A 115,343-nucleotide genomic window follows, 5' to 3' on the forward strand; every position below is an offset into this window, starting at 1 on the left:
TACGCCGCCGGGGAGGGTGTCTCGCTGAGTCGTGTCCTGCCCGTACTGCACAGCCTCGGCGTGGAGGTTGTGGACGAACGGCCCTACCAGCTCGAATCCACCGGCGAACGATCCGAGTGGATCTACGATTTCCGGCTGCGGGTCGTCTCGGCCGTACTACGTACCGAGCTGGATCCCGAACTGGAAGCCGATCTGGACAGTTCCGGTGACACCGCCAGTGAGGGCATCGCCCGGCGATTCACTGCGGCATTCGAAGCCATGTGGTTCGGGTCCGCGGATGTCGACGCGCTCAACGAACTGATCCTGCGTGCCGGTCTGCACTGGCGCCAGGTCGTCGTACTGCGGGCCTACGCGAAATACCTGAAACAGGCCGGTTTCTCCTACGGCGCCGCGGGGATCACCCGGGTCTTGCTCGCCAACCCGGAAATGTCGCGCGGATTCGTTGAACTCTTCGAAGCCTATTTCGACCCCGACGGTAGCGGCGAATCCGCATCCGGAATCGCGATGCGGCTGGAGGCCGAGATCGACGCCGTCGTCAGCCTGGACACCGACCGGGTGCTGCGAGCGGTCCTCGGGGTGGTCACGGCGACCCTGCGCACGAACTACTTCCGGCGTAACGCCGACGGTGAGCAGCCCGCGCATCTCTCGCTCAAATTCGATCCGCAATCGATCGCAGTGCTGCCGCAGCCGCGGCCGAAGTACGAGATCTTCGTGTATTCGCCGCGGGTGGAGGGTGTGCATCTGCGGTTCGGTGCGGTGGCGCGTGGTGGTTTGCGCTGGTCGGATCGGCTGGAGGATTTCCGGACCGAGATTTTGGGTTTGGTGAAGGCGCAGGCGGTGAAGAATGCGGTGATCGTGCCGGTGGGTGCGAAGGGTGGTTTCGTGGTGAAACAGCCGCCGGCCGCCACCGGAGATGCCGCGGCCGACCGGCAGGCGCTGTCCACGGAGGGCGTGGCCTGCTACCGCACTTTCATCGCCGGACTCCTCGACCTGACCGACAATGTCGAACACGGCACCGGCACGGTATTGCCGCCGGATCGGGTGGTGCGCCGCGACGGTGACGATACGTATCTGGTGGTTGCGGCGGATAAGGGTACGGCGGCGTTCTCCGATATCGCGAATGATGTGGCGGGGCGCTACGGGTTCTGGTTGGGGGATGCGTTTGCGTCGGGTGGTTCGGCCGGCTACGACCACAAGGCGATGGGGATCACCGCGCGGGGTGCGTGGGAGAGCGTGAAGCGGCATTTCGCGGAGTTGGGGGTGGATACGCAGTCGCAGGATTTCACCGTGGTGGGTGTGGGGGATATGAGTGGGGATGTGTTCGGTAACGGGATGTTGTTGTCGGAGCATATTCGGCTGGTCGCGGCGTTCGACCATCGCCATATTTTCTTGGATCCGGATCCGGATGCGGGGTCGTCGTTTGCCGAGCGGCGGCGGTTGTTCGGGTTGGCGCGGTCGAGTTGGGCTGATTACGATCGGTCGTTGATCAGCGCGGGCGGCGGAATCTACGACCGCACCGCCAAGGCGATTCCGGTAACAGCGCAGGTTCGTGCTGCCCTGGGGCTCCCGCAATCCACCACCCGGCTGTCCCCGCCGGAAATGATCCGGGCGATTCTCGAGGCGCCGGTGGATCTGCTGTGGAACGGCGGTATCGGCACCTATATCAAAGCGAGCACCGAAACCAATGCCGATGTCGGCGACAAGTCCAACGACGCGGTCCGCGTGAATGCCGACAGGCTGCGGGTCAAGGTGATCGGTGAGGGTGGCAACCTGGGGGCCACGGCGCTGGGGCGGATCGAATTCTGTCGCAACGGTGGGAAGATGAACACCGATGCGCTGGACAATTCCGCCGGGGTCGATTGCTCCGACCACGAGGTGAACATCAAGATCCTGCTCGATGCCGTGGTCTCGGCCGGTGAGCTGGATATCGCCGACCGCAATCCATTGCTCGCGGAGATGACCGACGAGGTCGCCGAACTCGTCCTGCGAGACAATATCTCGCAGAACTTCCGGATCGGGCTTTCCCGGTCGGTCGCCGACCGGCGCGGTGCCGTCCACCGCCGGTTGCTCACCGAACTGGAAACCCGGCGTGGTGTGGACCGCCTGCTGGAGGCGCTGCCGTCGGACGCGGAGATGGAACGGCGTATCGCAGCCGGGACCGGTCTCACTTCACCGGAACTGGCCACCGCTATCGCCCATGTCAAGCTTGCGCTGAAAGCCGATCTGCTGGCCGGGGATCTGCCCGACAGCCCGACCTTCACCGCTGTCCTGCCGCAGTACTTCCCGACCCCGCTGCGCGACCGCTTCGCCGGTGCCATCGCCACACACCCACTGCGCCGCGAGATCGTGGCGACCGTCGTGGTCAACGAGATGGTCGATTTCGGCAGCGCGACTTTCGCATTCCGGCTGGCCGAGGAGATCGGTGCCACGACTGATGATGCCGTGCGGGCATTCACCGCCGCAGTGGATATCTTCCGGCTGCGGGATTTGTGGCATCGGATCCGGACAACCCCCATGCCGACAGCGGTGCGGGACCGCCTCGAACAGGAAACCAACCGCGTCCTCGAACGAGGCGCGCGCTGGTTGTTGCTGAATCGGCCGCAGCCGATTGCCATCAGTGCCGATATCGCGCGCTACCGCGACGGTATCCAGGCGTTGGCGAGCCAGGTCCCGGCCTGGCTGCCCACGCCCCTGGCCGAACGAGTCGCGGCGCAGGCCGCCACCGCGGCGGACGACGGCGCGCCCATCGGCCTGGCCACCGAGGTCTATCACCTCATCCAGCTGTTTCCGCTGCTGGATGTGCTGGATATCGCCGATATCGCCGAACGGGACGCGCATGAGGTGGCCGAACTGTATTTCGCGCTCAACGCCCATCTGGAGATCACCCGACTGATCGGTGCGGTGGGCGAGCTCGACTACGACCGGCGCTGGGCGGGGCTGGCCCGGCTGGCGCTACGTGACGATCTCTACGAATCGCTGCGCCTGCTGACTCTTGATATCGCCTCAGCCACCGCCCCGGAGGACCTGGTCGCGGAGAAGCTGGACTATTGGGAGCAGACGAACCGGTCGCGCCTGACCCGGGCTCGCGCCACGCTCACCGAGATCTTCGGGGTCGCCCGTCACGATCTGGCGACGCTATCGGTGGCGGCCCGTCAGGTCCGTAGCCTGGCGGGGACCTCGGAGTCGGCAACCGTCGTCTGAGCACACAACCCCTCTTCCCACCCCGGAGCGTTGCGGTCTGACTGCGCGTTCGGGGGCGGGAAGCGGGGGGTGTGCGGTTCGCACGCCAACGAGGTGGGCGAACGCGGATCAGCTGGGCAGGGTGGGGCTTCCACAGGATCCGCAGAATTTCGCGGTCGCGACGAGCTGTGCCCCGCATTCCCGGCAATCCGGTATCCGGGCGGGCGCGAACCGCATTCCACAGTTCACGCAGAAGTTGGCGCCCTCCGGGTTGACGGCATTGCAGCCGGTACACGACGGTGCGGCGGTACCCGTCGGCGGTGATCCGCCGGGTGTGGTTCCGGGCGGAAGTTCCGCGGATCCGGCACCGGCCGGTAAGCCGGGCTGCGGGATTCGCTCCGGAGAGGTTCGGTGCTGCCACGGTGACGTCGGAACAGCCGTACCGCCCCCGGTGACCGGCGGATTCGACTGCTGCAGGGCGTTGATCCCCAGGGTCGCGCCGAGGAAACCCCCGTCGTGGCCGTGTCCGGTGGCCAAGCCGTGGCCGGCGCCCAAGGCCATCTCACCGGCAGCGTACTGCCGGAAATCGCCGGCCAGGCGGATATAGGTGACATCCTTCGCCAGTCGTTTGAGTCGATCGGCATCTTCGGGGGCCAGCGTGATGTCGAAGTTTCCGAGGCGGGGGACTCGCAGACCGTACTCGTAGAGGGTGGTGTTGGTCTGCTCCAGAACGGCGCGCTCGATCGCGGGCAGTTCGCCCGACAGGCCGAGTACGGGCCATTCGCCGCGGGAGACTTCTCGGGTCACCGCCACTTTCATGGATTTGAGCAGCAGATCGGCGCTCCACGACTCGATTCCGGCCGGATCGTGCAGATCGGTGCTACCGGCCAATGAGGTGATCAGCTGCTGAGCGTCGCGGACCGTCAGCGCGAATTCTCCGAACACTCGTAGCGTGACGATCTGCTCGCTGACCGGGTCTGCAATATCGGCCAGCCGGCCGCCGAACTTGATACCGGCGAACTCGCGGGTCGAGACGAAATAGAGTTCGGCCCGGTAGTAGTTGCCGCCGGACAGGGTGTCCACCAGCGCGCCGAGAACGGGAAGCTCATCGGCGTCTATGCGGTGCCGGCCCGGGCCCAGCACGCCCAGAACATGACCGGACTTCATGAACAGCGCTGTCTGGTCGGCGTTGACGATGGCGCGGGAGTAGCGCCGGATGTTCATATCCGGCCACTTGTAGACGAGTTGTTTCTTGCCGGTCTCCGGGACGGCGATGAACTCGCGTTCGAACCAGGCCATCGGACACTCCTCTGCAGCTGACTTACTCAGCGTAACGCCAGTCAGCGGCTCGATCAATCAGGCTGCCCACCTGCGCTTGAACCCGTTTCTCGATGAAAGGCGAGGATTCCTACCGGATTACGGTCGGCGGCCACCTATTGATCGTGCCGCTATCTAGCGGTACATTGCTCGCAGACATGATCTGCGCCACTCGAAAGGCAAGACAATGACCACTGTTCAAGAGCCTCGGGGACAGGCGGCGCCGGCGGAGGGCCTGCACGCCGAAGACGCGGGCTACCACAAGTCGCTGCGCCCCCGGCAGCTCCAGATGATCGCCATCGGTGGCGCCATCGGCACCGGGCTGTTCCTCGGTGCCGCCGGCCGCCTTCGTGAGGCCGGACCCGGGCTGTTCCTGGTATTCGCCGTCTGCGGAATCTTCGTATTCTTCATTCTGCGCGCCCTGGGCGAATTGGTCCTGCACCGCCCGTCCTCGGGCTCGTTCGTCTCGTACGCTCGCGAATTCCACGGGGAGAAGCTGGCCTTTTCGGTCGGCTGGATGTACTTCTTCCACTGGTGCATGACCGGCATCGTGGATATCACCGCGATCGCCACCTACGTCCACTTCTGGGGCGCGTTCGAGGTGATACCACAATGGACCATCGCGCTGATCGCCCTCGCTATCGTCGTCGCGATCAATATGATCTCGGTGAAATGGTTCGGTGAGCTGGAGTTCTGGGCGGCGCTGATCAAGGTCGTGGCCCTGGTGGGCTTCCTGATCCTCGGCACCATCTTCCTGGCGGGCCGCTTCGAGATCGACGGCCAGGCCACCGGATTCAGCATCATCAGTGACAACGGCGGCTGGTTCCCCACCGGATTCCTGCCCCTGATCGTCGTCACCACCGGTGTGGTCTTCGCCTACGCCGCAGTGGAACTCGTGGGCACCGCGGCCGGTGAAACGGAAAACCCCGAGAAGATCATGCCGCGCGCCATCAACTCGGTGATCGCCCGGATCGCACTGTTCTACGTCGGCTCGCTGATTCTGCTCGCCCTGCTGCTGCCCTACACCGTCTTCACCGCCGGTGAGAGCCCGTTCGTCACCTTCTTCTCCAAGATCGGGATCGACGGCGCCGGTTCGATGATGAACCTGGTGGTGCTGACCGCGGCCTTCTCCAGCCTGAACGCAGGTCTGTACTCGACCGGCCGCATCCTGCGGTCGATGTCGATGAACGGCAGTGCGCCGAAGATCGCCGGCCGGATGTCCAAGAACGGCGTGCCCTACGTCGGGATCCTCGCGACCGGTGCCATCGCACTGATCGGTGTCGGTCTGAACGCGCTGGTGCCCGAGCAGGCGTTCGAGATCGTGCTGAACGTCTCCGCGTTGGGCACCATCTTCTCGTGGGCAGCGATCCTGCTCTGCCAGCAGAAGCTGTACCGCTGGTCCCAGGAAGGCAAGGTGACCCGGCCGAAGTTCCGGTTGCCCGGTGCCCCGTACACCAACTACGCGACCCTTGGCTTCCTGGCCGTAGTCGTCCTGCTGATGCTGTTCAGCGATGAAATCGAACAGCGGGCAGCGGTGATCGCGATGGTGGTCATCGGTGTCCCGGCCCTGGTGGGCGGCTGGTTCCTCGCCCGCAAGGGAGTGAACGAACTCGTCGAGCAGCGTGCCGAACCGGCTCCTTCGCTCGCCAAGTCCACGGAATCGGCCTCCACGGTGCGCGTCCTGGACGAGCCCGAAGACCAGCAGTAAGGTCGCCCGCGCGACCGCGTACTTCCCCGGAGGCAGCGCCTCCGGGGAAGTACGCATTCCCAGCAAAGGGAACGCCGGTTCATCGGCCTCCAGGGTGCAGGATCACAATGGACTCTCGGTTCACCCTGTGGGTTTGAGAGGTCGTGCATGCCAGAGCATTCCAGCTCGTCCGAGCACCCGCTGTCGCCGCCGTGGTCGCCGCGGCGGGTCCGCGGCGCGGCGATGCCACGGCGGGCGGCGCACACCTGGTCGACCCGGCGCACCACCAGCAGCGGAAGTGTGCACCGGGGATCGGCCGCGGAATCGGACCTCACGCGCGCCGCGGAGGAACTGCTCGCCGAATCCGGCGCGAGCGGCCCGCGCAGCCCCACCGATGCCGCGGCGCCGCCGAGCGGGTCCGGGGTCTTCGTTCCGGTGACCGTGGGTTCGGCTCCGGTGATCGGGGCACCTCCGCCGGCCGTCGCCGGACCGGATACCGGTGTTGGTACGGGGTCGGACTCCAGCGATGCCGTCGCGCCGGACCACGGGATCGGAACAGCGAACGGCGATGCCGCGGTGCAGCGATCGGACGATTCCGGTGAGCCGTCGGGCCTCTCCGATTTCGACCGCGCCATTGCCGCGCTCACCGGCGACGATATCGCGCGGCTCAACAGTCTCGGCGACCCGGACGACGACGATCTCGAAGCTCTGCTGCTGGCAGATGACGAGGACCCCGACGCGGAGTTCGATCCCTTCGCCGGATTCGACGACGAAACCCCCTCCGGCCGCAATGCCCGCTCCCGGCCGAGTGTGCGCCGGCTGGGCGCCGGGCTGGTGGCCCTGCCCCGGGTGGATCCGGTGGATCCCGCCACCGCGGTGCTGGCGGACCCGGTGGTCCCCGAGAGCAAACGTTTCTGCTGGAAATGCCAGGCGCCCACCGGGCGGACCGGGCCGGACGGTCCCGGCGCGGTCTCGGGGGAGTGCGCGCAATGCGGTTCTGCCTACAATTTCCTGCCCGCGCTGTCCGCCGGTGAGGTGGTTGCCGAGCAGTACGTGGTCAAGGGATGCCTGGCCCACGGTGGTCTCGGCTGGATCTACCTGGCGGTCGATACGAACGTCAGTGATCGCTGGGTCGTGCTCAAGGGTCTGCAGAATCCTCAGGACTTCGAGGCGCACGTGGTGGCGCTGGCCGAACGTCAGTTCCTTTCCGAGATCACCCATCCCGGCGTGGTCAAGATCTACAACTTCGTCAAGCACCGCTCTCATCGGGAGCAGGCCGACGGCTATATCGTCATGGAATACGTCGGCGGGCGGTCGTTGAAGAAGATGCTGGATCTGGCAGGTCCGGAGCGTATTCCGGTGGCCGAGACCCTGGCGTACACGATGGAGGTGCTGCCCGCACTCGACTACCTGCACTCGTTCGGGCTGGCCTACAACGATCTGAAGCCGGACAACATCATGGTCACCGACGACGAGGTCAAACTCATCGATCTCGGTGCGGTCGCGGCCATGGAGTCCTACGGCAGCATCTACGGCACCCCCGGCTATCAGGCGCCGGAGATCATCGAAACCGGGCCGACGGTTGCCTCCGATATCTACGCCGCCGGTCGTACGCTGGCAGCGCTCATCCTCGACCTCCGTAAGGACGCCCAGGGAAATTACTGTGCGGATATCCCCACGCCGGAGGGCTACCCGTTACTGCGGAAGTATCCGTGCCTGCATCGGCTGCTGGTCCGGGCGACCCATCCCGATCCGAGCCGCCGTTTTCCGTCCACCTACGCCATGTACTGCCAGCTGGCCGGAGTGCTGCGGATGGTGCTGGCCGCCGACACCGGCCGCGAGCATCCGCAGGCGTCCGCAGAATTCGGGTCGCTGCGCGGTGACTTCGGGATCGATGCGTTGATCGGTCAGACCGATGGGATGGTCGACGGTGCGCACCGCAGCTCGGTTCTCGATACCGAATCGGTCGTTGCGGCCTTGCCGATCCCGCTGATCGACGCCGACGACCCCAGTGTGGAACTGCTCGCACCGCTGTTGCACGGGGACGCGCGGCGCACGCTGGATTCATTGCGCCAAACTGCCGAGCGGATTGCGGCCGGCACCATCGACGCCCCGGAAACCTTCGAGGTCGAGGGGGCGCTGGCCGCGATCCGCGCCCATATCGACTTGGGAGATCTGCCCTCGGCGACGGCGCTGCTGGAGGTGCTGCGACCGCGGGCGGTCACCGATTGGCGGGTGGAATGGTTCAGCGGGGTCGCGGCGCTGCTGGAGGGGCAGTATCAGCGTGCCTACCTGCATTTCGACGAGGTGCACACCATGCTCCCCGGTGAGATCGCGCCCGCCCTGGCGCTGGCCGCCACCGCGGAGCTGGTGCTGCAGTCCGAAACACCCGCTACGGCCGGCGACCTCGCCGACATGGATCGCTGGCACCGGGCCGCCACCGAGTTCTACCGCCTGGTCTGGCAGACCAACCACGGTGTGGTCAGCGCGGCATTCGGCCTGGCTCGGCGGCTGGCGGCCGACGGTGAACCGCTGCAGGCGGTGCAGGTACTCGACGAGGTTCCCGACACCTCACGTCACTACCGCACCGCTCGGATGACCGGAAGTCTGTTGCTGGTCTCGCGGCCGCATCGCGAGATCACCGAGGTCGATCTGCTCGAAGCCGCTTCGCGGCTGGAGATCGCCGACGAACCGCGGGCCTTGCAGTTGCAGGTCGTGGTGGTGGGGGCGGCCCTGGAATGGCTGCGTTCGCGGATGCGGCCCGCTACCACCGACATCGTCCTGCTCGGGTATCCACTCACCGTGGCCGGTTTGCGCAGTGGCCTGGAGTCGCGGCTGCGGGCACTGGCCCGTAGCGCCCCCGAGCGGCTGCACCGGTACCGCCTGGTGGACCTCGCCAACAGTGTCCGGCCGCGTACCTGGTGGTGAGCAGCTCAAAGGGGCCCCGGTGCCCGTCGGCGGCGTAGCGCGGCGGGCAGCAGGGGTGCCGAGACCAGGACAACGACCAGCAGTAGCAGCCACAACCACCCGCCGAAGGCGAGGGCGAGTATCAAGGCGAAAGCGGCTGCACAGCCGGCCATGATCGCGAAACCCATGGCGGGATCGGTGGGCTGCGGAGCTATCGACGGTGCCGGCGCGGCGGGGAGATCGGTGAACAGCCTCGCCAGCTCTGCTGTGGTGGTCGCGGCTGTCACCGCGCCGGCCCGGTCCTCGTAGTCGCCGAGCGTCAGCCGGCCCGCGCCCAGATGTTCGGCGAGCTCCCGTAAGGCGCGTTCACGCTCCCCGACGGATATCCGTGCCCCCGGTAGCTCACTCATATCCGCAGAATAAGTCCGTTCCGGTGAGTCCGGCGGAAATCGGATTCGCCACTGGAGGGAAGTCGGGCGACGGCCGAGGAAAGTCGATTCCCATATGTGGGGAGTAATTAGGCTGGCCTACAGAATTGCGGGTAAGGAGTTGTCTATGGCCACCGTGATCCCGTCTCGGCGCCCTGCCGCCGACGTATGGGACTGGCAGCTGCTCGGGTCCTGCCGCGGTCTGGAATCGACGGTGTTCTTCCATCCGGAGGGCGAACGCGGCCGGGCGCGCGCCGCCCGGGTGCGCCGTGCGAAGCAGATCTGCGATTCCTGTCCGGTACTGGACAACTGTCGCAGTTACGCGCTGACAGTGGGTGAACCGTACGGCGTCTGGGGCGGAATGTCGGAAGATGAACGACGCACCCATGCCCAACGTGCCGCTGCTCGAAGGGCGACGAATTGACGAATCCTTGACCAACGCGGATTGAAGCGGACGTTTCGGTCGTGTCCAGCGGGGCTCGTTACCGTTTCGATGTGGTTTCCTTGTTGTATGGCTGCTGGTGTGGAGTACACGATCGACGAGCTGGCGCGCGCCGCCGGCACGACCGTGCGCAGCCTGCGGGTTTATCACGAACGAGGGGTTCTTCCCCCACCGCAGGTCAAGGGGCGGACAGGCTATTACAGCCCCGATCACCTCAATCGGGTGCGCACGATCAGCAGGTTGCTGGACAGGGGAATCAAGCTCAACGGCATCAAGGAATTGCTCAAGGCGTGGGATCGCGGTGACGATCTCGGCGATATCCTCGGTGTCGGCGCGCTGCTCGGCGGTTCGGAAACCGGCGAGACGCCGGCCGGGGAACCGGCCCCGGCCGCCGATACCATTGCCGCGACCGAACTGCAGGAACGGTACGCCTCGGTACCCAACGGGCTGGCACGGATCGTGGCAATCGGTTTGTACGAGCCCGTGGATGCCGCTACTTATCGGCCCGCCGACCGGCAGCTCATCCGGATGGCCGAGCAACTGGCGGCGGCGGGGGTGCCCGACGCCGAGGTCCTGGGCGAACTGGAACGGATGCGGGCAGATTGTGACCGGATGGCCCGCCGCTTCGTGGACCTCTTCCATCGCACCGCCTGGCAGAAGTACCGGGAATCGGAGCGTAACGACGCAGATCTGGCCGAGCTGACCGGGCAGCTCCAAGTGGCCCGGACGCTACCGGGGAGGGCGGCCGCGGAACTGGTCAACCGGTTCGTCGCGCACTACATCGAAAGCGACAGCGAGTTGTCCGAGCTGCCCACCGAGAGCTGAACCGGCGCCCCGTCATTCGTCTTCTCCACGCTGGGAACGTGCGACCCGCAATGTTTCGTTGTATGACGATACATTCGGTGGTGGCCCTTCGGCTGCCCCGCCATATACCTAAGTATGTTTTCCTCCGATACCGATGCGCGGTTCCCGCGGTACGGGCACAATCTGCTGCCTGGTACCGACGCGGTAGATGAGGCATGGGCATGGGAAGTGTGACGCTGTGGATGCAGATATCTCTGGACGGGTTCGCCGAGGGGCCCGACGAGACGGTCCACTGGCCGGTTGTCGACGAGGAACTCTGTACCGAGTACCTGAGTGAGCTCAGGCAGGCCGACGTCCTGCTGTACGGGCGCAAGACCCACGACATCATGTCGGCATTCTGGCCGACCGCCGACCTCACCCCGGTCTCGCCGTTCTATGTGGAGTTCGCACGGTTCTGGCGGGCGGTTCCCAAACTCGTGGTCAGCCGGACGCTTCGGGATCCGGCCTGGAACACCGAGGTTCTCGGTGCCGGCTTCGTCGCGGAGGTGCGGCGCCGGAAAGCCGCGGGACAGAACATTGCCCTGCTCGGCGGTGCCGAAACCGCCGCCACGTTCATCGAACACGATCTGGTGGACGAGTATCGCCTGTTCGTCCACCCGATGTTGCTCGGTGACGGGGTGCCGCTGTTCCGCTCGCCGGTCGATACCACCGGACTGTGCCTGGTGAATGTGCTGACCTTCGACAGTGCGGTAGTGCAGATGCACTACCGGCATCCGGAACGAATGCTGTGCTGAGCGTTACGCCTGTGCGCAACCCCAGGTAACCGTAAATGAACGGGTTCGCTACACAGCCGACCTCCGCGTGCACTAATTTACGTCTCTATGGTGGTGATCTACCCGGATGGTGCGGTACCCGCCGCATCCGCGACCGAGTTCTTCGGTCGGGAACGGGAACTCGCACGCCTACACGACCTACTGGCGGTGCCGGCCGCACGGCTGATCACGCTTGTCGGCCCCGGCGGAATCGGTAAGACGCGGCTTGCTGCCGAGGCACTGCGGCGGATCGATCCAGGCCGCCCGGTCTACTGGGCCCGGCTGGCCGAACTGGACCGCGACTGCGGTAATTCCGCCGAGAACGTGCTGCGCTCGGTGGTGCGCACCGATATCAGCGACCCGTGCTCGTTCGATCTCGGGGTGGGCGGCCGCGCCGGGGCGGGGTCCGAGGGCGCCATCCTGGTCCTGGACAACTGTGAACACGTCCTGGCGTCGGTGGGCCGCGTCGTGATCGACCTGCTCTCCGGGACATCGGACTTGACGATCCTGGCCACCAGCCGTGAACCCATCGGCTGGGCCGACGAATACCTCGTCGCGGTGGGCCCGCTGCCCCCGGCTCAGTCCCTGGAATTGTTCCGGCAGCGTGCCGAACTCACCGGCCGGCCGGTCGCCGACGACCCCGGCCAGCTGGCGATCGTGCGCCGTATCTGCCGCCGGGTCGAACATTCGCCGCTGCTCATCCGGCTGGCCGCGGCACGACTTCGGCACCAGCCGCCTGCCATGGTGCTGGCCGAACTCACCGGGGGCGCCGACGATCAGCGGATGCGCTGGTCGCAGAGCATCCGATCGGGAAGCGAGCGCCGCCACCGCGGTGTCTTCGACGTGATCGCCTGGTCGTTCGACCTGTGCTGCGCCGACGAGCAACTCCTGCTGTGCCGAATGTCGGTATTCGCGGCGGGATACGAAACCGACGGCGTGGAACCGCAGCGTAACGGTGTCGAATCCGATGCGGTCTCCGCGGTCTGTGCCGACGACCGGTTACCGCCCGAGCGGGTGGCTCCACTGCTGGAGCGGCTGGCCGAGCGTTCGCTCGTCTCCACCTTCCGCACCGAGAACAGTGTGCGCTGGTACCTGGTGGAAAGCGTGCGACTGTTCGCCGGTGACCGGCTGCGGCGCGACTCGGCCGAATCCGCCCGGCTGGCCGGCCGGCATCGGCGCTACTACCGGGACCGGGTGGCCGAGGCCCGTTCGCATTGGTACGGGCCCGCGGAAGAAACGTGGCTGACCTGGGCGCGTACCTCGTGGGACGATATTCTCATCGGAATCGAAACCGGGCTGGCCGATCCCGGCGAGGCATTGATCGGACTGGAGACGGCCTCGGTGCTGTTATCGGTCTGGGTGCCGTTCGTGAACGGCGGTAGTTGTGCGCTGTCCCGGCTGACCGCCGCGGCGCTCGATGTCACGCGGGACCGGACCGACAGCCCGCACCGGATCCGTGCCACTGCTCTGCTGGGCTGGTTCAGCCTGTGGGAGGGCGACAGCGCGCGTGCACGGCGGTTGCTGAACGACTGTGTGGCCGGGTGGCTGCCCGGGAAGGACGATGACGATTCGTGGCGGCGGAATCCCGCAACCGATATCGGGTTGCCGCCATCGGTGGAGTGGATCCGCGGCCTGGAGCTCATGCTGTTCCACATGGATCCCCGCGCCGTGACGGTGCTGGACCGAGCGAGCCGTAAGTTCACCGAGCAGGGGGATCGGATAGGAATCGAACGCGCCGGGGTGTTCACCGCTCTGGCCGCGGCAATGCTGGGTGAGCCGGCGCAGGCCGACGCGAAAACCCGCGCGCACCTCGACCGTTCGGTGGCCGCGGAATCGGCGCTCTCGGTGCACTGGGCCCGGGTGGCGCGCGCGCTGGCGCTGGCCCGGTCGGCCGAGCCGGCGGCGGCGCTACGGCCGGCCCACGCGGCGGTGTCCGGGCGGTTCGCTGTCGGAGATACCTGGAAGGCCTCGTGGTCGGTCGCGGTGTGCATGGTGGTCCTCACCCACGTGCTGTCCGGCGATCCCGCAGCCGTGGGTGGACCGGTCGCCGTACATGCGCGCGCCGGCGAACTGGCCTGGCTGTCCGGGGTTTTTCGCGCCTGCCACCGGTCGATGGGTATCAACGTGGAACGAGTCCCGATGTTGGCGCAGGGGGTGCGCAGGGCGACGGCGGTTGCCACGGCGATCCTCGGATACGAGGAGGTCGCGGCGGCCGAACGGCGCGGTCGGCAGTACCGGCCGGGTAGCACTATGGTCCAGCAATATCTCCAGCGCAGCTGGCCGATCGTCGCGGACCCGGCCGTAGTATCCGCCGCGCCGGGTGCCGAGCGCTGGGATGTGTTGTCACCGGCCGAACGTGCGGTCGCGGTGCTGGCCGCCGCGGGCTGGACGAACAGCGCGATCGCCGAGCGGCGGGGGAGCTCGGTGCGCACTGTGGATGCGCAGGTCGCGAGTATCCGGCAGAAGCTGCTGATCGGCTCGCGCCGCGCAATCGCCGGTCATGTCCCGGATGAGCTGGCCCCTACCGTCGATACCGAACGGGCTGCCGCGGGTCGCCGGGGCCGGCGGTAACCGGGATCACGGTAGGGCAGCCGCGCCCGGGATCAGCCGCAGGCGTAGAAGTAGGGCTTGTACGCGCAGATGTCGTGGAAGGCGCCGTCGCCGTCGTAGGTTTCGCTGCGGTATGCCGGGATCGCGTGCACGGGCTCGCTGCGGTTGCTGGTGTCGGCAGGAACCGCATGGGTGTCGTTGTATGTGCCGTTACCCGGGTGTGAATCACCGCGGGTGCTGTGGCCGACATCGGCTTGGGCTGTCTGTGCTGTCAGGCCGGCGGGCGCCAGGACGAGGGCTCCGGTCAAGGCGGCTGCCGCGGCTATTTTCTTCACCAGTTTGTGGGTGCGAGCGATGATCATGGTCGTCTTCCGTTCCTTTGGGCGGTGTAGAACTTGTACGGCGAATCATCATTGGTAGGTCCGTCGTTCTATGTGCCGCTGTCTAACGGTACGGTACACGAGTGTTTGGATATATGCGCGTTTCTTTCCCGTGGATGGGAAGGGTGAGACGTGCCGAAACTCGCCATATCGCTGCGTGCCAGGCAACAGGGGACAGTGAGGCTGCGGCCGCGGCGGACATCATCCGCGGCCGCAACACTTAGAGTCGCGGATCGACCGGTTCGGATTCGAGTGCCAACACCGCGAACACCGCCTCGTGGACCCGCCACAGCGGATCCCCCGCGGCGAGACGGTCCAGCGCCTCCAGGCCCAACGCATACTCACGCAGCGCCAGCGCCCGTTTCCGGCCCAGCCCCCGGGACCGCAGGCGACGCAGGTTCTCCGGGCGCAAATACTCGGGGCCGTAGATGATCCGGAGATACTCCGGCCCGCGGCATTTGACACCCGGCTGGACGAGCCGGCCTCCCGGTACCCGGTTGTCACGGTTTCCCGTCACAACCACACCTTCCTCGAGAAGTTCACTGCCGCCCGGCTGCTCGCGGGCGCTGCCTGCTCGCCCGTCGCGAGCCGGAAGCTCGCCCGCGTTGCCCGCGGAGCTCGTGTGGCCCGCGTCGATCGTGGCCCCCACAATGGCCGAGCCGGCCGCGCCCGTCGTTGTGTGTGCCTCCGGTCCGCGCGACTTCGGCGCGGCGTGCACCAGGGCGTCCACCGGCTTCACCACCATGCCCTCACCGCCGTCGCCGGTCAGCGACAGCCACCACGCGGTGGCGGCCGCCTCGCTGCCGGGGTCGGTGAGGTCGACGGTCACCCGCCTGGTGGTGGTCAGCAGATCCGGGTCGGCGGCGACCAGCCGGTCGAGTAGGTCCAGCTGCCAGTGGTGGTCGCGTACGGCGTAATTCGCACCCTCACCGGCGAGCAGTCCGAACGGCGCCACTCGCAACCCGGCGAGCCCGTCGACGGGCCAGCAGTAGCGACCGTAGGCGCGGGTGAAGGCATCGATATCGGCGGACCGGCCGCTCATCCGGGCCTGCAGCTCGCCGACATCCTGCCCCCGGGCGGCCACCGCTGCCAGCACCTCGCTGGCCGTTTCGACCGAGGCCCGCGCCGCGGCGCCGACCGCCGCGTACTGATTGCGCAGTAGCTGTTGTGCCTTCGCCGACCAGGGCATGATCTCGGTGTCGAGCAGCAGCCAGCCGGTGCGCAACTCGTCGAACAGTCCAGCGGTTTCGGCCGCCGTACGGATGCGGGCCAGCAGGGCTTCGGTCCGGTCGGGCTCGTCGAAGAACGGCCGCCCCGTGCGGGTGTAGATCATGCCGGTGCCCTGCACCACGCCGAATCGTTCGGCGGCCGCTTCCGCGGAACGAGCCAGCAGCACCACCGCCCGCGACCCCATATGTTTCTCCTCGCACACCACCCGCGTCACGCCCTCACCGCGGAAGTACTCGAACGCCTGGGCCGGATGCTCGAGGTAGCCCGGTAATTCGGAGGTGGCGCACGGAGCCATGGTCGGCGGCAGATAGACCAGCCAGCGCGGGTCCACGGCGAACCGGCTCATCACCTCGAGTGCTGCGCTCGCGTTCTCCTCCTGGACCCCGACCCGCCCGTGGTGGCGGGTTTCGACCACGCGGCGGCCGAATACATCGTCGAGATCGAGGATGCCGGGATCGCGGTGCGTGGGGCCATCGGTGGCCGGACCACCGCCTACCGGCGCCAGCGGGCGCACCGGTTCGTACCAGATCTGCTCGGCCGGTACCGAGACCGTCTCCCGCTCCGGGTACCGCAGCGCCGACAGCTGCCCACCGAAGACCACGCCGGTGTCCAGGCACAGCGTGTTGTTCACCCAGCGCAGGTCGGCGACCGGTGTGTGGCCGTACAGGACGGTCGCCCGGCCGCGGTACTCCTCGGCCCACGGGTAGCGCACCGGCAGGCCGAATTCGTCGGTTTCGCCGGTGGTCTCGCCGTACATGGCGAAAGACCGGACGCGTCCGGAGGACCGCCCGTGATACTCCTGCTTCAGCCCGGCGTGGGCCACGACCAGCCGGCCGCCGTCGAGTACATAGTGGCTGATGAGGCCCCGGCAGAAATCGAGTGCGGCCGCCCGGAATTCGTCGTCGGTCTCCGCGAGCTGAGCCAGCGATTCGGCCAGCCCATGGGTCGGTTTCACCTTCCGGCCGGACAGGGCGCGGACGAGTTTGTGCTCGTGGTTACCGGTGACGCACAGTGCGTCTCCGGTGGCGGCCATTCCCATCACCAATCGCAGCACGCCCGGCGTATCGGGACCACGATCGACCAGATCGCCGACGAAAACCGCGGTCCGGCCCGCGGGGTGGCGGGCGCCCACGGCCCGGCCCGCCGTATCGCGATCGATCCGGTAGCCGAGCGTGGCGAGCAGGGTTTCCAGCTCCGACCGGCAGCCGTGGATATCGCCGATCACATCGAACGGTCCGGTGAGGTCGCGGCGGTCGTTCCACAGGCGTTCGTCCACGATCCGCACCGCGGTGATCTCCTCGGCGCCGCGCAGAGTATGTACCCGCCGGAATCCCTCGCGTTCCAGCCCGCGCAGTCCGCGCCGCAGCTCCCGCTGCTGGCGGTGTACGACGTGGGCACCCAGCGCGGCGCGATCCGGTCGCCGCGCGTTCCGTTCCAGGCATACCGAATCCGGTACATCCAGCACGATCGCCACCGGCAGCACATCGTGGTCCCGGGCGAGCGCGACGAGCTCCTTGCGGGCGCCCGGCTGCACATTGGTGGCATCGACCACGGTCCGCAGCCCGCGTCGCAACCGCACCCCGACGATATGGTGCAGCAGCGCGAACGCCTCCGGTGTCGCCGACTGGTCGTTCTCGTCGTCGCTCACCAGCCCGCGGCAGATATCCGAGGAGATCACCGACGTCGGCGGAAAATGTGTGCGGGCGAAGGTCGATTTCCCCGACCCGGTGCAACCGATGAGCACCACCAGGCACAGATCCGGTACGGCGAGATCGGTCACTGCGGGGCTCCTTCGGTTGCGGTGTGGGCGCGGGTGAACACCGCGAGCTGGGTCGGCGGGCCGACCTCGGGATCGGGGAAGCCGATCGGTGCGAACCGGACCTCGTAGCCGTAGTGTCCGGCGATCCGTTGCGCCCAGGACCGGAACTCTGCCCGGTTCCATTCGAAACGATGGTCGCTGTGGCGGAACGCGCCCGCCGGCAGACCGTCGTACCGCACGTTGTATTCGGCATTGGGCGTGGTCACCAGCACCGACTGCGGCGCTGCGGCCCCGAATACGACGTACTCGACCGTGGGCAGCCGCGGCGGATCGATATGTTCGATGACCTCCATCAGCACGGCCGCGTCGAACCCGCGCAGCGCGCTGTCGGTATAGGTGAGCGATCCCTGCCGCAAGGTCAGCCTGCGCGCGACCCTCTCCGGCAGCCGATCGAGCCGCAACCGGCGGCGCGCGATCGACAGTGCGCGGGTGGAGACATCCACGCCCATGATCTCCCGGAAAGAACTGTCGCCGAGCAGATCCCGCAGCAAGGCGCCTTCACCGCAACCGAGGTCGAGGATCCGGGCCGCCCCGGCCTCTCGCAGCGCGGCAACCACCGCCGCCCGCCGCTGCACCGCCAGCGACGCCGTGGGGGTGCCGTCATTCGCCCGCGCGGCCGTGGCCGAAACCGGGTCCTCGTGCGCGGAGCGGCCCGTGTCGGAGCCTGCCGTCGTGCCCGCGGGCGCATAGTCGCCCGGTGTTGTGGTCGAAGTCAGGCCCATGCCGGGCGAACGGCCCGCAGCGTCGATCGCTGCCGTGAGGACGCCGCGCATGTCCTGAGCGGAGGAATCCGCGGCGATGCCGGGCGCGACCGAACCGGGGACGCGCGCCGAGGTGCCGTGCGGCTCGGCCGCGGTCTGGTCCGCCTGGATCGCTTCATCGACCGCGCCGAGTTCCGCGGGGTCGGAGTTGTCCAGTTCGGCCAGCCGGGCCAGGGCTGTGCGGACCAGCGACTGGCGGCGGGCGAGGTAGCGGCGGGTGATCCAGCCGCGCTCCGGATGGGCGGCCAGCCAGCCCCCGCCGGCGCGGAGCAATTTGTCCACCTCGTCGTTGTCGAGCCAGTAGTGCTTGGCCCCGTCGAGGACAGGCAGCAGGACGTAGAGGTGGTTGAGTGCATCGGCCAGTCGCACCGTTGCGCTCAGTACCAGACGCAGATGCGCCGAATCACCCCACGCGGGGAACGCCGGATCGAGCGGCAAGGGTGTGGCGTCCACCGACCAGCCGAGCGGGGCGAAGATCCGTTCGGCGAGTTCGGGGCCGCCCCGGCAGCCCAGTGCCGGGAGTTCCAGCCGCAGCGGCAAGGGGGTGCGGGCCAGTTCCGGGCGCTGTGCGCACTCACCGCGCAGTGCGCTGCGGAATACGGCGCCGATCGCCACCGACAGCAGCGAAGACGCGGCGTAGGGCCGGTCGTTCACGTACTGGCCGAGAGCGAACGCCTGCGGTCCCTTGGACCGGCCGCGGACCAGGCGTACCGGGTCTACTTCCAGCAACAGTGCCGCGGTGCACCGGTCGGCGGTGGCCTGCGGGTAGAGCACATGCGCGGTGCCGTAGGACAATCCGAATTCCTGCACCCGGTCCGGGTTCTTGTGCAGCAGGAACCCGAGATCGGTTGCGGGCGTAGCACTGCCCGCAACCGGTGTGCAGGTGATCGTCAACAGCATGCTGTGATCGTGGCCGAGTCACACCGGTGCGGCAAGGCGGTTTCGGTCGGGCCGGCGCCGGTTCTCCCCGGGCCGGGTGCCGGTTCACGCGGGCCAGCGCCAGTTCGCTACCTCGGGGATGTCCTCGCCGTGTTGCCGGGTCCAGGTCCGGGCGCGCAGCCGGGCGTCCACCATGTCCTGCCGCAACCCCGCCGCCTGCTGCCGTAGCGCCGGTACCCGGTCGATCACATCCATCACCAGGTGGTAGCGGTCGAGATCGTTGAGCATGACCATATCGAACGGTGTGGTGGTGGTGCCCTCTTCCTTGTAACCCCGTACGTGCAGGCCGGAATGGTTGGTGCGGCGGTAGGTGAGCCGGTGGATCAGCCACGGGTAACCGTGGAAGGCGAAGATCACCGGGGAGTCCCGGGTGAACAGGGTGTCGAATTCGCTGTCGGGTAGGCCGTGCGGGTGCTCCTCGGTCGGCAGCAGGCGCATCAGATCGACCACGTTCACCACCCGCACTCGTAGCCAAGGCAGTTTTTCGCGCAGAATCGAGGCCGCGGCAAGGGTTTCCAAGGTGGGGACATCGCCGGCGCAGGCAAGCACCACATCCGGGGTGGTGGCCGGTTCGTCGCGGTTACCGGCCCATTCCCAGATCCCGATACCGCGGGCGCAGTGCAGCGCGGCGTCGGTGGCCGACAGCCAATCCGGCTGCGGCTGTTTGCCTGCCACCACGACGTTCACGTAGTGCCGCGAGCGCAGGCAGTGGTCGTACACCGAGAGCAGCGTATTGGCGTCCGGCGGCAGATACACCCGCACGATCTCGGGTTTCTTGTTCAGCACCACGTCGAGGAAGCCGGGATCCTGATGAGTGAAACCGTTGTGGTCCTGCCGCCAGACATGCGAGGACAGCAGATAGTTCAGGCTCGCCAGCGGCCGCCGCCACGGTACTTCGGCGCTGGCGTCGAGCCATTTGGCGTGCTGGTTGAACATCGCGTCGACGATATGGACGAAGGCCTCGTAGCAGGTGAAGACACCGTGCCGGCCGGTCAGCAGATATCCCTCCAGCAGGCCCTGGCACATATGTTCCGACAGCACTTCGATGACCCGGCCCGCGCGGTCGAGTTTCACGTCGTCGGGGCCGATCTCGGCCTGCCAGTTACGGCCGGTGACCGTGAGAATGTCCTGTAACCGGTTGCTGGCCAGTTCGTCGGGAGCGAAGGTGAGGAAGTTGTCCGGGTTGAGTTCGGTGACGGTGCGGAGCCAGCCGCCCAGCACGCGGGTCGCCTCATGGTCGGTACGTCCGGGTTCGGAGACATCCACCGCGTATTCGCGCCAGTCGGGTAGCCGCAGATCACGGACCAATTCGCCGCCGTTGGCCACGGGGCTCGCACTCATCCGTTTCGCCCCCACCGGCACCAGCCGTCGCAATTCCGAGACCGGGGTGCCGGCCTCGTCGAACAGCTCCTCCGGCCGGTAGGACCGCAACCACTGTTCGAGCACCGCCCGGTGCCCGGCGTTCTGGCGGGCAGCGGGTAACGGCACCTGATGCGCGCGGAAGGTGCCCTCCACCGGTTCCCCGTCGACCTGCGGCGGCCCGGTCCAGCCCTTGGGGGTTCGCAGCACGATCATCGGCCAGTGCGGCCGGGTGGTATCGGTTCCGTCGCGGGCGGCGCGCTGGATCTGCGCGATCCGTTCCAGGCAGGCGTCCATGGCGGCGGCCAGATCCTGATGGACCTGCGCGGGGTCGCGGCCGGCGACGATCAGGGGGTCGTAACCGTTGCCCCGCAGCAGTGAACAGAGTTCGTCCTCGGGGATCCGGGCCAGCAGGGTCGGGTTGGCGATCTTGTATTCGTTCAGCGCGAGAATCGGCAGTACCGCGCCGTCCCGGGCCGGGTTCAGGAACTTGTTCGCATGCCAGCTGCCCGCCAGCGGCCCGGTTTCGGCCTCACCGTCACCTACCACGCAGAACACCGTCAGATGCGGGTTGTCCAGGGCGGCGCCGAAAGCGTGCAGCAGCGAATAGCCCAGCTCCCCGCCCTCGTGGAACGAACCGGGTGTCTCCGGCGCGCAATGGCTCGGCACCCCGCCGGGAAACGAGAACTGCGCGAACAACGCCCGCATCCCTTCCGCATCGCGCGGTACATGGCTGTAGAGCTCCGAATAGGTTCCTTCCAGCCACGCGCACGCATTCGGGCCGGGCCCGCCGTGCCCGGGCCCGGCCACGAACACCGCGTCCAGGTTGCGCGCCAGAATCGCCCGGTTCGCGTGCACCCACACCAGATTCAGGCCGGGAACGGTACCGAAATGACCGAGCAGCCGCGGTTTGACATGCTCGGGTGCCAGCGGTTCGCGCACCAGCGGATTCGCCATCAGATAGATCTGCCCGACCGAGAGATAGTTGGCGGCCCGCCACCACGCGTCCAGGGTCTCCAGCTCGTCGGCGTCGAGCGGCCCCCGCGCCGTCGCGGACAGCACATAAGGACGGGGCGCGATCGATTCACCCCCGTCACCGCCCACATTGTCGGCAGCGGTATCCCCACCTGCACTTGCCAACTGCGTCATACGCCGAACCTCCTGGAGGTCGTGGTCGCGCCGGGCACTCCGCACGCCGGTACGGACGCCCCAACGATAGCTGGAGGTGTGCCGCCCTCGGGCCGGTTCTCGCGTGTGGGTGCACGCTGCGCTGATTTCTCTGCGTTTCGCCCGCGGCATACCCGCGAAGCGGGCCGGTAACCGGGGTGCTCGTCGAAATACCGCCGTGGCGTCGTAGCGCTTCGGCGTCGATGTTCTCGGCGCCGGTGCGCGGGGTTCGGCCGAGGGGGCTCCGACCCGTACGACGGCGCACCATAAGCTCGGCGGATGCAGATATTCGGCAGGATCATCGCCGTCGCCGCCGTGGGGGCGGCCGCGTTCGGGCTCACCGGATGCGGTTCGGACGACGCTTCCGAGACCACCGCGACCTCCACGACCGCGGCGTCCGCGCCGCGCAGCGCGGCCGCGCAAGGGGCGCCCACCGCATCGAAGGGCCGCGAATGCACGGCCGACGATATCGGCGTCACCGGTGGTTTCGGTGAGGTACCCGAGATCACCATCCCGGACGATTGCGATCCGCCGAAACAGCTCGTCGTGAAGGATCTGGTTCCCGGCACGGGGCCCGGTGCGGCCGCCGGCGATCAGCTGACCATGAATTACGCCCTGGTCACCTGGTCGGATAAGCAGAAGCTGGATTCCTCCTTCGATCGCGGTGAACCCTTCGAGCTGGACCTCGGCTCCGGCATGGTCATCCCCGGCTGGGAACAGGGCCTCGAGGGAGTCCAGCAGGGTGCCCGCCGGCTGCTGATCATCCCGCCGGATCTGGGTTACGGCGCCGGCGGCAACGGGGTCGCACCGAACGAGACACTGGTCTTCGTCACCGATGCCGTGGCGGTACCTCAGGACTGAGCCGTGCTGGTGGGCGCCGTGTGACCCACCTCGCCCGCCGCCGGGAGGCCGCCAACCGCCTCCCGGCGTGCAGCCCGCCCGACCCGGTCAACTACCCTGGTCGGGATGCGTATCCCGGGCGCGTGAAACCGCAGGTGCTCGCCGTTCCGGACGGTACGCCGGCGGCGCGTACCCGCGTGCTGTCGCCAGACCGCGCGCCATCACCGCGTACCGGTACGGAACACGTGCCGGGCCGAGGTCAAGACGAACCGACGAGAACAAGGAGCATGTCCGTGAAGAGCACCGTCGAGCAGCTGAGCCCGACCCGGGTCCGGATCAATGTCGAGGTGCCCTTCGAGGAGCTGAAGCCGGACTTCGATCGCGCCTACAAGGCCCTGGCCAAGCAGGTGCGCATTCCCGGCTTCCGTCCGGGCAAGGCACCGGCCAAGCTGCTCGAGGCGCGCCTGGGTCGCGGTGCAGTGCTGGAGCAGGTCGTCAACGATGCGCTGCCCGGCCGCTACAGCGAGGCCGTGACCACCTCCGAGGTGAAGGTCATCGGGCAGCCCGAGATCGAGATCACCAAGATCGAAGACGGCGAGGAGCTGGCGTTCACCGCCGAGGTCGATATCCGTCCGGAGATCGCCCTGCCCGAGGATTACAGCAGCATCGCCGTCACCGTCGATGCCATCGAGATCACCGATGAGGATATCGACGAGCAGCTGCAGTCGCTGCGCGAGCGGTTCGGGACCCTCGTGGGTGTCGAACGCGCGGTACAGGACGGCGATTTCGTCTCCATCGATCTGTCGGCCACCGTGGACGGCGAGGAGGTCCCGGAGGCGGCGACCACCGGGCTGTCGCACGAGGTCGGTTCCGGTCAGCTGATCGAGGGTCTGGACGACACCCTGCTCGGTATGTCGGAAGGTGAGTCCAAGGAGTTCACCTCCACCCTGGTCGCCGGTGACCACGCGGGCAAGGAAGCCGCCATCACCGTGACCCTCGGTTCGGTCAAGGAACGCGAACTGCCCGAGGCCGATGACGAATTCGCCCAGCTGGCCAGCGAATTCGACACCATCGACGAGCTGAAGGCCGATCTGCGCACCCGCGTCGAGCGGAACAAGAAGGTGCAGCAGGCCGGAGATATCCGCGACCAGGTCCTGGAGAAGCTGCTCGACACCGTCGAGGTGCCGCTGCCGGAGGCCGTGGTCAAGGCCGAGATCGACGCCGTCGAGCACGACGCGGTGCACGGTTTCGACCACGACGAGGAGAAGTTCGCGGCGGCACTGGAAGCCCAGGGCTCCAGCCGCGAGGAATTCGACGCCGATACCAAGGAAGCCGCCGAGAAGTCGGTGAAGACCCAGCTGCTGCTGGATGCCGTCGCCGAGGCCGAGGGCACCCAGGTCGGGCAGGAGGAGCTCACCGAGCGCATCCTGTTCCAGGCCCAGCGCTACGGGATGGCGCCGGAGCAGTTCATCCAGCAGGTACAGCAGGCCGGCCAGCTGGGCGCGGTCTTCGCCGATGTCCGCCGCGGCAAGGCGCTGGCGGAGGTCGTCGGCAAGGTGACCGTCACCGATTCGGACGGCAACACCGTCGATACCGAGGAAATGTTCGGCAGCCCGAAGCCCGCCGACGACGAGGCCGCCGAGGAAGCCGGCGCGGAGACCGTGGAGACCGCGGACAAGGAGTAGTACCGACCAGCAGTACGGATCGGAAGCCCTGGGACCAGAGGCGGTGTCGGCAATCCAGAGACAGCACAGAACCATTCCCCTGTCCCCGGTATGCCCCCGCCCGCAGACCCAGGGCTTCCGTCGTCCGCAAGATATTGCGCTATGAGCGAAGTGGGTGGGGATCGGGAGTTCGGTCACGCCCCGTTTCGTTAATGTTTGTGACAGCAACGAGCCGGCGAGAGAAGGCAGGTATCCGTGACAATCAACCAAGCCGAGGTCATGACAGCTCCGACCGCTGGGCTCAATCTCAGCGATTCCGTGTACGAGCGCCTGCTGCGTGAGCGCATCATCTTCCTCGGCACCCAGGTCGACGACGACATCGCGAACAAGATCTGTGCACAGATCCTGCTGCTGTCGGCGGAGGACCCCGCCCGGGATATTTCGCTCTACATCAACTCGCCGGGTGGTTCGGTGAACGCCGGCATGGCCATCTACGACACCATGCAGTTCGCGGAATGCGATATCGCGACCTACGGGATGGGCCTGGCCGCCTCCATGGGGCAGTTCCTGCTCACCGCCGGCGCGAAGGGTAAGCGTTTCGCGCTGCCGCACACCCGGATCATGATGCATCAGCCGTCGGCCGGTATCGGTGGTTCGGCCGCGGATATCGCGATCATGGCCGAGCAGTTCGCCTACACCAAGCGTGAGCTGAACGAGTTGCAGGCGATGCACACCGGGAATCCGGTCGAGCAGATCAACGCCGATGCCGACCGCGACCGCTGGTTCACCCCCCAGCAGGCGCTGGAGTACGGCTTCATCGACCAGGTGATCACCAGTGCGCGCCAGGCGGGCGGCACGGGCAACTAGAACGTCGTTCGCGCCGGCCGCTGCGCGGCGGTGGCCGCGATCGGTGTTCAGCGGACAGCTCACTCATAGACTTGGAGACGAATATGGCCAATCCGAACGTTGCACGCGCCGGTCTGGGCGGCCTCGCCCCGGCGGGCCCGCAGTCGCGCTACATTCTGCCGTCGTTCATCGAGCATTCGAGTTTCGGCGTCAAGGAATCCAACCCGTACAACAAGCTGTTCGAGGAGCGCATCATCTTCCTCGGCGTGCAGGTCGACGACGCCTCGGCGAACGACATCATGGCGCAGCTGCTGGTGCTGGAATCGCTGGATCCCGATCGCGATATCACCATGTACATCAACTCCCCGGGTGGTTCGTTCACCTCGTTGATGGCGATCTACGACACCATGCAGTACGTGCGCGCCGATGTTGCGACCGTCTGCCTGGGGCAGGCGGCGTCGGCGGCGGCGGTGCTGCTGGCCGCGGGTACCCCCGGGAAGCGGGCCTGCCTGCCGAACGCGCGGGTGCTGATCCACCAGCCGTCGGTCGAGGGCGGTATCCAGGGGCAGGTGTCGGATCTGGAGATCCAGGCCGCCGAGATCGAGCGGATGCGCCGACTGATGGAGACCACGCTGGCGCGCCACACCGGCAAGGACGCGGACACCATCCGCAAGGACACCGATCGCGACAAGATCCTGACGGCCGAAGAGGCCAAGGAATACGGGATCATCGATACGGTGTTCGACTACCGGAAGCTGAGCGCTCAGAAGTGAGCGTGGCCGGGTCCGGCGCACCGTGATTGTCCGCGGTACGCCGGGCCGGCCGGGCCGCGGGACCCGGCCGCGCCGCTGCGGCGGCGAACGTGCGACACGCCCCGTGCGGCCCGCGCGGTGGAAACCGCGCGACGACGCCGTATCCGCGTGAAACCCCGCACAACCGCGATGAGAAACCTGCCCGAGTTGTCGACCCCGATCGCACACACCGGGTACGGTCAAACCCAGGGACCTTTGTTCCCGGTTGACAGCACCGCCCCTCGATCCGGGTGACAGCGCCGGATTTCGCTCCACTGCGGGCGCGGCCGGCTGACAGCTGGACGGATGGTTGCACGCGAACAAGGAAGTAGGGACCCACACGATGGCGCGCATCGGCGACGGCGGCGATCTGCTCAAATGCTCGTTCTGCGGGAAGAGCCAGAAGCAGGTCAAGAAGCTCATTGCGGGACCAGGGGTGTACATCTGCGACGAGTGCATCGATCTGTGCAACGAGATCATCGAGGAAGAGCTGGCCGAATCGAGCGAGGTCAAGCTCGACGAGCTGCCGAAACCGGCGGAGATCCGGGATTTCCTGGAGAACTACGTGATCGGCCAGGACACGGCCAAACGGACGCTCGCGGTCGCGGTGTACAACCATTACAAACGTATTCAGGCCGGGGACAAGGGCCGCGACGCGCGCGGGGAAAGCGTGGAATTGGCGAAGTCCAATATTCTGATGCTCGGTCCTACCGGTTGCGGTAAGACCTATCTGGCGCAGACGCTGGCGAAAATGCTGAATGTGCCGTTCGCGATCGCCGATGCCACCGCGCTCACCGAGGCCGGTTATGTCGGTGAGGATGTCGAGAATATTCTCCTCAAACTCATTCAGGCCGCCGATTACGACGTGAAACGCGCGGAGACGGGCATCATCTATATCGACGAGGTCGACAAGATTGCGCGTAAGAGCGAGAATCCGTCGATCACGCGGGATGTTTCCGGTGAGGGTGTGCAGCAGGCCCTGCTGAAGATTCTGGAGGGTACGCAGGCGAGCGTGCCACCGCAGGGTGGCCGTAAGCATCCGCATCAGGAATTCATCCAGATCGACACCACCAATGTGCTGTTCATCGTGGCGGGCGCGTTCGCCGGTCTGGAGAAGATCATCTCCGATCGCACGGGCCATCGCGGTATCGGTTTCGGTGCGGAGGTGCGGTCGAAGGCCGAAGTCGATACCACCGATCAATTCTCCGAGGTGATGCCGGAGGATCTGATCAAATTCGGTCTTATCCCCGAATTCATCGGCCGGTTGCCGGTGGTCGCGTCGGTGACGAATCTGGACAAGGATTCGCTGGTCAAGATCCTGTCCGAGCCGAAGAACGCGCTGGTGAAGCAGTACATCCGGTTGTTCGAGATGGACGGTGTGGATCTCGAATTCACCCGCGACGCGCTCGAGGCCGTGGCGGATCAGGCCATTCTGCGGGGCACCGGGGCACGCGGTCTGCGCGCCATCATGGAAGAGGTGCTGCAGCAGGTGATGTTCGATATCCCGAGCCGCGACGATGTGGCGAAGGTTGTCGTGGACGCGGATACCGTCAACGACAATGTGCTGCCCACGATCGTTCCGCGCAAGCGCGAGCGTCCGGAGCGCCGCGACAAGTCGGCCTGACGCCCGAACGCAACCGTTCCGAGGCCGGTTCCGGTCTTATCGGCGGCGTACCCGCTGTATGGTCGTCACCACTCGACATTCGTGCGATGTAGGAGCGGTTATGGCGACACAGCTGCTTACCGGTTTTTTACGGCGCGAGCGATGTGATGACATCCCGGCGCCCGCACGGTTCGGCCGGGCGGGCGCCGTTTTCTGTGTGCTGGCGGCGGCACTGGCCGTAGCCGTACTGGGTGCCACGCCGGCCGCCGCCACCGTGACCCAGGTCAGCGTGACCCCGGATCTGAATGTCGGGATCCGCACGAACTACGGCACCGGTTGCAGCTACACGCTGCGGGCCCGGCTCAGTGAGGCGGTGACCCCGGTGACGTTCTACGACAACGGTATTCCGATCGCGACGGTGCCGCCCGCGGGCGGCGGGCTGGCGCTGATCAACTGGGTGCCCGCCTACGAGGGCGATCACACCCTGCAGGCGGCCCAGCCGGGTGGCGGCCCCGCCCCGTCGGTACAGGTGTTCGTCGGCCGCGGCGCCCATATCGGTTATGCGTGCTGGGTGATCTGAGCGGTCAGGCCCAGGGCACCCGGCACGAATCGGTGCTGAATCCCTGCGAGGTGATACCGAGTGCGTGGTTGTTGCGCGCCCGGGAGTTCTCCAGGCCGATCTGGTAGGTCAGTTCGATCACGCCCGCTGTGCCGAACCGGCGTTCCAGGTCGGCCACCTGCTCGTCGGTGACGGTCATCGGGGTCGCGGTCATCGCATCGGCGTAGGCGATGGCGGCCCGCTCGTCATCGGTGTAATGCGGCGAGGTCTCGTATTCGTCGATGTGCTGGAGCCGGTCGATATCCAGGCCGTCCAGGCGTTGCAGCATGGTGCCGAAATCCACACACCAGGAGCAGCCGACGGTCCAGGCCGTCCGGTAGACGGCGATTTCGCGGATATTGGCGGGCAGTTTGGTGGAGGCCCGCTCCGCCACGAGTTCGTGTATTCCACCGGCGAGCAGGATTCCGGTGTGGTGGCCGCTGACCGCGAACGGTTCCGGTACTTCGCCGACCTTGCGCCGGGCGAACCAGTACATGGCCTTGGTCAGCAGCCCGGCGTCCTTCGGGGCGAGCGCGGGGATACGGGTTGTGCTCATCGGGTGTCTCCTCGGTCCGGGTGGATGCTTCTACTACCTGGACGAGATAGGGCCCCGCGGCGTGACGCCCGGGGTGCCCACGGTGCCGGCCCGGCGCGCGGAATCTCGAGGAGTTCCCGCGCATGATGGGGGCCGGGGCCGGACGTGGGCAGCCCCGAGGTCGGCGATACGACGGCTCAGCGCAGTCGAGCCGCCGGATCGCGGCTCATTCCGGTTCGACGGCCATATCGTCGGCGCTCCAGTACGCGCGCATCCGGGTGATCCGGCCCTCGGTGTCGAATTCCATGACATCGATCGGGCTCAGGGTCATCCGCTGACCGTCGAACTTGGTGATCAGTGTGAAGACGAAGGCGGCATGGTTACCGGCGATCCGCACGGTTTCCGGCGCGAGTGAGGATTCCCGTTCAAGGCTCGTGATGACGTTGTAGAACTCCCGGATGGCGTCGTGGCCCTGCTTCGGCTCGGTGCCGATGGGGTCTTCGATGACGGCGTCCGGTGCATAAAGCGCGACGATTTCTTCGGTCGGTCCCGAGCCGACCAGTTTCACGTACTGCTCGACTACGTCGCGGATCTCCCGTGCCATCACCACTCCTACGAATTGGAACGTGTTCTAGATTCGGGAGCGTAGCAGCCGGGCGCCGATAGGGCACCGGGAACCGTACGACAGGCAGTGTGCTCGCCGTCGGCCGATATGTGGATGGTAATGAGAAATACCTGATCAGAATGCATATCTTGCACAGCGGGCGGGTATCTTCGCTGATCCCTCGGTTCGCCGTTGAAACGCCGCCGCGCAGGAGATGCGTCTGCTCATAACTTCGCTGCAGCGCCCGCGGATGTTACGTGTTCCAGCCTGCGGACGGCCTGTTTCGGGATGCGTGGAAAGCGGAATTCCGGGTCCATCGCGCGAACTCACTCAGAAATCATTGCTATGACTGCTGGTCTGGCCGGTGTGTCGGCGGTTCGGTGTCGGTATTGTGATGTTGAATCGACCCCGATCAACCAGATGTTCGAGCGACGAGTGAAAGCGGAGGAGATATGGCACTGCCAACGATGACCGCGGAACAACGCACGGAGGCTCTGGCCAAAGCGGCGGCGGTGCGCAAGGCGCGCTCCGAACTGATCGGTCAGGTGAAAGACGGCAAAGTTTCGGTCGCCGACCTGCTGCGCAAGGCCGATAGCGATGAACTGGTCAAGAAGACCAAGGTGGTCGCTGTGATCAAGGCGCTGCCGGGCGTAGGGCCGGTGAAGGCCGCCAAGCTGATGGACCAGGCGGAAATCCCGGAGGATCGCCGGATCGGCGGTCTGGGTGCCCGCCAGCGGGCGGCGCTGCTGGAGGCGCTGGCCAACTGAGGAGGGGAGCGTCCGACCGTGGGCGCTCCGAACTCCGGCCGCGGCCGAGCCGGTCGTCGTTGGTGAAACGACCGGCATGGCCCGGCGGGCCAGGTGCTGACATGTCCACACGTGATGACATCGAATCGTTCCTCGACGAGTATCAGTCCACGCTGAGCGCCTTCGACGCCGAGCGTACGGCCGCACTGTGGGGGACACCGGGCACCATTGTCAGTGATGAATTCGTCGGATCGCTGCATTCCCGGGAAGAAATGGCGCGGGGCCTGGCGCAGGCGCATCCCATGTACCAGATGCTCGGCCTCTCCCGGGTCGACCACACCTTGCTGGAATTCGCGGAGCTGACCGCCGTGCTGGCGCGGGTCCGGGTGCGCTGGCATTTCTACGACAGCGACGAGGCGCTGCTCGCCGACAGCGATTACGAATATCTGCTGCGTCGTGACGATGACGGCTGGCATACGTATGTCGCCGTCGCCATCGACGAGGCAGAGAAATTGTCCCGCGTGGCAGCGGACCGCGGGATCCGGCTGCCCGGAATGTGACAGGCCGTCGTGTGCAACGGGGGAGTGTCGCGGAAAAGTTCAGCGGGTGGCGCGCTGTGTCAGCAGTGCTGCCACGCCGTCGAGAATGCGTTCTATTCCGAATTCGAGGGCGGCATCGCGCCGGTGCGGCCGGTCGCCCGGCTCCGATGCTTCGGCGGGATCGGATATCGCAGCGATCAGCCGGGGGAAACGATCACCCGCCGATTCCAGCGCCGCGGACATCGTCGTGGTCAATTCCTTCTCGCCGGTTGCGGGGCCCATCAATTGCTGCGCCAGGCTGCGTACGTGCCCATTCAGTACGACGAGCGTATCCAGCAGCTCCGGACCGGTCAGCTCGATATCCGCCATCACCTCGAGCGCGGACTCGGTCCAGCCGAGCTCGTTGGGGCCCATCGGCCGGGTGCCCGCCAGTAGTTCCATCACCCACGGATGCCGCCGGTACCGTTCGAAACTCAGCAGCGCCCAGGAACGCAACCCGGCCCGCCATGCCGGCGTGCCGGAGGTGTCCAGTTCCGGAAGGCCGGCCAGGGCCGCTTCTGTCATCAGTGCGGTGAGTTCGGCTTTGCCCGGCACGTGGCGGTACAGCGACATTTTGGTGTAGCCGAGCCGGTCGGCGAGCTTCTGCATGGATACCGCGGCCAATCCTTCGGCATCGGCCAGCTCGACCGCGGCGGACACGATCGCGGCGCGGGTCAGGGTGGGTTTGGGTCCCCGAGTCGGCCGTCGATCAGTACCCCAGAGCATTTCCAGGACGGTCGGGGTCGCCATCGGGTGCCTCTCCGAAATCGGTTGACGTGCAATCGTGTCTACCATACGCTTCACTGCGTCTTCCGGAAACAGTATCCGGTGGACGCATATTGTGGGATGGAGCTCAACATGAAGAACCGCAGTGTTCTCGTCTCCGGCGCGAGTATCGCCGGCCCCGCGCTCGCCTATTGGCTCGCTCGCTACGGATTCGACGTCACGGTGGTCGAGCGCGCCCCCGCACTGCGACCCGGCGGCCAGGCCGTCGACTTCAAAGGAGTCGTGCACCGCACGGTGCTGGAGCGGATGGGCGTATACGACGAGATATGCCGCCGAAGTACCGGTGCCACCGATATGGTCCTGGTCGATGCCCGCGGGCGCGAGCGAGCACGGATATCCGGCGATTTCACCGGCGGCGACGTCGAGATCCTGCGTGGGGACCTGGCCGGAATCCTGTACGAGGCCGGTGCGCAGGACTGCACCTACCGGTTCGGCGATTCGATCAGTGCACTTCGCGAAACCGCAGGCGGTGTCGACGTCGAGTTCGAGAACGGTCCCGCCGGGCGCTTCGATCTGGTCTTCGGTGCGGACGGTATCCACTCCCGGGTGCGTCGGCTGGCCTTCGGACCGGAAGAGCAGTTCGTCCGGCACCGCGGCTACTACTACGCCATAGCCGGGGAATCAGCCCGTCGTGCCCAGTCGGATGGGCCGCGCCGGCGCGAATCGTATGCCCACAACGACGCGGGCCGGCTTGCAGTGGGAGGCGGCCCGAAGGCGCAGCAGATGTATCTGTTCGCGGCATCCGAGATTCACTTCGCGGACGAAGCCGACAAACGTCGCGTGCTGACCGAGAAGTTCACCGGGATGGGGTGGCAGGTGCCCGAAATGCTCGCCGAACTACCCGAACTCGGCGATTTCTATCTCGACGCCCTGGCCCGGGTCCGGATACCGAGTTATGTGGCGGGACGGGTGGCTCTGGTCGGAGACAGCGCCTACGGGAACACCCTCGCCGGGTTCGGCACCGGTCTGGCAGTGGTGGGCGCCTATGTGCTGGCGGGGGAACTGGCCGCCGCAGAAGGCGACCATACGGTGGCTTTCGCTCGATACGACCGGATCATGCGCAGGTATGCAAAGGTCGGTCTGGGGAGCAGCCCCGGCCCGTTCCTGGCACCGAAAACCGCATATGGCCTGCGGCTGCGCGATTGGTTTCTCGGGTCGCGCTGGTTCCGTCTCATGGACAAGTTCGCAGTGGACGCCAAGGACGACCTGGATCTCACCCGATATCCGAATTGGGAACCGCGCTGAACCGCACGGACATACCTGTGCGTCCCGCCGCCGCGCACAAGTGCGGGCCGAAGCGGCGCTCACGTCAGGCGTCGGGGATCGACCCCGAGACCCGTTCCGCTGCGGTGTAGATGTTCATCGTGCCGCCACGGACGAAACCTGCCAGGGTGAGCCCGGATTCGGCGGCGAGGTCCACGGCCAGCGAACTCGGGGCCGACACCGCCGCGAGGATCGGGATACCGGCAAGGACGGCTTTCTGTGCGAGTTCGAACGAAGCCCGACCACTCACGACCAGCACGAGATCCGATGCCGGGATCCGGTTCTCCCGCAGCGCCCAGCCGATGACCTTGTCGACCGCGTTGTGCCGGCCGATATCCTCCCGCACGGCCACGGCGTCACCGTCGGTGGTGAACAGGCCCGCGGCGTGCAGGCCACCGGTCGCGTCGAAAACCGTCTGCCGACGGCGCAGCGCCTGCGGCAGGTGGGCGAGGACCGCGGCCTCGATCAATGGTTGCGGCGGGGAGAGTGGGTGGCGGCTGCGCTGCCGGATCTCGTCGAGGGCGGTTTTCCCGCACAGACCACAGGCTCCGGTGGTCAGGAACGGGCGGTTCGGCAGGGCAATGGGAGCGGCCGGATCGATATCGAGAACGTTGTAGGTGTTGCGGCCCTCGTCGTCCGTGCCTGCGCAGTAGCGGGCGGTGCGGATATCGGCGGCCTCGGTGATCAGCGATTCGGCGAAGAGGAAACCGTGCACCAAGTCGATATCGTTGCCCGGGGTGCGCATGGTGACGGTGAGCGACTCCCCGCGGACCCGGATTTCCAGGGGTTCTTCGACGGCCAGGGTATCGGGACGGGTGATCTCGCCGGCCGGGGTGATCCGTCGCATCCGGCGTCGCGCGGTAACTCTGCTCATTCGGCGCTGCGCTGGTGGATATGGGGTTCGAGCCGGATGACGACCGCCTTCGATACGGGTGTATTCGACCGCTCCGCCACATGGTCGAGCGGGACCAGGGGATTGGTTTCGGGGTAGTAGGCGGCGGCGTTCCCGCGGGGCGTGGAGTACTCGACCACCCGGAAACCCGTCACCCGGCGTTCGACACCGTCGGTCCACTCCGCGATCAGATCGACGAGATCACCGTCGCGCAAACCCATCTCGGCGATATCGCCGGCATTCACCAGCACCACCCGGCGGCCGTGGTGGACACCGCGGTAGCGGTCGTCGAGGCCGTAGATCGTGGTGTTGTACTGGTCGTGGCTGCGCAGCGTCTGCAGGACGAGCCGGCCGGGCGGTACCGGCACCCAGCTCAGGTCGTTCACCGCGAAATTGGCTTTCCCGGTAGTGGTGCGGAATTCGCGGGTATCGCGCGGCGGATGGGGGAGAACGAAACCGTTGCGCTGCCGGACCCGGCTGTTGTAATCGGCGCAGCCCGGCACCACATGGGCGATGGCGTCGCGGATCCGGTCGTAGTCGCCGCGGAAATCTTCCCAGGGCACGGGATGTCCGGGACCCAGCAGTTCCCGGGCGAGTTCGCAGACGATCGCGACCTCGCTGCGCAGTTCGTCGCTCACCGGATCGAGCCGGCCGGTGGACAGATGCACCATCGACATCGAATCCTCCACCGATACCTGCTGGCGCCGGCCGTTCTGCATATCCAGATCGGTGCGGCCCAGGGTCGGCAGGATCAGTGCGGTGGCGCCGTGGACGATATGGCTGCGGTTGAGTTTGGTCGATACCTGCACCGTGAGTGCGCAGTTGCGCAGGGCGGCCTCGGTGACGGTGGTATCCGGGGTGGCGGCGACGAAATTACCGCCCATCCCGAAGAACACGCGGGCCTGCCCGTCGCGCAGTGCGCGGATGGCGGCGACGGTGTCGTAGCCGTGGGTGCGCGGGCTGGTGATCTCGAACTCGTTGTCCAGGGCGGCGAGGAACGGTTCGGGCATCTTCTCCCAGATGCCCATGGTGCGGTCGCCCTGCACATTGGAATGACCGCGCACCGGGCAGACACCCGCGCCCGGTTTGCCGATCATTCCCCGCGCCAGCAGCAGATTGGTGGCTTCCTCGATGGTGGCGACCGCGTTCTTGTGCTGGGTGAGCCCCATCGCCCAGCAGACGATGGTGTTGCGGGAGCGGGCCAGCCGGTCGGCTGTGCGGGCCAGTTCATCGGGTGTGAGACCGCTCGCCTCGTACACCGTATCCAGGTCGACGGCGCGGATATGGCGCTCATAGGCGGCGAAACCGGCCGTATGCGATTCGATGAAGGCGCGGTCCAGGACGGTGCCCGGGGCCCGGTCCTCGGCCTCGAACAGCAGTTTCGCCAGTCCCTGGAACAGGGCCATATCGCCGCCGAGGCGGATCTGCAGGAAATCGTCGGCGATATCGACGCCGGTGGTGAGCCCGCGAACGGTCTGCGGATCGCGGAAACCGATCAGTCCGGTTTCGGGCAGCGGATTGATCGCGACGATCTCGGCGCCGGATTTCTTCGCGTCGGCGAGCGCGCTGAGCATACGCGGATGGTTGGTGCCCGGGTTCTGGCCCGCGATCAGGATGAGATCGGCGGCGGCGAAATCGTCGACCGTCACCGAACCCTTGCCGATACCGATGGAACCGGTGAGTGCGGTGCCCGACGATTCGTGGCACATATTGCTGCAGTCGGGCAGGTTGTTGGTACCGAAACTGCGGACCATCAGCTGGTAGAGGAACGCGGTTTCGTTCGCGGTGCGGCCGGAGGTGTAGAACACGGCCTCATCCGGGGAATCCAGTGCCCGCAACTGCTCGGCGATCAACCGGTAGGCGTCGTCCCACCCGATCGGGCTGTAGTGGGTATCACCCGGCCGCAGCACCATGGGATGGGTCAGCCGACCCTGACGGCCCAGCCAGTACCCGGACTTCTCGGCGAGATCGGCGATCGAATATTCGGCGAAGAACTCCGGGCCGACGGTGTTCAGCGTCGCCTCTTCGGCGACTGCCTTCGCCCCGTTCTCGCAGAACTCGGCGGGACGGCGGGACCCGCTGGGTTCCGGCCAGGCACACCCCGGACAGTCGAACCCGTTCACCTGGTTCACCCGCGCCAGCGTGCGCGCGGTGCGGACCACACCCATATCGGCGACCGCCCGCCCCAGCGCGACCCCGACCGCCCGCAGGCCCGCTGCCTGCGCCTTCGGCGGTGTGACGGTGAGCGCGGATTCGTCGATGTCCTCGGTCGGGCCGTTGCGGTGCATACCGCCATTGTGCGCTGTGCGGCGCGGCCGCGTGGCCCGGGCACACCGCTCAGCCGGCGTGCCCGGATTCCGACGGGTAGGTGAGCACCTGTTCGCTGATGCGGATCCGGCCGCCGGGCGGTAGTTCGGTCGGGGATTGACCGATACGGGTCCAGCGCGGTTCGTCGGGGGTCGAGACGAAGGTGCCCGCCGCGGTGCCGGCGTCGCGCAGGTACACCTTGCCGGCGTCCACCGAGAGGTAGGCGTGGACGCGCGAGATATGGCGGTCGCGCTGCAGTACCAGCGGGGCGGCGGTTTTGCGGCGCACCGATTCGTCGACCGAGGGCCCACGGCCGATCACGTACGCGCGGTCCAGCGGGTAACTCGTACCGTCCTCGGCGACCAGTACGACGGGACTTTTCTCCGCGGTGTCCGCGCCGTTGTGGGTGGCGTGCGCGTGCGGTTTCGCCGTGTTCTTCCCGAGCCGGATGGGATCCGCCGCCGGGCGCGCCGGTGCCGCGGACCAGGCTCGGGTGCCGGGGAGCGGCCCCGCCGGGCGGGCAGCCGCGAGGCCGGTAGGTGGCCCGGAATCGGCCGCCGGTTCCGGATCGGCGGCGGCGACCATACCGGCCGGTGCGGTGGCAGGCGGCTCCCCGGCGCCCCGTTTCGCCGCAACCGCCGCGGCGGGCCGGCCCGGTTTCTTGCTCCGGCGCACCGCCGCGTGGATCACGAAACCACCGCCGGGCACCACCCCGGCGCGCAGATCGGTCCTGGGATACGGCGTCACCTGGGCGTCCGCGCCCGGGCCCACCGACAGCGTGCGGACCGGATCACGCACGATTTCGTCCACCCAGGTGAAAGCACGCGCCCCGACCAGCCGCCGGGAACCTTCGGCACCGGAGATCAACGCCGATACCGGGCCCCGCAGCAGCACCAGGGTGCCGTCGGCGGTGGGCGCGACCAAACCGAACGGGGGCGGTTCCGAACCGGTCCCGAACACCACTGCCGCGAGCCGCTGTGCGATCGCCGCACCGGGATGCTCCACATCCGCCACTGCCTCGACGGCGCCGAGTATCCGCTCGGTGGACGCATTGGCGCCCACCAGGTAGATCACGACATCACCGAAGCGCGCGACCAGGCCCTCGCCCGGTGCGATACCGATGGTGGACGTATCGACACGCACTCCCGGCTCCTTCCTCAGACCACCGCACCAGCATAGATGCGAGCCGTGTTTTCTTGCGGCGCCTGCGGCCTCAACCCTTCGAGGGCCTCGCTGAACTCGGCTCTGAGGCCGATGCTCGTTCCGGAGAATGGGTCGGCCGGCCGATATGTCGGTGCCCGGCCTCCGCGGCCGCGCCGAAGGTGCCGCAAAATAGACACAGTCGTCACCGAACAGGAGTGCTCATGATCCGCGAGGCGACCGCTACGGATATACCTCGGTTGCAGGAGATCGAGGTGCGGGCGGGGGAGCTGTTCGCCGCGATCGGGATGGATGCGGTGGCGGGGGACGAACCGCTGTCCGCGGAGGTGCTCGGCGAGTTCGTGCTCGACGGCCGGGCGTGGATGTGGGTGAGCGTAGAGGGCCCGGTGGGGTATCTGATCGTGAGTGTTGTCGATGGGAACGCACATATCGACCAGGTGTCGGTACTGCCCGAATGCCGGGGGCAGCGGATCGGGCGGCGGCTCATCGACCGGGCGGTCCGCTGGGCAGCAGAGGGCGGGCTACCGGCGATCACGTTGACCACGTTCACCGAGGTCGCCTGGAACGGGCCCTATTACGCGCGGCTGGGTTTCCGTTACCTGGACGCCGCTGAAGAAACGCCCGGTCTGCGCGCGGTGCGGGCCGAAGAGATCGCGCACGGACTGGACCGCTGGCCGCGCGCCTGTATGACCGCTTCCGTGCCGGAATGGCAGTACGCCGCGGCTTACTCGGAATAGGCGGCGACCATCGCCTCGGCGGTGGCCCGGGCCGCGGCGCGGTCGTCCGCGACCAGGCCGATCCGGGTGCGGCGGTCCAGGAGATCGCCGGCGTCCAAGGCTCCTTCCTGGGTGAGAGACCAGGCGAATTCCGCCGCCAGCACATCCGCTCCCGGCGCCACGGGGGTGGCGAGTTCGGGGTCGGTCGCGGCCAGGGTCGCTACGGCGGGTGCTTCGGCACCGTAGCGTTCGATCAGCAGTTGCGGCGCGAGCAGATGATCGCGGGCTGCACCGGCGACGGCCCCGGCCAGCGGTAGATCGGTTGTCCGGCACGGTCCGGCGCTCAGGCGGGCGTGCGCTACCGCGGTGTCGAGGGCGTCCTGTGCCATTTTGCGGTAGGTGGTGAGTTTGCCGCCGACCACGGTGATCACGCCGGATGGGGAAGTGAGGACCGCGTGTTCGCGCGAGATATCGGCGGTGCTGTCGCCGCCGGTGCGTAGCAGTGGGCGCAGTCCGGCATAGGAGCCGCGGATATCGCTGTGGGTGAGCGGGATCCGTACCACGGTGTTCACGGTGTCGAGCAGGAAATCGATTTCGGCGGGGGTCGGGCGGGGTTCGTCGGGGACCGGTCCGGGTGCGTCCTCGTCGGTGAGGCCGAGATAGACCCGGCCGTGCGGTGCCGGCAGGGCGAAGACGAAGCGGCCCACGGAACCGGGGACCGGGATGGTGAGCGCGGCGGTGAGGCCGCCGAAGGCCGCGGCGTCGAATACCAGATGGGTGCCCCGGCTGGGTCGCAGTTCGATACTGGGATCGACCTCGTCGGCCCAGACTCCGGTGGCGTTGACCACGGCCCGGGCGCGGACGGTGAGGGTTTCCCCGGTCCGGGTGTCGTGGAGGGTGGCACCATCGCCGGTGACGGCTTCGGCCGCGACGCGGGTGAGTACGGTCGCGCCGCGGGCGGCCGCGGTCCGGGCCAGCGCGACCACCAGGCGGGCGTCGTCGACCAGCTGCCCGTCCCAGGCCTGCAGTCCGCCGCGTAGTCCGTCGCGGCGCACGGTAGGGGCGAGACGCAGTGCTTCGGCTCGGGTTACCCGGCGCGAGCGCGGTAGCAGCGAACCCGAAGTGCGCGCGCCGGTGCGCAACAGATCGCCGGCCAGGAAACCGGTGCGGATCAGTGCGCGGGAGGACAGGCCGATATCGGGGAGCAGAGGTACCAGTTGGGGGAGCGGACGCACCAGGTGGGGGGCGTTACGGCGCAGCAGGATCCCGCGTTCCACGGCGCTCTCGTAGGCGATCCCGACCCGCCCGCTCGCGAGGTAGCGCAGACCCCCGTGGACCAGTTTGGAACTCCAGCGGCTGGTGCCGTGTGCCAGATCGTGTTTCTCCACCAGCAGTGTGCGCAGGCCGCGGGCGGCTGCGTCGAGGGCTACGCCGGCACCTGTTACTCCGCCGCCGACGACCAGTAGGTCGACGGTGGGGGCGTCGCCGAGGGCGGTGAGTTCGCGGCTGCGCCGGCGGGCGTTGAGCGCGGCGCCGGTGGTGTCGGAAGGGGTGCTGACCATGGTTTTCGTGGCACGGCTGCCCGCTGGGGGCGGGGCGGTGGTCCGCGGGCCGTGCGCTACTCCTTCCTGGACGAGGGGGCCTCGGGCGCGAGGTACGCGTCGAGGGCGTGCCGGAGTTCGGTATCCATTGCCGGTCCGTCGAGCAGTTCGGCGACCGTGGCCGCCGATTGGACCGCCGACTGCGCGATCAGCAGGACCATCGCGGCCAGCTGCGCCGGGTCGCCGCGGCGTACCGATCCGTCGGTCTGACCTGCGCGGATGCCGGTGCCGAACAGGTCGAGCAGTTCGTGTTGATTGCGGCCCAAGCGGCCGAAGACATAGGTGAGCATGAGGTCGGTATCGGTGCGGAAGATCTTGCCGAACAGGGGGTTCGACCGCACGTGCGCCGCGCCGTCGATGATGCCGGTGACCAGGCGGTTCCGTGCGTTGCCCGATTCGGGCGCGGCTGCGGTGATGATCGCGCGGAGTTCGCGCACCAGCAGTTCGCCGATGAGTGCGCTGCTGTCGGGCCAGCGCCGATAGACCGTGGGCCGGCTCACCCGCGCGCGGCGGGCGACTTCGGCGAGTGTGGTTCGCCGGACCCCGAATTCCGCGACACAGTCACGTGCGGCATCCAGGATGAGCCGATCCACGGAACCGGCGTCTTCGGGGACTGCACCAGCGGACACGGGCTGCGACCTCATCTCACTTCGTTACTGCTTGACAGAACATGTCAAACTGTAACGCATGACCACTGGGCAGGGCGACACCACCGAAGAACCGGCCGCGACCACCGCACGACCCGATATGGTGTGGGACGCCTGGGGAGTTCCCGCCGGGCACACACCGCTGCCGGAGCAGATCCGCGGCCTGCTCGGCCAGGTGTTCGGCGTCTCCGGGGAACCGGCGATACGTCGTGATGAGGGCGATGTGCCGCTGCGGCCGCCGGTCCTGTCCGCGGACCGGCGTGCCGGACTCGCGCGGGTGGTGGGGGAGCAGCACCTATCCACAGCACACATCGCCAGGTTGCGGCATGCCGGCGGAAAAAGCACTCTCGACCTGCTGCGGCGGCGCGCCATCGGTCCCCAGGACGCCCCCGACGCCGTGGTCTACCCGGCCGATCACGCGCAGGTGGCCGATGTGCTCGCCTACTGCTCCGAACAGGGCATCGCCGTCGTACCGTTCGGCGGCGGAACCAGCGTGGTCGGCGGGCTGGACCCGGTACGCGGCCGTTTCGAGACGGTGATCGCCCTGGACCTGCGCCGCCTCGACGCCTTGCTGGACTGCGACCCGGTCTCCGGTACCGCGACCTTCGGCGCCGGGGTCACCGGGCCGCGCGCCGAAGAGTTACTCGCCGCGCACGGGCTTTCGCTCGGGCATTTCCCGCAGAGTTTCGAATTCGCCAGTATCGGCGGTTTCGCCGCGACCCGTTCGTCGGGGCAGGCCTCCGCGGGATACGGCCGTTTCGACGATATGGTCCAGCGGCTGCGGGTTGCCACTCCCGCGGGGACAGTGGAACTCGGCCGGGCGCCGGCCTCGGCGGCCGGACCGGATCTGCGTGAACTGTTCGTCGGTTCCGAGGGGTCGCTCGGAGTGATCACCGAGGTGACTGTGCGGGTGCATCCGGTCCCCGAGACCACCGACCATATGGCCTGGTCGTTCCCGGATTTCGCCGCCGGTGCCGCCGCGTTGCGGGCGGTCGTGCAGGCCGGCGCGGCTCCCACCGTGCTGCGGTTGTCGGACGAGGCGGAAACCGGGTTGAATCTGGCCCGCTCGAAGGATGTCGGCGGCGCCCCGGTTTCCGGATGCCTGGCGGTGACGACCTTCGAGGGCAGCGCGGCCCATGTCGCTGCACGCAGCGCCGAGGCGGCCGACCTGCTGCGCGCGGCCGGCGGTACCGAACTGGGGCCCGATCCCGCCCGGGCCTGGGAGCACGGCCGTTTCGCGGCGCCCTATCTGCGTGATGCCCTGCTCGACGCCGGGGTGCTGTGCGAAACCCTGGAAACCGCTACCACGTGGAACCGCCTCGCCGAACTGAAAACGCAGGTCACCACCGCGCTCACCGAGTCGCTGACCGCCCAGGGCACGCCCGCGCTGGTCATGGGCCATATCTCGCATACCTACCCGACCGGCGCCTCGCTGTACTTCACCGTTGTGGCGAAACTCCTCGATGATCCGATCACGCAGTGGCTGACCGCGAAACAGGCTGCCGGGGATGCCATCGCCGCCGCCGGCGCGACCATCACCCACCATCACGCCGTCGGCGCCGACCATCGCCGCTGGCTACCGGACGAGATCGGCGAGCTCGGGGTGCGGGTGCTGCGCGCGGTGAAACACGAAATCGACCCGGCCGGGATCCTCAACCCTGGCACACTGCTGCCATGACCGAGACCGGCGGCCGCGGAGCCGATCTCCGCGAGGTGCAGGCGGTCGCCGTGGTGACCAACCCGTCCGCGGGTCAAGGCCGGGCCCGCGACGCGGCACGCACGATCATGGAACAGCTGTCCCGCGACGGGGTCGAGATCCTCGAGATCCATGCCCCCTCTGCCGCCGCCACGCGGGAACAGTTGCGGGCCGTCCTGGTTGCCGGACCGCCCGATGCGGTCGTCTGCGTCGGTGGCGACGGGCTGGTCTCCACAATTCTCGATCCGCTCGCACATACGGCGGTCCCGCTCGCCCTGCTCCCGGCGGGCACCGGGAACGATCTCGCACGTGAACTGGGAATCGGCGACGATCCCCGCGCCGCCGCCGACCTGGTCCGCCGGGGGAGCGTGCGCACGATCGATCTGGGCCGGCTGGAACCCAGCGGGCACGAACCGATGTGGTTCGCGACGGTGGCCTGCACCGGTTACGATGCCCGGGTCACCCTGCGCGCCAACCGGATGCGTAGGCCGCGCGGGCGGTTGCGCTACACGTTCGCCGCGGTCGCCGAGATCGCCCACGGCACCAGCGTGCCGTATCGCATCGAACTGGGCGGGGACCGTTCGGATTCGGTGATCGAGACCGAGGCACTGCTGGTCGCGGTGGGTAACACCACCACCTACGGCGGCGGGATGCGGATCTGTCCCGATGCCGTCTGCGATGACGGGCTGCTCGATGTGACGGTCGTGGGCAAGGTGTCGCATCTGGAGATGCTGCGCATCCTGCCCGCCCTGTCGGCGGGTAAGCGGATCGAGCATCCTGCCGTGCGCCAGTATCGGGTCGAATCGGTGCGATTGTCGGCACCGGATGCCCCCGCCACTGCCGACGGCGAACCCGCGGGGCGCCTCCCGGTGACGCTGCGGATCGCACCGCGCGCGCTGACGGTGTTGTGTTGACCTCTGGCGGTACGGGCCGGGGAGACGCGGCGGAGCCACCCCGCGCGGGCGGGCCGACATCCGCTCCGCTCGCTACCGGGTCAGGCGGCGAACCTGATCTCGTGCAGGTGATCGATACCGGAGCGGTCCAGGATGACCACCGACTCCGGTTGCGGCCGCGGCCCCGTCCCGCTCTCGACCCGGTCCAGCAGGCGTCTCCAACGCCGGACATGCCAGTTGAAAGAGGCCCGGCCCACCCGTCTCCCGCGGGCGTACTGCCCGTCCCGGGCGACCGCGGCGGGGACATCCAGCAGCACCATATGCAGTTCGCGACCGCGTAGCGCGGCCCAGCGGGTCAGCATATGCCGGGTGAAGGTGACGGTGCCGCAATCGTGGACCACCACCGGACCCGTATGGTCGCGCAGAGCGATCCAGATCCGCCGGAAATGCACCAGATGCACCACCGGGCGCCACAGCGGGTAGGGCAACCAGGCCAGCCGGTGCCGCCACGAGTTCCGGGCCTGGATCGAATCGAGTACCAGCGAACCGCCGGGGCCCACCGGCGCGGTTTCGGCGTCGGATTCGGAACCGAACAGTTTGCGCAGCGCGGTGCTCTTACCCGCACCCGGGATACCCGCGAAAATCACTGTGGCCGTGGGCGGATACCGCAACTCCCCGGTACGGCGGCCCCGTAGGTCCACGACTCCCCTCGGGCTCACGACGAACGAATCCGATTCGGGGAAGACGGATTCGGGGGGATACAACGGGACCGAGTCGAGCGGGGGGTTCACGTGGTCCAGGGTCCCCAGTGCGAACGAATTCGGCAACTGTACGTGGTGCGCCGCCCGCAGAGTGCCGGACGGTAACGAGTCCGGCGGGTCCGGCGATATCGCCGGTGAACAATTCCGCGACCCGGAACGGGTGGGTCGTGGATGCCGAAATGTCTGCAGGATTGGGAATCTTCATGAAACGTTGCCTGGTGACCGTGTTTGCATGCGCCGCGGTGGTTCTCGGCGTAAGCGGGTGTGGCGACGACTCCGCATCGCACGATGACCACCCGACAACCTCCAGTACCGCTGTGACCAGCACGGAAGCGCCGGCGAGCGTCGCCTCGACCACTCCGGCGCCGCAGAGCCCGCCACCGGCTCCCGCTGCCGTCGAACCTCCGCCGGCCGCGGAACCACCGGCCGGGGAACCGGCCCCGCAACCTCCCGCGCAGCAGCAGGCGCCCGTCCAACCCGAACCTGCTCAACCCGAGCCCGCCGAACCCGAGCCGACACTCACGCTCCCCGATTTCGATCCGCAGGCCGGCTACTGATCGACGGATAAATCGTGTTGCGCAAATTTTTCCGGTGGCGAGGTGGAATGGCCGGCGCCGTGGTGGCGGCCGCTCTCACCGTGACCACCCTGTACGCACCGGCCGCGGCGGCGCCGGTCGAAAACAACCGCCCCGCGGGAAGATCCCTGGTGGTGCTCGGTGATTCGTTCACCGCGAACTACCCGAAGCTGTTCTCGGGCACCAAGGAGTGCCTGCACGCGGCCACATCGTGGCCGACCCGGCTGGGCGAGCGGATGGGGGTCGCGGGTACGCCGGAGTTCGTGGATGCCTCCTGCAGTGGTTCCACGATCTCGTCGGGGGAGGGCTGGTGGCTGGTGCACGAGGTGGCCGAGGCGGCAAAGCAGCAGGCATTCGGGCCGGAGACCGAGGTCATCGCGATCCAGACCGGAATGAACGATGTCTGGTCCAAGACCAATTCGGCATCGTTGATCACCTCGTTGCAGTCCTGCGTGTTCAATTTCGTGGACGGATGTGGGCTGGAGGCGGCCGAACAGGGACGGTTCACCGAGTACCGGAACGTCACCGGCCGACTCTACGCCAAGCGTATCCGCGAGGTGATCACCTATATGCGCTACTACGCGCCGAACGCCCGGATCATGCTGGTCGGATACCCGGAATTGTTCCCTGCCGGGCAGGAGCATGTGTGTGTGAACGTACTCGGCGCCGGGCAGGTCGTGCAGCCTCGAGGCCGGGCGGTAACCGAATACCTGGACCGCCTCGACAACGCGCAACGGGAAGCCGCGGAGCTGCTGGAACTCGAGTTCGTCGATATCCGCTCGGTGACGGCGGGCCACGGGCTCTGCTCGGCCGAGCCGTGGCTGAACGGTTTCTTCGATCCCGCGGCCGATGTGGCCGGGATGCCGTTCCATCCCTCGGCGCACGGTGATGTGGTGACCGCAGCGGCAGTGTACGAAGCGATCCACCGGTGAAGACGGTTCCGGCCCGCGTCGAGAGCGGATCGGAGTTCCTCGATACGGCGGCGGTCCGGCCGTCGCTGCCGTCGCTGACGGGGGCACGCTGGTGGGCGGCGTTCGCCGTATTCGTATTGCACGCCCTGGTGTTCCTGCCGGTGTATCCGTTTCAGAAGTCGGAGCTGTTCCGCCAGATCCATCAGCTCATGCCCATGCAGCTGGGCGCCGCGGGCGTCACCTTCTTCTTCGTCCTGTCCGGGTTCATCATCTACTGGTCGTTCCGGCCGGGGAGCTCGGTGCCGCGGTTCTATTGGCGCCGGGTGCTGAAGATCTATCCGACGCATCTGGTCGCGGCCGTTGCGTTCATCCTGGTGGTGAGCGTCCCGTTGACGCGACCGGTGGTCTGGGCGCCGAACCTCGCGCTTATCCACACCTGGGTGCCGAAGTGGACGACGGTCGGCGGACTCAATGTGCCGTCCTGGTCACTTGCCGCGGAGATCCTGTTCTACCTGAGCTTTCCGCTCTTCCTTCCGCTGGTGCGCCGGATCAAGGGTCATCGGGTGCCGTGGGCGCTGGCGGGGACACTGGTGGCGATCCTGCTGCTGCATACCGCGTACTACCTGTGGGTGCCCGGCCCCAAGGGGATCGCGAATACGTTCGCGCCCCGGCTGATCCCGGGTGAGGATTCGCCGTACTTCGAACTCCATGCCGCGCCCATCTGGTTCGAACAGTCGGATATCCCGGTGGCCTTGTCCTATTGGCTCAGCTACAACTTCCCGCTCTCGCGGCTGCCGGAGTTCTTCCTCGGGGTACTCGCGGCACGGCTGGTGCTGGAGGGCCGCTGGCGCAACACCCGGCTCGCATGGCCGGTGATCGCGCTGCTGATCGCCTACGCGGCGACCTGGGTGGTGCCGCCGAACTACAAGATGTCGGCGCTGCTGCTCGCCCCGATGACGGCCCTGGTGGCCACGCTGGCCGCTCGTGACCTGGCGGGGATCCGGGGGTTCAGCGCCTCGCCGCGGATGGTCTGGCTGGGCAATATCTCCTTCGCCTTCTATCTGATCCAGTTCCCGGTGATGGCGTTGATCACCCGCTTCCTCATCGGCGGAAAACAGTTCGGCCTGCTGGGCTGGCTGGGGTTCGCCGCACTGAGTCTGGTCGTGTCCACGGTGGCGGGGGCGGCCATCTATCACTGGATCGACGACCCCCTGATGCGCCGATTCTCGGGTCGCCGCACCAGGGCCCGGGAGAAACCGGCGGTGAGCGCAGGTTTGTGACCGACCTGAGAATTCCGGTGCTCAAGCTGAGAATTGGTTGTGTATTCGCGGGGCCGCCGTGGAACGGCGGTAGGCTGATCGATGTAGGCGGAGTCTTCGGTGTCCCTCATCCACCGAAGGCTCCGCCTCGGTCTGTCTCGGCCCTCGGAGTCGCACCATCCGCTCCCGCCTTCCTCGGATTCCGTCGGCATCCAATGGTCGGGGCCCGCCCCTGGTCTGGAGCGACGGAGCGGGGGAGCGAAGCGGAGGAGCGGAGGAGTGAAGACCAGGGGTTAATAGGGCCCCGACCCGCGCCGCCGCAGGCGGCGCAATAGATGCAGCCCCGCGATGCCGGAGGCGCCGCCGATGACACTAGAATCGGCGCGTGACCAGCGCAGCCCCTGACAACACGCGTAATCGTGCCGATGCCCTCCCCAAGAGCTGGAATCCCGGCGAGGTGGAGGCCGACCTGTACGAACGCTGGGTAGCCGCCGGTTACTTCACCGCCGACCCGCAGAGTTCCGCGCCCGGATATTCGATCGTGCTGCCGCCACCGAACGTCACCGGCACCCTGCATATGGGCCACGCCCTGGACCACACCCTCATGGATACCCTCGCCCGCCGGAAGCGGATGCAGGGGTACGAGGTGCTGTGGTTGCCGGGTATGGATCATGCCGGTATCGCGACCCAGTCGGTGGTCGAGAAGCAGCTCGCGGCCGACGGTAAGACCAAAGAGGATTTCGGGCGCGACCTGTTCGTGCAGAAGGTCTGGGATTGGAAGCGTGAATCCGGTGGCGCGATCCAGGGGCAGATGCGAGCCCTGGGCGACGGTGTCGACTGGTCGCGTGACCGGTTCACCATGGATGAAGGCCTGTCGCGGGCCGTGCAGACCATTTTCAAACGGCTCTACGACGCCGGCCTGATCTACCGGGCCGAACGACTGGTGAACTGGTCGCCGGAACTGCGTACCGCCATTTCCGATATCGAGGTCAAATACGACGAGGTGGCCGGGGAGCTGGTGTCGCTGCGCTACGGGTCGCTCGACGATGCCGAACCGCATGTCATCGTCGCCACCACCCGGGTCGAGACGATGCTCGGTGATACCGCGGTCGCGGTGCACCCCGACGATCCGCGGTACCAGGACCTGATCGGCACCACACTCGAACACCCCATCACCGGACGGCAGATCCCGATCGTCGCCGACTCCTATGTCGATCCGGAGTTCGGTTCCGGTGCGGTGAAGATCACCCCCGCGCACGACCCGAACGACTTCGAGATGGGCCTGCGGCACAACCTGCCCATGCCCACGATCATGGACGAACGCGGCCGGATCGCCGATACCGGCACCGAATTCGACGGTATGGACCGTTTCGAGGCCCGGGTGAAGGTGCGTGAACGGCTGGCCTCCGAGGGCCGGGTCGTTGCCGAGAAGCGACCCTACCTGCACAGTGTCGGTCATTCCGAGCGCAGCGGCGAACCGATCGAACCGCGCCTGTCGATGCAGTGGTGGGTGAAGGTCGAGGCGCTGGCCGAGGCCGCCGGTGCCGCCGTGCGCAACGGGGATACCGTGATCCACCCGGCGAGCCAGGAACCGCGCTGGTTCGACTGGGTCGACGATATGCACGATTGGTGCATCTCCCGCCAGCTGTGGTGGGGGCACCGAATCCCCATCTGGTACGGCCCCGAGGGTGAGGTCGTCTGTGTCGGCCCCGACGAAGACGCCCCCGACGGCTGGGTGCAGGATCCCGATGTCCTCGACACCTGGTTCTCCTCCGGACTGTGGCCCTTCTCCACCATGGGCTGGCCGGACGCCACCCCGGAACTGGCGAAGTTCTATCCGACCAGTGTGCTCGTCACCGGTTACGACATCCTGTTCTTCTGGGTGGCCCGGATGATGATGTTCGGCACCTTCGTGTCCGACGATGCCGCGATCACCGCCGGCAAGGGCCCGGAATATCAAGTGCCGTTCAAGGATGTGTTCCTGCACGGCCTGATCCGCGACCAGTACGGCAAGAAGATGTCGAAATCGCGCGGTAACGGTATCGACCCGCTGGACTGGATCCGCGACTACGGTGCCGATGCCCTGCGGTTCACCCTGGCCCGCGGCGCCCAGCCGGGCGGCGACCTGTCGGTCGGCGAACCGCATGCGCTGGCCTCCCGCAGTTTTGTCACCAAACTCTTCAACGCCACCAAGTTCGCGTTGATGAACGGCGCTCGCACGGGCGACCTTCCGGCCCGCGATACGCTCACCGACGCCGACCGCTGGATCCTCGACCGGTTCGACGCGGTGCTGGTCGAGGTCGACACCGCGTTCGACGCCTACGAATTCGGTAAGGCCTGCGAGGCGCTCTACCACTTCGCCTGGGACGAACTCTGCGACTGGTATCTGGAACTGTCCAAGGTCCAGTTCACCGAGAGCGAGGCCCGCGCCGAATCCACCCGCGTGGTGCTGGGCACCGTCCTGGATTCGGTGCTGCGGCTGCTGCACCCGGTGATCCCGTTCGTCACCGAAACGCTGTGGCAGGCGCTGACCGGCGGCGAATCGGTGGTGATCGCGCAGTGGCCGCGGCCGACGGGCATCCCCGCCGATACCGGGTCCGCGCAGCGGATCGCCGATCTGCAGCGGCTGGTCACCGAGATCCGCCGGTTCCGCAGCGATCAGGGGCTGAACGACAAGCAGAAGGTCGCCGCGCGGGTGCTGGGTCTGGACACCGCCGGGCTGGACCGCCTGCATCTCGAGGTCGCGAACCTGGGCCGGCTCACCGAACCGGGCGCGGATTTCGCCGCCACGGCGTCGGTGGAGGTGCGGCTGAGTACCACCACGGTCACCGTCGAGGTGGACACCTCCGGCAGTGTGGACCTGGTGGCCGAGCGGCGCCGGCTGGAGAAGGACCTGGCCGCCGCGCAGAAGGAGCTCGCCGGCACCGAGGCCAAACTCGGCAACGACGCCTTCCTGGCCAAGGCGCCGGAGCAGGTGGTGGACAAGATCCGGTCGCGCCGTGATATCGCCGCGGCCGAGGTGGACCGTATCGGGGCCCGGCTGTCCGAGCTGAGCGGCCAGTGAACGACCACGAACCGAACCCGGAACCCGAGCCGCAGCACGGCGGCGCCCAGCTCGGTACCGGACCGTCGCCGGTAGAACTCGCGGAGATGGCGCTGGTCGAGGCCGAACTCGACCGGCGCTGGCCGGAAACCGAGATCGAACCGTCGCTCACCCGGATCTCGGCGCTGATGGATGTGCTGGGATCACCGCAGCGTGGGTACCCGTCGATCCATATCGCCGGCACCAACGGCAAGACATCGGTGACCCGGATGATCGATTCGCTGCTCACCGCACTGCACCGGCGTACCGGCCGGCTCACCAGTCCGCATCTGCAGCTGGCCACCGAGCGGATCGGCATCGACAACCGGCCGATATCCCCGGCGCACTACGTGGAGCTGTATCGCGAGCTGCAGCCCTATATCGAGATGATCGACGACCAGTCTGCCGCCGCGGGCGGCCCGCCGATGAGCAAATTCGAAGTGCTCACCGCCATGGCGTACGCGGCGTTCGCCGAAGCACCGGTCGATGTGGCCGTGGTGGAAACCGGGATGGGCGGCAGCTGGGACGCCACCAATGTGATTGCCGGCCAGGTCTCGGTGATCACCCCCATCGGCCTCGACCACACCGACTACCTGGGTCCCGATCTGACCGCCATTGCCAAGGAGAAGGCCGGGATCATCAAACCCGCCCCCGAATCCCTGGTACCCGTCGACAATGTCGCGATCATTGCCGAGCAGGATCCGGAAGCCATGGATGTCCTGCTACGCCGCGCCGTCGAGGTGGACGCGGCGGTCGCGCGGGCCGGCGCCGAATTCCAGGTATTGAGCCGCCGGATCGCCATCGGCGGTCAGCAACTCGAACTCCAGGGTCTCGGCGGCGTATACGACGAGATCTTCCTGCCGCTGCACGGCGAACACCAAGCCCATAACGCCGCCCTCGCGCTGGCCGCGGTGGAGGCGTTCTTCGGGGCGGGTTCGCAGCGCCAGCTCGATATCGAGGCGATCCGGGCGGGCTTCGCCGCGGCCACGAGCCCCGGCCGGCTGGAGCGGATGCGTAACGCACCCACCCTGTTCATCGACGCCGCGCACAACCCGGCCGGTGCGGCCGCGCTGGCGGCCACACTCACCGCGGAATTCGATTTCCGCAAACTGGTCGGGGTCGTGGCGGTGCTGGGTGATAAGGACGCGGACGGGATCCTCGCCGCGCTCGAACCCGTTTTCGAGGAGATAGTCGTTACCACCAACGGGTCGCCCCGCGCCCTGCCGGTCGATCGGCTGGCCGATCTGGCGGTGCAGCGTTTCGGAGACGAACGGGTGGTCACCGCGCAGAGCCTGCCCGATGCGCTGGAAACCGCTGTCGCCCTCGCCGAGGAAGTCGGGGAGGGCGGGGAGATGGTGTCCGGCGCGGGCGTAGTGGTCACGGGTTCGGTCGTCACCGCCGGCGCGGCCCGCGCGCTGTTCGGCAAGGAACCGGCGTGAGGGAAGGCCGCGCTGCCGGAGGTGGTGCCGATCAGCATCCTCGACGCCGCGCCAACGATAAGGACGCATGATGAGTGAGAGCGAATCGCAGGGGTCCGAGCCGGTTGCTGCCCCGCCGGATCCCTGGAAGGGGCTGCGCGGGGTGATGGCGGGGGCGCTGGTGCTCGAGGCGATCACGGTGCTGCTGGCCCTGCCGGTGGTCGCCGATATCGCCGGGGGGATCACCTGGGTCTCGGGGACCTATCTGGTGGCACTCGCCCTGATCATGGTTGCCGGGGCCGGGCTGCAGCGGCGGTCCTGGGCTATACCGTTCAACCTGGGCCTGCAGGCGCTGGTGCTGATCGGCGGCATCTTCCATATCTCCATCGCGATCATCGGCATTGTTTTCCTCGTCGTGTGGGGGTTCATCCTGGTGCTGCGGTCCGATGTCAAACGCCGGATGGAGGCGGGGACGCTGCCCAGCCAGCGGATGGGTGGAAGCTCCTAGCCCGGACCCTCCGGTGCCACAGCAGGGGCCGTGTGCGGACTGCGGTTGAGACCGGCTCGACCACGCCCATTAGGCTGGCCGCGTGACAGAGCAGACATTGATTCTGATCAAACCGGACGGCGTTGCGCGCGGTTGTGTCGGCGAGGTGCTGAACCGGGTCGAGCGCAAGGGCCTGAAGATCGCCGCCCTCGAGCTCAAGCAGGTGAGCGAGGAACTGGCCGGTGAGCATTACGCCGAGCACGCCGATAAACCGTTCTTCGGTTCGCTGATCCAATTCATCACCTCGGGCCCGGTGGTTGCGGCCGTTCTGGAGGGTCCGCGTGCGATCGCGGCCTTCCGGCAGCTGGCCGGCGGCACCGATCCGGTGGAGAAAGCCGCACCCGGCAGTATCCGCGGTGATCTGGGTCTCGAGACCCAGTCGAACCTGGTGCACGGATCGGACTCGCCCGAGTCCGCCAAACGCGAGATCGCCCTCTGGTTCCCCGAATTCCCGCTCTGAACACTGCCCGGTCACGGGCTTTCCGGATCCGTGCGAGTGCCTCGCGCAGCGCCATGGCGAACACCTGGCGCACGGTGTGGGATACTGGTACTTGGTTGCGCCTGACACAGGGTGCGACCGGATGACACACTGCGGAACGATGCCGCCATCGCTGCCGCGGACGTAGAAGCCGGAGATCTCGGCTGCGTCTGCCCGGCGCGCTGGACGAGTGCTCGGACCGCGGCGTTCAGCCAGATGCCAGGCGCCGCGTGGCCAGTTAGCCCGACCGACGTTCGATAGTGGAGATAACCGGGCACGCGGGGCGAGACCATTGACCTTGCGCCAACCGCGCGAGGCGGACGGAAAGCGTCCCCGCGACGGCCGCGTCACTCGTAGAGGAACGCGCCCGGGGGCCCGAGGAGACTTCGTGGCCGATCAAGAGCCGCTGGACACAACATCACAGGACGACGATCACTTGCCGGAGCGAATCCGAGTGCACGCCCTTGCCAAGCGCTTGGGCGTGACCAGCAAACGTATCCTGGCCAAGCTCAGCGAACTGGGGACCGAGGTCCGCAGCCCGCAGTCGAGCGTGGACCGGGCCGTCGCGGAATCGGTCCGCGAATCGTTGACCACCCCCAATCTGACCCCTGCCGAACCGGGCCTGTTCGAGCCGGCCGCTGCCGTCCCGGAAACCGGCGCGGCGGGGCAGTCGGAGCCTGCGAACGAGACGCTCGGTGCCGCCGAGGCCGACCCTGCCACTGTCGGCGGTACCGGGGCCGATGAGGCCCCGGCGCCGGGTGACGGGACCGGGCAAATTCCTGGCATCGAGACGGAAACCGTGGCCGCGGGTGCGGCGGTATGGGAACCGGAAGAGCCGGCCGCGCCCGATGTGGTGGCTGCCGGTACCGGTCTTGCTCCTGACCCCGCGACCGATACCGGCGCGGTGACATCCGCTGCCACCGGTGAACAGAGCACGACCGATTCCGGTACCGGAACACAGGCTGCCGGGTCCGTTCCCGCCGCCGAGGGTTCCGCAGAATCGTCCGGGTCCGCAGCGGTCTCCGTTTCCGCCACGGTCTCCACGAGTGCACCGCTCTCCCCGTCCGCACCGCCGCCCGCGTTCACCGCCGCGGCGAACCTGTTCGCGAGCCCGGTACGTGAGGAGCCCGCCGCCGCCGAACCGGTCGTTTTCGAAAGCGCGGTCGTCGCGGCCCCGCTGTTCCTCTCCCCGGATGCGGCCGCCGCCGAGGATCTGCGCCGTCGCCGCAAGGCCGAACAGCAAGCAGAGCAGCAGGCGGAGCGGCAAGCGGAGTCGAAGGCCGAGCCGAAGACAGAACGGCAGACCGAGCCGGAACCGGCCGCGGACAGCGACTCGGATACCGAAACCGAGGACGACCAGTCCGATCAGGGCGCCGATTCCGACGATCAGCCGCGCCGCCGGCGCCGGGGCCGCCGAGGCCGCGGCCGGGGCCGCGGGGAACAGCAGTCCGACGGTGACGGCGACGGCGATGCCGAGGAGGGCGAATCCGCAGATTCGGCCGAAACGTCCGCCGAAACCGAGGAGCGGTCCGCCGCCGGAGAGGAGGCCGACGACCAGGAAGCCGGCGATACCGGCGAGGAATCCGAGGGCGGTTCGAGCCGTCGCCGGCGGCGGCGTCGCCGCCGGAAGGTGTCCGGGGAATCCGGTGAGGCGACCGAATCCGCCGAGGACGATCCACCCAATACGGTCGTCCACGAACGCGAGCCGCGGAACAAGACCCGGGCCCGCGCCACCGTGGACGAGGTCCAGGGCATCAGCGGCTCCACCCGGCTCGAGGCCAAACGGCAGCGCCGGCGGGACGGCCGTGAGGCCGGCCGCCGCCGCCCGCCGATCCTCACCGAATCGGAATTCCTGGCGCGGCGCGAATCGGTCGACCGGGTGATGGTGGTCCGGGAGAAGGAGTTCCCCGGCCATCCGTCGGCGACCCAGGTCGCGGTGCTCGAGGACAACATCCTGGTCGAACATTTCGTCACCAGCACCGGATCGGCGTCCATGGTGGGCAATGTCTACCTGGGCAAGGTGCAGAACGTGCTGCCGAGTATGGAGGCCGCGTTCGTCGATATCGGCCGGGGTCGCAACGGCGTGCTCTACGCCGGTGAAGTGAACTGGGAGGCCGCCGGGCTCGGCGGCCGGGAACGCAAGATCGAGCAGGCGCTCAAACCCGGTGATCAGGTCCTCGTACAGGTCAGCAAGGATCCGGTCGGGCACAAGGGCGCCCGGCTGACCACCCAGATCAGCCTCGCCGGTCGCTTCCTGGTGTATGTGCCGGGCGGTACCTCCACCGGGATCAGCCGCAAACTGCCCGATACCGAGCGCAAACGTCTCAAGGAGATCCTGCGCGAGATCGTGCCCACCGATGCCGGGGTGATCATCCGCACCGCCTCCGAAGGGGTCAGCGAGGCGGAACTGACGCGCGATGTGGAGCGATTGCAAGCCACCTGGCGCAAGGTCTCCGCGGCCGCCGAGGGCGAATCCAACGCCCCGAAAACTCTCTACGAAGAGCCGGACCTGCTGGTGAAGGTGGTCCGCGACCTGTTCAACGAGGATTTCTCGAAACTGGTGATCGAGGGCGAACGCTCCTGGAACACGGTCGAGAAATATATCGGCACCGTCGCCCCGGATCTGCTCACGCGGGTTTCCCGGCACGAGAACAACGGAGTCGATGTTTTCGAGGCCCACCGGATCGACGAACAGCTGGCCAAGGCACTGGACCGCAAGGTCTGGCTGCCGTCCGGCGGCACCCTGGTGATCGACCGGACCGAGGCCATGACCGTGGTCGATGTGAACACCGGTAAGTTCACCGGCTCCGGCGGCGGCAACCTCGAGGAAACCGTCACCCGCAACAACCTCGAAGCCGCCGAGGAGATCGTGCGGCAGATGCGGTTGCGCGATATCGGCGGCATGATCGTGGTCGATTTCATCGATATGGTCCTCGAATCCAACCGCGACCTGGTGCTGCGCCGGCTCACCGAGGCGCTGGGCCGCGACCGCACCCGCCACCAGGTCTCCGAGGTCACCTCGCTCGGCCTGGTGCAGATGACCCGTAAGAAACTCGGCACGGGCCTGGTGGAGGCCTTCTCCACCACCTGCGAGCACTGCCACGGGCGCGGCATCCTCGTGCACAGCTACCCGGTGGAAACCGGCGGCGGTGACGAGAGCTCGGGCCGGGGTCGCGAATCCGGTTCGCGGCGGCGTCGCAACCGCGACAAGGCCGCGCCTGCCGCGGCCGCGCCGGCGCCGGTGCCCGAAATCTCGGAAGAGGAAGCGGCAGCCAAACGGGCGCATCCGGTGGCGCTGGCCATGGCCGCGCATCAATCGGAGGATTCGGCGGACGAGGCGGCCACAGCCGCGGACCAGGTCGCGACCGGAGAGGCCGCTGACCGGGCCGGGGACGAGACCGGTACGGAGACAGCAGCCCAGGCCGGCGGCGAATCGGGCCGGGCCGCCGCGGAACCGCGGCGGCGGCGTACCCGGGTCCGGCGCTCCGCCGGTGCCGCATCCTCCGGGGAGCGTTCTGCGGCAGAGTCGAACGGCAGCGCAGCGCACGGGGTCTCCGAAGCCAATGCCGCGGGTCCCGCCGAAGCCGCGGTCGATACGGCCGGAGTTGCTGCCGACACTGCGGGAGCTGCTGCCGGCACGGCCGGAACTGCCGCGGAGTCGGCTGGAGTCGCCGCGGAAACGATGGCGGACGCCGGCGGAGCGGATGCCGATACCGCAGCGTCGGTGACGGCTCCGGACACGACCGCCGCAAGCGCGGCGACCGCGGCTTCGGAGCGCATCGCGTCGACTGCCGACGCGGACGCCGATGTCGCAGCCGGTAGCGAATCGGACACACCGGGCGTTTCTCCCGGTGCCACCACCGTGCCGGACACTTCTGCCGCTGTGTCCACCGGCGCAGAACACGAGACCGGCACCCCGGTGACCGGGCCCGTCTCGAACGGTGCCCCGGAAACCGCTACCGCGCCGAACGGCACCACCGCCGCGGCACACGGCACCACTGCGCCGGCGCCGACAGGTGCCACCGCGGAGACCTCGGAAGAGCCTCCGGTTGCCGCAGCACCGGCCGAGGACGGTACTGCCGAGTCCCGGACCCGGCGGCGTCGCGTCGCCAGGTCCACGTCCGCACCGGCAGTAGACGCCGCAGCCGCGGTCTTCGTGCTGCCCGCCGAGGAGCCGCCGGCAGCACCGGCCGCCGACCTCGCCGCCGAGCCCGTGGCGGCCGAGATACCGGTCCGCCGGACACGGCGCCGCGCGGCCGGGCGCCCGGCGGGACCACCGGTCGACGAAGACAACTGAGTCGAGGTGAATGTGCCCGGTCCGGCTTTCGGATCGGGCACTTCGCTGTGCGCGGGACGTCTCGTACGCGGTGCGTGAACCGGGTGCAGTGGCCGGCGAACGGGTGCCGCGAGGGGACCGGTTTGGTCGCGGGAACCGGCATCGGGTAACCTTGGCACTCGCTGCCCGGTGACAGCATGTGCTGTTCCGTGGCCGGTTCCCGATACCGAGAGCCACCAGATACCGAGGCGGCGACGATTACCAGACCAGTCGTGCGGTGGATCCCGGTGCACTCCGAGAGACAACCGTGCGAACGAGTGCCGAGCACTATAGGAAGAAGGGCAGCCGACCGATGGCAACGTACGCGATCGTCAAGACCGGCGGAAAGCAGTACAAGGTCGCGGTCGGTGACCTGGTGAAGGTCGAGAAGATCGAGGGTGCACCGGGCACCTCCGTGGCACTGTCGCCGGTGCTCCTCGTCGATGGCGCCGAACTGACCACCGCAGCCGATAAGCTCGCGAAGGTTTCGGTGTCGGCCGAGGTGGTCGAGCAGACCAAGGGCCCGAAGATCCGCATCCACAAGTTCAAGAACAAGACCGGCTACCACAAGCGCCAGGGTCACCGTCAGCCGCTGACGGTCCTGAAGGTCACCGGCATCAAGTAACCACTCGCAGGGCTTTCGTCCCGCGCTGAAGGAGTATCAGCAATGGCACATAAGAAGGGTGCATCCAGCTCCCGGAACGGCCGCGATTCCAATTCCAAGCGGCTCGGCGTGAAGCGCTTCGGCGGGCAGACCGTCAAGGCCGGCGAGATCTTGGTGCGGCAGCGTGGCACCCACTTCCATCCCGGCGTCAACGTCGGCCGCGGCGGGGACGACACCCTGTTCGCGCTGGAAGCCGGTGCCGTGACGTTCGGCAGCAAGCGTGGTCGCAAGACCGTCAACATCGTGGTCCCGGAGCCGGTCGAAGCCTGACCGGCTGACGACTCCACCACAGCGAGCGGGTCAGGGTGATTCACCCTCGACCCGCTTTTCGCGTTTCTACGGTTCGCCGTAGAACCCCCGCGGTCCCGCTATCGGACGCCGCGCCTTCCCGACCTTCCAGTTCCCGAGGAGGATGATCCGGCCATGGCCAAGTTCATCGACCGCGTCGTTCTTCATGTCAGCGCCGGTAAAGGCGGCCATGGTTGTGCGTCGGTGCACCGGGAGAAGTTCAAGCCGCTCGGCGGGCCCGACGGCGGTAACGGCGGTAACGGCGGGGATGTGGTGCTCGAGGTCGACGCCAATGTGCACACCCTGCTGGATTTCCACTTCCACCCGCATGCGAAGGCCGGTAACGGTAAACCCGGCGAGGGTGGGAACCGGGACGGGAAGAAGGGTTCCGAGCTGCTGCTGAAGGTTCCGGACGGGACCGTCGTCCTGGATTCCGACGGTGAGGTCCTGATGGATCTGGTCGGTGCCGGCAACCGGTTCGTGATCGCGAAGGGCGGTCGCGGCGGGCTGGGAAACGCGGCATTGGTGTCGCGGGCGCGCAAGGCTCCCGGTTTCGCCCTCCTCGGTGAGGAGGGCGAGGTCCGCGATGTGGTGCTGGAACTCAAATCCGTCGCCGATGTGGGGCTGGTCGGTTTTCCGTCGGCCGGTAAGTCGTCGCTGGTCTCGGTGCTCTCGGCAGCGAAACCGAAGATCGCCGACTATCCGTTCACCACGCTGGTCCCGAACCTGGGCGTGGTGAACGCCGGTGACACCACTTTCACCATCGCCGACGTTCCCGGGTTGATCCCCGGTGCGAGTGACGGGCGCGGGCTGGGCCTGGACTTCCTGCGCCACCTGGAACGCTGCGCGGTACTCGCCCATGTCGTGGATCTGGCGACCCTGGAACCGGGCCGCGACCCCATCTCCGATATCGATGCACTCGAGGCCGAGCTCGCCGCCTACAAACCGGCGCTGCGCGGCGACGCGAGCCTCGGTGACCTGGCCGACCGGCCGCGCGTGGTGATCCTGAACAAGGCCGATGTGCCCGATGCCGACGACCTCGCCGATCTGGTGACGCCGGAGTTGCGCGAGCGCGGCTGGCCGGTTTACCGGATCTCCGCGGTCAGCCACGCCGGTTTGCGGCCGCTGACCTTCGCCCTCGCCGAAATGGTGCAGCAGTACCGTGAAGCGCATCCCAAGGCCGAACCGAAACGGCCCGTAATCCGCCCGATCGCGGTGGACGATTCGGGCTTCTCGGTGATACCCGACTCGGAGGAACCGGGTGGTTTCGTGGTCCGTGGCACCCGGCCCGAACGCTGGGTCCGCCAGACCCAGTTCGACAACGACGAAGCCGTCGGCTACCTGGCCGACCGGCTGGCCCGGCTCGGTGTGGAGGACGAACTGGTGCGGCTCGGCGCCGAACCGGGTGCGCCCGTGACGATCGGTGAGGTGACCTTCGACTGGGAACCGCAGATCGCCGCCGGCGCCGATATCGTTCCTACCGGCCGCGGCACCGATGTCCGGCTCGAACAGACCGACCGGGTCGGTGCGGCCGAACGTAAGCACGCCTCACGGGTGCGGCGTGGACTCGTCGACGAAGAAGACAGGGAGTAGGCAGGTGAACCTGGGGAACCGCGGAGCAGGGGCACGGCCGTGACCCAGTTGCCGCTAGAGCTCAGTGATGCCCGGCAGGCGATAGCCGGGGCACGGCGGGTCGTGGTGAAGATCGGTTCGTCCGCGCTCACCAGCCTGCACGGGGGTTTGGACAACGATCGGCTGGATCGGCTCGCGGATGCCATCGAGGCGCGGATGCGGGCCGGTTCCGATGTGGTGGTGGTGTCGTCGGGCGCAATCGGCGCCGGGCTGGCACCGCTGGGGCTCACCCGGCGGCCGCGCGATCTCGCGACCAAACAGGCCGCGGCCAGTGTCGGCCAGCTCGCGCTCGCGCATGCGTGGGGGACCTCGTTCGCCCGGTACGACCGCACCGTGGGCCAGGTGCTGCTCAGCGCCGACGATTTCGCCCGGCGCGAGCACCACCGCAATGCCCAGCGCACCCTGGACCGGTTGCGGTCGCTCGGGGCAGTCGGGGTGGTGAACGAGAACGATACGGTCGCCACGGAGGAGATCCGGTTCGGCGACAACGACCGCCTCGCCGCGCTGGTCGCCCACCTCGTGGGCGCCGACGCGTTGTTCCTGCTCTCCGATGTGGCGGGCCTCTATGACGGAGATCCGCGCAAGGGCGACGCGAATTTCATCGCCGAGGTGCGCAGCAGTGCCGATCTCGACGGTGTGATCGCCGGGAGCGGCGGTGTGCTCGGAACCGGTGGCATGGCCTCGAAACTGTCGGCCGCCCGGCTGGCCGCCGATGCGGGTGTGCCGGTGCTGCTGGCGGCCGCGGCCGATGCGTCGAGTGCACTCGGAACGGGCACCGTCGGTACGGCTTTCGCGGCCCGTCCGGTGCGTCTGTCGGCCCGCAGGTTCTGGGTCCGGCATGCCGCCGACAGTCGCGGTGCGATTCTCATCGACGCCGGAGCCGTCACCGCGGTGGCGCAGGCTCGGCGGTCGCTGCTCGCGGCGGGGATCGTCGGGGTACGTGGGCGTTTCCACGGCGGCGATGTGGTGGATCTGGTCGGCCCGGACCGCGCGATCGTGGCCCGGGGCGTGGTGGAATACGACGCGGCCGAACTCTCCACCATGCTGGGGCGGTCCACCCGGGAACTGCCGGACAGTATGCAGCGCCCGGTGATCCACGCCGACGACCTCGTGAAGGTCTGACGGTCCCGGCCGATGTAGCCGCTCGGTGCTCCTGCTCAGGAAATGCGGCCCAGATGGTCGGCGGTGCGGGTGGTTTCCGGTAGCCGGTAGCGGGGTGCCAGGCGTAACACCAGGTCGCAGGCCGAGTCGAGGGTGAAGCGGTGGCCCACCGAGACGTAGACCGGTTTGATCTCGCGTTGCGTGCGCAGGACGCGGCCGACGATTTCGCCGTCGGCGATGATCGGGCTCCAGTCGCCGCGATCGGGTCCGGGTGTGCCGGCCTCGCCGTAGGAGTTCTTCGCGACACCGATACTCGGCAGGCCGGTGAGGACACCGAGGTGCGCGGCCAGGCCGAAGCGGCGGGGATGGGCCAGTCCGTGGCCGTCGCAGACGAGCGCATCGGGTTCGACGGTCAGCTTCTCCAGGGCCCGGGTCAGTGCGGGGACTTCACGGAATGCGAAAAGACCGGATATATAGGGGAAGTCGATCCGTTCCCGGACCACGGCCTGGTCGAGCACCGTCAGCGATTCGGCATCGAGCACGGTCACGACTCCCACCGCGATATCCGGGTCCCGGTAGGCCACATCCAGCCCGGCCACCCGACGTACCGGCCCGTGGTCGTCGCCCACCACAACCTGCGACCGGAGTCGCTGCTGTATGGCGACGGCCTCGTCCTCGGACACCACCCATTCGTGCATCTGCCGCACCCGAACCATTCCCGGAGCCTGATCTGCGCCTCGGGAGGGATGTCTTCGCGGACGGTCACCCGCGGGCGGCAGGTGCGGCGCACTGCCGATTGTGTGGCCGTATCCGGCCCGGCAGCACATCCGAGGGGGGCTTCGCGGCTCACCCGGAGAAAGGATCCACGACCCCGTAGTTACGTAACCGCTCGACGGCGCGGTCGTCCGATAGTTCGGCACGCGCCTCGGGATGTTCGTGGTAGTAGCGGATCAGCCAGTACGTTCCCGCGGCCCCGATCGAGAGCTTTTCCGCGTGTATCCGTTTGATGCTCGTGCGACCGGGCCGGCGACCGGGGGATTCGATGCGGATGGTGCCCTTGGAATTGTTGCGCGACTGCACGGCGACCCGTTCCACAGCGGTCCAGCTCACCCGGTTCCCGATGGAGGTTTTGGTGGGTACCACGATATGCATCGGGGTGAGTACCAGGCGGCGGATCTCCGGGCGGCGCGCGTAGACCGCGAGGTATCCGAGCAGTACGGCCGCGACCGTGATCGCGAGCCATGGGGGGATCGGCAAACGCAGGGTGAGGTTGCCGGTCAGTACTCCGATTCCGTAGATCGCGCAGAGCGCCGCCGGGCTCAGGAAGCAGAGCACCAGCGCGATCTCGTAACCGAGCGAGCGGCGCACCACCAGCGCGCCGCGATCGCTGGCGAACCGGGCACCGTCGACCCTGATTCGCGACCGGCCCCGCGACGTCGCGGAGATCATCGGCAGGAACGAGGCCACCCAGACGGCGGCCGCGATATGCAGCGCGGTGAGCAGCGGTTCACCCGAGTCGACGGAGAGGGCCGCCTGGGCCGCGAGGAAGGTGGCGAGAATCGCCACCAGGAACACTGCCGGGTAGGTCCAGCCGTTGAGGTTGCCGCGCAGCTCGCGCGGTGGCGGGAAGAAGCCGCTCGGCCGAACCCGAGCCGGAGCGGCCTGCACACCCGGACCCGCCTCGGCTTCAGGCGGTTCGGCGGACAGCGTGCTCGGCTGGGATGTCATCGGTACTACCTGTACTCCAGGGTTGCTTCGGGTGCCTGTGATGATATCGGCAATCGCCCGGCAACTCCTGCTCGCGCGCCACGGGTGGCGTCAGTGCGCCATCGAGGCCGTTTTCGCACTCGGCCGTTCCGCTCGCGGCATCGGTGATGCCGCGAGCGGAACGTGTCGGATGCGTTCTACCGATTCAGTTTTCGGTGCCCACGGGCAACGCCGCGTCCGCGCGGCGAGGCCGCAACCGGTCGATCAGCATCACGACCACCAGCGAAATCACGCCCCATACCGCGAATGTCGCCACATGGGTGCCGACCGTATCCGCATCGAAGTACAGGATCGAGCGCACCGACTCCACTGCCGCCGGCATCGGCAGTACTTCGTGCAGGACCCGGAACATCTCCGGTTCCATATAGATCGACATGGCGCCGTTGGATGCGGGCACCCCGAGGAACATCAGTACTGCGATCACCGGGAGTACAGCCAGCATGCCGAGGAGTCGCACGAAGATCGTGGTGAACAGGGCTGTACTGAATATCGCGACCGCACCCACCCCTAGCAGTGGCAGGAAATGCCCGTGCACGGCGCCGACGAGCGGGCCGGCGATCAGCCAGACGATCGCCGACATCGCCAGGGACCAACCGGCCAGGAGCGGCAGCAGGGTGCGCAGGCCCATCACCATCGGTGCCGCCGTCGAGCCGACGATGATGATCATGAAGCCGGCCATGATCCAGCCCATGGCCAGATACATGCTCACCGTGCCCATACTGTCGGTATCGGCCAGTGCCGTGATGTTCTCGATTTCCATCGGCATCTGCTGACCGGCGGCGACCTGCCCGAATACCGTCTGCACCACCTGCTGCTGGCTCATCCCGGCGGCCTCGTTGGTGATCAGTGTGGCATGCGGGGTCTGCGCCGACGGCAGGATGTAGGCGGCCGATACCGTGCGGTCGCGAACGAGTTCGCGGGCCTCGTCGCTATCGATGGAACCACGCAGATCGAACAGGCCGGCCATGTTCTGGTCGAGACCCTGCACCACCTGATCGGTCATTTCCGGGGTGGCCGCGACGACCGCCACCGGCATCTCCTTGGGCGCCGGTTGATACATCGCGCCGAGCATGGTCGTCATCATCATGCCCACCATGGCCAGCGGGAAGAACGCCAGCAGGGCGTAGTGCACACGGGTACGTGGGCGTGGGCCGGGCAGCAGGGATTCGACGGTGCGCGCCGGCGGCGCGGCATTCGGATTACGGCGCCGTTCGAGCGCATCGATTCCCAGCGTGGCCAGTAGTGCGATCCCCGCACCGGCGGCGAGAACCGCCAGATGACCGGCCAGCCCGTTGCCGCCGAAGAACAGGATCGAACGCAACGCCTCACCGGTGGCCGGGGCGGGCAGGAAACCGTGCAGCACCGGGTAGAGCGAGGGCAGCGTGTACACCGACATACCGAGGTTCGAGGCCGGGACGCCGAGCACCATCAGGAACAACATGCCCACCAGCACGGCCATCGGCCCGAGGATCCGGGTCAGGAACAACTGCACCGAACCCACCGCGAACACTGCCAGCCAGCTGATACCCAGCACTTCCGCGGTATGGCCTTCGACGGCGCCGAGGATCGGATCGGCGACCGTCCACACCAGCCCGGCCATGAGCGCCGACCAGCCCGCGAGCAGCGGGACGAACCGCCGGAACCGCAACAGTTCCGGCGCCGAGGAAAGCATCAGGCTCAGTGGCATATATCCGGCGAGCATGAGCGCGGTGGTCATGAACATGACCGCCAGCCCGGCCGTATCGTGCGCCGGGAGCGGTGCGAGATCTTCGGTGCGCGGCTGGAGGTCGTCGGCGATCACCTGGGCCGACAGCACCTGGCCGATGCTCGACGACTGGGAGGCGCCTGCGGCACCGGCCGTATAGACCGTGGCGGGGCCGTCGGGGCCGGCCGGTAGCGAGACCGCGCCGGTGACCTCGCGGCCGAACACGAGTTCGCGGGCTTCGGCATCGCTGCCGGTGATCCGCACCTCTACGGCGGCGCCCTGATCGGCTTCCAATGCCGTCGCGAATTCGGCCGCGCCCGGCCCGGCGACCGCGACCGGCATATTGTTCGGCGCGGGTGCGTGCATGGCGGCGAGGTAGCCGGTGATCATCATGCCGACCATCAGGAACGGGAAGACGAACATGCCGACGATGCGGCCGATCTTCTCCTTTTTCGTGCGAGCCAGCTCTTCCTGGTCGGCTTTGTCGAGCTCCACCTGTGTGGGCGGGCTTTCGGTTTCGGTCGGCGAGGCAGTCACCGCGGCACTCCTTGCTGTGGGCAGATGCGAACCCGCGGGTTCGGCAGAAGATCCGGTGGGTTCTCGGCGGCGGGGCAGCGTCATCGATCCCTCGGGCCGCACACCCGGTATGGAACTAATTTACGCCACTTGACTTAAAATGGTGATACCCGCGGGCTGTGAGACTGATCGCAACCGCGTACCAGCGGTATGGGGGCAGGATGAGAACCTGCCCGCAGGCACGACAGAAGGCGAGGACAAACGGTGGGACGGCGCGGTGATCTGGCCAGGCAGGCCCTCCTGGACTCCGCCGAGGAACTGTTCGCGACCCACGGGATCGACTCGGTATCCAGCCGGCGTATCGCCGAGCACGCGGGCCAGTCCAACCACTCGGCGGTCACCTACCACTTCGGGGGCCGCGACGAACTCCTGCGCGAACTGGTGGACCGCTACCGCGAACCGGTGCGCCGCATCCGCGCCGATCTGATCGCCCGGCTCCCGGCCGATCCCGGTCTCACGGAATATCTGCAATGCCTGATCCTGCCGGTGACCAGCCATATCGGATCTCTGCCTACGCCGACCTGGCGGGCGCGGCTGCAACGTCAGTTGGCGATCACACCGTCCACCGCCGCCATGCTCACCGAATCCGCCCGTGCCGACGAGCTGACCGACCGCGTTATCGCGCAGATCCACGAATACCTGTCGGCCGTGCCGCCCACGGTGCGCACCGGTCGCGAGCGGATCGTGGGCCGCATGATCATCGATATCTGCGCCGAATACGAAACCCGGATCAGCGAGGGCACCCGAACCGCCGAATGGACAGCGCTCGGATACTTCCTCACCGACGCCTGCGCGGGCCTGCTCAGCGCCCCGGTGAGTCATCCGGATTTCGCCGGGTTGTAGGGACAGCCGGCCATCGCCGGTGAGACGAACCGGCGCAGTTGCCCCGGCCTGCCAGGCGGAAAGCGGGCCCCGAACAGGCAAGGCCCGACCACCGGTAGCCCCTCACCGAGCACGTTGTCGGGTCTCCGGCGTACACCGGTCGGCCGGGCCGGGGCGCCGCATCAGGAGCGGTGAGGCCGCGCAGATGGGCGTCGCAGCCGTGCACGGTGGCGCGGACGCTTGTGGCCGGCAATGCTCGGCCCGGCCGGAAGTCGATGGACCCCGGCCGGACCGCTCGGAGTACCCGGGCAAGACCGGACGGCCCCTGATCGACCGGGATTGTGCCGGCCGGGTGCTGTTGCACTCCTGACGCCGGGCTCGTGCACCTCTGATGCCGGGATCGGTCAAGCTTCGCGGGCGAAATCGGCCAGTAAAGTCGGCACCGCGGCGTCGAAACCGGCGATATCGAGCATTCCGGCGTCCCGCGGATCGGCGATGGTGAAATTGCTCGCGGTCATTCCCAGCACCACCAGCTTGGCCATCGGGTTGATGTGTTCGCGGTAGCGCCGAAGCGACTGGTGCGGGTGTTCTTTTCCGGCCCACGTCTCGTTGTCGGTGAGGACCACGAATACGTCCACGTCGATACCACTTTCGAGTGCGTAGCGCATGGGCAGCGAGCAATCCGTACCGCCGAACGGCAGGTTCGATACCGCGCGGATTGCATCGTCGAGCCGCTGCCGCGGGCTGATATCCACCTGCCGCAGTGCGGCATCCCGGTAATTCGTACTGCCCTCGAGTGCGGTGAAACCGACGATCCTGTGCTGCGGTTCGGTCGCCGCCGTCACCAGCGCGAGTGCCGCGCTGGCCTCGCGTGCCGACAGCGGCAGCCCCGCGATCGGAGCCATCATCGATCCCGAGACGTCGAGCGCGAGCAGATACCGCTTCCCGGTGGGTTCCACCGCCCGGAACGCCGCGTAGAACGCCGCGTCCAGGGCATCGACGATCGGCTGTGCCGGTGACCAGGTGCTGCGTCCACGCACGCCGCGGCCCGCGGCATAGGTGCGTAGTGCGACCAGTACGTTCACCGGGTGCACTCGGCCGTGCCGCAACCGTTCCGGATCCGCCAGTTGCGCGGCCACCGCCCGGGTGCGCGCGGCGAGCGGGTCCAGCAGGCCGAGGCCGGTCAGTCGCGGCAGCTGCCGCATGAGCGCGGTCTGCGGAAGACCGCTGTCCAGCAGCGCTTCCCATACCGCAGGCTCGGTGAGCGCGGTATCGGGCAGCATCTCCCATGACAGCCGGTACTCGTGTACCAGCGCCGGAATCGCGGCGGCCTCGGCGGTCTGTGCGCGGTGGAACCCTTCCACGAGCCGCAATCCGTCCAGGGCGGGTTCGCGTCCGCAGATCCAGTCGAACAGGCGCTTACGCTCGTTCTCGGTGGTTTCCGGGTGTGACAGGCGCAGCAGGTCGCGGTGGGTCCAGCCTTCGCGCTGCCGGTACTTCACGGCCTGATAGGCGATTTCGTCGATCGGCCGGCTCGTGTACCAGTGCGCTACGGCACGCCGCAGGCCGCGACCCCAGCCGCGGAACTGTTCGATATATCGCGCGAACAGGAACAGGTGGGTTCCGGTGCGCGCCACCAGCGGTAGCGCGTCCAGCGCGGTGCGCCGGCCCTCGGTATCGCCCAGCGAAGCCGCGGCGGCGAGCGCGAACAACGCGGGATTCTGCCGTGGTGCCCGGCCGGACACCGAGACATCGACGATCTCGGCAACCAGTTCCGCGGTCCGCTCCTGCGCGAATTCCACCACCACGGCAGCATTTTCGCGAGTGAGTTCCCGGGTGCCGACATAGTAGGTGCCACCGTCGGTGCCGAGGGTGAGGAACCGGCGCAACCGCACCTGCGGGGTGATTTCGAAGGTCCACCCGCCCGCGTTGTTCGGCATCTGCCGCGTATCGGCCTGTTCTCGCTGCGGTGTGCTGCGCAGATCGATCCGTGCCAGTGCGTCCATCGTTACCCCTTCCCTCGGCCCGGTATCCGGGCATGCGGGGAGACGGGCGTGCTGGTGTCCGCCGGGATGATCTACCCGAAAGATAACCGGCAGGCTGCCGGCCCGCTCCCCACTGTGTCGGTGCGCGCGGAGAACGGGCATGGGGTGCCGACCGGAGTTCATGTACCCGGGTTTCCCCGGGTGCATGCAGGATTCGAACCCGTATATACCAGATAACCGGCCGGCGTCGGCCCGTTCTCGTTGCGCGGCACCGCCGGCGGATGGGCGTGGTGGTGGGAACCGGAAAGTCCACTGCTCTGTCCATTGAGCTACGCGCCCGTAAGGGCCGCGGCAGGATTCGAACCCGCAACCTGTGGATCCGAAAACCGATTCACTCCGGCCCACCCGCACGGTGTGCCGTGTCCGGAACTGTACACACCGGACCCGTTGCGCTCCAGAGATTTTCCGCGGGAATCACGGGGACCCGCGTGTGCTCGCCGGAAGCGACCGGGTGTAAAGGTGCGACGACCGCTTGTGCGGGGGCGGCTTCTCCCCGGCCAACCGGCCGGTACGGCGGCTCGCGCCTCGCTGAGTTCGCGCGTGGGCATCGACTGTCGCGGCCTGTGGGATCAGGCGGGCGCTTACCGGTCGACAGCTTGCGGTACGCCCGCCGGGCGGCGATAGCGGATGACGGGAACGCCGTCGTCTACGGTGACGGTGGCGCGAACACCGTAGACGTCGTGGACCAGACGTTCGGTCAGGGTTTCGGCAGGCAGTCCGTGGGCAGCGATCCGGCCACGGTCCAGAACCAGTACGTAGTCGCAGAACATCGCCGCGAGGTTCAGATCGTGCAGGGCGACCACGGTGGTGATGGGCAGTTCGGTGATCAGATCCAGGATTTCGAGCTGGTGGGCGATATCGAGATGGTTGGTGGGCTCGTCGAGCAGTAGTTCGCTGGGTTCCTGCGCCAGGGCGCGCGCGATCTGGGTGCGCTGGCGTTCGCCGCCGGAGAGGGTGCGCCAGGTGCGGTGTGCGTGTGCCGCGAGACCGGTGGCGTGCAACGCTTTGTCGATCGACTCGTCCTCCCGGGAGTCGGTGCCGAACAGGTCACGGTGCGGGATCCGGCCCAGGCGTACGACATCGCGCACGGTGATATCGACCTCGGTATGCGCATGCTGGCCGACCATCGCGACCCGGCGGGCCAGCGGGCGCCGCCCGAGGCGGTGCAGGGGAGTGCCGTCGAGGGTGACGGTGCCGCGATCGGGTCGCGAGACTCCCGCGAGCAACCGCAGCAGCGAGGATTTACCGGACCCGTTCGGCCCGAGCAATCCGACCGTCTGCCCGGGCCGCGGCCGGATATCGATATCGTCGACGACCAGGTTGCCGCCGCGGGTCCACGACAGATGTGTGCCGCTCAGTGTCATCTGTTCACCTCCGTCCTGCGGTTCGCCGGCGGGCCGGGATGTTGCGGCAGGGTCATTCGGTGCTCCGGGTGCGGAACAGCAACAGTGCGAACGCGGGCACCCCGATCAATGCGGTGACCACTCCGACCGGTACCTCCTGCGGGGCGAAAACGGTCCGTGCCAGTGCATCGACCCAGACCAGCAGAACAGCGCCCAGAACGGCACAGACCGGCAGCAGCCGGCTGTGCCGGGGACCCACCAGGAACCGGGCGGCATGCGGCAGGACCAGGCCGACGAAACCGATCGCCCCGGCCGCACTGACCAGCACCGCGGTCATCAGGGCGGTGACGACGAGTAGCAGCAGCCGGGTCCGCCCGACCGCGATGCCCAGGGTCGCCGCGGCCGACGACCCGAAGGTGAACGCGTCCAGTGCGGAATGCCGCCACCAGCACAGCACGAAACCGGCGGCGCAGACCAGTGCCGTGACCGTGACATCGGTCCAGCTCGCGCCCGCCAGCGAACCCAGCAGCCAGAAGAGGATGCCGCGGGTGCGTTCGGCATCGGCGGAGGACAACACGATGAACGAGGTGAGCGCGGAGAACAACTGGGTGCCCGCGACCCCCGCCAGCACCACCTTGGCCGCGCCGCCACCGGCCCCCGCCGCCAGCAGCAGCACCAGGCCGAACGAGACCAAGGCGCCGACCAGCGCGCCGGTGGACAGTGATACCAGGCCGCCGCCCACCCCGAGTACCGCCACGATCACCGCACCGGTGGACGCGCCGGACGAGATACCGAGGACGAACGGATCCGCGAGCGGGTTGCGCAGCAGCGATTGCATGATCGCCCCGCAGACGGCCAGTCCGGCGCCGCAGATCGCGGCGAGCAGTGTCCGCGGTAGCCGCAGTTCCCAGACGATGCCTTCGCGGATCGCCGAAACCTCCGCGGCGCCGATACCGAGCTTGTCGAACAGTACGGCGTAGACATCGCCGATGGACAGCTCAGCGGGACCGATGGTGATCGTGAACGCCATCGAGACGGCCAGCGCCGCCAGACCGAGCAGCACCAGCGCGGCCGTCGCGGGTGCGCGCGTGACCGGGGCGGCCTGTGCTGTCGGCGGACTCACGAACCGTAGCCCCACCGCTCCAGGGCGTCGGCGACTTTCTCGATACCGTCGACCGTCCGGATCGACGGATTCAGATCGGCACCGTTGACGACGATATAGCGCTTGTTCCGGACGGCATCCAGTCGCACGGTGACCGGGTTCGATTCCAGGAACGAGATCTTGCTGTCGAGGGCGTCGCCGGCCAGGCTGCGCCGGCTCAGATCGGCCAGGACGAGGGCGGTCGGGTTGCGGTCGAGGACCGTTTCCCAGCTGACCTGCGGCCACTCGTTGGTGGTGTCGTCGAAAATGTTCTTCGCGCCGACCGCGTCGGTGATGATGCCGGACGATCCGCAGCATCCCGCCATGTAGGGCGTGGAGGTGTCGGCGAACCAGTACGCCAGCGATACGTCCTGGGCGGCGATCCGGCCGACCGCGGCATCGTGGCGGCCGCGTAGTTCGGTGACCAGTTGCTCGCCGCGTTCCTCGATATCGAAGATCGCTGCGAGGTCGCGGACCTCCCTGTACACCGAATCCATGGTCAGCGGTTCGGTGCGGGCGCCGTCGGCATTGACACTGGCATCCGTTTTCCCGTCGCAGTCGGTCGGCGACAGATAGGACGGCACGCCCAGCTGCGCGAACTGGTCTCGGTCGGCCACCCCGCCGGCGCCGAGAGTGCCCCCGAAGGAGGCCGCGACGAAATCGGGTTCGGTATCGAGAACCACCTCGAACGAGGGGGCGTTCTCGGCCAGCCGGGGGACCTTCGCGTTCGCGTCGGCGAGATTCTCACGCACCGGATCGGTCCAGGTCGCGGTCCCAACCATCCGGTCGGCCAGGCCGAGCGAGAGCATGATCTCCGCTGACCCTTGATTCAGCGCGACCGCACGCTGCGGCGGAGCGTCCACCGTGACCTCGACACCGCAGTTGCTGATCTTCCTCGGATAGCCCGCCGTATCGGTCGCGGTATCGGAGGCGGTTCCGGCTTCGGTGGCCGAGCAGCCGGCGAGCGCGGCAGCGGCCACTACGGTGGTGATGATCAGCGGAAACAACCGCATCAGGACTGGACTCCTTGCGTCTGGGCCTGTGCGCGAGGCCGGCGTCGGTGCGACGCGTGAGCGATCGGACTTCACCTGCACGGTGTCACCGTTGCGCGCCAGTCCCGGACTCCCACCGGGTTCCCTCACTACGCCGCGGGCCGCAATGCGGCCGCGACCATGCTATCCGACGCCCGACTGGACGTACGACCAGGGCGAAGCGTAAACCCGGCCCTCGGGCGATCGCCAACTCGTACCATAATTCGGTACCATCGTGTTCACGGGGCTGGGTAGGCCCGAACCCCTGAAAGGGGATAAATCGGGGTACTGGTCGCGTCGAATCAACGACGAACACCGCCTGGTCTATGCGGTCTCCGGCGACAGCATCCTGATCGCACAGGCCCGCTACCACTACTGACCACCGGTGCTCGGCGGGTGTCACTCCCTGTTTGTCATTCCACTGATCGCGCTCGCCCTGTGGTATCCGCTTCGCCGCAGTCGGCCGGGTATCGGACTGGAGTGGACCGGACCAGCCTCCGGCAGTTCGCCGCCGGGGTCTGTGCCGGCTGGTGCCCGTCACCTCGAACCCTGCTGTGGGCCAACTACTTGCACGGCCCAGACATCGGCGCTCGAACGTGATGGCGATTTTCTGCCAGCGTTCATGTTGCGAATCGCGTTTGCTCGAAAGTGCAACAGCAAACGCGAAAGGACCGAAATGGCAGAGAATATAGTGGTGGTCACCGGTGCGACGCGCGGAATCGGCCGGGCAACCGCCACCGCATTCGCCCGCAAGGGCTACCGGGTGGTGGTGACGGGCCGTCGCGCGGAAGCCGTGGATGCCGTGGTGCGGGATCTGCGGGCCGAAGGTCTCGTCGCCGAAGGTGAACTGCTGGACGTGTGCTCGGTCGACAGCGCCCGCTGCCTGGCCGAATCCCTCGGCGAGCGGTACGACCACATCGACGTGCTGGTGAACAATGCCGGGATCCTCCCCGAGGCAACGGCTTCCGGGGCAGTGAATTTCGCGCACCCGGGCGCCTTCACCGAAACCTTGATGACCAACACCTTCGGCCCCGCCAACGTGATCGAAGCCCTCCTGCCGCTGGTCCGGCGGGCTCCGGCCGGGCATATCGTGAACGTTTCCACCGAGATGGGGTCGCTGTCCGAACAGCGCAACCCGGAGTCGGCCTACTACTCGATGGTGGTCCCCGGGTATCAGGCGTCGAAAGCGGCCCTCAACAGCCTCACGGTGGGACTGGCGAAACTACTCGCGAACACCCCGGTTCGAGTGACCGCGGTCTGCCCGGGTTTCGTCGCCACCGAACTCGCCCCGGCGGCAGCGGACGCGCCGACCACACCGGACGATGCCGCGCGGATCGTCCTTTCCGCCGCGGAATCCGCCGACCCTTGCCACAACGGGGCCTTCGTGGGTGCGGGCGGGCCGATCCCTTGGTAGTCGAGGGTCTGTGACTAATCGGGCGATGCGCCGGGCGAACCGATTCGTCACCCCGTGGCCACTGTTCCGCTTCGGGGATACCGGCGCACGGGCCCGGCCCCCAATCGGCCACGGTGCGGTATGGCAGCCCGAACTAGCCGGATGTCTCACACGCGTACACGATCTGCCCTTCGGCGTAGGTGACGAACGCATCCAATTCCGCCCCTCGATGGGTCCACTCGTCGGGGGCTTCGCCCAGGTAGCCGGCCCGGGCGAGACGTAGTACCGCGGCGTGTTCGGCCGGCAGCCGGGATACGAGCGCTTCGGCGGCATCTGCCTTGGACACCACGACGCCCGATTCGGCCGTCACCCACATCCGGGCGAGTGTCAGCACGACATTGCGTTCGTCGCCCCGGACACCGGCGATCAACTCGGGCAGGCCGGCGACGACGGCCCGGACGAGGTCGTTCGCCGGGACCGGATCCAAGAGGTCCGCGGCGGGCGGACCGAACAGCGTCGACGACGAATCACGGACCATGGTGGTGAGAATTGTCAGGTCCGGGTCCTCGGTGGGGGTGGGCAGTTGTCCCCGCTCGATCTCTGCGCGCAGCCATTCGCCGTAGACGAAATCCGAGCGCGGCGGGAAATGCCACGGCCTCACCTCGTCGCGGACGACCACGGTCAGTTCGACCGGTCGAGCCGGACCGGACCGCGGCCACCGACCGGAAAGACGTAACAGCGTGTCGACCAGTGCTTTCCGGACGTCAACGCCGAGGGAACTCTCGACCACGGCGAAAAGGTCGATATCGCTGTCGTGACGGAGTCCGCCTGCCACCGCCGAACCGTAGAGATACAGTCCGGCCAGGCCGTCGCCGAGCACTTCCGTGACGGCCCGTGCTATCGGGGCGGCTTCGATATTCGGGTCCGGTTGTGCTCCCACATCCTCACCATAGGTGCACCGGAGGGGCGGGCCAGGGTGAAAATCCTGCTTGCGGAGGATCGCGGATGGGGGTTGTCACGGAGGCGTCAGGACACCGGGGTGGCCTAGGTTCGATGTGATGCCCGGCCGGTGGGGGATCGCGTGGGCCGGAGACCGGCCAGGAGAGTGAGGTGCGGTGTGAGTGCCATCGATACGGCGGTCGTAGAACCCGGTGCTGATCCGGCCCCGCCCGTGCCGGGAAAGGCCGCGCCCGTGCGCTGGCCGTGGGCGGCGCGGGTGGGGTTCCGCTTCGGGGTGATCTACACGGTCCTGTTCTGCGTGATGATCGGACAGATCATCTTCGCCCTCGTCGCGGTATTGGATGAATGGCTTCCGGATACCGCGCCGATATGGCCGCTCCAGCAGGCCGCGCCGGTATTGGAGTGGGTCGGGCGTACGGTATTCGGGGCCGAAGCCGTATTCCAGGAGAACTCGGGCAGCGGTGACCAGGCCGCCATCTGGGTGATGCTGGTCTGTATCGCGGTGGTCGCCGCCGTGGTGACCCTTGTCTGGTCGGTGCTGGACCGCCGGCGCCCGGCCTATCCCCGTCTCGCCGCCTGGTTTCTGACCGCCCTGCGGCTCTGCCTGGCCGGCCAGATGCTGTTCTACGGAATCGCCAAAGCGATACCGAGTCAGATGCCGCCGCCTTCGCTGTCGACTCTGCTCCTCCCGTACGGCGAGCTCACACCGATGTCGGTGCTGTGGTTGCAGGTCGGCAGTTCGCCGGTGTATGAAATCCTGCTCGGCGTAGCCGAACTCACGGGCGGGCTGCTCCTGCTGCTGCCGCGCACCGCCACCCTGGGGGCGATGCTGAGTGTGGTGAGTATGGCGCAGGTGTTCGTGCTGAACATGACCTTCGACGTACCGGTCAAAATCCTGTCCTTCCACCTCTTGGTCTTCTCCTTGGTCCTGCTCGCCCCGCAGGCCCGCCGGTTCGCCGATTTCTTCCTACTGGCCCGCCGCGCCGAGCCCGCGGTCCAACCGCCGCTGTTCACCACCGCCCGCGCCAACCGGTACGCGACCTGGGCGCAGGCGGTATTCGGGGTCTGGCTGGTCGCCGGAATATCGTGGGTGAACTGGAGCGGCTGGCAGGAATACGGCGGCGGTGCGCCGAAACCGGAGCTCTACGGTTTATGGGAGGTGACCGAGTTCCGGGTCGACGGCGAACCGGTGCCGCCCCTGCTGACCGACGAGACCCGCTGGCAGCGACTCGTGATCGAGGTCGAGGGCGCGGTGACCGTTCAGGGTATGGACGGGCGGTTGACGGGTGTTCCGGCGGAAGTGGACCCGGCCGCGCAGACCCTCACCATCGTCACCGCTCCGGGGACAGAGAAGCCGCCGGCCACATTCTCCTATGTACGCCCGGACCCGGACCATCTCCACCTGGAAGGTGAACTCGACGGCCGCTCGACCCGAATCGAGTTCAGTGTCGTCGACCCCGGTTCCTTCCCGCTGAACGGCGATGGATTCCACTGGGTGCAGGACTATCCCAACGCGGGATGAATCGTCCTTGTTCCGCAGGGGCACAACGGCTACCGTTGGCGTCGGACGAAGTTCTGAGGGGGAAGTATGCAGTTTCGGAATGCCTTTCGTGTGGCAATTGTCGCTGCAGCAAGTTGCGCCGCGCTCAGTGGGTTCGTTCCCGGAGCGTCTGCACTCGATCTCGCACCGGGAGTTCACTGCGACGGGGCACGATGTACCAATGACAACGCCGAGGCATATGTCATCCATGGCTTTGTGACCTGTTCGGTATTCGCTCCGCCTTTGCCGTCACCTGACCCGAATGTACCGCCCGCCTCCCCATACACCACCCGAACCGATCCTTGGTCGGAGGTTTTCGAGCCGCACACCACCCGGCACGTCAACCCAGGCTGTAGTGGTGGGCAGCCGATGGGCTGGACATTCGGCGGCGCCTATCCGAGGTCTCAGGTCCCCACCGGGTCCGCCATTCCAGGCGTCGGCTGAGATTTCGAGTAGACGCCCGCCTGTGTACCAGGCGTATTGCGCCGAAGTTGCCGGATCGCTGCGGCAGGGAAGCCGAGGTTGCGATTGCCGGCGATGGAACGAAAAATGCTGTGTTCCAACCGGTGCCGGTGGACGGTGTGTGCCCCCATCTGTCGAGCCGACTCCTGTCCCACCCTGCTGGGTGCTTCCGCACCCGATCCGCGGCATCAGACTTCGACGATGTCGACCATCGATTCCAGTCCTCGGAAATCGCTGCCGTTCCTGGTGTACAGCGGGAGATTGTGGGCGGAGGCGGTTGCCGCTATGAGGAGATCCATCCTGCGCGGCCGTGGGTTTCGGTTCGCGGCCATGGTGAGCGCGACCAGTGAGCCGAAGCGGGCGACGGCTGCGGCGTCGAACGGTAGGGGATCGAAATTCACGATCGCGGCTCCGAGATGTTCCGTCCGGATAGCGCGTGTCGCCGCATCGCGTGCCATCGCGACACCCTGGTGTAGTTCAGCGAGGGTGACTACGGTGATTGCCGGCTCGATCGGTAATGCTTCCTCATCGAGCAGCCCCAGGTCCAGGTATGTGCAGGTGTCCAGTACGCCGGCGTCGTACCGCTTGCTCATCGGTTACGGTCCCAGATTTCGTCATCGCCGATGCGGTCTTCGTTTCCGAAGAACTCATCTGCCTCGCGTCGCATTTCGGCGTAGTCGATTGCGGGCAGATTCCGATGCCGCCGGATGAGTTCTCCAGCGGTGAGGCGGCGCCGGGTTGGAACAGGGCGTACCTCGGCGACCTCGACACCATTACGAGTTACCCGCACGGTTTCACCGGCGGCCACCGCGTCCATGATCTGGGCCGAGTTGTTTCGGAACTCGCGTTGGGTGATGGTCCGCATGGGCACCAGTGTAGCCCCGTGTAGCACTGCGGGCTACACATGCGGGTGTAGCTGGTGCATGTGAATCGGGTGAATTGAGATAAGCGCCCGATCCGCGCGCTTTCGGTCCGTCGCTTTCTCGAAGTAGAGCGCTACGGCGGCGGTATGACGCCGGGCTGATCCGGAGCGCGCCCACCCGGGATGGGGCCGGTGATGCCCGGCTGCCCGTCGGGGTCGGAGAGCGGGGTGCCGGATGAGGTCTGGGCGGGAGGCGGCGGTGGTGCGGCCGGGGCCGGTTCGTCCGCTTCCGGAGGGGCTTCGGCAGCAGGAGGTTGTGCCGGGGCGGGAGGTGCCGGCGCGGGCTCCGGCGGTTCGGGGGCGCCAGGGAACTGGGGCGACGGATCGTCGGTGGGTTCCGGGATTTCCGGTGTGGGTTGTGGCCTCGGCGCCTCGCTCTCAGGGGCCGGTGCGGGGACCGGTGCGGCGGGCTGAGGAGGGGGGATGGTGCCCGGTTGGTTCGGCAGTTCGGGGTCCACGGCGTCCGGTGCGGTGCCGGTGGACGACGGTTGCGGGGCGACCTGGGGGGTGGCGATGGGCGGGGCCAGCGGGGGCAGGGCCCCGGGCAGCGGAGGTGGTTCGGGCAGGGCCGGGACGCCGCTGCCGGCGGTGGTGTAGGCGGGTTTGTAGACCATGTTCATGGTGAGGATCGCTTCCTGGCGCAGGACTTCCTGCACCATGTCCGCGTCGATCACCTTCGCTGCTTCCAGCAGGCGGGCCAGGGCGCCGACCGGGCCGGTATTGCCGGGCGGGACCACCGCGATCTTCACGGCTTCCGCGGCCGCGGCCACCGCGCCGAGGCGCAGACCCACCTGGCCGACCACCCCGGCGAGTTCTTCGATGGATTCGGAGAAGCTGCGGGTACAGGCGAGCGCGGCGTCGGCGGCCTCGCCCTCCCATTCCGCCTCGTTCATGACCAGGTTCGCGTTCGCACGGGTGACGGGGAAGGTGCTCTGCAGGGTGGCGGCGGCATTCATCCAGGTGCCTGACAGGCGCAGGATCTCACCGGCGTCGATCTGCTGGGTGGCCTGGTAGATATCTTCGTGGCGCATGGCTTCGAAATGCTCCATGGCGCTGATGTAATCGGGGTCGGTTCCGCTCATCGGGGGATCCTCGCTTCGACGGCGCGCACGGCGGCGGCGTTCGCGGCATCGGCTTCCTCGTACAGGCCACCGCTGAGCAGGAACGCTTCCTTCATTCGGTAGGCGGCTTCGATGTAGTGGTCGAGCAGGGCCGCGGTATCGCGCGCTTTGTGACCGAACCCGGCCTGGAGTTGCCGGGCGGAGATCAGGCCGCCGAATCCGTGGGGGTCGGCGGCGTCGGTGAGGTTTTGCCTCAGCTGGATCAGCTGGTCGGCTTGCCGGTCGTAGAAATCGGCGCAGCGCCGCGCCGCCTCCGGATCGAACTTGACGGTTCCCGCATGGGCTGCCTGGCGGAACCGGACGATCTCGGCTCGACTGTCTTCGATCTGCATGACTGGCGTACCCCTCCGTCGGTCACGCTCAGCCTAATCGCAACGGCGGGTCGCGGACAGCGGGTCGCAGTGATCGGCGTTCAAGCGGGGATCCGCTTCTGCAAATGTATGGCGAGTTGTTCGGTGGAGGCGGGCACGATGTGCACGGTGTCGTCGGCCTTGAGTAGGTAGCGGCCGTCGTTCTCCAGATCGAGCCAGGTGTAGTGCACCGCGGGCGGTGGTTTCGGCCGGTCGAGGTGCGCCTCGATCCGGATATGGCCCTGGGCGGTGTGCGGGGCGCGCAGCAGTTTGCGGATCGGCGCGGCGGCGCGTTCCTCCTGCACAACGGTTTCGGTGTCACGCACCGCCGCGGTGGAGGCGGTGCGTGCGGGATGGCGTCCGGCCTGGGATTTCGGGAGCAGTGCGGCCAGGCGGGCGCCGAGTTTGGCGCTGTGACCGATGGACAACCGGATGGTGCCGCCGAATTCCGCGGTACGTCCCGGCTCCTGCACCGCGAGGACGGCGCGGTCGAAGACCACACAGCCCAATGCGCGCAGTTCCCGGCCCGGTTCGGCGGCGCCGCCGATGGCGATCACGCGGGTGTGCGGTTCGGCGAGGATACGCAGGCAGGTATCGCGGTCGGGGTCCGGGGGAAGGCGCTCGACGAGTTCGGCGTAGAGCGCCTGGGCATCGCGTTCGGTGCGCGGCGATTCGAGGACACGCAACGGGTAGGGGAGCCGGTCCAGGTCGGCTTGGCGCCATATATGCGCGAATTCGTCGGGGGTCAGGCTCCAACTCACGCGGAATCACATCCTCACCGATACCTGCGCGGGCTACAACAGCCTAATAGGTCCGGCCGGGCGGCGACCATCCGCACTCCGCGCACGGCCCGGGCGGAGGCGGCGGCACACCGGTGACCTGGTGGGGCCGTGGTCTGCCGGGGTGGTGCGGTGATGCGCACTGCGCCGGGCGGCGCGCCGGTGTGCGGATCAGCGGCATATCGGCAGTATCGCGCGTGGTCCGGGCCCCATTCGGCGGGACCGCGGGTTTGTGGGTTAACGCTGCACCCGAATGGGCGATACACAGAGTGGTCCTCGGGTTTACTCATGCGGAGCGGGCAACAATGTGCTGCCGCGGCAGACGGGGTTGGAGGTCGGTTCGTGCGGGTGCTCGGAGTGGACGACGCCGAAGCGGATATCGTCGCTTGGGGTGGGGGTAAGGCGCGGGGGCTGTATGCGCTGGGCGTGGCGGGGGCCCGGGTTCCGGCGTGGCTTGTGCTGAGCACGGATGTGTTCGCGGAGTTCGCGGCTGCGGCGGGGCTGGTTAGTCGGATCGACGGTTTGGCCCGGGCCGATGATCTCGATACGGCTCTGGAGCTGGCAGGCGGGATCCGGGCGGATATCGCGGCGGCCGGAGCCGTATTCGACGAGGCCGGGATCCGGGATGTGGTGCGGGCCGCGCATACTCGCCTCGGCGGGGGAGCGCTCGCGGTGCGGTCGTCCGTGGTGGGCGAGGACGGTGCTACGGACTCTTTTGCGGGACTGTTCGATTCGTATCTGAACATCGGTTCGGACGAAGTGTGCGAGCGGGTTCGGGATTGCTGGGCCTCCGGTTTCTCCGACCGGGTCGTGCGGTACGCGTTCGCGCGGAACAGGCGGCCGGTGACCGAGATCGCGGTTCTGCTGCAGCGGTTCGTCGCGGCGCATGCCAGTGGTGTGTTGTTCACCCGTAATCCGGCGTCCGGTTCGGTCGGTGAGGTGGTGGTCAGTGCCGTCTACGGGCTGGGGGACGGGCTGGTTTCGGGAGCAGTCGACGCCGATACGGTGGTGGTGGACGAGTCGGGGGCTGTCGTCGAGCGGACCGTGGGCGACAAGGATGTCGAATATGTGCCCGCGAGCGGCCGGGGACTGGCGGTGGTGGATGTGCCCGAGCCCCGGCGGACCGCGTCGGTACTCGGCGACGAGGAGGCGGCCCTGCTCGCCGATCGCGGTCGGGGGCTGGCCGATGCGCTGGGTGGCCCTCAGGACTTCGAATGGGCGGTCGACGGCGACGGATTGTGGTTTCTGCAAGCCCGGCCCATCACCGGCGTGCATCCGTTGCCGGACAGTCCCGATCGACCGGACACCGGTGGCGGGCACCGGGGGCTGCACCTCGTACAGAACGGTCCGGCCGGGGCGGCGGTGCTCCGTGGTGCCGGCGAGCCGGTGGCACCCGGTGCGGTACGAATCTGGGACAACTCGAACATCATCGAAAGTTTCCAAGGGCTGACCTCACCGCTGACCTTCACCGTCGCCGCCGGTATCTACGGCCGGGTATACCGGGGTTACGCGCAATCGCTGGGTGTGCCGGAAAACCAGCTACGGCAGCTGGATTCGTGGACCCCGTACCTGCTGGGCACCTTCCACGGCCGGGTGTACTACAACCTGCTGCACTGGTATCGGATGGTGGGGATAGCGCCCGGCTATCCACTGAACCGCAAGGTGCTGGAGGCGGCGCTCGGAGTAGCGGAGCCCCTGCCGGACGAAATCGCGAAAACCTTGCGTCCCTTCGACTTCGGCAACGGAGTGCAACGGGGCTGGTCGCGCGCCCGGACCACCGCCATCTATGTGCGCCGGATCTTCGGTATCGATGCCATGATGCGCGAATTCTGCACCGAGTTCTACCGGGTGTACGACCGTTACGACGCCATGGAATACCGCCACGGCGAGCACGCGTACGCCGCCTATCGGCGGGTGGATCGCGACCTCGTGCTGCGGTGGGGGCCGATGATGGTGCTGGATGCGATTCTGCTGACCCTCACCGGCACCATGTTCCTGCTGACCAAAGCGTTCCTGCCGCAGGCGCCGAAATCGCTGCTGTATGCGCTCGTGGGCCCGGGTGCCGATATCGAATCCGCGGAGCCGGCCCGCGCGATGACCGACCTCGCCCGCCGCGCCCACGCCGACCCCGGTTTGACCGCGCTGCTGTCGACGACCGAGCCCGAGCACACATACGCGGCGCTGCGGGCGGGCGGCTACCGGGATTACCTCGCCGAAATCGACAACTACCTGGACCGGTATGGGTACCGCAGTGTGGACGAACTGAAATTGGAGGCACCGGATCTGCGGGAGGATCCCGCGGGGTTGTTCGTCCTGTTGCGCGGGGCCCTGGGCCGTATCGGCGCACCGGAGCCGGCGGGCGAACCCACGCTCGACCCCGACGCTTATCTCGACGAACACCTCGGCGGTCTGCGCCGGCTGCTCTACGACCGGGTACGCAGCAAAACCGCCCGCTGTGCCGCGCACCGGGAACGGCTGCGGTTCTGCCGGACCCGTGCGTTCGGGATGGTCAAACGGATGATCCGGGTGATGGGCCGCGATCTCGCGGCCCGCGGCGTCATCGCCGATTTCCCCGATGTCTTCTATCTGACCGTCGAGGAACTGCACAACTGCTACGACCGGGTCCCGATGCCGGATCTGGCCGACCGGATCACGGCCCGCAAGATTGCCCGCACTGTCGATGCCGAACTGGTGGCGCCCGCGCGTTTCACCACGGTAGGGCCCGAACTCACGGATGCCGAACTGGCGGAGCAAGGGTGGATACCGTTGGCGGAAACCCCGGCCGCGGTACCCGGTGATGTGCTGGCCGGGACGCCCTCGGCCGCCGGAGTCGTGGAGGGGATCGCGGTGCTGGTGGACGAACCGCGCGATGTGGCGGGCGGGATCCTGGTCGCCTATCGCACCGATCCGGGTTGGGTGGCGGCGCTGCCGTCGGCGTCGGCGCTGGTGATCGAACGCGGTAGCCCGCTCACCCATGTGGCGATCGTGGCCCGCGAACTCGGGGTGCCCACGGTGGTTCAGGTACCGGGCGCCGGCCGGAAGTTGCGGACCGGGATGCGGATCCGGGTCGACGGAGCGGCAGGTACGGTGACCGTCCTGTCCGGAGGAGGTCACGACGATGGAACCGGATGAATATGTGGCGGCGGTACGGGATTGGCTCACCGTTCCCGCCGCGGATACCGGCGTGTACTTCGCCGACGAAGGCAGCGGCTGGGACTACCGCAGTTACGCCGATCTGGCGGAGCTGAGCTGGGCGGTGGCCGAGCTGATGCGCGAACACGGTATGCGCGCCGGTGCGGGGGTCTGCGTGATCATGCCCACCGGCTTTCCCTGCGCCGCCGCCTTCTATGCGGTGTGGGCTTGCGGTGGGGTGTTCACGCCGGTCGCACCCCCGATGTACGGCGATTTCGACGAGTATGTGGCGCATATCGGGTCGATAATCCGGCAGGCCGCGCCGCTGCTGGTGCTGACCTCGAACGAGTTCCGGGACCTGGCCCGGCGAGCGCATGCCGCCGCGGGGCGCACCGACGAACCCGTGGTGGTCGACCCGGTTACGCTCCCCGCCGCCCCGCAGCAGCGCCGGTTCGCCGAGCCCGACGAATGCGCGCTGCTGCAGTTCACCTCCGGATCCACCGGAACACCACGTGGGGTCCGGGTGAGCTGGCGCAATCTGGCGAACAATATCGCGATGATCTCGGCGCTGGTGGACTGGCGGCCGGGGGAGGCGATGGTGTCGTGGCTGCCGCTCTACCACGATATGGGGCTGGTCGGCGCGTTCCTCACCACCGTCACCAATCAGGGCGACCTGTATCTGATGCGCCCGGACCAATTCGTGCGCGACCCGGTGCGCTGGCTGCGGGCGATGACCCGGGCGCAACACTGTCCTTCGCCGTCGTTCGCGCTCGGCTATGTGGCGCATCGGGTGCGGGCCGCGGAGATCGCGGATCTGGACCTCTCCGGCTGGCGCACCCTGGCGGTGGGTTCGGAGCCGGTCGAGGTCGCGGATCTGCAGTCGTTTGCGGAACTGACGGCACCGCAGGGCTTTTCGATGCGTGCTTATACTCTCGCCTACGGGCTGGCGGAGGCGACTCTCATGGTGAGCTCCTCGGCCCGCGACCGTCCCATCACCTCGCTGCGCCTGGACACCGCGGCGCTGCGCTTCGGGCAACCGGTCACGGTGCTGGCCGCCGAAGAACTGGCCGACGGGCATACGGTCACCGGTTCCGGGTGGGTGAACGGGCTCGGCTTCTCCACTCCCGAATCGACGGTGCGGGTCGTGGACGCGGACGGAAACCTGTTACCCGACGGGACTCTCGGCGAGATGGTCGTCGCGGGTGGTTCGGTCGCGCTCGGCTACTCGGAGCCGGCGGGGCCCGAATCGTCCACCCGGATACAGGACGGTGTGCTCTACACCGGGGACGCGGGGTTTCTCCGGGACGGCGAAGTCTTCGTACTCGGGCGGATGGGTTCGAGCCTGAAGGTGCGTGGGCGGCCGGTGTTCATGGAGGATATCGAGTCGCGCGTCGCCCAGGAGACCGGGCTCACCAAGGGCAAACTGGCTGCTGTGGCGTTGCCCGAATCCGGCGGGCACGGGATTGCGCTGTTCGCCGAATCCGCGCCCGGTGAGTGGATCGAACGAGCCCGCGGCATCATCGCGGGGCAACTGGGGCCCGCCCATACCGTCACCGTCGTGACCGGGCCGCGCGGCATCATCCAGCGGACCTCCAGCGGTAAGCCACGGCGCAGGCATATGTGGGAGCGTTTCCGGGAGGGGGCACTCGACGGCGCGATGGTCCACGAAACACCCGGAACCACCGGGTATTCCGTGCCGCCGATCGACACAGTGAGTTCGCGGTCACCGACCGGCGCTGCGCTGCCGGCGGATTCCGCGCTGCCGGGCGACCGTGTCATTCGGCTGCTGGACGCGGCCTTGGAACGCGTTGCGGTGCCTGCTGGGGCGGCGGTGCTGTTCGAAGGATCGCTGGCCGAGGGTTTCGGGAACGCGGGTTCGGATGTGGATTTCCTGGTGGTCGCCGCGGGATCGGAAGAGATGCCGACATTGCCGACGGTGCTGTTCGTCGCGGGCCGGCGGGTGGAGATCCGTACGAGGTCGGCGGGACAACTGCGCCGGCAACTGACGACGGTCGCCGACAGCGCAGACCCGGCTGTCCTGGACGAGGACGTGTTGAACCGATGCCAGCGGTTCCTGCGCGCGACCCTCGTCCGTCCCGGGAGCGCTGTGGACTTGCCGGAGTTGTATTCCGTGCTCACCCACGACGAATTCGCGCAGCGGATCGCCGAGTGGTGGACGGCTCGGGCGCGGGAGGCGCTGCGTTATGCCGTGGCCTGGTCGGCACTGGAAGCCGGTGCGGAGGCCGCGGACTGGGGCGCGGATGGGCTCCGGCAGGCCGTCAAGGCCTGGGCGGCCCGGCAGGGGGAAACGTATCTGGAGACGAAATGGCTGCCGGAACAGTTGAACCGGCTGGGTGCCGTGGGCGCGGCGGTCGCCCGGAAGTATTCGGAGCCCCTGTCCCGCGACGAGACACGAGAGGGTGGTCCGCACGCAGAGGAAATCCGGGCGGGTCTGGAGCGTTCGGTCGAGTTCGCCGCCGAGCTCGGTGTGGACGGGGTGAGCGCGGACCCGGGCCGGGTGCTTTTCGCCCGGATCCCGGGTGTCACGACCTGGCAGATCGGTGACCGTGTTCATGTGCTGCGCGGTGACGGCTCGGTCTTCGTTCTCGGTGCGGACGCCGCCCGCGTCTGGCGTTCGGTGGTGTTCCGGCGGCCGGTGGCCGCGATTGCGGCCGGCGGGGCCGGCCGTGGCGAGTACCTGGCGGAATTCGTACGTCTCGGGTTCGTGGGGCTGGACTGGCAGGGAGCGGGCCGGATCACTGCGGCGCTCGCCATGTGCCGGCCGGTACAGCCCTACACCCCGCCGCCCGCCCCGGTACTGCCGGTGCTCGGGGTGAACGGTGCCACGCTCGAGCCCGGTCGGCCGGTGGCGTTGTCCGCGCTGCCCGCCCAGCGGTTCGTGGCCTGCGGGATGGGGCTGGTGTGGTCGAATATCGTGCTGGAGAACGCCCGCGAGGACCTCACAGGCGCGGTGAAGGACGGGCAGTGGGAGGTCGCCGAAATCGCGGCGCATCGCCTGCTCGCCATGGCGGTGCGCGTGCTGCTCAGCGCTTTCGGTGTCCATCCACTGCCCGCCGATACAGCACCACTGCCGACGCTGGCCCGGGTCCTGCCTGCCTCGGCCGCCCGGCGTGCCGATCTGCTCGCCGCGCTGGGCGCCGCCCGGCGGGTGCGGTTCGGTGATCCGAGTGGGGACACCACCGCGGCCTTGCGGATCCTGGAGGATTTCGTGGCACTGGTCCGCACCGTAGCGGGAGAGCAGGGATTTCCTGCCTCGTTCGATTCCCGCGACCAATGGCGTCGCACGCTGGCCATCGGGTACGACTGGTTGCGCCTGGCCGGCTATCTGGATGCCGAATTACCGCTCGACGAAGCCCGCGATCTGCTGACCTCCGGCGGGCGGCAACCCCATATCCGGGAAGGTGAACCGCAGTGAGGGATACCGCAGTGGCCCGGCAGGTGTACCGGGTGATCGATGCGATGGCGCCGCAACCGGATACCGCCTGCGCCGACCAGGACCGGCTCGTCGATGACCTCGGGTTCGATTCGCTGCGGCTCATGGAGCTGACCGTGGTCTTGGAACGCGCCTTCGATCTGCCCGCGTACCGGCCCGAAGAACTGGCCGGCGTGCTGCGGGTGGGGCAGGTCGTGGCGCTGATCCGCACGAGCCTGGACGGAGCGGACCGGTGACCGCGGGCGCCGTGCTGGTGACCGGGGCGAGCGGGCTGGTCGGCGCGGAGGTGGTGGCGCGTTTGGCGGCTGCGGGTCGCGAGGTGGTGGCGCTGCGGCATACCGAAATCGATATCGTCGGCGCCCACGGAAACCGTATCGAGGTGGCCGAGTTCCGGAGCGGGGATGTCCGGCTGCCCGGGTTCGGGTTGAGCGCCGGTATGCGCCGGGAGCTCGGCGCGCGGGTCGAGACGATCGTGCACTGTGCCGCGACCACCGCCTTCGATGCCGCCGATTCCGAATACGCCGAACTGAACGTCGGCGGTACGGAAAACGCGATCGGCCTCGCGCTCGACTGGGATGCGGCGCTCGTCCACCTCAGCACCGCCTATGTATGCGGGATGCGTGGCGGGGAGATCGCGGAGGACGAACTCGACTGCGGCCAGAGCTTCGGAACCCGCTACGAGGCCGGTAAATACGCCGCGGAGCAGGCAGTGCGCGGTGCCCCCGGACTGCGCTGGTCGGTGGTCCGCCCGGGTATCGTCACCGGCGCTTGCGATAGCGGCGCGATCCGCGAGTACAAGAATCTCTACACCGTCGTGAAATTGATGGTGGAAGGCAAACTCCGGTCGCTGCCCGGCCGTTACGACGCCACGGTCACCCTCGCACCGGTCGATCATGTCGCCGCGGTGGTGGCGGCCGCGGTCCTCGACTTCGAAACCGGGCGCACACTGCACGCGGTGGGCCGGGATACGTTGTCGTTGCGCGAGATATCCGATGTCCTGGCCGAGTATCCGTCGTTCGCGGTGGCGACCTTCGTTCCCGAAACCACTTTCACCGAATCGGATCTCGACCCGATCGAACGCGAATACTATCGCCGCATCGGCTCGCTCTACACCAGTTATTTCACCCGTCGGCAGACCTTCGGCACCGAACACGCCGAAGCCTTGCTCGGGCAGGCGCCGCCCGGCTCCGGGAAAGAGTATCTCCGGCTGCTGCTGGACCACTGCCTGGAATCGGGCTATCTCGGTGACCCGCTGCCGACCATTGAGGACATACTCACCGGAATCGGGACGGAGTGGAGCCCATGATCGATCATCCCGCACCCGTGGCTGCCGAGCCCGACGCTCTGACCGGCCTGCTGACCGTGCTCACGCCGCAGTGGGAGAAGGTGGCCGCCTACCGCTCCGATACCTACGTCCTGGAGAGCGTGGAGCAGTTCGCGCGGTTGCGGATCGACGCCCGTGGGTTCGCGGCCCGGCATTCGCTGCTGCTGTTGAAACCGGATGCCATCGTCGCCCGGGCCGTGGAATCGACGCTGAAATGGCTCTCCGAGAACGGCTACCGTGTTGTCGATGTGGCAACCGTACCGGTGAACCGGCATCTGGTGCGCGCACTGTGGTACTACGCCTGGAACATCGCGTCTCCGGAGCGTCGTCGCCTGGCCGATCTGCTGGCGGCGGTATCGGATTGCCTGCTGCTCGTTGTTGCCGGACCCCACGGTGAGCTCCCGGCGCCGGTGCGGCTCACCGAAGCCAAGGGTCCCACCGATCCGCGGAAGCGGAAACCCGGGCAGCTGCGCCACCTGCTCGGACAACAGAACTTCCTACTGAATCTGGTGCACACCCCCGACGACCCCGCCGATGTGCTGCGCGAACTCGCGATCTACTTCCCGGAGAATCAGCGTGCGGACGTGATCACCCGCGCCTACACCGGCGCCGACCGTGCCGAAACCGCGCGCGAGCTCGCCGACGCCCTGTATGCACGGACACCGTGCCGATCCTTCGATCGGGGTGTCGCCGTCGAACGGGTACTGCGAGATATCGACCGTTCGGGCACACCGCTCCCACCGGATTTCGACGCCGATTCCACCGCCGACTGCGCCGCTGTCCTCACCCGGGCACTCGGCGCCGGGCAGGATATCGACCCGTGGTCGGCGGTAGTGCTCGGCTCGCAGGTCCTGCCCATGCGGGTCGGCGCCGGGCCACAGACACTACCGCCGGTGACCGCCGCGGACTGGCGGAAGAAGCGCGTATGAGCGAGTCCGGCCGGGCGCTGTCGGCCGTCGGCGCAGAGGTCTCCTACCAGCAGCCGATCCGGCGCGAACTGACCCACCGCGCGGCGGTATCGGAAGTGTTCGTCACCTCGCTGGCCGCCCGCGGCCCCGGCCGTTTCGTCGCCGGTGCGCAGCTGCCCCGGATGCATGCCTATTACGGCGATCACCCCGGTGTCCTCGCCGCGCGACACGATCTGCTGGCGGTGATGGAGACGGCGCGCCAGGCGGCCATCGCCCTCACCCACGAGTTCTATGAGGTGCCACTGGATTCGATGTTCGTGGTGCGGACATTCAACGGCACCGGCGTGCCCGGCCCGATCTGGGCGTGCGGGGCCGAACCCGCGGATCTGGTTGTCGACGTCGAGGTGATGGACCTGCACGATCGCGATGCCGCGGTATGCGGGCTCGAGACGGTCCTCGCGATCTCCTGTGCCGGCCGGCCCTTGGCGACCGTGGACGGATCGTTCTCCTGGGTCCCGCCGGACCGCTGGTCCGCCTTGCGCGCCGCATTCCGGGAGAAACAGGGCCTGGGCGCCGATATCGGCCCGGCGGTCTCCGCGAAGCCCGCCGCCCCGGCCGCGGTGGGCCGGCGCGACGCCCGCAATGTGGTGGTGGGCCAGGCCGAAGGAGACGCCGGTGCGCCGCTGGCCGTCGACACCGCGCACCCGTTCCTGTTCGACCACCGGCTCGATCATCTCCCCGGCAGCGTATTGCTGGAGGCCGCCCGGCAGACCGCGCTGCTCTTACAGCCCGGGCTGCCGGAACAGCCGCAGTTGATCGGTATACGGAGCCGGTTCGATCGCTTCACCGAACTGGATGTAGCCACCGAATGCCGGCTCGAACCTGCCGGGCCGGCGCCGCAGCCCTGGCAGGCCTCCTGCACGATCCGGCAGGACGACAAGACAACCGCCGAACTGGAGCTCACCTTCCTGGATGCGAGTGAGACGGGATGACAACCGATTCGAGGGCGTCACCGGGCAGGTTCGGATGACCGCGCGTCCGGCGGGAAGTGCGGTCCGGCGTCTGCTCCACTTCACGAAGGTCATGTACAAACCGCACTATCTGCTCTACGGGGTGCTGTGGGTTTTCGCGCTGGAAGCGACCATCGCCCTGCTCACGGTGCCGTGGGAAGTATGGCGGCCCGGTGCCGCGACGCTGTGCCGGGTGGTCGTCGTCGCGGCCGTGCTGCTGTACCTGCGGATGGTCGATGAACAGAAGGACCTCGAATACGACAGGGTGCACAACCCCGACCGGCCTCTGGTGACCGGTGCGGTGACCGCGGCCGATCTGCGTCTCGGCATGGTGGTGCTCGCGGCCGGTTCGCTCGCCGCGAGCCTGCTGCTGTCGGTCCGCTCCGCGCTGGCCATCGGCCTGGTCCTGCTCTACGGGCTGGCTCTGTGGGGTCTGGAACGGGTGTCGGCGCGGGTCCGCGACGGCATCCTGGTCAACCTGCTGGTCACCTATCCGGTCCAACTACTGGTCACCGCTTATATTCTGGTCTCGGTGCTGGATACGCCCGGACCACCCCGCGGCTGGGCATCCTACGAACCGTGCACCGTCTGCGATGGCCGCCTCGCGACGTTCTGGTCCCTGGCGCCGGTCGCCCTGATCTTCGCCGGTGCGTTCCTGCAATTCGAGTTCGCCCGCAAAACCGCCCGTGAGCAGCGGCCCGGCGAACACTACTATTCGAATCCGCTGGGGCCGGGGATGAGCTGCGCCGCATCGCTGCTGTTCGTCGCCGTCGCGATCGGTGCGGACCTCGCGCTGGTCCGGCCGTGGGAGTACACCGGGTGGCGGCTCGGGCTCGGCTACCTGCCGGTGCTCGCGGCGCTGCTGCCGGTGTACGGCGCCCTGCGGTTCCTCCGGCACCGCAGCGCCGAATACCCGGTGACGCCCGCGGTCCTTTTCATTGTGATCCTCTACGGCGTTCTCATCGCCCAATCGGCCGTACCCGCCTGACCCGGCACCTGCGAGAACACCCGCGTACCTCAGTGTCGCGGGCGCAGGATGACCGGTAGCCGGGACGGCGCGGGGACGAAATCGCCACTGGACGGGCGAACCCGGCGGGCCGGACGCAGGGCCGGCGCCCGGTGCGTGAACAGGGCGGCCGTGGCCGAGGTGATGGTCATAACCGCGAAGTTGTTGCCCGGACAGTGCCGGGAGCCGACGCCGAACGGCAGAACAGCTTTCTTGTCCACCTGTTCCATGCGGGCCGGCGACCAGCGATCGGGGTCGAAGGTGCCCGGGTCGGGGTAGTAGTGCGGATCGTGGTGGACCAGGTAGGGGCTGTAGATCACCGTGGCATTCCCGGGCAGCGTCAGGCCGTCGAAAGTGACCGGACCGGAAGCATTTTGGATACTGACCCACGGGCCCCAGAACCGGAGCGTTTCCTGGATCACCTGCCGGAGGTAGGGCAGCTGGTGGAGGTGGCCGGGCCGGAGCGGGCCGGCGTCGACGACCGTGCCGAGCTCCGCGTGGACCGCGGCGGTGATCTGCGGGTCGCGCAGGATTTCGTACCAGACCCAGGCCAGGATCGACGCGGTGGAGCCGACGCCCGCAGCGAGCATGAGGATCAGTTCGTCGATGATCTCGTCGTCGGACAGAATCGCACCGGTTTCCGGGTCGCGGTGGCGGACCAGGGCGGACAGGACATCGTGGAAATCGTGGTCGGCCGCCCGATACGCCGCGACCACGGCACCGATCTCGGCGCGCAGCGCGGCCGCCTTGGTGGCGAAGCGACGGTTCGCCACCGGACGGAGCCGGCGGACCGCCGGTGGGAGGGCCGCCCGCTGGACCACCTGCCCCAGCAGCCACGGAATGTTCTCGCGCACCTGCTGCTCGGCGGCCGCGCCGAAATCGGCGGTGAACAAGGTGGCGGAGAGGGTGCCCAGCACCAGGCCGTGCGCCTCCTCCATCAAATCCACCGGGCGGCCCACCGGTAGCGCCTCCGCCCAGGCGGTGGCCAGGTCCGTGGCCACCGTCGCGTAGTCGTGCAGCCGCCGCCGGCGCAGCGCGGGCGCGATCATCCGGCGCCGCAGATCGTGCGGGGCGCCGGTGAGCACATTGGAGGCGCCGCGGATCACCTCGTGCACGGCCTCGCGTAGATCGTCGCGATGGAATTCCCCCGCGGTACCGAAACCGACCTGGCGGATCAGCTCGGGGGTGGTGAGGACATACGCGGGCCGCGGACCGAGATAGATCCGGACCACCGGCCCCGATGCGGCCAGCGACCGCACGAAACCCAGGCTGTCGCCGAGGGCGCGCACACTGTGGCCGAGCAGCGGCAACCGGCCGGGTGCCGTCGGGATCTCGGCGAGGGAGCGCGGCATCCGGCGCCGGGGATTGCCGGCGATCAGGTCGGCGTAGATTTCGGTTATCCGGGCGGTGAGGTCGGATTGACGCGCCGAAACACCGCCGGCGGCAAGCTGTTGCCGCATCTGCCGGAGCCGGTCCGGGTTGTCCACCAGGTCTCGTAGCGCCGCGGCGAGTACGTCCGGCTCCGCGCCCGCGGTGCACACGCCGCCGCCCGCCGGGACGGATTCGCTCAGATCCGGGTCGCAGTACATCACCGGCAGCCCGACCGCGACGGCTTCGAGCAGGGCCATTCCCTGGGTGTCGAACCCCAGCGAGGGAAACAGCAGCAGATCATGGGTACGCATGGCGCGCAGGCATTCCGGATGCGGCCGCGCACCGTGGAACCGCACGCGGCCGGTCGCGTTCCGGGCCGCGACCAGTTCGCGGGCGGAGGCCAGCTGATCGCCGTCGCCGTAGACATCCAGATGACAGCCCGGAACCGCGAGTACGGCCTCGATCGCCGGCAGCGGGCGCTTCTCGGCGGATAACCGCGCGCACCAGAGGACGCGCAGGGGTCCCCCGGAATCCTGCTCCGTCGGCCCGGCGATCGTGAGGAGGTCGTCGTCGATGCCGTTGGACACCACATGCAGTGGACCGGTGTACCCGTGTGACCGCAGCCGCCGGGCGAAATGCGCCGACGGGACGATCACCGCATCCGCCGCCCGTGCCTGGCCGGTCATGGTGTGCCACGCATGCCGCGCGGCCCGGGATTCCGGATTACGTGGCATCCGACCCTGGTTCGGAATGAACCTGCCGTGCAGTGCGCGCAGCGCCAGCGCCGTCGCGTACGGCGCGGGGGAGGTGTGCTCGATGAACGCGTCGTCGCGGCTGTGCAAACTCTGTACCAGTGGAACACCGTGCCGCCGTGCGGCTTTCACTCCGGCGACCGAGACGCCGTAGGTGGTGTGCGTATGGACCAGATCGATCGGGCCACGGGCGGTGAACACCGAATCGATCAACCGGTTGTTCGCCGCCGTCGGCAACACCATCGGATAACCGTTCACCGATATCCCCGGCACGCCCGAAAGAGCCACCAGGCCGGCGTCCGGTTCGGTAGATTCCGGACCGGGAGCGGTGAATACGGTCACCCGGTGCCCGCAGCGCTGCAAACCCCGCCGCTGGGCGGCGACCGAAGTCTGGATACCACCGACGGTTCCGGGGTGGAAATCGGTGAACAGCGCGATATGCATATCCCCACGGTAGTTAGGGAGTTCGGATGAAAGTCGCAATTGCGTTGACCGGAACCCGGGGTGATGTGCAGCCCGGTATCGCGCTCGGCCTGGAATTGCGGTCCCGCGGGCACGATGTGGTCGTCGGCGCGCCACCGAATCTGGTGGATTTCACCGCCGCCACCGGGCTCCCGGCGCAGACCTGCGGGCCGGATGTCCAGCAGCTGTATTCCTCGGAGGAAGGGCAGAAAGCGCTGGCAGCGGGTAGCAGTTTCCGGCTGATGCAGCTGGTCGGCAACCAGATGGCCGAGTACGCAGACCGGATGAACAACGAAGTCGTCGCGGTGTGCGCAGGTGCGGACGTGATCGTTTCGACACTGCTCACCGAGGACCGGGTCGCCTCGGTATCGGAGGCATCGGGTACGCCCATGGTGACGATGCACGGATTCCCGGGCCGCAAAACCGGCGCCTACCCGTTCCCCGGCGCCTTGCCGCCGCACTGGCGGCCGCCGGCCGCGCTCAACCGGACCACCTGGACGGTGGCGGAGAACCTGCGGCGGGTGGTGTTCATGCGCTACCTCAACCGGTTGCGCCGCGATCTGGGATTACCGAAGACCACCCAGAGCCCGGCGGCGATGCTGGCCGCCCGCAACGTCGCAGAGGTGCAGATCTACGACCCCGCGCTCGTCCCCGGCCTCACCGAGGACTGGGGTACCCGCCGCCCGCTCGTCGGCTTCCTGGCCCTGCCCCGGCAAGCCCGGGAAGCCCTGGGAGAACTCGCGGACGATCACCGCGACCTGCTCGCCTGGATCGCCGACGGGGAACCGCCGGTCTACTACGGATTCGGCAGTATGCCCATCCGCGACACCCATCAGGTACTCGCCATGGTCGAGGAGACCAGCCGGCGTCTCGGCCGCCGGGCCCTGGTGAGTGCAGGCTGGAGCGATCTCGACACCGCGAACGCCGAAACGGGCCCGCAGATCCGGGTCGCCGGCCCGGTCGCACACGATCTGGTCTTCCCGCAGTGCGCCGCGGCGGTACACCACGGTGGCATCGGCACGACTTTCGAGAGTTTGCGCGCCGGCCTGCCGACCCTGGTGTGCTCGGTCTCCTTCGACCAGCCGATGTGGGGCGGCCAGGTGGAACGCCTCGGCGTCGGTGCGCATCTGCCGTTCGCGAAACTCGGATCCGAACGCCTCACCGACGCGGTGCGCACTCTGCTGGACCCGTCCATGGCCCGCCGGACGGCGCTACTGGCCGAATCGCTGCGGTCACGCTCGGACGCAACCACCCGCACCGCCGATATCGTCGAGGCCGCCGCCGGGTGAGAAGCGGCGCACGCTCGCTGCACGGAGCCCTTTCCGATTCCGCCGTGATGTTCCGGCGTGCCCTGCGCCGCACCGTACGCGGCCGGGACACGCTGCTGATCTCGCTGCTGTTGCCGATCCTGCTGATGCTGTTGTTCGTGTACGTGTTCGGCGGCGCCATCGACGTGGGTATGCGCTATATCGACTATGTGGTACCCGGAATCATGCTGCTGTGCACCGGTTTCGGTGCATCCATCACCGCGACCGGAGTCGCCACCGATATCCGCACCGGCGCGGTGGACCGGTTCCGTACCCTGCCCATCCATCGGCAGGCATTGCTCACCGGGCATGCGCTGGAGGGGGTGGTCCGCAATCTCGCGGTCATCGGCGTGCTCGTCGGGGTGGCGGTGGTACTGGGCTTCCGGCCACAGGCCGGGGTGGGCGCCTGGCCGGCCGCACTCGGAATCATCGGGCTGTTCGTGCTCGCGGTCACCTGGATCGCGGTGGCGCTGGGGTTGCTGGCCCGGGTACCCGAGGCCGCCGGCGGGTTCACCTACGCCATCATGTTCATCCCCTACATCAGCAGCGCATTCGTGCGCACCGAAACCATGCCGTCCTGGCTGCGCGGTTTCGCCGACCACCAGCCCGCGACGCCGGTACTCGGCGCGATCCGCGGGCTGCTCACCGGTACACCCCAGCACGCCGCGGGCACCGCTGTCCTGTGGTGTACCGGATTGACGGTTGCGGCATACGCGGCGTCGGCGGTGCTGTTCCGCCGACGGTGCCGGTAGCGTCGCTTATCGCTTCCTTTCGCTCCCGCTCGCAGTCTCGTCCGCGGGTCACCAGGGCGTATGGTCCGGGCGGACGGGGCAGGCCCGGGGCGCTGTCGGTGGGTTCGGGCAGTATGGGGCCTATGACGACCGCACCGGGCAGCACAGTGGGCGAGGCCGGCGAAGTCGCCGGTGAACTACGGCAGCATGCGGAGGCGCTGCTGCGTGAGCTGGCAGGGCCGGCCGCGCGGTTGCGCGACGACCAGTGGGTCGCGATCGAAGCGCTGGTGGTGGACAAACGCCGGGCCCTGGTGGTGCAGCGCACCGGCTGGGGTAAATCGGCGGTGTACTTCATCGCCGCCAAGCTGCTGCGCGCGCAGGGGCGCGGGCCGACGGTGATCGTATCGCCGCTGCTGGCGCTCATGCGTAACCAGGTCGCGGCCGCCCGGCGCGCCGGGGTGGTGGCGGCCACCATCAACTCCGGAAATGTCACCGAATGGGACGAGATCCACCAGCAGGTCGCCTCCGGGGCGGTGGATGTACTGCTGGTCAGCCCCGAACGGCTCAACAATCCCGATTTCCGCGATCAGGTCCTGCCCCGGCTGGCCGCCGACGCCGGGCTGGTGGTCATCGACGAAGCGCACTGTGTCTCCGACTGGGGCCATGATTTCCGGCCCGATTACCGGCGTATCCGCACCCTGATCGCCGATCTCGGCACCGATGTGCCGGTACTGGCCACCACCGCCACCGCGAACGATCGCGTGGTGACCGATGTCGCCGGTCAGATCGGCACCGACACCCTGGTCCTGCGCGGCAGCCTGGACCGCGAATCGCTGCATCTGTCGGTGGTCCGGTTCGACGACGCGGTGGAACGCACCACCTGGCTCAGCGGCCACCTCGACGAGCTGCCCGGTTCCGGCATCATCTACGCCCTCACCGTCGCCGGCGCGCAGGATCTGGCCGATGTGCTGAACTCCCACGGTCACCGGGTCGCCGCCTATACGGGCCAGACCGATCCGGCCGAACGCGAAGCGCTCGAGACCGCGCTGCTGGACAACGAGGTCAAGGCCCTCATTGCGACCTCCGCGCTGGGTATGGGTTTCGACAAACCCGATCTCGGTTTCGTGGTCCATGTGGGGGCGCCCTCGTCGCCGATCTCGTATTACCAGCAGGTCGGCCGTGCGGGTCGTGCGACCGAACGGGCCGAGGTGGTGCTGCTGCCCGGTCCCGAGGACACCCGTATCTGGAGCTATTTCGCCTCGGTCGCGTTCCCGCGCGAACATGTGGTCCGTTCGGTACTCGAAGCGCTCGACCACGAACGCGCGCAATCCACGGCCGCCCTCGAACCTCTGGTCGAGTTGAACCGGTCACGCCTGGACATGGTGCTGAAGGTGCTGGATGTCGACGGCGCGGTACGCCGGGTCCGCGGCGGCTGGCTGGCGACCGGGCAGCCCTGGACCTACGACGCCGACCGCTACGAACGCCTGGACGCCGCCCGCACCGCCGAACAGCAGGCCATGCTCGACTATCAGCAGACCACCGATTGCCGGATGGAATTCCTGCGCCGCCAGCTCGACGACCCGGCCCTCATCGGCGCCGCCCCCGGTACCGGCGGCTGCGGCCGCTGCGACAACTGCACCGGAAACCACTACGACACCACCGTCGACACCGACGCGGTCGCCGCGACCCGGGCCCGGCTGGACCGGCCCGGATTCGATCTCGCGCCGCGCAAACAGTGGCCCACCGGTATGGCCAAACTCGGTATCTCGCTGTCCGGAAAGATTGCCGAAGGCGCGGAAACCGGCCGGGTCCTGGGCCGTCTCAACTCCCTGGGCTGGGGTCGGCGGTTACGTCCCGTCCTCGACGGACCCGACGGGCCGGTTCCCGACGAAGTGGTGCAGGCGTGTATTCCCGTGCTGCGGGAATGGGATTGGTCCGTCCGGCCCACCGCGGTACTCGCTCTGGAATCACCGGACCACCCCGTACTGACCACTTCGCTGGCCGAACGCCTCGCCGAAATCGGCCGCCTCCGCAATCTGGGAACCCTGCACCTGCGTCCCGATCACCCGCCGGTATCAGCGGTCAACTCCGCGCATCGGGTCGCCGCCCTGTACGACTCCTGGGAAGTTCCCGACCTGTCCACCGCGGAAGGGCCGATCCTGCTGGTCGACACACTTACCGACTCCGGCTGGACCTTCACCGTCGCCGCCTGGACTCTGCGCCGCGCCGGTGTCCCCGCGGTGCTGCCGTTTGCTCTGGCCACCCCTACTTGACAGGTACGCCGAGGGCCGGCCACGTCGCAGGAGTCGCGGGGGACCCGGTACGCTCGTCTCCCCGCGCGCCTCGGGCCGTCGGCCGCCGCGGCGTGGTGCGGTACTCGCCGCTGCTGGGACCGAGGCAGCGGCGTTGGTAGCGCGGCGGCCTCTGGCTCGGCACATCCCTGCCGCTATCGGTATGCAAGGCGGATCAGCTCACCCTTGTGGCTACGTCGGTGACGCTCAGGAATCTGCGGGGTCCTCGTCGAGATCGACCTCGTCGCGGTCGGCCCAGTCGATCAGCTGGGTGAGATCGAAGACCGCGTCGTCGATCCCGGCGTGCAGGTCGCCCAGCTCGCGGTAGCGGCCGGGGACGGTGGCGACGGTGAAATCGCGGGGCGCGATATCCGGTATCTCGTCCCAGGTCACCGGGGTGGATACGGTGGCGGCCGGGACGCCGCGTACCGAATAGGCGGCGGCGATGGTGTGGTCGCGAGCGTTCTGGTTGTAGTCGATGAACAGCAGTTCGGGATCGCGGTCGCGGCGCCACCAAGTGGTGGTCACATCGTCGGGTGCGCGGCGCTCCACCTCCTTCGCGAAGGCCAGCGCTGCCCGGCGCACCTGCTGGAACCCGTGCTCGGGAGCGATCCGGACATACACGTGCAAACCGGAGCCCCCGGACGTTTTCGGCCAGCCCACCGCGCCGATCTCGTCCAGCACCTCCTGCACCACCCCGGCCACCCGCTGCACCCGCGACCAGGGGCAATCCGGCATGGGATCCAGATCGATCCGCCATTCGTCGGGGCATTCGGTATCGGCCCGGCGGGAGTTCCAAGGGTGGAATTCCACCGTCGACATCTGCACCGCCCACACCACATCGGCCAGTTCCCGCACACAGAGTTCGTCGGCGTGCCGGTTGTAGCGGGGGAAGAACACCCGCACCGTGGGCACCCACTCCGGCGCACCGGCCGGTAGCCGCTTCTGGTGCACCTTGTCGCCCGCGAGGCCTTTCGGGAATCGGTGCAGCATGCACGGCCGGTCGCGCAGTGCGTTGACGATCCCGTCGCCCACGCTCAGGTAGTACTGCACCAGATCAAGCTTGGTGATGCCGCTATCGGGGAAATACACCCGATCGGGGTTGGTGATCCGTACCGTGCGATCTCCGACTTCGAGCTCCACTGCCGCCCCGGCACTGCCACCCATGGTGCGAACAATACGCCGGATCCCAGCGCCTGCCGATCGGCGCGCACGCCGTCGTCAGAAGACAAAATCAGGCATACATGGAATGTGTATGCTTGACATACAACACCAACATTGGAGGTTGCGTTGACCGTTACACAGATAGATCTGGACGATGACGCCCTGAGGGAGGCCATGCGGCTGATGGGGACTACGACGAAGAAGGAGACCGTCAACGCAGCCCTGATCGAGTACGTCAAGCAGCTGAAACGCTTGGAAGCGTTCGACACGTTGCTTGCGATGGGCGAACAGGGAGATTTCGATCGGGCCGCCGAAGCGCATGCGGCGATGCGAGGTGCGCGCAAACAGGCATGGGCGGCGGAGTCTGCTGAGTGATCGGCTATCTCCTCGACACCAGTGCCCTTTGGCACCTTTTCCGCAATACGGGGACAGCAGAGCAGTGGCGGGAACCAGTACGTGTGGGGGCGTTCCGGATCTGTGAACCGACTCGTGCGGAATTCCTGTTCTCGGCAAAGGGACCGGCGCATCGTGATGCGCTGACCGACGCTGTGGACGAGCTGTGCGTACCGACTGCGGTGCCAAAGGGGGTGTGGCGGTGGGTGGACGCCGCTCAGTACAAGCTGACACAGCAGGGGCAACATCGGTCGGCGGGTGTCGTCGACCTGGTGGTGTGCGCCACAGCGGTCCACCATGGTTTGACCGTGCTGCACACCGACAACGACTTCACCACGGTGTCTCGTGTGCTTCCCGAGTTGCGCGAGTACGACGTGCGCCGGTGACAAAATGGTCACCTTCGGCCCGGTTATCGAGTCGATGTGAGGGGCTGTCGGAAGAGTTCTTCGTTATCAGGCTGCCGAGCAGGGCGAGTGAACGTTCCGAGAGTGACCCGGGTTCGGCGTGATAGGCGATGAGCAACTGCCCGGGCGCCCCGCTCACCGCGAAACTCTCGTAGGCCAGTGTCAGCTCCCCGACCATCTCGTTGTGGAACTGTTTGACCCCGGAAGTTTTCGCCCGGACCTCATGGCGTGCCCACAACCGGCGGAACTCGTCGCTTTTGAGTGAGAGTTCGCCGACTAGTTCGGTGAGGCGGGGATCGTCGAGGTCGGTGCCCGCGGTCGCCCGCAGGCTCGCCACCGTATCCGCGGCGATCTGGGTCCAGTTCGGGAACACGTCGCGGGCGCGGGGGTCCAGGAAAACCATCCGTACCTGGTTGACGCCCGGGACCGAGCAGGCGTTCACCGCGGCCGCCAGCGAGTTCGCGGCCAGAACGTCCAGGTGCCGGCCCAACACCACCGCTGGAGTGTGGGACCACGCGTCCATCAACCGCAGCAGGCCGGGAGTCACTCGTTCCGGGCGCCGTGGCGTACGCGGCCGTGCCGCGGTGGGCCGGGCCAGTTCCCGCAGGTGGGCGGTTCCTTCGTCGTCCAGCGAGAACACCCGGGCCAGTGCCGTGACGACCTGCTCGGACGGATGTTTATCGCGACCCTGTTCGAGCCGCACGTAATAGTCGGCGCTCACGCCGGCGAGCATCGCGAGCTCTTCGCGCCGCAACCCCGCGACCCGGCGCCGGCCACCGCCGGGCAGCCCGAATTCCTCCGGCCGGACCAGTTCGCGGCGGGCCCGCAGGAACGCACCCAAACGGTTGTCCGAATTCATGTTTTCAGGGTATGCGCAGGGCGGCCGGGCCGGGTGGCCCTGCGACTACCAGGAAATCCGCGACCTGGTAGCGGCCGGCACGCGGGGCGAATGTTGTGCACATGACGAACAACGAGAATCTGAACGGCCGGGTCGCGGTAGTGACGGGAGCATCCAGTGGAATCGGCGCCGCCACTGCGCGGCGGTTGGCCGCAGACGGGGCCGAGGTCGCGTTGCTGGGCCGGCGCAAGGAACGTATCGAGGAACTGGCGGCCGAGATCGGCGGTGCCGCCGTGGCAGTGGTCGCCGATGTGGCGGACCGGGATTCGGTGCGCGATGCGGCCGCCACGATCCGGGCTGCGCTCGGGCCGGTGGATCTGGTGGTGGCGAACGCAGGTGTCATGCTCGGCGCGCCGTTCGAATCCGCGGAAGTCGGGGAGTGGGAGCAGATGGTCGGCACCAACGTGACCGGGTTGCTGTACACGGCGCGGGTATTCATCGACGATCTGCTCGCGGCGGCGGGCGACGGCCGGCGGGCCGATCTGGTGCTGGTGGGGTCGATCGGCGGGCATGCGATCTTTCCCGAATATGCCGTCTACTGCGCCACCAAGGCCGCGGTCGCGCATCTCACCCGGAATATGCGGGCTGAGTACGGGCCACGGGGTGTGCGGGTGAAGAGTGTCGAGCCCGGTTTCGTGGGTACCGAACTCGGTGCCGGGATGAGCTGGGAGGCGCAGCGCGAGCAGTTGGACGAATGGCGCTCGTCGATGACGATTCTGGAGCCGGGGGATATCGCCGAGGCGATCGCCTTCGCGACCTCGGTTCCGGCGCGGCTCAATATCGCCGAATTGGTTCTCGTACCGACTCCGCAGGGCTGATCCTCGGTGCGGTGCAGGACTTCTCCCGCACCGCACCGGCGGTTCAGTGGCCTCCTCGCGGCGCGGCAGGGGTGGTGGTGCCCGGGTCGGCGACCGTGGGCGGCTCGGGTTGGCTGCGACTGTCCCGGAGCACGGGCAGCGCCTGCGCAATCCAAAGTGCGGCGGCGAAGTACACGATCTGCTCGGGGATCCGGAACCACAGCGGTGTGGCCGGTTCGCCGTTGAGCGGGATGTCCTCGACTGCCGCGTAGATATTCGCCGGGACCATCGCGACCAGTAGGAAGGCGAGTCCGAGCCCGGCCCAGCGGCGAGTACCGGCGAACAGCAGGCCGACGGCACCGGCCAACTCCAGGACACCCGTCGCATACACGGCGAATTCCGGGAACGGTATGGCGCTGGGGACCATCGCCACGAGATCGCTGTGGCTGGGCATGACGGTGACCGAATCGGGCACGAAATGCGCCAGCCCGGTCATGGTGAACAGGAAAGCCAGGCTGTGCGCGGCGGCGACCCGCCAGGTGGCGAATCGGCGTACGCCGGCCAGGCCGAGCAGGCGGAGAACGAGGGTGGGGACGACGAACATCATGAGTGTGCCGAACATGGGGATTCCTCGGAAAGGAGATTCGGGCGGACCCGAATAGTTGTTGTTATCGAATGATAAATAAGAGTATGCATCGACTGATAACTAGTCAACAGGGGCGCGTTCCGGGGTTCCGCCGCCGCCGAGTGGCCGGATCGTTACCGCGCGGTGAGCGATGGCCCCGCCGGGGTGCCGAGTTGTCGGAGCGAGGTCCGCGGCAGCGACAATGGCACCGCGATCAAATGCCGACCGTCCCGGAGGAGTGCTGGATGACCGAACTCGTCGAGCGGGACCGTGCTGATCGGAGAGATGCGGACGCGAACGGTCGCTTCCCGGCGAGACCTCTGCGTGCAGTAGCAGCGACTCTGGGCGCGCTGATACTCACGCCGGTGGCGATCGGTACAGCGGCGAACGGCGCCGTCCTCACCGGGCGATGGTGGGACGTCACCGATCGCTGGCTGGCCCCGGTCCAGTCCGTGCTCGGCGCGGTCCTGCTACTGGCCGTCGCGGCGCTCGCCGTCGCCGTGCCGGTGGCGGCTATGGCCGCGGGGCTGGTGTGGGGAATCCTGCCCGGGGTGGTCCAGATCGTGATACCCGAGAACACCTATCGGTTGATCTCAGCGGTGCCCGGTGTGCCCACCGACCTCGACCGTGCGCTGCACAGCTGGTTGTCGGGCGGGGTCGTGCTGTTGATCGGAGCGCTGCTTTTCGGTGCCGGACTCACCGCTGTGCTGCTGCGCCGCAGACTCGCAGGATAATTATCGCTCCGACCGCTCGCTCCGACCGCTCGCTCCGACCGCTCGCTCCGACCGCTCGCGGCGGCGGCTCCGAGGGCAGCTGCGTACGGCTCTCCCGTGGGTGTCGAGTCGGGTCCATACGCCGCAGGCGGAGTAACCGGCTGCGCACCGCTGTAGGGCTACGCCGCGTTCCCGGCCGACCGTCACGACCGACCGGGAACGCGGCGGACCGCTGAGTCCGGTCCGCCGCATGCTCAGCCCTTCACGCAGAGCACCTGACGCAGGGTCGCCACCACATCGACGAGATCGTGCTGCGCCTCGATCACGTCGTCGATGTTCTTGTAGGCGGCCGGGATCTCGTCCAGGACACCTGCGTCCTTACGCGACTCCACGCCCTCGGTCTGGGCAACCAGATCCGCGACGCTGAACTGCCGCTTGGCGGCATTGCGGCTCATCCGCCGGCCTGCGCCGTGCGACGCGGACTGGAACGAATCCGGGTTCCCCTTACCGCGCACCACGTACGAACGCGTTCCCATCGAGCCAGGGATCAGGGCCATATCGCCTGCGCCCGCTCGGACCGCGCCCTTGCGGGTCACGAGCATCGGGACACCGTCGATCTTCTCCTCCGCCACATAGTTGTGGTGGCACGAGATAGGTGTATCGAACCGGACCTCGCGGGTGGGGAACTGCTTGCGCACCGCCTCGGACACCAGCGCCAGCATGACCGCGCGGTTGCGGGCCGCGTACTCCTGCGCCCAGGTCAGATCGTGCCGGTAGGCCGCCATCTCGGAGGTGTTCGCAAGGAACACCGCCAGGTCGCGGTCGACCAGGTTCTGGTTATGCGGCAGCTTGCGCGCCACAGCCATATGCCGCTCGGCGATCTCCTTGCCGATATTGCGGCTGCCGGAGTGCAGCAGGATCCACACCTGGTCGTCCTGATCGAGGCAGATCTCTATGAAATGGTTGCCCCCGCCCAGCGACCCCAACTGCTTGTGCGCCTTGGATTCCCGAGGTGCTACGGCCTCGTCGAGATCGTTGAACGCCGACCAGAACCGGTCCCAGCCGGTACGCAGGGTCGAGGTGGCGACCCCGGACGGTCCGGGTGCCAGCTTGTTCACCTGCACGGGATTCTTGTGGGCATTGAAGCCCACCGGTACTGCCGCCTCGATCGCCGAGCGCAGCGCGCGCAGGTCGTCGGGCAGATCGGCCGCGGTCAGATCGGTGCGCACACTCTCCATCCCGCAGCCGATATCGACCCCGACCGCCGCCGGCGCGACCGCGTCGCGCATGGCGATCACCGAACCGACCGTGGCACCCTTCCCGAGGTGCACATCCGGCATGACGCGGACCCCGTGCACCCATTCCAGCCGGGCGATATTGCGCAGCTGTTGCAGCGCCGCCGCATCGATCTCGCTCTCGTGGGCCCACATCAACGTCCGTGCCCGGGTACCGGACAGCTCGACGGGAAACATTTTTCGATCCTTCCGTTCGGCGGACCGGTGTCCGCCTCCGTATTTCACGGTAGGCCGAGGACGGGAGCGGGGCATCCGAATTTCGGGCTGCGCCGACGGGCATACCGGTAGAGGATCACGTATCGGTCAGGGGCCTGTTCGCAAGATGGCTTGCGTACTCGTCGGCTCCGTCGATCTCCGCCGCTACTTGTTGCGCGGCAGTGTGCTCCCCGCGCTGACGCAACAACCGCAGAAGGTAGTACAGGGCTGTCTTGTCGCCTTGCTGAGCCCGCTGCCGGAGGTGGCCGTCGCGGTGGTTCTCGAACAGGAATCTGTCGAGGTGGCGTCGAGCGTGGACGTCGGTTTCACCCAACGTGGCCAGCTCGTCCAGACGTCCGGCTCGAGCGAGCAGATCCATATGCCACAGATGCGCGCTGTGCCGGGTGTGGTCGGGGCTGTAGCACTCGGCATAAGCGCTGACTGCGGAAATCGCCACATCCCAGTCGCCGCGGGCCTCCGCCGAGCTCGCCGTTTCGTTCCACGTTTCCACCGTTTCAGTATTGCGAACCGTCTCCCGCCGCTCGGATCGAATCCTCGGGACGGCCGGATCTCACCGGTCGAGCATCGCCTCGATATCGGGGCGCCACGGGATCGCCGCGCTCGCACCGAGTGTGGTGGTGGCCAGTGACCCCGCGGTGCAGGCGAAGCGCAATGCGGCGGCCGGGCCCTGCGCCCAGCGCACCGCGAGTGCGCCGGTGAACGTGTCACCCGCGCCGGTCGTGTCGACGACCTGGACCGCAGGTCCCGCGGCGGTGGTTTCCGCGCCGTCGGGGCCGCGATGCCGGGCGCCGTGCGCGCCGAGCGTGACCACCACATGCGGCACCCGGTCGAGCAGGCTGCCCAAGTGCTCGGCCTCGCCCGTGTTCACCACGGCGACGTCCACGTGCTCCCACAGGTCATCGGAAAGACGCTGTACCGGCGACGGGTTGAGGATCACGGTGGTGTCGTGTGCACGCGCATGACACGCGGCCGCTGTCACGGTTTCCAGCGGTATCTCGAGCTGGCAGACCAGGATGTCGGCGGCGGCGATGGCCGTGCGATCCGCGGTGGTCAAGCCCGTCATCGCGGTATTGGCGCCGCCGATCACGATGATGCTGTTCTCGCCGGAATCGTCGACCACGATCGTCGCGATACCGCTCGGCCCGTCGATCACCCGCAGCCCGGTGGTGTCCACGCCGGATTCGGTGAGTACGGCGCGCAGCCGCGGGGCGAAGACATCGGTGCCGATCGCGCCCAGAAACATCGTCTGTCCACCGGCCCGGCTCGCCGCGATCGCCTGGTTGGCGCCTTTACCGCCCGGCACCATCGTGAAACCGCGTCCGAGCACCGTCTCGCCGGGCGCGGGGCGGGCCGCGGTAGTGGTCACCAGGTCCATGTTGATACTGCCGAGCACGGCGATCAGTGGCGTGGTCACAGGGAGAACGTAACGCGTGAACACCGGTGAAATCCGGTTTTCCCGGTGCGTAGGCTATATACCTATGACGGCAGAGACCACCGCTGAGTTCGATATGCGCGAGGCCGTGCACGGGGCTGCACGCCGGGCCCGGGTCGCGTCCCGGGTGCTCGCCCAGCTCACCACGGCCCGGAAGAACGAAGCGCTGCACGCCGCCGCGAATGCGCTGCTGGCCGCGGCGGATACGGTGCTGGAAGCCAACGGCGAGGATCTGGTGGCCGCCAAGGCGGCCGGGACCGAGGATTCGCTGCTGGACCGGCTGCGACTCACCAAGGACCGGGTCGACGGGATCGCCGCCGGCCTGCGCCAGGTGGCGGCCCTGCCGGATCCGGTGGGTGTGGTGGAACGTGGTTCGACGCTGCCCAACGGGCTCGAGATCCGGCAGGTCCGGGTGCCGCTCGGGGTGGTCGGCATGGTGTACGAGGCCCGGCCGAATGTCACCGTGGACGCCTTCGGGCTGGCGTTGAAATCGGGTAACGCAGCGCTGCTGCGCGGGTCGTCGTCGGCGGCTCGGTCGAACGCCGCGCTGGTCGAGGTGCTGCGGTCCGCGCTCACCGAGGCGGGCCTCCCGGCCGACGCCGTCCAGCTGCTGCCCAGCGAGGACCGCTCCAGCGTGACCCACCTGATCCAGGCCCGCGGCCTGGTGGATGTGGTGATTCCGCGCGGCGGCGCCGGCCTCATCAACGCCGTCGTGCGTGACGCCCAGGTCCCGACCATCGAAACCGGTACCGGCAACTGCCACGTCTACGTCCATTCCGGCGCCGACCTCGATATGGCCGAGGAAATCCTGATCAACGCCAAAACTCGCCGGCCCAGCGTATGCAATGCCGCCGAAACCGTGCTGATCGACGCCGCCATCGCCGAAACCGCCCTGCCGCGGCTGGGCAAGGCCCTGGCCGACAAGGGCGTCACCTTGCACGGCGATCTCGACGGTATGACTCCGGCCACGGACAAGGATTGGGCCGAGGAATACCTGACCCTCGATATCGCGGTGAAAGTCGTCGACGATCTCGACGCCGCTGTCGACCACATCAACACCTGGGGCACCGGCCACACCGAAGCCATCGTCACCGGCGAACTCGCGGCGGCCGACGAGTTCACCCGCCGGGTGGACGCGGCGGCGGTCATGGTCAATGCGTCCACCGCCTTCACCGACGGTGAGCAGTTCGGCTTCGGCGCCGAAATCGGTATCTCCACCCAGAAACTGCACGCCCGCGGGCCGATGGGATTGCCGGAACTCACGTCCTCGAAGTGGATTGTGCGCGGATCCGGCCAGATCCGTCCCGTATAGAACCGTGCCCCGTCACCCGGCTCCGCGCGGTGAGCTGGGTCTCTTGGCTCCGGGGGACGAGGTCTGCCGGCCGCGTGCCCGGTAGCGTGGGATGGGCACAGTTCGACGGAAGGACGCCCCATGGAGCCCGCGAGTTCCCCCATCCCGCCGGTTCAGGAGCCGATCTTCGCGTCGGTCGACGATGTGCAGGTTCGCCTCGCCGAAACCGGTTATCTGGCCGATAAAGCGACCGCGACCTCGGTTTTCCTGGCCGATCGTCTCGGTAAGCCGCTGCTCGTCGAGGGGCCGGCGGGTGTCGGCAAAACCGAGCTGTCGCGGGCGGTGGCGCAGACTTCGGGCGCGGAACTGGTGCGGTTGCAGTGCTACGAGGGTGTGGACGAGGCGCGGGCGCTCTACGAGTGGAATCACGCCAAGCAGATCCTGCGTATCCAGGCCTCCGGCGAGAACGATTGGGCCGAGACGAAGGCGGATGTGTTCACCGAGGAATTCCTGCTGTCGCGGCCGCTGCTCACCGCGATCCGGCGTTCCGACCCGACGGTGCTGCTCATCGACGAAACCGATAAAGCCGATGTGGAGATCGAGGGGCTGCTGCTCGAGGTGCTCAGCGATTTCGCGGTCACCGTCCCGGAGCTGGGCACCATCACCGCCGACCGCAAACCGTTCGTGGTGCTGACTTCCAATGCCACCCGCGAGCTGTCCGAGGCGCTGAAACGGCGCTGCCTGTACCTGCACCTGGATTTCCCGGACGAAGACCTGGAACGGCGCATCCTGGCCAGCCGGGTGCCGGAACTCCCGCAGGCCGTGGCGGCGCAGCTGGTGCGGATCGTGCATGTGCTGCGCGGGATGCAGTTGAAGAAACTGCCGTCGGTCGCCGAAACGATCGACTGGGCGCGCACACTGCTCGCGCTGGGGCATACCGACCTCGACGATACGACGGTGCGCGAAACCCTCGGGGTCGTGCTGAAGCACCGCAGCGACCACCAGCGCGCGCTGGCCGAGCTGAAACCGGTCTGATCATGGCGGTCACCGAGGACCGGCCACTTGCCCCGCACGGCCTGCCGGGGCATCTGGTGGGGTTCGTGGAGGCGCTGCGGGCGCGCGGGATCCCGGTGGGTCCCTCGGAAACGGTGGACGCGGGCCGTGTGCTGTCCGTCCTCGATCTCATGGACCGGGAAGCTGTGCGAGAGGGCCTGGCCTGTGCCCTGCTGCGGCGCACCACTCACCGCGCCACCTACGACGGCCTGTTCGACCTGTGGTTCCCCGTCGCGATCGGTGAGCGCGATGCGGCCGCGGAGATCGAACTGCCGTACCGCGACGACGGCCGCCTCGACGTACCGGCACTGCGACAGATGCTGGCCGAAATGCTCGCCGACGAGAACTCCGGCGGCGCGCAGGCGCTGATGGCCGCGCAGCTGGTGGAGCAACTCGGGCAGTACCAGTCGGCGCGCGGTGCGTCGTTCTCGTCGTATCAGGCGCTCAAGGAGATCCAGCCGCAGACCTTGCTGGCGCAGATCCTGGCCGGGATGACCACACCGGATATGAGCGATTTCGATACCGAGATCGCCCGCCGGACGGCGCGCGGCCGGATCGACAACTTCCGCCGGACGGTGGAGGCCGAGACGCGGCGGCGGGTGGCCGAACGGATCGGCCGGGAGCGGGTCGCTTCGTACGGGGTCGCCCGGCAGGCCGAGGACGTGGATTTCCTGCGTGCCTCGCAGAACGAGCTGGCCGAGCTGAAACGTAGTACGCAGCGACTCGCGCGGATCCTCGCCTCCCGGCTGGCGGCCCGCCGGCGGCATGCCCGGCGCGGCGAGATCGATCTGCGGAAAACGCTGCGCAAATCCATGTCGACGGGTGGGGTCCCGATCGACCTGGTGAACCGCAAACCGCGGCCCGGCCGCCCGGAGCTGGTGCTGCTGTGCGATGTGTCCGGTTCCGTCGCCGGGTTCAGCAATTTCACGTTGCTGCTGGTGAGTGCCCTGCGTGAACAGTTCTCGAAGGTGCGTATCTTCGCTTTCGTCGACAACACCGACGAGGTGACCCGGTTCTTCGATCCCCAGATCCGGCTCGACGAGGCCATGCAGCGGATCTTCGCCGAGGCCGATATCGTCGGCTTCAACGGCCACTCCGACTACGGCAGCGCCCTGACCAGCTTCGCCGACGGCTTCGCCGACGCGGTCACCAGCCGTAGCTCGCTGCTGATCCTCGGTGACGCCCGCACCAACTACCGCGACCCGGAACTGTCCACCCTGTCCGAGCTGGTCGATATCGCCAAGCACGCCCACTGGCTCAACCCGGAACCGCGCCAGAACTGGGGGTCGGGTGATTCGGCCGCCGACCGCTACCAGCAGGTGATCGAAATGCACGAATGCCGGTCTGCGTCCCAGCTCACGGCCGTGGTCTCGCGGCTGCTGCCGGTCTGACCGGAACCCGCCGCGAACCCCCCGTTAAGCTCGACACTCATGCGCGGAACAGGCCAGGGCGGACCCAAGCTGGGGGTGATGGGTGGCACCTTCGATCCCATCCACCATGGGCACCTGGTCGCGGCCAGCGAGGTCGCGCACCGGTTCGATCTCGACGAGGTCGTCTTCGTCCCGACCGGCCAGCCGTGGCAGAAATCGGGTCGGCGGGTCAGCCCGGCCGAGGACCGCTACCTGATGACGGTGATCGCCACCGCCTCCAACCCGCGGTTCTCGGTGAGCCGGGCCGATGTCGATCGCAGCAAGATGACCTATACGGTCGACACCCTGCGCGACCTGCACGCCCAGCATCCGGGCGCCGAGCTCTACTTCATCACCGGGGCGGACGCGCTGGCCAGCATCCTCACCTGGCAGGATTGGGCGGAACTGTTCGAGCTGGCGAAATTCGTGGGCGTCAGCCGGCCGGGGTACGAGCTGAACATCGATCATCTGGCCGACCATCTGCGCGGCATGCCCGACGACGCGGTCACGATGATCGAGGTCCCCGCGCTGGCCATCTCGTCGAGTGAATGCCGCCGGCGCGCGGCCGAAGGCCGGCCCGTGTGGTACCTGGTGCCGGACGGGGTCGTCCAATACATATCGAAACGGCACCTCTATGTGCCGGCGCAAGCGGAAGGTAATGGAAGCGTGAACCGAGGACCAGGGGGAACCACACCATGACTGCGACAGCCGAGGCAGTGCAGATGGCGACCGTCGCCGCGTTGGCCGCGGACGAGAAACTGGCCGCCGATGTGGTGGTACTCGACGTCTCCGAGCAGTTGGTGATCACCGACTGCTTCGTGATCGCTTCGGCGCCGAACGAGCGCCAGGTGAACGCCATCGTCGATAATGTCGAAGAGAAACTGCGCGCGGCCGGGCACAAACCGGTTCGCCGGGAGGGGACCCGCGAGGGCCGCTGGGCGCTGCTGGACTATATCGATGTTGTGGTGCATATCCAGCACAACGACGAACGTAATTTCTATGCGCTGGAACGGCTGTGGAAGGACTGCCCCGTCGTTCCGGTCGAGGGGATCGGCACGAACGAGTCGGGCCCGGAGGCGGTAGCGGAGCGGGACCACGCAGGGTCCTCGGTCGTGCCGAGTGAACACAGCGTGCCCGAGGCCGCCGATGAGGAAAGTGCTGGAGAGACCGAGTGACACAGAAAACCGGTGCGCGCACCCTGATCCTGTTGCGGCACGGGCAAACCGAATGGAACGCCAACGACCGGATGCAGGGTCAGATCGATACCGATCTCACCGATCTGGGCCGGCGGCAGGCCAAGGAGGCCGCACGGGAACTCGTGTCCCATAAGGCGATAGCCCTGGTCTCGTCCGACCTGAAACGGGCCTACGAGACCGCGCAGGCACTGTCGGAGCACTCCGGCCTGGAAGTGGTCCGGGAGCCGCGGCTACGCGAAACCCATCTCGGTGACTGGCAGGGGATGGGCGATGTGGAGGTCGATTCGCTCTATCCGGGCGCGCGCCTGGAATGGCGGATGGACGCCACCTACACCCCGCCGGGCGGCGAATCGAAGCTCGAGGTCGGCGCCCGGGCACTACCGGTGGTACAGGAATTGTTCACCGAGCGGCGGGATTGGCCGTGCGCCACTATGATTCTCGTGGCGCACGGCGGGCTGATCGCCGCGCTCACGGCCGCATTGCTCGACCTGCCGCCTCAGAACTGGCCGGCCCTCGGTGGGCTCGCCAATGCCAGCTGGGTGCAGCTCAGCAGCCACGGTCCGAGCATCGAGAAGCCCGGCTGGCGTCTCGATGTGTGGAACGCAGCGGCGAAAGTAGCACCCGATGTCATCTGAAGACCTGAACCGGCAGATTCCGGACGAACTGTTCCAGCGGGTTTCCGCGAAACCGGAACGCGCGCTACCCGATGCGCTGTTCGGTCCGGCGACCGAGCCGCAACAGGACGAGAACGCCGAGAGTGTCGACGGCGACGATATGCGTAAGGCAGTCTGATCATCAGGAGGGTTGCGCAGTGACAGCGAGGTCGGAGGATACGAGCCGGCCGGAATCGGCCGGGCCGGTACAGGGTTCGGCCGATCCGCAGCCCACACCGGGAACGGACCGTACCGACGGCGCTGCCACCGCTCTCCCGCTCGAAGAATCCGCGGCCGCGGATCCGGCGGTCCGGCGGCCGGTCCTGCTGGTGATCGCCGATTCGCTGTCCTATTTCGGGCCCAAAGGTGGTCTGCCCGCCGACCATCCCCGGATCTGGCCGAATCTGGTGGCGTCCGAACTCGACTGGGATGTCGAACTGGTCGCCCGTATCGGCTGGACCTGCCGCGACGCTTATTGGGCGTTGATCGGCGACCCCCGGGTCTGGGCGGCCGTACCGCATGCCGGTGCGGTGGTTTTCGCGGTGGGCGGTATGGATTCGCTGCCCTCGCCGCTGCCCACCGCGCTCCGCGAACTGATCCGCTATGTCCGGCCCGCCGGGCTCCGCCGGGTTGTGCGTTCGGTTTACCAGTGGGTTCAGCCCAGGGCCTCGAAGCTGGGCAGCCGGGTCGCCCTGCCGCCGGAGATCAGCGTGGACTACCTGGAGCAGTGCCGGACGGCGCTGGCCCAGCTGCGGCCCGAGCTGCCGATGGTGGCGGTACTGCCGTCGGTGCACGACTGCGACGCCTACGGGCGGGTGCACCGTGGCCGGGAGCCGGCAGTGCGGGCACTCGAGAGCTGGTCGGCACGTACCGGTGTGCCGCTGGTCGATCTGAAGGCCGCCGTGCACGACAACATCTTCTCCGGCGACGCCAACCCCGACGGTATCCACTGGGGCTGGGACGGGCATTCCGAGGTCGCCACATCGATGGTGAAAACTCTGCGCGAGGTGGGGTGAGCCGTGGCGGTCGTGATCGTCACCGATTCGTCCGCCGGCCTGCCCGCGGACCTCATCGGCGAGCTGGGCATCGAGATCGTGCCCCTGCATGTCCTGGTCGGGGACACAACGCACCGCGAAGGTGTCGACGATCTCGATATCGACTACACCGCGGATTCGGTCAGCACCTCCGCACCATCTCCCGGTGAGCTCCGCGACGCCTACACCGCGGCACTGGCGCGCAGCGGCGGCGACGGCGTGGTCGCGGTGCATCTGTCCCGGCAGCTGTCCGCCACCTGGGAATCCGGGCGCCAGGCGGTCCGGGATATGGGTGCCGAAGAGTCCGTGCGACTGGTGGATTCGCTCGGCGCCGGCCTGGCGACAGGGTTACCGGCACTGGCCGCCGCCCGCTCGGCCGCCGCGGGCGCCCCGCTGGACGTGGTGCACCGGACCGCTGCCACGTCGGCAGAGAAATCGCACACCTTCATCCTGGTGAACCGCACCGAACAGCTCCGCCGCGGTGGACGGCTCAGTACCGCGGCGGGATTCTTCGCCAGTGAACTGGTGAGCAAACCTATCCTGCAGTTGGTGCAGGGCAGGCTGGAGTTGCGGGAGAAGGTGCGCACCCGGTCGAAGGCGGTCGGGAAGCTGGTGGCGGCCGCCGCGGCGGCCGCCGGGTCCGGGGAAGCCGTTGTGGGGGTACAGCATCTGGATGCGGCCGATGCGGCGGAAACGGTGATCGCTCAGCTGCGTGAACGCCTTCCACAGGTCCGGGAAATCCTGACGGCGGAATTCGGGCCCGCGCTCGGGGTGCACCTCGGGGTGGGAGCGGTCGGCGTACTGGTACTACCCGGCGGCTGGGGCTGAGTTCACAGCACGTTGTGCCGGGCGGCCGCGGGCGACCGTTCAGTGGGGCAACCGTAGACAGAACCTCCTCACCTGTCAGACCTCCGCCGAAGCCGAGTTCGTAATATGCCGAAATCGGGCGGCCCGGGACCGGTCCGCGATGCGCACCATCCGGCCCACTCCGAGACCGCAGCACTGGCCCGGAGGCGGTAGCGAAGCGTGACCACGCAGGGCTCTCGCCCATGCGCGGCCGACGCATAAGGGTCAGCACGTCCCGGCCGTGGCAATGACCTCCCGGTGTCGGTGGCGGTTTCTGTGCTCACTCCGATGGCCGTGAGTTTCTGCAGGTGTGCGGGAGTGCTGTAGCCGGCAAGGGGCGGTCTTTGCCGGGGCCGGTCGAACTCGCGGTACTTGGAGCCGTGGTGAGGGCCGGTCCGGGTCCGGCCTGCTCCCGGCCGGTCGGAGAGCGGGGGTTATCCACAGGGCAGGGTTGTCCACAGGTTGGCCGAAGTGCCTGGTCGGCCCGGAGATCGGGCACCGCTGCGGGCCTAGCGTCGCGAGCATGGCACGACAAGACGAGCGGGAACGGGTACACCGGCAGCTGGGCGGATACCACGGCGCCCGGCGCGACGATGCCGGGATCGATGCGCCGCACCCGAATACCGCACTCACCGACGATGACGACGGCGTCCGGACTCCGCGCTGGCTCGACGCCGGGCCGGGAGCGCCCACCTGGCGAGAACGCTTGATACCGCCCCGTTTCCGTGGGGCCCGACTGGATCCGGGCCGCCGCGGTGTGGCGACCATGGCGGGGGTCGGGCTCCTCGCCTGTCTGGTCACTCTGGTGGTGGTGTTCTGGGAGCGTCCGGTCGCGCAACCCGTCCCCCCGCTACCGGCCGCCCATCCCGCCGCGCTACCGGCCGCGGTACCGGTCTCCGCCCCGGCACCCGCCGCATCCGGAACCGCACCGGCCCCGCCACCACCGGCCGAGCTGGTGGTCAGCGTGGTGGGCCTGGTGCACCGGTCCGGTCTCGTCCGCTTACCACCGGGTGCCCGAGTTGCCGACGCCCTCGCCGCCGCCGGCGGAGCACTCTCCGGTGCCGATCTGACCGGGCTCAACCTCGCCCAGCGCCTGGCCGACGGCGACCAGGTCCGGGTCGGCCCCGCCGATACCGCGACCCCGCCGCCCGGTAGCGCCACGGTGAGCGCGGGGAAGTCCGTGGCGGCGGCCCCGGAGGCCGACGGCGCGGGCCCCACCACCGGCACCCCGGTGAACCTGAACACCGCCACCGAATCGGATCTCGACGCGCTGCCCGGTGTCGGCCCGGTCACCGCGAAGGCGATCATCGCCTGGCGGGAGACGAACGGACGGTTCACCGATGTGGAACAACTGGCCGAGGTCGACGGAATCGGCCCGGCCCGTCTCGCGCGACTGCGGGAACTGGTGACGGTATGACCGCGGCGCGCGATCCCGAGTCGGGAGCCGGAAGCCCGGCGCGGGCGGGTGGATCGACAGTCGGCAGACACGCGAGCCTGTGTGTTCGCGCGAATAAAGGCGGCGCCGTCGGGTCGGCCGACGAACCGGATAGCCGACGATTCCGCGCCTCGTTCGTCGTCACTTGCGCCGGTATCGGCTGGGCCGTGCTCAGCGAGTGTCGAGCGATAGGCGCGGGCCGACTGTGCGGCCCACCGGAAGCCGGTGGGATCCGTACCGTCCGGAGCGCGCTCGCCGCCGATTTCACCGGCGCTCGCGCACGGGATGTCAGGGCGGGGACGTGGAGCTGGTGGCTCGTGCGGACAATTGCCCGGCTCCTCCGGTGACCGGCGCGGAAAGTGAGGGGGACGCGGATCGAGATGACCGGCCGGGCGACGCTTTCGAAGGTGCTGCGCGGGTACTGGACGCCCGGCTGCTCCCGGCAGCCCTGGCCTGCTGGGCGGCAACGATCGCGGCGGTCGCCGCCGGATGGCTCACCGGGATCGTGGTGGCGGCCGGTCTCATCTCGGTGGCATTCGTTTCGTGGGCCCTGTTGTGGGCCGGGGTAGCCCACCGTAGTGAGCGCTACCGCGTGGTCGCGACGACGATCGTCGGTGCCGCCGTGCTCGGCGCGGGGTTCGCCCTGGCGGGTGCATGGCGCGAACATCAGGTGACCGTGCACCCGCTCCGGGCGGTACCGGACGAGGCGACGGTGCACGTGGTGATCACTCCGTCCGACGATCCGAAACCCGTGCGGAGCAGCGGGTCCGGGGCGGGCCGGCTGTGGGTGGTGCGAGGCGGTCTGAATGAGTTCCGTTACCGCGACGAGGTGGTTCGGGCCGGTGGGGCGGTGGTGGTGCTGGCCGCCGGCCCGCACTGGGGAGAACTGCTGCCGGGGCAGCCGATCGAATTCCGGGCCCGCACCGTGCCCCCGCGACAACACGATCTGACGGTCGTGACGCTTCGCCCGATCGGCCCGCCGGCCCCGGCCGGGCCGTTGCCTCGGTGGCAGGATCTGGCCGCGGGAGTGCGCGCGGATCTGGCCGCCGTCGCCCGGTCTGCCCTCACCCCCGACGCGGCCGGGCTGCTTCCCGCGCTGGTCGTGGGCGACACCTCGAACCTGTCCGATCGAGTCCACGAGGATTTCGTTGCCTCCGGACTACAGCATTTGACTGTTGTCAGCGGTGCGAACTTTTCTGTGCTCCTAACCGTGGTGCTGGCACTGGCCCGGGTGCTGACCTGCGGTCCACGGCTGTCGTTCTGCGCGACGGTGACCGCGCTGGTCTTCTTCGTCATCATCGCCCGGCCCGATCCGAGTGTGCTGCGGGCCGCCGCCATGGGGTCGGTCACGCTGCTCGCCCTGCTGACCGGTCGCCGGAAACAGGCGTTGCCCGCACTGTGCGCCGCGGTGATCGGGCTGCTCGCCCTGTGGCCATCTCTCGCAGTGCAGGCCGGTTTCGCGCTCTCGGTCATGGCCACCGGCGCCTTATTGTTGCTGGCACCGAGCTGGGCCGACTATCTCCGTGACCACGGCTGGTGGCGGTTGCCCGCCGAACTGGTCGCCGTTGCCGCCGCTGCCTTCGTCGTCACCACACCGATCACCATCGCCCTGTCCGGCAAGGTCAGCATGCTGGCGGTGATCGCGAATATCCTTGTGGCACCGGTGATCGCACCGATCACCGTTCTCGGGGCGGCAGCGGCAGTGGTAGCCACCCTCTGGTACCCGCCCGCGGAGCTGATCCTGCACCTCACCGGCCCACCGCTGTGGTGGCTGCTCACCGTGGCCACCGAAGCAGCCGGGGTCTCCGGTGCGCTGCTCACCGTGCCCGGCGGGTCAGCGGGCGGGCTGCTCGCCGCCTGCGCTGCGGCTGCCGGGATTGCGGTGTTGCGCGTTGCGAGGCTACGGCGATACCTGGTGGCCACCGCAGTCGGCGTTGCTACCGCCTATCTTCCGTTCCTTCTGTGGTGGCACTGGTGAGCAGCGATCTCGAGGCTCGTACCGTGCGCCTGCACGCGGATGCAGTGCCCGGTGAGGTCGATCCCGGGAACGGTCGGGGTCTCGCCGTACGATCGGAGCCGTGAGCGAGCGAGCGGCGGCGGTGCATCTGGTCCTGGGGGAAGAAGAACTGCTGATCCAGCGGGCGATTGCGGGGGTGACGGCACAGGTGCGGGCGGTCGCGCCCGATCCGGAATCCGTCCCGGTCGACCGGCTGCGCGCGGGTGATGCCAGTAGTGCGGAACTGGCCGAGTTGCTGAGTCCCTCGCTGTTCGCCGAGGATCGGGTGATCATCCTCGAATCGGCGGATCAGGCCGGTAAGGATGCCGTGGCCGTGATCACCGAAGCCGTTACGGACCCGCCCGAGGGGGTGGTGCTGATGGTGGTGCATTCCGGTGGCGGCCGGGCCAAGGCACTGGTGCCGGCGCTGCGGAAGGCCGGGGCGGAGGTCCACGAATGCGCCAAACTCACCAAGGCCTCCGAACGTGCCGAATTCGTGCGGGCCGAATTCCGGGCGGCGGGAGCGCGGGTCTCCGGTGACGTCGTGCAGGAGGTGCTGGATGCGGTGGGGTCGGAGCTGCGGGAGCTGGCGGCCGCCTGTTCGCAGCTGGTCGCCGATACCGGCGGGAAAGTCGATCTCGCGGCCGTGCGCCGGTACTACTCCGGTAAGGCCGAAGTATCGGGTTTCGAGGTCGCGGATCTGACCGTCGCCGGGAACAGGGCCGGTGCGGTGGAGGCGTTGCGCTGGGCGCAGGACCGCGGGGTTCCGCATGTGGTGCTCGCGGACGCACTCGCCGATTCCGTGCATACGATCGCGAAGGTCGGGTCGGCAGGGCGCGGTGACCCGTTCAAATTGGCGGGACCGCTGGGACTGCCACCGTGGAAGGTGAAGAAGGCGCAGGGGCAGGCACGCGGCTGGTCACCGGCCGCGATCGGCTCCGCGCTGCAGGTCGTGGCGACGCTGAACGCTGATGTGAAAGGTGGGGCAGCGGACTCCGGGTTCGCCCTCGAGGACGCCGTGCTGAAGCTGCTGGCGCTACAGGGACGTGACTGAGGCCGCCGTGCCGGAGGTTGCCGGGGTATGAGTGTGTGGCCGCGGTGCCGGAGCCGCGGGAAAGTGGTCGAGGGAATGTCGTGTGGTCTGCCGGCCCGGCCGGGACCGGTCAGTCGACCGCGCTGAGCTCCAGCGCTTCCTCGGCGACCTCGTC

The 115,343-nt window shown here is 67.9% G+C and carries 95 protein-coding genes and 2 pseudogenes (2 of these 97 cut by a window edge); 61 read left to right on the forward strand and 36 right to left on the reverse strand.

The features are described from left to right. Positions 1 to 3,201, forward strand: a pseudogene (locus tag ON22_RS06775) (NAD-glutamate dehydrogenase); its annotated part reaches 48 nt to the left of the window's first position; the annotation flags it as partial. Between the two features lie 108 nt (positions 3,202 to 3,309). Here the strand turns inward: ON22_RS06775 and ON22_RS06780 are convergent. After that, on the reverse strand, positions 3,310 to 4,479 hold the full coding sequence (locus ON22_RS06780; protein ID WP_033244674.1) for an SPFH domain-containing protein: 1,170 nt from the start codon (positions 4,477 to 4,479) through the stop codon (positions 3,310 to 3,312). A 205-nt stretch (positions 4,480 to 4,684) separates the two neighbouring features. Between ON22_RS06780 and ON22_RS06785 the strand changes: the two genes are divergently transcribed. After that, positions 4,685 to 6,205 carry an amino acid permease gene (locus tag ON22_RS06785; RefSeq protein ID WP_033244675.1) on the forward strand — a complete coding sequence of 507 codons (1,521 nt, stop codon included), beginning with the start codon at positions 4,685 to 4,687 and terminating at the stop codon, positions 6,203 to 6,205. A gap of 147 nt (positions 6,206 to 6,352) precedes the next feature. Then, complete coding sequence (locus tag ON22_RS06790) at positions 6,353 to 9,112, forward strand: serine/threonine-protein kinase (protein ID WP_231508608.1); 2,760 nt, start codon at positions 6,353 to 6,355, stop codon at positions 9,110 to 9,112. A 5-nt stretch (positions 9,113 to 9,117) separates the two neighbouring features. Here ON22_RS06790 and ON22_RS06795 read toward each other — a convergent pair whose 3' ends face one another. Further along, a complete protein-coding gene (locus tag ON22_RS06795; protein WP_033244676.1) occupies positions 9,118 to 9,501 on the reverse strand; it encodes a DUF1707 domain-containing protein in 384 nt (127 codons plus the stop codon). Positions 9,502 to 9,646: 145 nt separating this feature from the next. Between ON22_RS06795 and ON22_RS06800 the strand changes: the two genes are divergently transcribed. From ON22_RS06800 to ON22_RS06815, 4 genes are all read left to right on the forward strand, one after another. Continuing rightward, positions 9,647 to 9,943: a WhiB family transcriptional regulator gene (locus tag ON22_RS06800; RefSeq protein WP_033244677.1), complete on the forward strand. Its 297-nt coding sequence runs from the start codon at positions 9,647 to 9,649 to the stop codon at positions 9,941 to 9,943. An 87-nt stretch (positions 9,944 to 10,030) separates the two neighbouring features. Beyond that, positions 10,031 to 10,786 (forward strand): MerR family transcriptional regulator, encoded by a 756-nt coding sequence (locus ON22_RS06805; protein WP_033244678.1) that lies wholly within the window; start codon positions 10,031 to 10,033, stop codon positions 10,784 to 10,786. Positions 10,787 to 10,986: 200 nt separating this feature from the next. Beyond that, a complete protein-coding gene (locus ON22_RS06810; protein WP_033245244.1) occupies positions 10,987 to 11,559 on the forward strand; it encodes a dihydrofolate reductase family protein in 573 nt (190 codons plus the stop codon). Positions 11,560 to 11,646: 87 nt separating this feature from the next. Continuing rightward, the gene (locus ON22_RS06815; protein ID WP_033244679.1) at positions 11,647 to 14,148 is read left to right on the forward strand and encodes an ATP-binding protein; all 2,502 of its coding nucleotides are present in this window, start codon (positions 11,647 to 11,649) and stop codon (positions 14,146 to 14,148) included. Positions 14,149 to 14,180: 32 nt separating this feature from the next. Here ON22_RS06815 and ON22_RS06820 read toward each other — a convergent pair whose 3' ends face one another. The 4 genes from ON22_RS06820 to ON22_RS06835 form a co-directional block, all read right to left on the reverse strand. Beyond that, the gene (locus tag ON22_RS06820) at positions 14,181 to 14,489 is read right to left on the reverse strand and encodes a hypothetical protein (protein WP_033244680.1); all 309 of its coding nucleotides are present in this window, start codon (positions 14,487 to 14,489) and stop codon (positions 14,181 to 14,183) included. 238 nt (positions 14,490 to 14,727) lie between these two features. Further along, positions 14,728 to 17,517: a polynucleotide kinase-phosphatase gene (locus tag ON22_RS06825; protein ID WP_033244681.1), complete on the reverse strand. Its 2,790-nt coding sequence runs from the start codon at positions 17,515 to 17,517 to the stop codon at positions 14,728 to 14,730. Continuing rightward, positions 17,514 to 19,217: a 3' terminal RNA ribose 2'-O-methyltransferase Hen1 gene (locus ON22_RS06830; RefSeq protein ID WP_033244682.1), complete on the reverse strand. Its 1,704-nt coding sequence runs from the start codon at positions 19,215 to 19,217 to the stop codon at positions 17,514 to 17,516. The genes ON22_RS06825 and ON22_RS06830 overlap by 4 nt, the downstream gene beginning before the upstream one ends. An 84-nt stretch (positions 19,218 to 19,301) precedes the next feature. Next, positions 19,302 to 21,764 (reverse strand): phosphoketolase family protein, encoded by a 2,463-nt coding sequence (locus ON22_RS06835; RefSeq protein WP_081595392.1) that lies wholly within the window; start codon positions 21,762 to 21,764, stop codon positions 19,302 to 19,304. Between the two features lie 297 nt (positions 21,765 to 22,061). Here ON22_RS06835 and ON22_RS06840 point away from each other — a divergent pair, with 297 nt between their 5' ends. The 6 genes from ON22_RS06840 (at position 22,062) to ON22_RS34435 (ending at position 28,106) form a co-directional block, all read left to right on the forward strand. After that, on the forward strand, positions 22,062 to 22,643 hold the full coding sequence (locus tag ON22_RS06840) for an FKBP-type peptidyl-prolyl cis-trans isomerase (RefSeq protein ID WP_033244683.1): 582 nt from the start codon (positions 22,062 to 22,064) through the stop codon (positions 22,641 to 22,643). Positions 22,644 to 22,915: 272 nt separating this feature from the next. Next, positions 22,916 to 24,307 carry a trigger factor gene (tig, locus tag ON22_RS06845; RefSeq protein WP_033245246.1) on the forward strand — a complete coding sequence of 464 codons (1,392 nt, stop codon included), beginning with the start codon at positions 22,916 to 22,918 and terminating at the stop codon, positions 24,305 to 24,307. A gap of 258 nt (positions 24,308 to 24,565) precedes the next feature. Then, a complete protein-coding gene (locus tag ON22_RS06850) occupies positions 24,566 to 25,153 on the forward strand; it encodes an ATP-dependent Clp protease proteolytic subunit (protein WP_033245247.1) in 588 nt (195 codons plus the stop codon). Between the two features lie 83 nt (positions 25,154 to 25,236). Then, the gene (locus ON22_RS06855; RefSeq protein WP_051157257.1) at positions 25,237 to 25,905 is read left to right on the forward strand and encodes an ATP-dependent Clp protease proteolytic subunit; all 669 of its coding nucleotides are present in this window, start codon (positions 25,237 to 25,239) and stop codon (positions 25,903 to 25,905) included. 361 nt (positions 25,906 to 26,266) lie between these two features. After that, positions 26,267 to 27,547: an ATP-dependent Clp protease ATP-binding subunit ClpX gene (clpX, locus tag ON22_RS06860; RefSeq protein ID WP_033244684.1), complete on the forward strand. Its 1,281-nt coding sequence runs from the start codon at positions 26,267 to 26,269 to the stop codon at positions 27,545 to 27,547. 100 nt (positions 27,548 to 27,647) lie between these two features. Continuing rightward, entirely contained in the window at positions 27,648 to 28,106 is a 459-nt protein-coding gene (locus ON22_RS34435) for a hypothetical protein (protein ID WP_051157237.1), read from the forward strand. A 4-nt stretch (positions 28,107 to 28,110) separates the two neighbouring features. Here the strand turns inward: ON22_RS34435 and ON22_RS06870 are convergent, their stop codons facing one another. Both ON22_RS06870 and ON22_RS06875 read right to left on the reverse strand, forming a co-directional pair. Continuing rightward, positions 28,111 to 28,680, reverse strand: coding sequence for a carboxymuconolactone decarboxylase family protein (locus tag ON22_RS06870; RefSeq protein ID WP_033244685.1), 570 nt, complete (start codon positions 28,678 to 28,680; stop codon positions 28,111 to 28,113). A gap of 205 nt (positions 28,681 to 28,885) precedes the next feature. Beyond that, positions 28,886 to 29,263, reverse strand: coding sequence for a nuclear transport factor 2 family protein (locus ON22_RS06875; protein WP_033245250.1), 378 nt, complete (start codon positions 29,261 to 29,263; stop codon positions 28,886 to 28,888). A gap of 452 nt (positions 29,264 to 29,715) precedes the next feature. Here ON22_RS06875 and mihF point away from each other — a divergent pair, with 452 nt between their 5' ends. Both mihF and ON22_RS06885 read left to right on the forward strand, forming a co-directional pair. Continuing rightward, the gene (gene mihF / locus ON22_RS06880) at positions 29,716 to 30,030 is read left to right on the forward strand and encodes an integration host factor, actinobacterial type (RefSeq protein ID WP_033244686.1); all 315 of its coding nucleotides are present in this window, start codon (positions 29,716 to 29,718) and stop codon (positions 30,028 to 30,030) included. 101 nt (positions 30,031 to 30,131) lie between these two features. Then, positions 30,132 to 30,569: a DUF6841 family protein gene (locus ON22_RS06885; RefSeq protein WP_033244687.1), complete on the forward strand. Its 438-nt coding sequence runs from the start codon at positions 30,132 to 30,134 to the stop codon at positions 30,567 to 30,569. Between the two features lie 39 nt (positions 30,570 to 30,608). Here the strand turns inward: ON22_RS06885 and ON22_RS06890 are convergent, their stop codons facing one another. Further along, entirely contained in the window at positions 30,609 to 31,337 is a 729-nt protein-coding gene (locus tag ON22_RS06890; protein ID WP_033244688.1) for a TetR/AcrR family transcriptional regulator, read from the reverse strand. 108 nt (positions 31,338 to 31,445) lie between these two features. Here ON22_RS06890 and ON22_RS06895 point away from each other — a divergent pair, with 108 nt between their 5' ends. After that, on the forward strand, positions 31,446 to 32,618 hold the full coding sequence (locus ON22_RS06895; RefSeq protein ID WP_033245251.1) for an FAD-dependent monooxygenase: 1,173 nt from the start codon (positions 31,446 to 31,448) through the stop codon (positions 32,616 to 32,618). A 64-nt stretch (positions 32,619 to 32,682) separates the two neighbouring features. Here ON22_RS06895 and fdhD read toward each other — a convergent pair whose 3' ends face one another. From fdhD to ON22_RS06910, 3 genes are read right to left on the reverse strand one after another with little or no spacing between them, the layout of a single operon-like run. Then, positions 32,683 to 33,510: a formate dehydrogenase accessory sulfurtransferase FdhD gene (fdhD, locus tag ON22_RS06900; protein WP_033244689.1), complete on the reverse strand. Its 828-nt coding sequence runs from the start codon at positions 33,508 to 33,510 to the stop codon at positions 32,683 to 32,685. Beyond that, a complete protein-coding gene (locus tag ON22_RS06905) occupies positions 33,507 to 35,816 on the reverse strand; it encodes an FdhF/YdeP family oxidoreductase (RefSeq protein ID WP_033244690.1) in 2,310 nt (769 codons plus the stop codon). Before ON22_RS06905 ends, fdhD begins: the two co-directional genes overlap by 4 nt. A gap of 49 nt (positions 35,817 to 35,865) precedes the next feature. Next, the gene (locus tag ON22_RS06910) at positions 35,866 to 36,978 is read right to left on the reverse strand and encodes an FHA domain-containing protein (protein ID WP_033244691.1); all 1,113 of its coding nucleotides are present in this window, start codon (positions 36,976 to 36,978) and stop codon (positions 35,866 to 35,868) included. A gap of 221 nt (positions 36,979 to 37,199) precedes the next feature. On the opposite strand from ON22_RS06910, the gene ON22_RS06915 reads away from it, so the two are divergent. Continuing rightward, complete coding sequence (locus ON22_RS06915; RefSeq protein WP_033244692.1) at positions 37,200 to 37,733, forward strand: GNAT family N-acetyltransferase; 534 nt, start codon at positions 37,200 to 37,202, stop codon at positions 37,731 to 37,733. Here the strand turns inward: ON22_RS06915 and ON22_RS06920 are convergent. Next, entirely contained in the window at positions 37,721 to 39,274 is a 1,554-nt protein-coding gene (locus ON22_RS06920; protein WP_033244693.1) for a glycerol-3-phosphate dehydrogenase/oxidase, read from the reverse strand. The two genes, ON22_RS06915 and ON22_RS06920, sit on opposite strands and share 13 nt — an antisense overlap. 56 nt (positions 39,275 to 39,330) lie before the next feature. Next, positions 39,331 to 39,957, reverse strand: a complete 627-nt coding sequence (locus ON22_RS06925; protein ID WP_051157238.1) for a TetR/AcrR family transcriptional regulator — start codon at positions 39,955 to 39,957, stop codon at positions 39,331 to 39,333. A gap of 103 nt (positions 39,958 to 40,060) precedes the next feature. Here ON22_RS06925 and ON22_RS06930 point away from each other — a divergent pair, with 103 nt between their 5' ends. Further along, on the forward strand, positions 40,061 to 41,638 hold the full coding sequence (locus ON22_RS06930; RefSeq protein ID WP_033245252.1) for an FAD-binding oxidoreductase: 1,578 nt from the start codon (positions 40,061 to 40,063) through the stop codon (positions 41,636 to 41,638). Then, entirely contained in the window at positions 41,635 to 42,570 is a 936-nt protein-coding gene (locus tag ON22_RS06935) for a diacylglycerol/lipid kinase family protein (protein ID WP_051157239.1), read from the forward strand. The genes ON22_RS06930 and ON22_RS06935 overlap by 4 nt, the downstream gene beginning before the upstream one ends. Positions 42,571 to 42,650: 80 nt before the next feature. On the opposite strand, the gene ON22_RS06940 is transcribed toward ON22_RS06935, so the two are convergent. Then, positions 42,651 to 43,340, reverse strand: coding sequence for a P-loop nucleotide/nucleoside kinase family protein (locus ON22_RS06940; protein ID WP_231508609.1), 690 nt, complete (start codon positions 43,338 to 43,340; stop codon positions 42,651 to 42,653). 287 nt (positions 43,341 to 43,627) lie between these two features. On the opposite strand from ON22_RS06940, the gene ON22_RS36575 reads away from it, so the two are divergent. The 12 genes from ON22_RS36575 (at position 43,628) to proB (ending at position 59,601) form a co-directional block, all read left to right on the forward strand. Beyond that, positions 43,628 to 43,867: a hypothetical protein gene (locus tag ON22_RS36575; RefSeq protein WP_156052310.1), complete on the forward strand. Its 240-nt coding sequence runs from the start codon at positions 43,628 to 43,630 to the stop codon at positions 43,865 to 43,867. Between the two features lie 47 nt (positions 43,868 to 43,914). After that, positions 43,915 to 44,817 (forward strand): SGNH/GDSL hydrolase family protein, encoded by a 903-nt coding sequence (locus tag ON22_RS06950; protein WP_051157240.1) that lies wholly within the window; start codon positions 43,915 to 43,917, stop codon positions 44,815 to 44,817. Then, positions 44,814 to 46,076 carry an acyltransferase family protein gene (locus ON22_RS06955; RefSeq protein ID WP_051157241.1) on the forward strand — a complete coding sequence of 421 codons (1,263 nt, stop codon included), beginning with the start codon at positions 44,814 to 44,816 and terminating at the stop codon, positions 46,074 to 46,076. Before ON22_RS06950 ends, ON22_RS06955 begins: the two co-directional genes overlap by 4 nt. Before the next feature lie 364 nt (positions 46,077 to 46,440). After that, positions 46,441 to 49,119, forward strand: coding sequence for a valine--tRNA ligase (locus tag ON22_RS06960; protein WP_033244696.1), 2,679 nt, complete (start codon positions 46,441 to 46,443; stop codon positions 49,117 to 49,119). Beyond that, positions 49,116 to 50,576, forward strand: coding sequence for a bifunctional tetrahydrofolate synthase/dihydrofolate synthase (folC, locus tag ON22_RS06965; RefSeq protein WP_033244697.1), 1,461 nt, complete (start codon positions 49,116 to 49,118; stop codon positions 50,574 to 50,576). The genes ON22_RS06960 and folC overlap by 4 nt, the downstream gene beginning before the upstream one ends. Positions 50,577 to 50,646: 70 nt before the next feature. Continuing rightward, a complete protein-coding gene (locus ON22_RS06970; RefSeq protein ID WP_033245256.1) occupies positions 50,647 to 51,063 on the forward strand; it encodes a DUF4233 domain-containing protein in 417 nt (138 codons plus the stop codon). A gap of 82 nt (positions 51,064 to 51,145) precedes the next feature. Beyond that, on the forward strand, positions 51,146 to 51,562 hold the full coding sequence (ndk, locus tag ON22_RS06975) for a nucleoside-diphosphate kinase (protein WP_033244698.1): 417 nt from the start codon (positions 51,146 to 51,148) through the stop codon (positions 51,560 to 51,562). Between the two features lie 406 nt (positions 51,563 to 51,968). After that, positions 51,969 to 55,877, forward strand: coding sequence for a translation initiation factor IF-2 N-terminal domain-containing protein (locus ON22_RS35500; protein WP_081595384.1), 3,909 nt, complete (start codon positions 51,969 to 51,971; stop codon positions 55,875 to 55,877). Positions 55,878 to 56,208: 331 nt separating this feature from the next. Continuing rightward, complete coding sequence (gene rplU / locus ON22_RS06985; protein ID WP_033244699.1) at positions 56,209 to 56,520, forward strand: 50S ribosomal protein L21; 312 nt, start codon at positions 56,209 to 56,211, stop codon at positions 56,518 to 56,520. Positions 56,521 to 56,562: 42 nt separating this feature from the next. Beyond that, positions 56,563 to 56,829: a 50S ribosomal protein L27 gene (gene rpmA, locus ON22_RS06990; RefSeq protein WP_033244700.1), complete on the forward strand. Its 267-nt coding sequence runs from the start codon at positions 56,563 to 56,565 to the stop codon at positions 56,827 to 56,829. A 153-nt stretch (positions 56,830 to 56,982) separates the two neighbouring features. Next, positions 56,983 to 58,440, forward strand: a complete 1,458-nt coding sequence (gene obgE, locus ON22_RS06995) for a GTPase ObgE (protein ID WP_033244701.1) — start codon at positions 56,983 to 56,985, stop codon at positions 58,438 to 58,440. A gap of 39 nt (positions 58,441 to 58,479) precedes the next feature. Then, a complete protein-coding gene (gene proB / locus ON22_RS07000; protein WP_231508610.1) occupies positions 58,480 to 59,601 on the forward strand; it encodes a glutamate 5-kinase in 1,122 nt (373 codons plus the stop codon). Positions 59,602 to 59,636: 35 nt separating this feature from the next. On the opposite strand, the gene ON22_RS07005 is transcribed toward proB, so the two are convergent. From ON22_RS07005 to ON22_RS07015, 3 genes are all read right to left on the reverse strand, one after another. Beyond that, on the reverse strand, positions 59,637 to 60,296 hold the full coding sequence (locus ON22_RS07005) for an endonuclease V (protein ID WP_051157242.1): 660 nt from the start codon (positions 60,294 to 60,296) through the stop codon (positions 59,637 to 59,639). Between the two features lie 130 nt (positions 60,297 to 60,426). Beyond that, entirely contained in the window at positions 60,427 to 61,308 is an 882-nt protein-coding gene (locus ON22_RS07010) for a hypothetical protein (protein WP_033244702.1), read from the reverse strand. Positions 61,309 to 61,492: 184 nt separating this feature from the next. Beyond that, a complete protein-coding gene (locus ON22_RS07015; protein WP_231508611.1) occupies positions 61,493 to 63,589 on the reverse strand; it encodes an ABC transporter permease in 2,097 nt (698 codons plus the stop codon). Between the two features lie 243 nt (positions 63,590 to 63,832). Here ON22_RS07015 and ON22_RS07020 point away from each other — a divergent pair, with 243 nt between their 5' ends. After that, the gene (locus ON22_RS07020) at positions 63,833 to 64,471 is read left to right on the forward strand and encodes a TetR/AcrR family transcriptional regulator (protein WP_033244703.1); all 639 of its coding nucleotides are present in this window, start codon (positions 63,833 to 63,835) and stop codon (positions 64,469 to 64,471) included. 383 nt (positions 64,472 to 64,854) lie between these two features. On the opposite strand, the gene ON22_RS07025 is transcribed toward ON22_RS07020, so the two are convergent. The 4 genes from ON22_RS07025 to ON22_RS07040 form a co-directional block, all read right to left on the reverse strand. After that, a complete protein-coding gene (locus ON22_RS07025; RefSeq protein ID WP_033244704.1) occupies positions 64,855 to 66,456 on the reverse strand; it encodes a TROVE domain-containing protein in 1,602 nt (533 codons plus the stop codon). Between the two features lie 620 nt (positions 66,457 to 67,076). After that, complete coding sequence (locus ON22_RS07030; RefSeq protein WP_033244705.1) at positions 67,077 to 67,859, reverse strand: ABC transporter ATP-binding protein; 783 nt, start codon at positions 67,857 to 67,859, stop codon at positions 67,077 to 67,079. A gap of 52 nt (positions 67,860 to 67,911) precedes the next feature. After that, the gene (locus ON22_RS07035) at positions 67,912 to 68,868 is read right to left on the reverse strand and encodes a FecCD family ABC transporter permease (RefSeq protein ID WP_081595393.1); all 957 of its coding nucleotides are present in this window, start codon (positions 68,866 to 68,868) and stop codon (positions 67,912 to 67,914) included. 89 nt (positions 68,869 to 68,957) lie between these two features. After that, positions 68,958 to 69,992, reverse strand: a complete 1,035-nt coding sequence (locus ON22_RS07040) for an ABC transporter substrate-binding protein (protein ID WP_033244706.1) — start codon at positions 69,990 to 69,992, stop codon at positions 68,958 to 68,960. Between the two features lie 256 nt (positions 69,993 to 70,248). Between ON22_RS07040 and ON22_RS07045 the strand changes: the two are divergent. Next, positions 70,249 to 70,389 (forward strand): annotated as a pseudogene (locus ON22_RS07045) (Txe/YoeB family addiction module toxin); the annotation flags it as partial. Positions 70,390 to 70,686: 297 nt separating this feature from the next. Next, positions 70,687 to 71,424: an SDR family NAD(P)-dependent oxidoreductase gene (locus ON22_RS07050; protein ID WP_033244707.1), complete on the forward strand. Its 738-nt coding sequence runs from the start codon at positions 70,687 to 70,689 to the stop codon at positions 71,422 to 71,424. 133 nt (positions 71,425 to 71,557) lie between these two features. On the opposite strand, the gene ON22_RS07055 is transcribed toward ON22_RS07050, so the two are convergent. Then, positions 71,558 to 72,343 carry an aminoglycoside adenylyltransferase family protein gene (locus tag ON22_RS07055; RefSeq protein WP_051157243.1) on the reverse strand — a complete coding sequence of 262 codons (786 nt, stop codon included), beginning with the start codon at positions 72,341 to 72,343 and terminating at the stop codon, positions 71,558 to 71,560. 177 nt (positions 72,344 to 72,520) lie between these two features. Here ON22_RS07055 and ON22_RS07060 point away from each other — a divergent pair, with 177 nt between their 5' ends. Next, the gene (locus ON22_RS07060; RefSeq protein ID WP_231508612.1) at positions 72,521 to 73,885 is read left to right on the forward strand and encodes a DoxX family protein; all 1,365 of its coding nucleotides are present in this window, start codon (positions 72,521 to 72,523) and stop codon (positions 73,883 to 73,885) included. Positions 73,886 to 74,553: 668 nt separating this feature from the next. Here the strand turns inward: ON22_RS07060 and ON22_RS07065 are convergent. From ON22_RS07065 to ON22_RS07085, 5 genes are all read right to left on the reverse strand, one after another. Then, complete coding sequence (locus ON22_RS07065) at positions 74,554 to 74,958, reverse strand: type II toxin-antitoxin system VapC family toxin (protein WP_033244708.1); 405 nt, start codon at positions 74,956 to 74,958, stop codon at positions 74,554 to 74,556. After that, on the reverse strand, positions 74,955 to 75,230 hold the full coding sequence (locus tag ON22_RS07070) for a type II toxin-antitoxin system Phd/YefM family antitoxin (protein WP_033244709.1): 276 nt from the start codon (positions 75,228 to 75,230) through the stop codon (positions 74,955 to 74,957). Before ON22_RS07070 ends, ON22_RS07065 begins: the two co-directional genes overlap by 4 nt. 131 nt (positions 75,231 to 75,361) lie before the next feature. Next, complete coding sequence (locus ON22_RS07075; protein ID WP_033244710.1) at positions 75,362 to 76,369, reverse strand: WXG100 family type VII secretion target; 1,008 nt, start codon at positions 76,367 to 76,369, stop codon at positions 75,362 to 75,364. Continuing rightward, entirely contained in the window at positions 76,366 to 76,740 is a 375-nt protein-coding gene (locus ON22_RS07080) for a hypothetical protein (RefSeq protein WP_033244711.1), read from the reverse strand. The genes ON22_RS07075 and ON22_RS07080 overlap by 4 nt, the downstream gene beginning before the upstream one ends. Before the next feature lie 80 nt (positions 76,741 to 76,820). Then, positions 76,821 to 77,519, reverse strand: a complete 699-nt coding sequence (locus ON22_RS07085; RefSeq protein ID WP_033244712.1) for an ESX secretion-associated protein EspG — start codon at positions 77,517 to 77,519, stop codon at positions 76,821 to 76,823. A 360-nt stretch (positions 77,520 to 77,879) separates the two neighbouring features. On the opposite strand from ON22_RS07085, the gene ON22_RS07090 reads away from it, so the two are divergent. The 7 genes from ON22_RS07090 to ON22_RS07120 are packed head-to-tail and all read left to right on the forward strand — an operon-like array spanning position 77,880 to position 88,353. Beyond that, complete coding sequence (locus ON22_RS07090; RefSeq protein ID WP_051157244.1) at positions 77,880 to 80,669, forward strand: PEP/pyruvate-binding domain-containing protein; 2,790 nt, start codon at positions 77,880 to 77,882, stop codon at positions 80,667 to 80,669. Then, a complete protein-coding gene (locus ON22_RS07095) occupies positions 80,656 to 84,105 on the forward strand; it encodes an AMP-binding protein (protein WP_033244713.1) in 3,450 nt (1,149 codons plus the stop codon). Before ON22_RS07090 ends, ON22_RS07095 begins: the two co-directional genes overlap by 14 nt. Then, complete coding sequence (locus ON22_RS07100; protein WP_033244714.1) at positions 84,102 to 84,359, forward strand: acyl carrier protein; 258 nt, start codon at positions 84,102 to 84,104, stop codon at positions 84,357 to 84,359. Before ON22_RS07095 ends, ON22_RS07100 begins: the two co-directional genes overlap by 4 nt. Continuing rightward, positions 84,356 to 85,429, forward strand: coding sequence for an SDR family oxidoreductase (locus ON22_RS07105; protein ID WP_033244715.1), 1,074 nt, complete (start codon positions 84,356 to 84,358; stop codon positions 85,427 to 85,429). The genes ON22_RS07100 and ON22_RS07105 overlap by 4 nt, the downstream gene beginning before the upstream one ends. Beyond that, positions 85,426 to 86,376: a nucleoside-diphosphate kinase gene (locus ON22_RS07110; protein WP_051157245.1), complete on the forward strand. Its 951-nt coding sequence runs from the start codon at positions 85,426 to 85,428 to the stop codon at positions 86,374 to 86,376. Before ON22_RS07105 ends, ON22_RS07110 begins: the two co-directional genes overlap by 4 nt. Beyond that, positions 86,373 to 87,347, forward strand: a complete 975-nt coding sequence (locus ON22_RS07115) for a ScbA/BarX family gamma-butyrolactone biosynthesis protein (protein WP_051157246.1) — start codon at positions 86,373 to 86,375, stop codon at positions 87,345 to 87,347. The genes ON22_RS07110 and ON22_RS07115 overlap by 4 nt, the downstream gene beginning before the upstream one ends. A gap of 34 nt (positions 87,348 to 87,381) precedes the next feature. Next, positions 87,382 to 88,353, forward strand: a complete 972-nt coding sequence (locus ON22_RS07120; protein WP_033244716.1) for a UbiA prenyltransferase family protein — start codon at positions 87,382 to 87,384, stop codon at positions 88,351 to 88,353. Between the two features lie 29 nt (positions 88,354 to 88,382). Here ON22_RS07120 and ON22_RS07125 read toward each other — a convergent pair whose 3' ends face one another. After that, positions 88,383 to 90,938 (reverse strand): cytochrome P450, encoded by a 2,556-nt coding sequence (locus ON22_RS07125; protein ID WP_033244717.1) that lies wholly within the window; start codon positions 90,936 to 90,938, stop codon positions 88,383 to 88,385. 26 nt (positions 90,939 to 90,964) lie between these two features. Between ON22_RS07125 and ON22_RS07130 the strand changes: the two genes are divergently transcribed. The 3 genes from ON22_RS07130 (at position 90,965) to ON22_RS07140 (ending at position 95,267) form a co-directional block, all read left to right on the forward strand. Next, a complete protein-coding gene (locus ON22_RS07130; RefSeq protein ID WP_033244718.1) occupies positions 90,965 to 92,245 on the forward strand; it encodes a glycosyltransferase in 1,281 nt (426 codons plus the stop codon). A 47-nt stretch (positions 92,246 to 92,292) separates the two neighbouring features. Continuing rightward, positions 92,293 to 93,015: an ABC transporter permease gene (locus ON22_RS07135; RefSeq protein WP_051157247.1), complete on the forward strand. Its 723-nt coding sequence runs from the start codon at positions 92,293 to 92,295 to the stop codon at positions 93,013 to 93,015. 122 nt (positions 93,016 to 93,137) lie between these two features. Beyond that, positions 93,138 to 95,267 carry a RecQ family ATP-dependent DNA helicase gene (locus ON22_RS07140; protein ID WP_033244720.1) on the forward strand — a complete coding sequence of 710 codons (2,130 nt, stop codon included), beginning with the start codon at positions 93,138 to 93,140 and terminating at the stop codon, positions 95,265 to 95,267. Positions 95,268 to 95,492: 225 nt separating this feature from the next. On the opposite strand, the gene ligD is transcribed toward ON22_RS07140, so the two are convergent. After that, positions 95,493 to 96,452, reverse strand: coding sequence for a non-homologous end-joining DNA ligase (gene ligD, locus ON22_RS07145; protein ID WP_033244721.1), 960 nt, complete (start codon positions 96,450 to 96,452; stop codon positions 95,493 to 95,495). 123 nt (positions 96,453 to 96,575) lie between these two features. Between ligD and ON22_RS07150 the strand changes: the two genes are divergently transcribed. Together ON22_RS07150 and ON22_RS07155 are read left to right on the forward strand one after the other, a co-directional pair. After that, the gene (locus tag ON22_RS07150) at positions 96,576 to 96,824 is read left to right on the forward strand and encodes a type II toxin-antitoxin system VapB family antitoxin (RefSeq protein ID WP_033245268.1); all 249 of its coding nucleotides are present in this window, start codon (positions 96,576 to 96,578) and stop codon (positions 96,822 to 96,824) included. Next, entirely contained in the window at positions 96,821 to 97,228 is a 408-nt protein-coding gene (locus ON22_RS07155) for a PIN domain-containing protein (protein ID WP_043739903.1), read from the forward strand. Before ON22_RS07150 ends, ON22_RS07155 begins: the two co-directional genes overlap by 4 nt. Here the strand turns inward: ON22_RS07155 and ON22_RS07160 are convergent. After that, on the reverse strand, positions 97,173 to 98,105 hold the full coding sequence (locus ON22_RS07160) for a helix-turn-helix transcriptional regulator (RefSeq protein WP_081595388.1): 933 nt from the start codon (positions 98,103 to 98,105) through the stop codon (positions 97,173 to 97,175). The two genes, ON22_RS07155 and ON22_RS07160, sit on opposite strands and share 56 nt — an antisense overlap. A 101-nt stretch (positions 98,106 to 98,206) precedes the next feature. Here ON22_RS07160 and ON22_RS07165 point away from each other — a divergent pair, with 101 nt between their 5' ends. Continuing rightward, positions 98,207 to 98,962 carry an SDR family oxidoreductase gene (locus ON22_RS07165; protein WP_033244723.1) on the forward strand — a complete coding sequence of 252 codons (756 nt, stop codon included), beginning with the start codon at positions 98,207 to 98,209 and terminating at the stop codon, positions 98,960 to 98,962. 43 nt (positions 98,963 to 99,005) lie between these two features. Here ON22_RS07165 and ON22_RS07170 read toward each other — a convergent pair whose 3' ends face one another. Continuing rightward, positions 99,006 to 99,563, reverse strand: coding sequence for a DoxX family protein (locus tag ON22_RS07170; protein ID WP_063820547.1), 558 nt, complete (start codon positions 99,561 to 99,563; stop codon positions 99,006 to 99,008). A 248-nt stretch (positions 99,564 to 99,811) separates the two neighbouring features. Here ON22_RS07170 and ON22_RS07175 point away from each other — a divergent pair, with 248 nt between their 5' ends. Beyond that, entirely contained in the window at positions 99,812 to 100,300 is a 489-nt protein-coding gene (locus ON22_RS07175; RefSeq protein WP_051157248.1) for a hypothetical protein, read from the forward strand. 233 nt (positions 100,301 to 100,533) lie between these two features. Here the strand turns inward: ON22_RS07175 and ON22_RS07180 are convergent, their stop codons facing one another. The 3 genes from ON22_RS07180 to ON22_RS07190 form a co-directional block, all read right to left on the reverse strand. Beyond that, a complete protein-coding gene (locus ON22_RS07180; RefSeq protein ID WP_033245272.1) occupies positions 100,534 to 101,751 on the reverse strand; it encodes an RtcB family protein in 1,218 nt (405 codons plus the stop codon). A gap of 115 nt (positions 101,752 to 101,866) precedes the next feature. Continuing rightward, positions 101,867 to 102,280, reverse strand: coding sequence for a hypothetical protein (locus ON22_RS07185; RefSeq protein ID WP_051157249.1), 414 nt, complete (start codon positions 102,278 to 102,280; stop codon positions 101,867 to 101,869). A 60-nt stretch (positions 102,281 to 102,340) separates the two neighbouring features. Continuing rightward, positions 102,341 to 103,204, reverse strand: a complete 864-nt coding sequence (locus ON22_RS07190; protein WP_033244725.1) for a ribokinase — start codon at positions 103,202 to 103,204, stop codon at positions 102,341 to 102,343. Between the two features lie 64 nt (positions 103,205 to 103,268). Between ON22_RS07190 and ON22_RS07195 the strand changes: the two genes are divergently transcribed. From ON22_RS07195 to holA, 12 genes are all read left to right on the forward strand, one after another. Next, complete coding sequence (locus ON22_RS07195) at positions 103,269 to 104,534, forward strand: glutamate-5-semialdehyde dehydrogenase (protein ID WP_033244726.1); 1,266 nt, start codon at positions 103,269 to 103,271, stop codon at positions 104,532 to 104,534. A gap of 120 nt (positions 104,535 to 104,654) precedes the next feature. Continuing rightward, a complete protein-coding gene (locus tag ON22_RS07200; RefSeq protein WP_051157250.1) occupies positions 104,655 to 105,548 on the forward strand; it encodes an AAA family ATPase in 894 nt (297 codons plus the stop codon). Between the two features lie 2 nt (positions 105,549 to 105,550). Then, the gene (locus ON22_RS07205) at positions 105,551 to 106,957 is read left to right on the forward strand and encodes a vWA domain-containing protein (protein ID WP_033244727.1); all 1,407 of its coding nucleotides are present in this window, start codon (positions 105,551 to 105,553) and stop codon (positions 106,955 to 106,957) included. Between the two features lie 39 nt (positions 106,958 to 106,996). Then, the gene (nadD, locus tag ON22_RS07210) at positions 106,997 to 107,674 is read left to right on the forward strand and encodes a nicotinate-nucleotide adenylyltransferase (RefSeq protein WP_051157251.1); all 678 of its coding nucleotides are present in this window, start codon (positions 106,997 to 106,999) and stop codon (positions 107,672 to 107,674) included. Next, the gene (gene rsfS / locus ON22_RS07215; protein ID WP_081595389.1) at positions 107,671 to 108,150 is read left to right on the forward strand and encodes a ribosome silencing factor; all 480 of its coding nucleotides are present in this window, start codon (positions 107,671 to 107,673) and stop codon (positions 108,148 to 108,150) included. Before nadD ends, rsfS begins: the two co-directional genes overlap by 4 nt. Continuing rightward, positions 108,147 to 108,806, forward strand: coding sequence for a histidine phosphatase family protein (locus ON22_RS07220; RefSeq protein WP_033244728.1), 660 nt, complete (start codon positions 108,147 to 108,149; stop codon positions 108,804 to 108,806). The genes rsfS and ON22_RS07220 overlap by 4 nt, the downstream gene beginning before the upstream one ends. Continuing rightward, complete coding sequence (locus ON22_RS36580; RefSeq protein ID WP_156052312.1) at positions 108,796 to 108,963, forward strand: hypothetical protein; 168 nt, start codon at positions 108,796 to 108,798, stop codon at positions 108,961 to 108,963. Before ON22_RS07220 ends, ON22_RS36580 begins: the two co-directional genes overlap by 11 nt. Positions 108,964 to 109,147: 184 nt before the next feature. After that, a complete protein-coding gene (gene octT / locus ON22_RS07225; RefSeq protein ID WP_033245276.1) occupies positions 109,148 to 109,840 on the forward strand; it encodes a diglucosylglycerate octanoyltransferase in 693 nt (230 codons plus the stop codon). A gap of 3 nt (positions 109,841 to 109,843) precedes the next feature. Then, positions 109,844 to 110,686: a DegV family protein gene (locus ON22_RS07230; protein WP_033244729.1), complete on the forward strand. Its 843-nt coding sequence runs from the start codon at positions 109,844 to 109,846 to the stop codon at positions 110,684 to 110,686. 541 nt (positions 110,687 to 111,227) lie between these two features. Continuing rightward, positions 111,228 to 112,121, forward strand: a complete 894-nt coding sequence (locus ON22_RS07235) for a helix-hairpin-helix domain-containing protein (protein ID WP_033244730.1) — start codon at positions 111,228 to 111,230, stop codon at positions 112,119 to 112,121. A gap of 361 nt (positions 112,122 to 112,482) precedes the next feature. Further along, positions 112,483 to 114,117: a ComEC/Rec2 family competence protein gene (locus ON22_RS07240; protein ID WP_231508613.1), complete on the forward strand. Its 1,635-nt coding sequence runs from the start codon at positions 112,483 to 112,485 to the stop codon at positions 114,115 to 114,117. 100 nt (positions 114,118 to 114,217) lie between these two features. Next, positions 114,218 to 115,189: a DNA polymerase III subunit delta gene (gene holA / locus ON22_RS07245; protein WP_033244731.1), complete on the forward strand. Its 972-nt coding sequence runs from the start codon at positions 114,218 to 114,220 to the stop codon at positions 115,187 to 115,189. A gap of 109 nt (positions 115,190 to 115,298) precedes the next feature. Here the strand turns inward: holA and ON22_RS07250 are convergent, their stop codons facing one another. Beyond that, a protein-coding gene (locus ON22_RS07250) for a hypothetical protein (protein WP_033245278.1) crosses the window boundary here: on the reverse strand, positions 115,299 to 115,343 show its 3' portion. It continues 201 nt past the right edge of the window; 45 of the gene's 246 nt are visible here — the last part of the coding sequence; the start codon falls outside the window, past its right edge; its stop codon occupies positions 115,299 to 115,301.

The organism is Nocardia carnea NBRC 14403 (assembly GCF_000308515.1).
Lineage (GTDB): Bacteria > Actinomycetota > Actinomycetes > Mycobacteriales > Mycobacteriaceae > Nocardia > Nocardia carnea.

What these genes read in the sequence shown, in the direction of transcription:
- ON22_RS07035 (WP_081595393.1), bottom strand. Translation starts at nt 68,868, where the DNA reads ATGGCGTTCACGATCACCATCGGTCCCGCTGAGCTGTCCATCGGCGAT.
- ON22_RS07200 (WP_051157250.1), top strand. Translation starts at nt 104,655, where the DNA reads ATGGAGCCCGCGAGTTCCCCCATCCCGCCGGTTCAGGAGCCGATCTTC.
- rsfS (WP_081595389.1), top strand. Translation starts at nt 107,671, where the DNA reads ATGACTGCGACAGCCGAGGCAGTGCAGATGGCGACCGTCGCCGCGTTG.
- ON22_RS06850 (WP_033245247.1), top strand. Translation starts at nt 24,566, where the DNA reads ATGACAGCTCCGACCGCTGGGCTCAATCTCAGCGATTCCGTGTACGAG.
- ON22_RS07235 (WP_033244730.1), top strand. Translation starts at nt 111,228, where the DNA reads ATGGCACGACAAGACGAGCGGGAACGGGTACACCGGCAGCTGGGCGGA.
- ON22_RS34435 (WP_051157237.1), top strand. Translation starts at nt 27,648, where the DNA reads ATGGCGACACAGCTGCTTACCGGTTTTTTACGGCGCGAGCGATGTGAT.
- ON22_RS07160 (WP_081595388.1), bottom strand. Translation starts at nt 98,105, where the DNA reads ATGAATTCGGACAACCGTTTGGGTGCGTTCCTGCGGGCCCGCCGCGAA.
- ON22_RS07040 (WP_033244706.1), bottom strand. Translation starts at nt 69,992, where the DNA reads ATGCGGTTGTTTCCGCTGATCATCACCACCGTAGTGGCCGCTGCCGCG.
- nadD (WP_051157251.1), top strand. Translation starts at nt 106,997, where the DNA reads ATGCGCGGAACAGGCCAGGGCGGACCCAAGCTGGGGGTGATGGGTGGC.
- ON22_RS06935 (WP_051157239.1), top strand. Translation starts at nt 41,635, where the DNA reads ATGACCGAGACCGGCGGCCGCGGAGCCGATCTCCGCGAGGTGCAGGCG.
- ON22_RS06925 (WP_051157238.1), bottom strand. Translation starts at nt 39,957, where the DNA reads ATGAGGTCGCAGCCCGTGTCCGCTGGTGCAGTCCCCGAAGACGCCGGT.
- ON22_RS07175 (WP_051157248.1), top strand. Translation starts at nt 99,812, where the DNA reads ATGACCGAACTCGTCGAGCGGGACCGTGCTGATCGGAGAGATGCGGAC.
- ON22_RS07130 (WP_033244718.1), top strand. Translation starts at nt 90,965, where the DNA reads ATGAAAGTCGCAATTGCGTTGACCGGAACCCGGGGTGATGTGCAGCCC.
- obgE (WP_033244701.1), top strand. Translation starts at nt 56,983, where the DNA reads ATGGCCAAGTTCATCGACCGCGTCGTTCTTCATGTCAGCGCCGGTAAA.
- ON22_RS06780 (WP_033244674.1), bottom strand. Translation starts at nt 4,479, where the DNA reads ATGGCCTGGTTCGAACGCGAGTTCATCGCCGTCCCGGAGACCGGCAAG.
- ON22_RS07025 (WP_033244704.1), bottom strand. Translation starts at nt 66,456, where the DNA reads ATGGACGCACTGGCACGGATCGATCTGCGCAGCACACCGCAGCGAGAA.
- ON22_RS07205 (WP_033244727.1), top strand. Translation starts at nt 105,551, where the DNA reads ATGGCGGTCACCGAGGACCGGCCACTTGCCCCGCACGGCCTGCCGGGG.
- fdhD (WP_033244689.1), bottom strand. Translation starts at nt 33,510, where the DNA reads ATGAGCAGAGTTACCGCGCGACGCCGGATGCGACGGATCACCCCGGCC.
- rplU (WP_033244699.1), top strand. Translation starts at nt 56,209, where the DNA reads ATGGCAACGTACGCGATCGTCAAGACCGGCGGAAAGCAGTACAAGGTC.
- ON22_RS06810 (WP_033245244.1), top strand. Translation starts at nt 10,987, where the DNA reads ATGGGAAGTGTGACGCTGTGGATGCAGATATCTCTGGACGGGTTCGCC.
- ON22_RS07195 (WP_033244726.1), top strand. Translation starts at nt 103,269, where the DNA reads ATGACGGCAGAGACCACCGCTGAGTTCGATATGCGCGAGGCCGTGCAC.
- ON22_RS06890 (WP_033244688.1), bottom strand. Translation starts at nt 31,337, where the DNA reads ATGGCGACCCCGACCGTCCTGGAAATGCTCTGGGGTACTGATCGACGG.
- ON22_RS06795 (WP_033244676.1), bottom strand. Translation starts at nt 9,501, where the DNA reads ATGAGTGAGCTACCGGGGGCACGGATATCCGTCGGGGAGCGTGAACGC.
- rpmA (WP_033244700.1), top strand. Translation starts at nt 56,563, where the DNA reads ATGGCACATAAGAAGGGTGCATCCAGCTCCCGGAACGGCCGCGATTCC.
- ON22_RS06905 (WP_033244690.1), bottom strand. Translation starts at nt 35,816, where the DNA reads ATGCACCGCAACGGCCCGACCGAGGACATCGACGAATCCGCGCTCACC.
- ON22_RS07120 (WP_033244716.1), top strand. Translation starts at nt 87,382, where the DNA reads ATGACCGCGCGTCCGGCGGGAAGTGCGGTCCGGCGTCTGCTCCACTTC.
- ON22_RS07050 (WP_033244707.1), top strand. Translation starts at nt 70,687, where the DNA reads ATGGCAGAGAATATAGTGGTGGTCACCGGTGCGACGCGCGGAATCGGC.
- ON22_RS06915 (WP_033244692.1), top strand. Translation starts at nt 37,200, where the DNA reads ATGATCCGCGAGGCGACCGCTACGGATATACCTCGGTTGCAGGAGATC.
- ON22_RS07110 (WP_051157245.1), top strand. Translation starts at nt 85,426, where the DNA reads ATGATCGATCATCCCGCACCCGTGGCTGCCGAGCCCGACGCTCTGACC.
- ON22_RS07125 (WP_033244717.1), bottom strand. Translation starts at nt 90,938, where the DNA reads ATGCATATCGCGCTGTTCACCGATTTCCACCCCGGAACCGTCGGTGGT.
- ON22_RS06970 (WP_033245256.1), top strand. Translation starts at nt 50,647, where the DNA reads ATGAGTGAGAGCGAATCGCAGGGGTCCGAGCCGGTTGCTGCCCCGCCG.
- ON22_RS06920 (WP_033244693.1), bottom strand. Translation starts at nt 39,274, where the DNA reads ATGGTCAGCACCCCTTCCGACACCACCGGCGCCGCGCTCAACGCCCGC.
- ON22_RS07065 (WP_033244708.1), bottom strand. Translation starts at nt 74,958, where the DNA reads ATGAGCAAGCGGTACGACGCCGGCGTACTGGACACCTGCACATACCTG.
- ON22_RS07005 (WP_051157242.1), bottom strand. Translation starts at nt 60,296, where the DNA reads ATGGTTCGGGTGCGGCAGATGCACGAATGGGTGGTGTCCGAGGACGAG.
- ON22_RS07115 (WP_051157246.1), top strand. Translation starts at nt 86,373, where the DNA reads ATGAGCGAGTCCGGCCGGGCGCTGTCGGCCGTCGGCGCAGAGGTCTCC.
- ON22_RS07170 (WP_063820547.1), bottom strand. Translation starts at nt 99,563, where the DNA reads ATGTTCGGCACACTCATGATGTTCGTCGTCCCCACCCTCGTTCTCCGC.
- ON22_RS06870 (WP_033244685.1), bottom strand. Translation starts at nt 28,680, where the DNA reads ATGAGCACAACCCGTATCCCCGCGCTCGCCCCGAAGGACGCCGGGCTG.
- ON22_RS06830 (WP_033244682.1), bottom strand. Translation starts at nt 19,217, where the DNA reads ATGCTGTTGACGATCACCTGCACACCGGTTGCGGGCAGTGCTACGCCC.
- ON22_RS06815 (WP_033244679.1), top strand. Translation starts at nt 11,647, where the DNA reads ATGGTGGTGATCTACCCGGATGGTGCGGTACCCGCCGCATCCGCGACC.
- ON22_RS07095 (WP_033244713.1), top strand. Translation starts at nt 80,656, where the DNA reads ATGGAACCGGATGAATATGTGGCGGCGGTACGGGATTGGCTCACCGTT.
- mihF (WP_033244686.1), top strand. Translation starts at nt 29,716, where the DNA reads ATGGCACTGCCAACGATGACCGCGGAACAACGCACGGAGGCTCTGGCC.
- ON22_RS07080 (WP_033244711.1), bottom strand. Translation starts at nt 76,740, where the DNA reads ATGCAGATCGAAGACAGTCGAGCCGAGATCGTCCGGTTCCGCCAGGCA.
- ON22_RS06875 (WP_033245250.1), bottom strand. Translation starts at nt 29,263, where the DNA reads ATGGCACGGGAGATCCGCGACGTAGTCGAGCAGTACGTGAAACTGGTC.
- ON22_RS06885 (WP_033244687.1), top strand. Translation starts at nt 30,132, where the DNA reads ATGTCCACACGTGATGACATCGAATCGTTCCTCGACGAGTATCAGTCC.
- ON22_RS06835 (WP_081595392.1), bottom strand. Translation starts at nt 21,764, where the DNA reads ATGACGCAGTTGGCAAGTGCAGGTGGGGATACCGCTGCCGACAATGTG.
- ON22_RS06805 (WP_033244678.1), top strand. Translation starts at nt 10,031, where the DNA reads ATGGCTGCTGGTGTGGAGTACACGATCGACGAGCTGGCGCGCGCCGCC.
- ON22_RS07165 (WP_033244723.1), top strand. Translation starts at nt 98,207, where the DNA reads ATGACGAACAACGAGAATCTGAACGGCCGGGTCGCGGTAGTGACGGGA.
- ON22_RS07140 (WP_033244720.1), top strand. Translation starts at nt 93,138, where the DNA reads ATGACGACCGCACCGGGCAGCACAGTGGGCGAGGCCGGCGAAGTCGCC.
- ON22_RS06895 (WP_033245251.1), top strand. Translation starts at nt 31,446, where the DNA reads ATGAAGAACCGCAGTGTTCTCGTCTCCGGCGCGAGTATCGCCGGCCCC.
- ON22_RS07180 (WP_033245272.1), bottom strand. Translation starts at nt 101,751, where the DNA reads ATGTTTCCCGTCGAGCTGTCCGGTACCCGGGCACGGACGTTGATGTGG.
- ligD (WP_033244721.1), bottom strand. Translation starts at nt 96,452, where the DNA reads ATGGGTGGCAGTGCCGGGGCGGCAGTGGAGCTCGAAGTCGGAGATCGC.
- ON22_RS06855 (WP_051157257.1), top strand. Translation starts at nt 25,237, where the DNA reads ATGGCCAATCCGAACGTTGCACGCGCCGGTCTGGGCGGCCTCGCCCCG.
- ON22_RS06785 (WP_033244675.1), top strand. Translation starts at nt 4,685, where the DNA reads ATGACCACTGTTCAAGAGCCTCGGGGACAGGCGGCGCCGGCGGAGGGC.
- ON22_RS06790 (WP_231508608.1), top strand. Translation starts at nt 6,353, where the DNA reads ATGCCAGAGCATTCCAGCTCGTCCGAGCACCCGCTGTCGCCGCCGTGG.
- ON22_RS06950 (WP_051157240.1), top strand. Translation starts at nt 43,915, where the DNA reads ATGGCCGGCGCCGTGGTGGCGGCCGCTCTCACCGTGACCACCCTGTAC.
- ON22_RS06840 (WP_033244683.1), top strand. Translation starts at nt 22,062, where the DNA reads ATGCAGATATTCGGCAGGATCATCGCCGTCGCCGCCGTGGGGGCGGCC.
- ON22_RS36580 (WP_156052312.1), top strand. Translation starts at nt 108,796, where the DNA reads ATGTCATCTGAAGACCTGAACCGGCAGATTCCGGACGAACTGTTCCAG.
- ON22_RS06800 (WP_033244677.1), top strand. Translation starts at nt 9,647, where the DNA reads ATGGCCACCGTGATCCCGTCTCGGCGCCCTGCCGCCGACGTATGGGAC.
- ON22_RS07010 (WP_033244702.1), bottom strand. Translation starts at nt 61,308, where the DNA reads ATGACATCCCAGCCGAGCACGCTGTCCGCCGAACCGCCTGAAGCCGAG.
- ON22_RS07030 (WP_033244705.1), bottom strand. Translation starts at nt 67,859, where the DNA reads ATGACACTGAGCGGCACACATCTGTCGTGGACCCGCGGCGGCAACCTG.
- ON22_RS07075 (WP_033244710.1), bottom strand. Translation starts at nt 76,369, where the DNA reads ATGAGCGGAACCGACCCCGATTACATCAGCGCCATGGAGCATTTCGAA.
- clpX (WP_033244684.1), top strand. Translation starts at nt 26,267, where the DNA reads ATGGCGCGCATCGGCGACGGCGGCGATCTGCTCAAATGCTCGTTCTGC.
- ON22_RS07135 (WP_051157247.1), top strand. Translation starts at nt 92,293, where the DNA reads ATGTTCCGGCGTGCCCTGCGCCGCACCGTACGCGGCCGGGACACGCTG.
- ON22_RS07070 (WP_033244709.1), bottom strand. Translation starts at nt 75,230, where the DNA reads ATGCGGACCATCACCCAACGCGAGTTCCGAAACAACTCGGCCCAGATC.
- ON22_RS06820 (WP_033244680.1), bottom strand. Translation starts at nt 14,489, where the DNA reads ATGATCATCGCTCGCACCCACAAACTGGTGAAGAAAATAGCCGCGGCA.
- ON22_RS06930 (WP_033245252.1), top strand. Translation starts at nt 40,061, where the DNA reads ATGGTGTGGGACGCCTGGGGAGTTCCCGCCGGGCACACACCGCTGCCG.